109 protein-coding genes (2 of these 109 cut by a window edge) are annotated in these 111627 nt (G+C 72.3%); 59 read left to right on the top strand and 50 right to left on the bottom strand.

Annotated features, from left to right (window positions below):
- Positions 1 to 21: the 5' end (the start) of a response regulator gene (locus tag ACH4XV_RS05505; protein ID WP_395786927.1), read on the bottom strand. Its footprint begins 639 nt before the window's first position; only the first 21 of its 660 coding nucleotides appear in the window; it begins with the start codon at positions 19 to 21; its stop codon lies beyond the left edge, outside the window.
- Positions 9 to 1274 carry a sensor histidine kinase gene (locus tag ACH4XV_RS05500; RefSeq protein WP_395786926.1) on the bottom strand — a complete coding sequence of 422 codons (1266 nt, stop codon included), beginning with the start codon at positions 1272 to 1274 and terminating at the stop codon, positions 9 to 11. Before ACH4XV_RS05500 ends, ACH4XV_RS05505 begins: the two co-directional genes overlap by 13 nt.
- 206 nt (positions 1275 to 1480) lie before the next feature.
- Between ACH4XV_RS05500 and ACH4XV_RS05495 the strand changes: the two genes are divergently transcribed.
- From ACH4XV_RS05495 to ACH4XV_RS05480, 4 genes are all read left to right on the top strand, one after another.
- Entirely contained in the window at positions 1481 to 2203 is a 723-nt protein-coding gene (locus ACH4XV_RS05495) for an ABC transporter ATP-binding protein (RefSeq protein ID WP_395786925.1), read from the top strand.
- A complete protein-coding gene (locus tag ACH4XV_RS05490; protein ID WP_395786924.1) occupies positions 2203 to 3021 on the top strand; it encodes an ABC transporter permease in 819 nt (272 codons plus the stop codon). The genes ACH4XV_RS05495 and ACH4XV_RS05490 overlap by 1 nt, the downstream gene beginning before the upstream one ends.
- 102 nt (positions 3022 to 3123) lie before the next feature.
- Complete coding sequence (locus ACH4XV_RS05485) at positions 3124 to 4500, top strand: FtsW/RodA/SpoVE family cell cycle protein (protein WP_395786923.1); 1377 nt, start codon at positions 3124 to 3126, stop codon at positions 4498 to 4500.
- Positions 4497 to 5966 carry a peptidoglycan D,D-transpeptidase FtsI family protein gene (locus ACH4XV_RS05480; RefSeq protein WP_395786922.1) on the top strand — a complete coding sequence of 490 codons (1470 nt, stop codon included), beginning with the start codon at positions 4497 to 4499 and terminating at the stop codon, positions 5964 to 5966. The genes ACH4XV_RS05485 and ACH4XV_RS05480 overlap by 4 nt, the downstream gene beginning before the upstream one ends.
- Positions 5967 to 6010: 44 nt before the next feature.
- On the opposite strand, the gene ACH4XV_RS05475 is transcribed toward ACH4XV_RS05480, so the two are convergent.
- Complete coding sequence (locus ACH4XV_RS05475) at positions 6011 to 6619, bottom strand: TetR family transcriptional regulator (RefSeq protein WP_380000690.1); 609 nt, start codon at positions 6617 to 6619, stop codon at positions 6011 to 6013.
- Between the two features lie 138 nt (positions 6620 to 6757).
- Between ACH4XV_RS05475 and hpnH the strand changes: the two genes are divergently transcribed.
- On the top strand, positions 6758 to 7762 hold the full coding sequence (hpnH, locus tag ACH4XV_RS05470) for an adenosyl-hopene transferase HpnH (protein ID WP_380000692.1): 1005 nt from the start codon (positions 6758 to 6760) through the stop codon (positions 7760 to 7762).
- Between the two features lie 105 nt (positions 7763 to 7867).
- Here hpnH and ACH4XV_RS05465 read toward each other — a convergent pair whose 3' ends face one another.
- The 3 genes from ACH4XV_RS05465 to ACH4XV_RS05455 form a co-directional block, all read right to left on the bottom strand.
- A complete protein-coding gene (locus tag ACH4XV_RS05465; RefSeq protein ID WP_395786921.1) occupies positions 7868 to 8182 on the bottom strand; it encodes a hypothetical protein in 315 nt (104 codons plus the stop codon).
- A gap of 42 nt (positions 8183 to 8224) precedes the next feature.
- The gene (locus ACH4XV_RS05460) at positions 8225 to 8467 is read right to left on the bottom strand and encodes a hypothetical protein (protein WP_395786920.1); all 243 of its coding nucleotides are present in this window, start codon (positions 8465 to 8467) and stop codon (positions 8225 to 8227) included.
- A gap of 244 nt (positions 8468 to 8711) precedes the next feature.
- Entirely contained in the window at positions 8712 to 8924 is a 213-nt protein-coding gene (locus ACH4XV_RS05455; protein WP_395786919.1) for a hypothetical protein, read from the bottom strand.
- A 167-nt stretch (positions 8925 to 9091) separates the two neighbouring features.
- Between ACH4XV_RS05455 and ACH4XV_RS05450 the strand changes: the two genes are divergently transcribed.
- The 7 genes from ACH4XV_RS05450 to ACH4XV_RS05420 all read left to right on the top strand — a co-directional run bounded on the left by ACH4XV_RS05450 (position 9092) and on the right by ACH4XV_RS05420 (position 14151).
- Positions 9092 to 10429, top strand: a complete 1338-nt coding sequence (locus ACH4XV_RS05450; protein ID WP_395786918.1) for a transcriptional regulator — start codon at positions 9092 to 9094, stop codon at positions 10427 to 10429.
- A 32-nt stretch (positions 10430 to 10461) separates the two neighbouring features.
- On the top strand, positions 10462 to 10998 hold the full coding sequence (locus ACH4XV_RS05445; RefSeq protein WP_395786917.1) for an NUDIX hydrolase: 537 nt from the start codon (positions 10462 to 10464) through the stop codon (positions 10996 to 10998).
- Between the two features lie 101 nt (positions 10999 to 11099).
- On the top strand, positions 11100 to 11372 hold the full coding sequence (locus ACH4XV_RS05440; RefSeq protein ID WP_395786916.1) for a hypothetical protein: 273 nt from the start codon (positions 11100 to 11102) through the stop codon (positions 11370 to 11372).
- Positions 11369 to 11617 (top strand): hypothetical protein, encoded by a 249-nt coding sequence (locus ACH4XV_RS05435; RefSeq protein ID WP_395786915.1) that lies wholly within the window; start codon positions 11369 to 11371, stop codon positions 11615 to 11617. The genes ACH4XV_RS05440 and ACH4XV_RS05435 overlap by 4 nt, the downstream gene beginning before the upstream one ends.
- A 421-nt stretch (positions 11618 to 12038) precedes the next feature.
- The gene (locus ACH4XV_RS05430; protein WP_395786914.1) at positions 12039 to 12407 is read left to right on the top strand and encodes a hypothetical protein; all 369 of its coding nucleotides are present in this window, start codon (positions 12039 to 12041) and stop codon (positions 12405 to 12407) included.
- Positions 12408 to 12718: 311 nt separating this feature from the next.
- The gene (locus tag ACH4XV_RS05425) at positions 12719 to 13687 is read left to right on the top strand and encodes a helix-turn-helix domain-containing protein (protein ID WP_395786913.1); all 969 of its coding nucleotides are present in this window, start codon (positions 12719 to 12721) and stop codon (positions 13685 to 13687) included.
- A complete protein-coding gene (locus ACH4XV_RS05420) occupies positions 13684 to 14151 on the top strand; it encodes a GNAT family N-acetyltransferase (protein WP_395786912.1) in 468 nt (155 codons plus the stop codon). Before ACH4XV_RS05425 ends, ACH4XV_RS05420 begins: the two co-directional genes overlap by 4 nt.
- Before the next feature lie 60 nt (positions 14152 to 14211).
- On the opposite strand, the gene ACH4XV_RS05415 is transcribed toward ACH4XV_RS05420, so the two are convergent.
- On the bottom strand, positions 14212 to 14466 hold the full coding sequence (locus ACH4XV_RS05415) for a hypothetical protein (protein WP_395786911.1): 255 nt from the start codon (positions 14464 to 14466) through the stop codon (positions 14212 to 14214).
- A 49-nt stretch (positions 14467 to 14515) separates the two neighbouring features.
- Positions 14516 to 15757: an MFS transporter gene (locus ACH4XV_RS05410; RefSeq protein WP_395786910.1), complete on the bottom strand. Its 1242-nt coding sequence runs from the start codon at positions 15755 to 15757 to the stop codon at positions 14516 to 14518.
- 246 nt (positions 15758 to 16003) lie between these two features.
- Between ACH4XV_RS05410 and ACH4XV_RS05405 the strand changes: the two genes are divergently transcribed.
- From ACH4XV_RS05405 to ACH4XV_RS05370, 8 genes are all read left to right on the top strand, one after another.
- Positions 16004 to 16777: an acyl-CoA thioesterase gene (locus tag ACH4XV_RS05405; protein ID WP_395786909.1), complete on the top strand. Its 774-nt coding sequence runs from the start codon at positions 16004 to 16006 to the stop codon at positions 16775 to 16777.
- 42 nt (positions 16778 to 16819) lie between these two features.
- Positions 16820 to 17206, top strand: a complete 387-nt coding sequence (locus ACH4XV_RS05400) for a VOC family protein (RefSeq protein WP_380000703.1) — start codon at positions 16820 to 16822, stop codon at positions 17204 to 17206.
- Between the two features lie 105 nt (positions 17207 to 17311).
- Complete coding sequence (locus ACH4XV_RS05395; RefSeq protein WP_395786908.1) at positions 17312 to 18091, top strand: enoyl-CoA hydratase/isomerase family protein; 780 nt, start codon at positions 17312 to 17314, stop codon at positions 18089 to 18091.
- Between the two features lie 3 nt (positions 18092 to 18094).
- A complete protein-coding gene (locus ACH4XV_RS05390) occupies positions 18095 to 19018 on the top strand; it encodes an SDR family oxidoreductase (protein ID WP_395786907.1) in 924 nt (307 codons plus the stop codon).
- Between the two features lie 243 nt (positions 19019 to 19261).
- The gene (locus ACH4XV_RS05385) at positions 19262 to 20392 is read left to right on the top strand and encodes a magnesium and cobalt transport protein CorA (protein ID WP_395786906.1); all 1131 of its coding nucleotides are present in this window, start codon (positions 19262 to 19264) and stop codon (positions 20390 to 20392) included.
- Positions 20393 to 20512: 120 nt separating this feature from the next.
- Positions 20513 to 21253, top strand: coding sequence for an alpha/beta fold hydrolase (locus tag ACH4XV_RS05380; protein ID WP_395786905.1), 741 nt, complete (start codon positions 20513 to 20515; stop codon positions 21251 to 21253).
- Positions 21254 to 21372: 119 nt separating this feature from the next.
- On the top strand, positions 21373 to 22689 hold the full coding sequence (locus ACH4XV_RS05375) for a sensor histidine kinase (protein WP_395786904.1): 1317 nt from the start codon (positions 21373 to 21375) through the stop codon (positions 22687 to 22689).
- Complete coding sequence (locus ACH4XV_RS05370; protein WP_126640582.1) at positions 22653 to 23303, top strand: response regulator transcription factor; 651 nt, start codon at positions 22653 to 22655, stop codon at positions 23301 to 23303. The genes ACH4XV_RS05375 and ACH4XV_RS05370 overlap by 37 nt, the downstream gene beginning before the upstream one ends.
- Positions 23304 to 23491: 188 nt before the next feature.
- Here ACH4XV_RS05370 and ACH4XV_RS05365 read toward each other — a convergent pair whose 3' ends face one another.
- Positions 23492 to 23695, bottom strand: coding sequence for a hypothetical protein (locus ACH4XV_RS05365; protein ID WP_395786903.1), 204 nt, complete (start codon positions 23693 to 23695; stop codon positions 23492 to 23494).
- Between the two features lie 546 nt (positions 23696 to 24241).
- Here ACH4XV_RS05365 and ACH4XV_RS05360 point away from each other — a divergent pair.
- The 3 genes from ACH4XV_RS05360 (at position 24242) to ACH4XV_RS05350 (ending at position 27522) form a co-directional block, all read left to right on the top strand.
- A complete protein-coding gene (locus ACH4XV_RS05360; protein WP_395786902.1) occupies positions 24242 to 25678 on the top strand; it encodes a hemolysin family protein in 1437 nt (478 codons plus the stop codon).
- Entirely contained in the window at positions 25675 to 26742 is a 1068-nt protein-coding gene (locus ACH4XV_RS05355; RefSeq protein WP_380000718.1) for a CNNM domain-containing protein, read from the top strand. The genes ACH4XV_RS05360 and ACH4XV_RS05355 overlap by 4 nt, the downstream gene beginning before the upstream one ends.
- 93 nt (positions 26743 to 26835) lie before the next feature.
- Positions 26836 to 27522: a TIGR00266 family protein gene (locus tag ACH4XV_RS05350; RefSeq protein ID WP_395786901.1), complete on the top strand. Its 687-nt coding sequence runs from the start codon at positions 26836 to 26838 to the stop codon at positions 27520 to 27522.
- A 21-nt stretch (positions 27523 to 27543) separates the two neighbouring features.
- Here ACH4XV_RS05350 and ACH4XV_RS05345 read toward each other — a convergent pair whose 3' ends face one another.
- The gene (locus ACH4XV_RS05345) at positions 27544 to 28305 is read right to left on the bottom strand and encodes an AraC family transcriptional regulator (RefSeq protein WP_395786900.1); all 762 of its coding nucleotides are present in this window, start codon (positions 28303 to 28305) and stop codon (positions 27544 to 27546) included.
- 108 nt (positions 28306 to 28413) lie between these two features.
- Here ACH4XV_RS05345 and ACH4XV_RS05340 point away from each other — a divergent pair, with 108 nt between their 5' ends.
- Positions 28414 to 29160, top strand: coding sequence for an HAD family hydrolase (locus tag ACH4XV_RS05340; protein ID WP_395786899.1), 747 nt, complete (start codon positions 28414 to 28416; stop codon positions 29158 to 29160).
- On the opposite strand, the gene ACH4XV_RS05335 is transcribed toward ACH4XV_RS05340, so the two are convergent.
- Positions 29126 to 29578 (bottom strand): RpiB/LacA/LacB family sugar-phosphate isomerase, encoded by a 453-nt coding sequence (locus ACH4XV_RS05335; RefSeq protein WP_395786898.1) that lies wholly within the window; start codon positions 29576 to 29578, stop codon positions 29126 to 29128. The genes ACH4XV_RS05340 and ACH4XV_RS05335 overlap by 35 nt on opposite strands.
- A 99-nt stretch (positions 29579 to 29677) precedes the next feature.
- Here ACH4XV_RS05335 and ACH4XV_RS05330 point away from each other — a divergent pair, with 99 nt between their 5' ends.
- From ACH4XV_RS05330 to ACH4XV_RS05320, 3 genes are all read left to right on the top strand, one after another.
- Positions 29678 to 30511, top strand: a complete 834-nt coding sequence (locus tag ACH4XV_RS05330; RefSeq protein WP_395786897.1) for a helix-turn-helix domain-containing protein — start codon at positions 29678 to 29680, stop codon at positions 30509 to 30511.
- A 137-nt stretch (positions 30512 to 30648) separates the two neighbouring features.
- Positions 30649 to 31056 carry a VOC family protein gene (locus ACH4XV_RS05325; protein ID WP_395786896.1) on the top strand — a complete coding sequence of 136 codons (408 nt, stop codon included), beginning with the start codon at positions 30649 to 30651 and terminating at the stop codon, positions 31054 to 31056.
- Between the two features lie 83 nt (positions 31057 to 31139).
- The gene (locus ACH4XV_RS05320; RefSeq protein ID WP_395786895.1) at positions 31140 to 31616 is read left to right on the top strand and encodes a GNAT family N-acetyltransferase; all 477 of its coding nucleotides are present in this window, start codon (positions 31140 to 31142) and stop codon (positions 31614 to 31616) included.
- 39 nt (positions 31617 to 31655) lie between these two features.
- Here the strand turns inward: ACH4XV_RS05320 and ACH4XV_RS05315 are convergent, their stop codons facing one another.
- From ACH4XV_RS05315 to ACH4XV_RS05300, 4 genes are all read right to left on the bottom strand, one after another.
- Positions 31656 to 33221, bottom strand: coding sequence for an MFS transporter (locus ACH4XV_RS05315; protein WP_395786894.1), 1566 nt, complete (start codon positions 33219 to 33221; stop codon positions 31656 to 31658).
- 72 nt (positions 33222 to 33293) lie between these two features.
- A complete protein-coding gene (locus tag ACH4XV_RS05310; RefSeq protein WP_395786893.1) occupies positions 33294 to 33851 on the bottom strand; it encodes a TetR/AcrR family transcriptional regulator in 558 nt (185 codons plus the stop codon).
- Positions 33852 to 33930: 79 nt separating this feature from the next.
- On the bottom strand, positions 33931 to 34446 hold the full coding sequence (locus tag ACH4XV_RS05305; RefSeq protein WP_395786892.1) for a pyridoxamine 5'-phosphate oxidase family protein: 516 nt from the start codon (positions 34444 to 34446) through the stop codon (positions 33931 to 33933).
- A 68-nt stretch (positions 34447 to 34514) separates the two neighbouring features.
- Positions 34515 to 35126 carry a hypothetical protein gene (locus ACH4XV_RS05300; RefSeq protein ID WP_395786891.1) on the bottom strand — a complete coding sequence of 204 codons (612 nt, stop codon included), beginning with the start codon at positions 35124 to 35126 and terminating at the stop codon, positions 34515 to 34517.
- 256 nt (positions 35127 to 35382) lie between these two features.
- Between ACH4XV_RS05300 and ACH4XV_RS05295 the strand changes: the two genes are divergently transcribed.
- Positions 35383 to 36528, top strand: a complete 1146-nt coding sequence (locus ACH4XV_RS05295) for an epoxide hydrolase family protein (RefSeq protein ID WP_395786890.1) — start codon at positions 35383 to 35385, stop codon at positions 36526 to 36528.
- A gap of 202 nt (positions 36529 to 36730) precedes the next feature.
- Here the strand turns inward: ACH4XV_RS05295 and ACH4XV_RS05290 are convergent, their stop codons facing one another.
- Entirely contained in the window at positions 36731 to 37330 is a 600-nt protein-coding gene (locus ACH4XV_RS05290; protein ID WP_395786889.1) for a hypothetical protein, read from the bottom strand.
- Positions 37331 to 37599: 269 nt separating this feature from the next.
- Here ACH4XV_RS05290 and ACH4XV_RS05285 point away from each other — a divergent pair, with 269 nt between their 5' ends.
- The 6 genes from ACH4XV_RS05285 to ACH4XV_RS05260 are packed head-to-tail and all read left to right on the top strand — an operon-like array spanning position 37600 to position 44171.
- Positions 37600 to 39147 (top strand): efflux RND transporter periplasmic adaptor subunit, encoded by a 1548-nt coding sequence (locus tag ACH4XV_RS05285; RefSeq protein ID WP_395786888.1) that lies wholly within the window; start codon positions 37600 to 37602, stop codon positions 39145 to 39147.
- Positions 39144 to 39920 (top strand): ABC transporter ATP-binding protein, encoded by a 777-nt coding sequence (locus tag ACH4XV_RS05280; protein WP_395786887.1) that lies wholly within the window; start codon positions 39144 to 39146, stop codon positions 39918 to 39920. Before ACH4XV_RS05285 ends, ACH4XV_RS05280 begins: the two co-directional genes overlap by 4 nt.
- Entirely contained in the window at positions 39917 to 41137 is a 1221-nt protein-coding gene (locus ACH4XV_RS05275; RefSeq protein ID WP_395786886.1) for an ABC transporter permease, read from the top strand. Before ACH4XV_RS05280 ends, ACH4XV_RS05275 begins: the two co-directional genes overlap by 4 nt.
- A gap of 39 nt (positions 41138 to 41176) precedes the next feature.
- Positions 41177 to 41971, top strand: coding sequence for a hypothetical protein (locus ACH4XV_RS05270; protein ID WP_395786885.1), 795 nt, complete (start codon positions 41177 to 41179; stop codon positions 41969 to 41971).
- Positions 41972 to 42700, top strand: coding sequence for a response regulator transcription factor (locus ACH4XV_RS05265; RefSeq protein ID WP_395786884.1), 729 nt, complete (start codon positions 41972 to 41974; stop codon positions 42698 to 42700).
- A 10-nt stretch (positions 42701 to 42710) separates the two neighbouring features.
- Positions 42711 to 44171 (top strand): ATP-binding protein, encoded by a 1461-nt coding sequence (locus ACH4XV_RS05260; RefSeq protein ID WP_395786883.1) that lies wholly within the window; start codon positions 42711 to 42713, stop codon positions 44169 to 44171.
- 94 nt (positions 44172 to 44265) lie between these two features.
- Here ACH4XV_RS05260 and ACH4XV_RS05255 read toward each other — a convergent pair whose 3' ends face one another.
- Positions 44266 to 46401 carry an MMPL family transporter gene (locus ACH4XV_RS05255; RefSeq protein WP_395786882.1) on the bottom strand — a complete coding sequence of 712 codons (2136 nt, stop codon included), beginning with the start codon at positions 46399 to 46401 and terminating at the stop codon, positions 44266 to 44268.
- A gap of 247 nt (positions 46402 to 46648) precedes the next feature.
- On the opposite strand from ACH4XV_RS05255, the gene ACH4XV_RS05250 reads away from it, so the two are divergent.
- Positions 46649 to 48610 (top strand): histidine kinase, encoded by a 1962-nt coding sequence (locus ACH4XV_RS05250; RefSeq protein WP_395786881.1) that lies wholly within the window; start codon positions 46649 to 46651, stop codon positions 48608 to 48610.
- A gap of 264 nt (positions 48611 to 48874) precedes the next feature.
- Complete coding sequence (locus ACH4XV_RS05245) at positions 48875 to 49450, top strand: TerD family protein (RefSeq protein ID WP_395786880.1); 576 nt, start codon at positions 48875 to 48877, stop codon at positions 49448 to 49450.
- Positions 49451 to 49848: 398 nt separating this feature from the next.
- Here ACH4XV_RS05245 and ACH4XV_RS05240 read toward each other — a convergent pair whose 3' ends face one another.
- Positions 49849 to 50580 carry a TetR/AcrR family transcriptional regulator gene (locus tag ACH4XV_RS05240; RefSeq protein WP_395786879.1) on the bottom strand — a complete coding sequence of 244 codons (732 nt, stop codon included), beginning with the start codon at positions 50578 to 50580 and terminating at the stop codon, positions 49849 to 49851.
- Positions 50581 to 50649: 69 nt separating this feature from the next.
- Here ACH4XV_RS05240 and ACH4XV_RS05235 point away from each other — a divergent pair, with 69 nt between their 5' ends.
- Positions 50650 to 51099 carry a PaaI family thioesterase gene (locus tag ACH4XV_RS05235; RefSeq protein WP_395786878.1) on the top strand — a complete coding sequence of 150 codons (450 nt, stop codon included), beginning with the start codon at positions 50650 to 50652 and terminating at the stop codon, positions 51097 to 51099.
- A gap of 18 nt (positions 51100 to 51117) precedes the next feature.
- Here the strand turns inward: ACH4XV_RS05235 and ACH4XV_RS05230 are convergent, their stop codons facing one another.
- On the bottom strand, positions 51118 to 52044 hold the full coding sequence (locus ACH4XV_RS05230; RefSeq protein WP_395786877.1) for a LysR family transcriptional regulator: 927 nt from the start codon (positions 52042 to 52044) through the stop codon (positions 51118 to 51120).
- 88 nt (positions 52045 to 52132) lie between these two features.
- Between ACH4XV_RS05230 and ACH4XV_RS05225 the strand changes: the two genes are divergently transcribed.
- The 3 genes from ACH4XV_RS05225 to ACH4XV_RS05215 are packed head-to-tail and all read left to right on the top strand — an operon-like array spanning position 52133 to position 55571.
- On the top strand, positions 52133 to 52846 hold the full coding sequence (locus ACH4XV_RS05225; protein WP_395786876.1) for a succinate dehydrogenase cytochrome b subunit: 714 nt from the start codon (positions 52133 to 52135) through the stop codon (positions 52844 to 52846).
- 5 nt (positions 52847 to 52851) lie between these two features.
- Positions 52852 to 54828: a fumarate reductase/succinate dehydrogenase flavoprotein subunit gene (locus ACH4XV_RS05220; RefSeq protein ID WP_395787064.1), complete on the top strand. Its 1977-nt coding sequence runs from the start codon at positions 52852 to 52854 to the stop codon at positions 54826 to 54828.
- Positions 54825 to 55571 carry a succinate dehydrogenase/fumarate reductase iron-sulfur subunit gene (locus ACH4XV_RS05215; protein ID WP_395786875.1) on the top strand — a complete coding sequence of 249 codons (747 nt, stop codon included), beginning with the start codon at positions 54825 to 54827 and terminating at the stop codon, positions 55569 to 55571. Before ACH4XV_RS05220 ends, ACH4XV_RS05215 begins: the two co-directional genes overlap by 4 nt.
- Before the next feature lie 197 nt (positions 55572 to 55768).
- Here the strand turns inward: ACH4XV_RS05215 and ACH4XV_RS05210 are convergent, their stop codons facing one another.
- The 3 genes from ACH4XV_RS05210 to ACH4XV_RS05200 form a co-directional block, all read right to left on the bottom strand.
- Positions 55769 to 56509, bottom strand: coding sequence for a hypothetical protein (locus ACH4XV_RS05210; protein WP_395786874.1), 741 nt, complete (start codon positions 56507 to 56509; stop codon positions 55769 to 55771).
- Between the two features lie 399 nt (positions 56510 to 56908).
- Entirely contained in the window at positions 56909 to 57685 is a 777-nt protein-coding gene (locus ACH4XV_RS05205; RefSeq protein WP_380000772.1) for a FadR/GntR family transcriptional regulator, read from the bottom strand.
- Entirely contained in the window at positions 57682 to 58617 is a 936-nt protein-coding gene (locus ACH4XV_RS05200) for an aldo/keto reductase (RefSeq protein ID WP_395786873.1), read from the bottom strand. Before ACH4XV_RS05200 ends, ACH4XV_RS05205 begins: the two co-directional genes overlap by 4 nt.
- Positions 58618 to 58735: 118 nt before the next feature.
- Here ACH4XV_RS05200 and ACH4XV_RS05195 point away from each other — a divergent pair, with 118 nt between their 5' ends.
- Both ACH4XV_RS05195 and ACH4XV_RS05190 read left to right on the top strand, forming a co-directional pair.
- Complete coding sequence (locus ACH4XV_RS05195) at positions 58736 to 59935, top strand: DegT/DnrJ/EryC1/StrS family aminotransferase (protein WP_395786872.1); 1200 nt, start codon at positions 58736 to 58738, stop codon at positions 59933 to 59935.
- 201 nt (positions 59936 to 60136) lie between these two features.
- On the top strand, positions 60137 to 60646 hold the full coding sequence (locus tag ACH4XV_RS05190) for a MarR family winged helix-turn-helix transcriptional regulator (RefSeq protein WP_380000778.1): 510 nt from the start codon (positions 60137 to 60139) through the stop codon (positions 60644 to 60646).
- 193 nt (positions 60647 to 60839) lie between these two features.
- Here the strand turns inward: ACH4XV_RS05190 and ACH4XV_RS05185 are convergent, their stop codons facing one another.
- Positions 60840 to 61586: an NDP-sugar synthase gene (locus ACH4XV_RS05185; RefSeq protein ID WP_395786871.1), complete on the bottom strand. Its 747-nt coding sequence runs from the start codon at positions 61584 to 61586 to the stop codon at positions 60840 to 60842.
- 137 nt (positions 61587 to 61723) lie between these two features.
- Here ACH4XV_RS05185 and ACH4XV_RS05180 point away from each other — a divergent pair, with 137 nt between their 5' ends.
- From ACH4XV_RS05180 to ACH4XV_RS05170, 3 genes are all read left to right on the top strand, one after another.
- Complete coding sequence (locus ACH4XV_RS05180; RefSeq protein ID WP_395786870.1) at positions 61724 to 62446, top strand: DUF3558 family protein; 723 nt, start codon at positions 61724 to 61726, stop codon at positions 62444 to 62446.
- Positions 62443 to 63033 (top strand): hypothetical protein, encoded by a 591-nt coding sequence (locus tag ACH4XV_RS05175; protein ID WP_395786869.1) that lies wholly within the window; start codon positions 62443 to 62445, stop codon positions 63031 to 63033. Before ACH4XV_RS05180 ends, ACH4XV_RS05175 begins: the two co-directional genes overlap by 4 nt.
- A gap of 111 nt (positions 63034 to 63144) precedes the next feature.
- A complete protein-coding gene (locus ACH4XV_RS05170; protein ID WP_395786868.1) occupies positions 63145 to 63609 on the top strand; it encodes a hypothetical protein in 465 nt (154 codons plus the stop codon).
- A 29-nt stretch (positions 63610 to 63638) separates the two neighbouring features.
- On the opposite strand, the gene ACH4XV_RS05165 is transcribed toward ACH4XV_RS05170, so the two are convergent.
- Complete coding sequence (locus ACH4XV_RS05165; RefSeq protein WP_395786867.1) at positions 63639 to 65921, bottom strand: hypothetical protein; 2283 nt, start codon at positions 65919 to 65921, stop codon at positions 63639 to 63641.
- Positions 65922 to 65994: 73 nt separating this feature from the next.
- Complete coding sequence (locus ACH4XV_RS05160) at positions 65995 to 66459, bottom strand: DUF4442 domain-containing protein (protein ID WP_395786866.1); 465 nt, start codon at positions 66457 to 66459, stop codon at positions 65995 to 65997.
- 99 nt (positions 66460 to 66558) lie between these two features.
- Between ACH4XV_RS05160 and ACH4XV_RS05155 the strand changes: the two genes are divergently transcribed.
- Complete coding sequence (locus tag ACH4XV_RS05155) at positions 66559 to 67365, top strand: enoyl-CoA hydratase/isomerase family protein (RefSeq protein ID WP_395786865.1); 807 nt, start codon at positions 66559 to 66561, stop codon at positions 67363 to 67365.
- 34 nt (positions 67366 to 67399) lie between these two features.
- Here the strand turns inward: ACH4XV_RS05155 and ACH4XV_RS05150 are convergent, their stop codons facing one another.
- Complete coding sequence (locus ACH4XV_RS05150) at positions 67400 to 67750, bottom strand: hypothetical protein (RefSeq protein WP_395786864.1); 351 nt, start codon at positions 67748 to 67750, stop codon at positions 67400 to 67402.
- A gap of 197 nt (positions 67751 to 67947) precedes the next feature.
- On the opposite strand from ACH4XV_RS05150, the gene ACH4XV_RS05145 reads away from it, so the two are divergent.
- Together ACH4XV_RS05145 and ACH4XV_RS05140 are read left to right on the top strand one after the other, a co-directional pair.
- Entirely contained in the window at positions 67948 to 69321 is a 1374-nt protein-coding gene (locus ACH4XV_RS05145) for a CoA transferase (protein ID WP_395786863.1), read from the top strand.
- 154 nt (positions 69322 to 69475) lie between these two features.
- A complete protein-coding gene (locus ACH4XV_RS05140; protein ID WP_395786862.1) occupies positions 69476 to 69997 on the top strand; it encodes a hypothetical protein in 522 nt (173 codons plus the stop codon).
- A gap of 201 nt (positions 69998 to 70198) precedes the next feature.
- Here the strand turns inward: ACH4XV_RS05140 and ACH4XV_RS05135 are convergent, their stop codons facing one another.
- Complete coding sequence (locus tag ACH4XV_RS05135; RefSeq protein WP_395786861.1) at positions 70199 to 71014, bottom strand: SAM-dependent methyltransferase; 816 nt, start codon at positions 71012 to 71014, stop codon at positions 70199 to 70201.
- Positions 71015 to 71191: 177 nt separating this feature from the next.
- Here ACH4XV_RS05135 and ACH4XV_RS05130 point away from each other — a divergent pair, with 177 nt between their 5' ends.
- Positions 71192 to 71614, top strand: a complete 423-nt coding sequence (locus tag ACH4XV_RS05130) for an STAS domain-containing protein (RefSeq protein ID WP_395786860.1) — start codon at positions 71192 to 71194, stop codon at positions 71612 to 71614.
- Here ACH4XV_RS05130 and ACH4XV_RS05125 read toward each other — a convergent pair.
- Both ACH4XV_RS05125 and ACH4XV_RS05120 read right to left on the bottom strand, forming a co-directional pair.
- Positions 71525 to 72514: a sigma-70 family RNA polymerase sigma factor gene (locus tag ACH4XV_RS05125; protein WP_395786859.1), complete on the bottom strand. Its 990-nt coding sequence runs from the start codon at positions 72512 to 72514 to the stop codon at positions 71525 to 71527. The two genes, ACH4XV_RS05130 and ACH4XV_RS05125, sit on opposite strands and share 90 nt — an antisense overlap.
- 110 nt (positions 72515 to 72624) lie before the next feature.
- A complete protein-coding gene (locus ACH4XV_RS05120) occupies positions 72625 to 72948 on the bottom strand; it encodes a ubiquitin carboxyl-terminal hydrolase 14 (protein WP_395786858.1) in 324 nt (107 codons plus the stop codon).
- Between the two features lie 386 nt (positions 72949 to 73334).
- On the opposite strand from ACH4XV_RS05120, the gene ACH4XV_RS05115 reads away from it, so the two are divergent.
- Positions 73335 to 74261: an SDR family NAD(P)-dependent oxidoreductase gene (locus tag ACH4XV_RS05115; RefSeq protein WP_395786857.1), complete on the top strand. Its 927-nt coding sequence runs from the start codon at positions 73335 to 73337 to the stop codon at positions 74259 to 74261.
- Positions 74262 to 74294: 33 nt separating this feature from the next.
- A complete protein-coding gene (locus tag ACH4XV_RS05110) occupies positions 74295 to 75290 on the top strand; it encodes an alpha/beta fold hydrolase (protein ID WP_395786856.1) in 996 nt (331 codons plus the stop codon).
- A gap of 35 nt (positions 75291 to 75325) precedes the next feature.
- Here ACH4XV_RS05110 and ACH4XV_RS05105 read toward each other — a convergent pair whose 3' ends face one another.
- From ACH4XV_RS05105 to ACH4XV_RS05075, 7 genes are all read right to left on the bottom strand, one after another.
- Positions 75326 to 77554 (bottom strand): HelD family protein, encoded by a 2229-nt coding sequence (locus ACH4XV_RS05105; protein ID WP_395786855.1) that lies wholly within the window; start codon positions 77552 to 77554, stop codon positions 75326 to 75328.
- A 410-nt stretch (positions 77555 to 77964) separates the two neighbouring features.
- Positions 77965 to 79530: a putative Ig domain-containing protein gene (locus tag ACH4XV_RS05100; protein WP_395786854.1), complete on the bottom strand. Its 1566-nt coding sequence runs from the start codon at positions 79528 to 79530 to the stop codon at positions 77965 to 77967.
- 279 nt (positions 79531 to 79809) lie between these two features.
- Positions 79810 to 79938, bottom strand: coding sequence for a hypothetical protein (locus ACH4XV_RS05095; protein ID WP_395786853.1), 129 nt, complete (start codon positions 79936 to 79938; stop codon positions 79810 to 79812).
- A gap of 355 nt (positions 79939 to 80293) precedes the next feature.
- The gene (locus ACH4XV_RS05090; RefSeq protein WP_395786852.1) at positions 80294 to 81316 is read right to left on the bottom strand and encodes a TIGR03617 family F420-dependent LLM class oxidoreductase; all 1023 of its coding nucleotides are present in this window, start codon (positions 81314 to 81316) and stop codon (positions 80294 to 80296) included.
- Positions 81313 to 82218 carry an SDR family NAD(P)-dependent oxidoreductase gene (locus tag ACH4XV_RS05085; protein ID WP_395786851.1) on the bottom strand — a complete coding sequence of 302 codons (906 nt, stop codon included), beginning with the start codon at positions 82216 to 82218 and terminating at the stop codon, positions 81313 to 81315. Before ACH4XV_RS05085 ends, ACH4XV_RS05090 begins: the two co-directional genes overlap by 4 nt.
- Before the next feature lie 95 nt (positions 82219 to 82313).
- A complete protein-coding gene (locus ACH4XV_RS05080) occupies positions 82314 to 82946 on the bottom strand; it encodes a response regulator (protein WP_395786850.1) in 633 nt (210 codons plus the stop codon).
- Positions 82943 to 84154: a sensor histidine kinase gene (locus ACH4XV_RS05075; protein ID WP_395786849.1), complete on the bottom strand. Its 1212-nt coding sequence runs from the start codon at positions 84152 to 84154 to the stop codon at positions 82943 to 82945. The genes ACH4XV_RS05080 and ACH4XV_RS05075 overlap by 4 nt, the downstream gene beginning before the upstream one ends.
- A gap of 265 nt (positions 84155 to 84419) precedes the next feature.
- Here ACH4XV_RS05075 and ACH4XV_RS05070 point away from each other — a divergent pair, with 265 nt between their 5' ends.
- Positions 84420 to 84977 carry a heme-binding protein gene (locus tag ACH4XV_RS05070; RefSeq protein WP_078978721.1) on the top strand — a complete coding sequence of 186 codons (558 nt, stop codon included), beginning with the start codon at positions 84420 to 84422 and terminating at the stop codon, positions 84975 to 84977.
- A gap of 369 nt (positions 84978 to 85346) precedes the next feature.
- Here the strand turns inward: ACH4XV_RS05070 and ACH4XV_RS05065 are convergent, their stop codons facing one another.
- The gene (locus ACH4XV_RS05065; RefSeq protein ID WP_395786848.1) at positions 85347 to 85550 is read right to left on the bottom strand and encodes a hypothetical protein; all 204 of its coding nucleotides are present in this window, start codon (positions 85548 to 85550) and stop codon (positions 85347 to 85349) included.
- A 266-nt stretch (positions 85551 to 85816) separates the two neighbouring features.
- On the bottom strand, positions 85817 to 86842 hold the full coding sequence (locus ACH4XV_RS05060) for a family 1 glycosylhydrolase (protein WP_395786847.1): 1026 nt from the start codon (positions 86840 to 86842) through the stop codon (positions 85817 to 85819).
- A gap of 33 nt (positions 86843 to 86875) precedes the next feature.
- On the opposite strand from ACH4XV_RS05060, the gene ACH4XV_RS05055 reads away from it, so the two are divergent.
- Positions 86876 to 90676 carry an ABC transporter ATP-binding protein gene (locus tag ACH4XV_RS05055; protein WP_395786846.1) on the top strand — a complete coding sequence of 1267 codons (3801 nt, stop codon included), beginning with the start codon at positions 86876 to 86878 and terminating at the stop codon, positions 90674 to 90676.
- A 776-nt stretch (positions 90677 to 91452) separates the two neighbouring features.
- Here the strand turns inward: ACH4XV_RS05055 and ACH4XV_RS05050 are convergent.
- Genes ACH4XV_RS05050 through ACH4XV_RS05040 form a run of 3 tightly spaced genes read right to left on the bottom strand, consistent with a single transcriptional unit; the run spans position 91453 to position 95465 of the window.
- Positions 91453 to 93993, bottom strand: coding sequence for an FtsX-like permease family protein (locus tag ACH4XV_RS05050; RefSeq protein ID WP_395786845.1), 2541 nt, complete (start codon positions 93991 to 93993; stop codon positions 91453 to 91455).
- A gap of 6 nt (positions 93994 to 93999) precedes the next feature.
- Positions 94000 to 94779, bottom strand: a complete 780-nt coding sequence (locus tag ACH4XV_RS05045; protein WP_395786844.1) for an ABC transporter ATP-binding protein — start codon at positions 94777 to 94779, stop codon at positions 94000 to 94002.
- A gap of 59 nt (positions 94780 to 94838) precedes the next feature.
- Positions 94839 to 95465 carry a hypothetical protein gene (locus tag ACH4XV_RS05040; RefSeq protein ID WP_395786843.1) on the bottom strand — a complete coding sequence of 209 codons (627 nt, stop codon included), beginning with the start codon at positions 95463 to 95465 and terminating at the stop codon, positions 94839 to 94841.
- A gap of 316 nt (positions 95466 to 95781) precedes the next feature.
- Here ACH4XV_RS05040 and ACH4XV_RS05035 point away from each other — a divergent pair, with 316 nt between their 5' ends.
- Positions 95782 to 97167, top strand: a complete 1386-nt coding sequence (locus tag ACH4XV_RS05035) for a sensor histidine kinase (protein ID WP_395786842.1) — start codon at positions 95782 to 95784, stop codon at positions 97165 to 97167.
- On the top strand, positions 97164 to 97838 hold the full coding sequence (locus ACH4XV_RS05030) for a response regulator (RefSeq protein WP_395786841.1): 675 nt from the start codon (positions 97164 to 97166) through the stop codon (positions 97836 to 97838). Before ACH4XV_RS05035 ends, ACH4XV_RS05030 begins: the two co-directional genes overlap by 4 nt.
- 412 nt (positions 97839 to 98250) lie before the next feature.
- Here ACH4XV_RS05030 and ACH4XV_RS05025 read toward each other — a convergent pair whose 3' ends face one another.
- The 3 genes from ACH4XV_RS05025 to ACH4XV_RS05015 form a co-directional block, all read right to left on the bottom strand.
- Positions 98251 to 100797, bottom strand: a complete 2547-nt coding sequence (locus tag ACH4XV_RS05025; RefSeq protein ID WP_395786840.1) for an FtsX-like permease family protein — start codon at positions 100795 to 100797, stop codon at positions 98251 to 98253.
- A gap of 2 nt (positions 100798 to 100799) precedes the next feature.
- Positions 100800 to 101588, bottom strand: coding sequence for an ABC transporter ATP-binding protein (locus tag ACH4XV_RS05020; RefSeq protein WP_395786839.1), 789 nt, complete (start codon positions 101586 to 101588; stop codon positions 100800 to 100802).
- Between the two features lie 235 nt (positions 101589 to 101823).
- Positions 101824 to 103305, bottom strand: a complete 1482-nt coding sequence (locus ACH4XV_RS05015; protein ID WP_395786838.1) for an MFS transporter — start codon at positions 103303 to 103305, stop codon at positions 101824 to 101826.
- A gap of 257 nt (positions 103306 to 103562) precedes the next feature.
- On the opposite strand from ACH4XV_RS05015, the gene ACH4XV_RS05010 reads away from it, so the two are divergent.
- Together ACH4XV_RS05010 and ACH4XV_RS05005 are read left to right on the top strand one after the other, a co-directional pair.
- Positions 103563 to 104057, top strand: a complete 495-nt coding sequence (locus tag ACH4XV_RS05010; protein ID WP_395786837.1) for a hypothetical protein — start codon at positions 103563 to 103565, stop codon at positions 104055 to 104057.
- A gap of 168 nt (positions 104058 to 104225) precedes the next feature.
- Entirely contained in the window at positions 104226 to 105281 is a 1056-nt protein-coding gene (locus tag ACH4XV_RS05005) for an aminotransferase class V-fold PLP-dependent enzyme (protein WP_395786836.1), read from the top strand.
- A gap of 50 nt (positions 105282 to 105331) precedes the next feature.
- On the opposite strand, the gene ACH4XV_RS05000 is transcribed toward ACH4XV_RS05005, so the two are convergent.
- Entirely contained in the window at positions 105332 to 106264 is a 933-nt protein-coding gene (locus ACH4XV_RS05000) for a TIGR03620 family F420-dependent LLM class oxidoreductase (protein WP_395786835.1), read from the bottom strand.
- 327 nt (positions 106265 to 106591) lie between these two features.
- On the opposite strand from ACH4XV_RS05000, the gene ACH4XV_RS04995 reads away from it, so the two are divergent.
- A complete protein-coding gene (locus ACH4XV_RS04995) occupies positions 106592 to 107476 on the top strand; it encodes an AIM24 family protein (protein WP_395786834.1) in 885 nt (294 codons plus the stop codon).
- Positions 107477 to 107498: 22 nt separating this feature from the next.
- Here the strand turns inward: ACH4XV_RS04995 and ACH4XV_RS04990 are convergent, their stop codons facing one another.
- The 4 genes from ACH4XV_RS04990 to ACH4XV_RS04975 all read right to left on the bottom strand — a co-directional run bounded on the left by ACH4XV_RS04990 (position 107499) and on the right by ACH4XV_RS04975 (position 110189).
- Positions 107499 to 108359, bottom strand: coding sequence for a thioesterase family protein (locus ACH4XV_RS04990; protein ID WP_395786833.1), 861 nt, complete (start codon positions 108357 to 108359; stop codon positions 107499 to 107501).
- A gap of 81 nt (positions 108360 to 108440) precedes the next feature.
- Positions 108441 to 108872, bottom strand: a complete 432-nt coding sequence (locus tag ACH4XV_RS04985; protein ID WP_395786832.1) for a proteasome activator — start codon at positions 108870 to 108872, stop codon at positions 108441 to 108443.
- 43 nt (positions 108873 to 108915) lie between these two features.
- Positions 108916 to 109257: a hypothetical protein gene (locus ACH4XV_RS04980; protein ID WP_395786831.1), complete on the bottom strand. Its 342-nt coding sequence runs from the start codon at positions 109255 to 109257 to the stop codon at positions 108916 to 108918.
- Positions 109258 to 109520: 263 nt separating this feature from the next.
- Positions 109521 to 110189, bottom strand: coding sequence for a class I SAM-dependent methyltransferase (locus ACH4XV_RS04975; protein ID WP_395786830.1), 669 nt, complete (start codon positions 110187 to 110189; stop codon positions 109521 to 109523).
- A 155-nt stretch (positions 110190 to 110344) separates the two neighbouring features.
- On the opposite strand from ACH4XV_RS04975, the gene ACH4XV_RS04970 reads away from it, so the two are divergent.
- The gene (locus ACH4XV_RS04970) at positions 110345 to 110953 is read left to right on the top strand and encodes a PadR family transcriptional regulator (RefSeq protein ID WP_395786829.1); all 609 of its coding nucleotides are present in this window, start codon (positions 110345 to 110347) and stop codon (positions 110951 to 110953) included.
- Positions 110954 to 111125: 172 nt separating this feature from the next.
- Here the strand turns inward: ACH4XV_RS04970 and ACH4XV_RS04965 are convergent, their stop codons facing one another.
- Positions 111126 to 111627, bottom strand: the 3' portion of a protein-coding gene (locus ACH4XV_RS04965; RefSeq protein WP_395786828.1) for an SDR family NAD(P)-dependent oxidoreductase. It continues 848 nt past the right edge of the window; only the last 502 of its 1350 coding nucleotides appear in the window; its start codon lies beyond the right edge, outside the window — the gene reads right to left on this strand; its stop codon occupies positions 111126 to 111128.

Below are 111627 nucleotides of genomic sequence, written 5' to 3'. Positions count from 1 at the left end.
CCGGATCGTCACGACGCCCACCGTAGGGGCAGCCGGGCATGCACCCGCCAGTAGCCGTCGTGCGGCCCCGCGGTGGCCTCGCCGCCGAGCAGCGCGGCCCGCTCGCGGATGCCCCGCAGCCCGCTTCCGCTGCCCCCGCCGGTCCCCCGCCACCCCACCTCGGCCGAGGCCGTGTCGTTGCGCACGGTCAACTCGACCTCGTGGTCGTGCACCGCGACCGTGACCTCGACCGGCACCGGACCGGCGTGCCGCAGCACGTTGGTCAGCGATTCCTGCACGATCCGGTAGCCCTCGCGCGAGATCACCGCCGGCACCGCGTCGAGCGAGCCCAGCACTCGCACCTGGACCGAGGCGCCCGCGCCGCGCGTGGTGTCGGCGAGCACCTTCAGCTCGGCCAGCCCCGGTCGGGGCGCGGCCGGCTCCGGCGCGTCGCGCAACAGCAGCAGCATGCGTTCCAGGTCCTCCAGGGCCTGCCGCCCGGTCACCTCGATCGCGTCCAGTGCCCGGTCGGCGAAGGCCGGGTCGGTGTCGAGCAGTTGCCGTGCCGCGCCCGCCTGGAGCACGGTCACCGACAGCGCGTGGCCGATCGAGTCGTGCAGTTCGCGCGCGAGCCGGTTGTGTTCGAGCAGTTGCTCGGTGCGTCGTTCGAGGGCGGCCAGCTTCTCGCTCGCGGACGGCCCGAGCAGCCGCTTGGCCAGCACGGTGAGCAGCAGGCCCGCGCCGACCAGGTAGGCCAGCGCCGCGACGATGACGGCCAGGCCCAGCGGGACCAGCCACCAGTGCGCGGCGCCGCCCGGGAAGCTCGCCCCGTCGAACGCCAGACCGTCGCCGGTGGCGGGCGACCCGATCATCGCCACGGCGGTGAAGATCGCGGACGCCGCCGGCGCGAGCCCGAGCCAGCCCAGTTCGACCCGCAACACCAGCCACAGTGCCGTGCGCCGGCGGTCGGCCCAGGTCTGCGACCGGGTGACCGCGATGTCGCTCTCGTCGCCGGGGCGCAGCAGCAGCCGGGCTTGGAACCCCTCGAACCGGCGCGCCTCGGCGATCAGCCCGAACGCGGTCAGGATCGGGACGGGCATGGCCAGCAGCGCGACGCGGTCGCCGAGCCCGCCGCCGCCCTCCAGACCGGGATAGACCATGGCCACCGCGACGCCCAGGAGCAGGCCCGTGAACAGGTGGAAGCCACGCGTGTAGGTGGCGGCCGTGACCAGGGGCCGGGCGAGGCGACGGAGCCGGGCGCGCGGCGAGCTGCGGGACGAAACGATGCGGAACACCCCGCCATCCTCCAGGTCCACCCCGGCGGCGACCTCCCCCGCCCGGGGGAGACCGTCCCCACGGTTGGGGGATCCGGTCCAAGGTCCCCGAGTCGCAGTCTTGAGGCACCGCAGCAACCGGGCGGCGACCACCGGGTGTCGACGAGGTCTTCGGGCCCGACACCCTCAGCATCGACTCGGCCGAACCGGCCCGGGGAGCACCACAGATGATCCGCATCCGAAACCTGACGAAGCGCTACGGCGACGTCCTCGCCGTCGACGACCTCGATGTCGAGATCGCGGCCGGCACCGTGACCGGCTTCCTCGGTCCCAACGGCTCGGGCAAATCGACCACGATGCGGATCGCCCTGGGCCTGGATCGCCCGACCTCGGGCGGGATCACCATCGACGGCCGGGCCTACGGCGAGTCGCCCGACCCGCTGCGCCACGTGGGCGCCCTGCTGGACGCGGGAGCGGTACACCGGCGCCGGCGCGGCTACGACCACCTGCTCTACCTGGCCCGGTCCAACCGCATACCGAGGTCGCGGGTCGAGGAGGTGCTGGCGCAGGTGGGGATGACCGACGCGGCCCACCGCCGCGCCGGCACCTACTCGCTGGGGATGCGCCAGCGCCTGGGCATCGCCGCCGCGCTGCTCGGCGACCCCGGCGTGCTGATCTTCGACGAGCCGGTCAACGGCCTGGATCCGGAGGGCATCCGGTGGATCCGCGAACTGATCCGCTCGCTGGCCGCCGAGGGCCGCACGGTGTTCGTGTCCAGCCATCTGATGAGCGAGATGGCGCTGACCGCCGACCACCTGGTGGTGATCGCCGGCGGGCGACTGCTGGCCGACGCCACGCTGACCGACTTCGTCGGCGACGGCCCGTCCCTGGAAGACGTCTATCTCCGGCTGACCGCCGGACACGAGCAATACGCGGGAGGTGGCCGGTGATGAACACGGAAACGCGGGAAACCACGAAGAAGCGGGAAACCAGGGCAACGCGTGCGCCCAGGACAAGCTTCGCGGCGGCCCTGGAGGCCGAGTGGATCAAGCTCCGCTCGGTGCCGTCGACCCGCTGGCTGCCCCTGGCCACGGTGCTCTCGATCGCCGGGGTGAGCGCCCTGGTCGACGCGTTCGTCGCCGAGGGCCAACGCCGCGAGGACGGCGCCGAATACGACGCGTTCACCCTCGTGCACTACGGCGTCAACTTCGGCCAACTGGCCCTGGTGGCCTTCGCGGTGCTGGCGGTGGCGGGCGAATACGGTGCGGGCACCATCCGCGCCTCGCTGGCCGCGGTGCCCGACCGGCGGCTCTTCGCCGCCGCCAAGCTGACCGTGATCACCGCCGTGGCCCTGGTCACGGCAATCGTGTCGAGTCTGACCTGCACGCTGGCGGCCCGGTTGTTGCTGCCCGCCGGCGACATCTCGCTGACCGCCGCGGCCACCTGGCGCACGGCATTCGGTCAGGTGGTCTATCTGGTGCTGCTCGCCGTGATCTGCGCGGGCGTCACCTTCGTGCTGCGCACCCCGATGGCCTCGATGGGCCTGCTGATCCCGCTGATCTTCCTCGGCACGGCCGCGCTGACCGCGATACCCGGGGTCCGCGAGGTGGCCAGGTTCCTGCCGGACAAGGCCGGGCAACGCATCATGCGGCTGCACGAGTTCAACGCCTACGAACTCGCCCCGTGGCCGGGCGTGGCGGTGATGACGCTGTGGGCGATCGCGGCGGGGGTCGCGGCGGTGACGGTGTTCCGCCGGCGCGACGTGTAGGCACGGCAACGCCGTAGCCCTCACGGGGCTGTCGCCACCGCGATACTCCCACCACTGCGACACTCCGGTTACCCACGGTCACTTGTGGGAACTCCAGAGCGCATGTCCAGATGGCGGCGGCGCAAGACGGCGGCAGGCGAGCCCCTGCCGCCGACGCGGCGCAACACCGAATTCCTGCTGCTCGTGTTCGCGGTCCTGGTCCCGGTCTTCGCCTACGCGAACGTCGGCCTGGCCAGGCACGGCTCGATCCCCCCGGACACCGCGAAATACGGCCTGGGGCTGGGTCTGCTGGTCCTGATCGCGCACATCCTGGTCCGCTTCTTCGCGCCCTACGCCGATCCGGTGCTGCTGCCGATCGCCGCCCTGCTCAACGGCCTGGGACTGGTGTTGATCTACCGACTCGACCTGGAGGCGCCGAAGGTGCAGGCCGCGTCCTCGCAACTGGTGTGGTCGGCCATCGGGGTGATCCTGTTCGCGGCCGTGATGATCGCCGTGCGCGATCACCGTTCCCTGGGCAAATACGCCTATCTCGCCGCCGCCGTCGCGCTGTTCCTGATGATCGTCCCGGTCTTCTTCCCCGCCATCAACGGCGCGAAGGTGTGGATCCGATGGGGCTCGTTCTCGTTGCAGCCCGGCGAGTTCGCCAAGATCATCCTGGTCGTCTTCTTCGCGTCCTACCTCGCCGGCACCCGCGAGACGCTGATGATGATCGGGCACCGGTTCTGCGGCGTGAACCTGCCCCGCGGCCGCGACCTGGGACCGGTGCTCGCGGTGTGGCTGGCCTCGGTCGGCATCCTGGTCCTGGAGCGCGATCTGGGCACGTCCGTCCTCTACTTCGGCGCGTTCGTGGTGATGCTCTACGTGGCCACCGCCCGGATCGGCTGGATCCTGGTCGGCCTGATCCTGATCGCCCTGGGCGCGTTCGTGGTCGGCTCCGCCGAACCTCACGTACACAGCCGAGTACAGAACTGGCTGGACCCGTTCGCGAGCATCCACGCCGGCCTGGGCCCGGGGCAACTCGCCCAGTCGCTGTTCTGTTTCGCCGCCGGCGGCCTGCTCGGCGCCGGGCTCGGCCTGGGGCACTCGATCCTGGTCGGGTTCGCCGCCAAGAGCGACTTCATCCTGGCCACCGTCGGCGAGGAGTTGGGACTCACCGGCATCGCCGCGCTGTTGGTGCTCTACGCGCTCCTGATCGCCCGCGGCTTCCGGGCCGGGCTGACCGCGCCGGACGCGTTCGGCTCGCTGCTGGCCTACGGGCTGTCCGCCGTGCTGGCGATCCAGGTGTTCGTGGTCGCCGGCGGAGTGACCGCGCTGATCCCGCTGACCGGCATGACCATGCCCTTCCTCGCCCAGGGCGGCTCGTCCGTGGTCACCAACTGGGCCCTGATCGCCCTGCTGATGAAGATCAGCGACCGGGGCCGCCGCCCGCTCGCGCCGATCGAGGAACCCGTACCCCTGCCCGAGGAGGTGCGCGCGTGATCGTCACCGCCCGACGCGCCGCCGGATTCTGCCTGCTGCTGCTCCTCGCGCTGCTCGGCAACGCGACCTGGGTGCAGGCCCACAAGGCCGACGCCTACGACCACATGGAGGGCAACCGCCGTCCGCAGATCATCCGTTACCAACAACCGCGCGGCGACATCCTGGTGGCCGACACGCCGATCACCGGATCGCCACACACGGCCGAATCCTTCGACCTGGCGTACGGACGCAGCTACACCGACGGCCCGCTCTACGCCCCGGTCACCGGCTACGCCTCCCAGCTCTACGGCACCTCGCTCCTGGAGGGCGTCGAGGACGACATCCTCGCGGGCACCGATCCGCGCCTGGGCGCCTGGCCGGTGATCACCGCCGTCACCCGCAGGCGCGCCGCCGCCGGCAACGTGGCCACCACCATCCTGCCCGCCGCCCAACAGGCCGCGTTCAACGGCCTCGCGAGCACCGGCAACAAGGGCGCGGTGGTCGCCCTCGACCCCACCACCGGCGCGATCCTGGCCCTGGTCAGCACCCCGTCCTACGACCCGGGCACGGTGGCCGGCGCGAACAAGTCCGCGCGCGCCGCGTGGGCCGCGCTCGACGGCGACCCCGACCGGCCGATGCTCAACCGCGCGCTGCGCGAGACCTATCCCCCCGGCTCCACGTTCAAGGTGGTCACCGCCGCCGCCGCGCTCGCCTCCGGCACGGTCGCCGATCCCGACGCGCCGACCACCACCCCCGACCCCTATCCGCTGCCGGAGACGCACACCCTGCTCGGCAACGAGGCCGACGGTTGCCGCAACGCCTCGCTGCGCTACGCGCTGACCGTGTCCTGCAACACGGTCTTCGCCAAGCTCGGGGTGGACATGGGCGCCGAGGTGATGCGCCGTCAGGCCACCGCGTTCGGCTTCGACGACCCGAAGTTGCGGATCCCGGTCGCGGTCACCCGGAGCGTGTTCCCCAAGAACCCCGACCGACCGCAGACCGCGCTGTCCTCGATCGGCCAGTTCGACACCCGCGCCACCCCGCTCCAGATGGCGATGGTCGCCGCCGGCATCGCCAACGACGGCGAGGTGATGCGCCCGTACCTGGTCGAACGGCTCACCCGAGACGACGGCAGCACCGTACGCGGCACCGAGCGACGGACCCTGGCCCGTGCCGTCCCCGCGTCGGTGGCCCGCCGACTCCAGCGCATGATGCAGGACGTGGTCACCACCGGCACCGGCGGCAACGCCCGGATCGACGGCGCGGTCGTCGGCGGCAAGACCGGCACCGCCCAGCACGGCGAGCACAACCGCGCCGTGCCCTACGCGTGGTTCATCGCCTACGCCAAGCCGAGCCCCGACGCGAAGCCCTCCGTCGCCGTCGCGGTCGTCGTGGAGGACGGCGCCGCCGACCGCGCCGACATCACCGGCGGCGGCCTCGCCGCCCCGATCGCCAAGGCCGTGATGACCGCCACCCTGTCCCGATGACCGCCCCGCACCCCGCGCCCCGGCCGCGACGAACCCGCCCCCGCTCAGCTCTTCCGCAACCCCGCCAACACCCGGTCGATGACCTCCCCCACCTCGCGCCGCGCCACCGCCGGATCGGCGGCACGCGCGGTGTACAGGCTCGCCTCCGAGATCAACGAGGCCAACAACCGAGCCAGCGGCGGCACCGGCAACTCGTCGATCTCGCCGTTGTCCATCGCCTGCCGCAACCACGCCGCGAGCAACCCGTGCCCGTGCTCGTCCACCAGCGCGTCCCACGACCCGGGCCCCAGCACCGCCGGGCCGTCCACCAGCACGATCCGCTGGAAGTCCCCGGTCGTGCACACATCCAGGAACGACTGGAACCCGTGTCGCAACTGATCCCAAGGTTCACTCGGATGGTCCTGGGCATGACTCATCTCGTGGGCTACGAGCGCCTCCGCCGCCTCGGCCGCGACGGTCTCCATCACGGCGCGGAACAGGTCGGCCTTGTCCTTGAAGTGGTGATAGAGCGCGCCCCGGGTCACCCGGGCCTGCGCCACGATCTCCTCGGTACCGGTCTGTGCGTAGCCCCGGGTCGCGAACAATTCGCGGGCGGCGGCCAGCAGGGCCGCACGGGTGTCTGCGACATGTTGTGCCCGACGCGTGACCGCCATACAACCCCCACGTGACGTACAGCCTGTATGTTGAAGATGTTGTCATCATCGGGCGCCCCCGGGCAACGACGCCACGCCGAGCACGGTTTCAGCGGACGCCGACGCCCCCGGGTACGGGGATAGAGAGGTGCGACGGTCATGGGCCTGCCGCTGAACCTGGCTGTGAAAATCGGTACGCATCTGGTCAAGCAGAAGATCAAGCGCGTGGACAAGTTCGCGATGATCGTGGAGGTCGAGCCGCTCTTCGCGTGCAACCTCAAGTGCGGCGGGTGCGGCAAGATCCAGCAGCCGCACGACGTGCTGCGCAAGCGCATGTCGGTGGAGCAGGCGGTGGCGGCGGTCGAGGAATGCGGCGCCCCGATGGTCTCGCTGGCCGGCGGCGAACCGCTGATGCACAAGCAGATCGACCTGATCGTCGAGGAACTGCTCAAGCGCAAGAAGTTCGTGATCATCTGCACCAACGCGGTGCTGCTGCCCAAGCACCTGCACAAGTTCAAGCCGAACAAGAACTTCGCGTGGATGGTGCACATCGACGGCCTGCGCGAGAAGCACGACCAGGCGGTGGCCAAGGACGGCGTCTTCGACGAGGCCGTGGCCGCGATCCGGATGGCCAAGGCGGCCGGATTCCAGGTCTACACGAACAGCACGTTCTTCAACACGGACTCCCCCGAGACCATCGTCGACGTGCTGGACTTCCTCAACGACGACCTCAAGGTCGACCGGATCCAGATCTCCCCCGGATACGCCTACGAGAAGGCGCCGGTACAGAACCGCTTCCTCGGCGTCGAGCAGACCCGCGCGTTGTTCAAGGCGGCCTTCTCCGGCGGCAAGCGCAAGAAGTGGCGGCTCAACCACTCCGCGCTGTTCCTCGACTTCCTCGAGGGCAAGCGCGATTTCGAGTGCACGCCGTGGGCGATCCCGTCCTACTCGCTGCTCGGTTGGCAGCAGCCGTGCTACCTCATGGGCGACGGCTACGTGCAGAGCTACAAGGAGCTGCTCACCGACACCGAGTGGGAGAACTACGGTCGGGGCAAGGACCCGCGCTGCGACAACTGCATGGCGCACTGCGGCTACGAGCCGACGGCCGTGCTGGCCACGATGGGTTCACTCAAGGAGAGCCTGCGCGCGGTGGTCTCGGGCTGAACCCCCACCAACGCCACATCAAAGACAGGGAGGCTCGGGCACCCCTCACCGGCAAGCGGGCAAGCTCGCAATGGCCCAGGCGGAGGACTGCTCCCCGAAGGGGTGTCAGTCTCCATCGTCCATGGCGAGGATGGACGCGGTGAGCGGGTGGTTCGGGTCGAGCGTCTGCCCCATGGCCTCGGCGCGTCGGATGCGAACGCCGCGGTCCTTGCGCACCTCGTCCCGCAGGATGTCGGCGCGCAGGTTCTGGTCGACGCGGGCGAGGAGGATCGCGATCAGCTGCGGCACTTCCGCGACCGAAACCGTGAACGTCTGGATCTCGTAGGCGTCGTCGGGGCCCTGGCCGGGCCATGTGTAGCGGGCGACGAGCAGGTCGTTCCCGTACTCGAAGTCGAGCAGTGTCCGGTCGGGTTCGGGCATGGCTTCTCCATGTCGATCGGTGTGGCGGGGCATGGGTGGTGCTCAGTCCTGGTTGCGGTCGAGGATCAGGTCGACGTAGCGCGGTGAGAACCCCGTGGCTCGTGCGATGGCCTCGACCGGCACCCGGTCGCGGGCGGCGTTGGCGACGGCGATCCGCACCTCGGCCGCAGCGGCACGACAGCGATCGCGAGGCATCTGCGCGGCCGATATCGGGTCCGGACACGTCGCGTGCAGGCGCCGGTGCGCGGCCACGGCCGCGGTCAGGCGCACGAACGTCTCGGTCACGATGGCTCCGGCGATGGGTTGGGGGGTCTGCGGTGCTGCATGTGGTGTCCCGCCCGGCCGCCGTCGGGGGGTGGATACGGCCGGGCGGGAGTCGGGGCCGGCGGTGCCATGACACCGCCGGGCCGAGGGCCGCCCGTCGAACAGCGGTCGGCCCGCTGAAGCCGGCCCGGCGGCGCGGTGGGAGTCGCGGGCTAGGCCGGAGGCCGCGTGCGGTCCCGAGCCGCAGCGGCAGGAAGGCGGCTCGTCAGCCGCCCGAGTTCGAGAACCGGCCGGCAGGAGGGAGCCGGGACGTCTCCGCCAACTCGACCTGCAACTGGTGTACGAGGAAGCGCGCTTGATCGCGGTCGAGGTCGTATGCCTGGGCATCGCCCTCGTCACCGACGTCGAGCATGACCCGAATAGGGCGCCCCAGATCACCCGACGCGAGCACCTGGACCATGAGCGGCCTGTACGTCACCGAGGTCTCCTCGTCTGGTCGACTGCTGTATGGACAGCCTCCCGTGCTCACCACCGACTGCGGGAGGTGTGAGAACCGGCCGCGCAAGTGCACGATTCACACGGGGTGTGAACGCCGAGTCGTTAGGCTCGATGACCAGGGCTTGACAAGCAATACCAAGGGGACTCATGAGCCCGAACCACCTGCTCGCCGCCGCACTCGACGACGCCGGGATGTCCCGCGCCGGACTCGCGCAACGTGTCAACGACCTCGGCGCGGCATCAGGCCTCCACCTTCGCTACGACCACACCTCCGTCGGTAGATGGCTAAAAGGGCAGCGCCCGCGGGGCCGTTCGATCGAGCTGGTTTGCGCTGTCCTGGGCGAGCGGCTCGGCCGCGAGATCACGCCCCAGGACATCGACCTCGACACCGCCGTGGACGGACCCACCGGCACGACCCTGCCGGTGTTCGTCGAGCGCGCGCCCGCGCTGTGGACGTCCGACCACCGCAACGCCCCCACCGCACAGGAGACTCCCGCCGTCACCGGCATGGCCGCGATCGCCCCGGTCTGGGAGTGGGAGAACCCGCCCCACGACGCCGACGCCTCCCATCGCGGGCCGGCCCGCGTCGGAGCCGACGACCTGGAGATGCTGCGCGGCGCCCGAAGTCACTACGTGCGCATGTACCAGCAGGTCGGCGGCCTCGCCGCCCGGCCTCGGGTGATCCGGTTCCTTGCCGAGCAGGTAACCCCGGCCATGCGCGGCAACTACCCCGACCGCGTCGGCCGCGAGCTGTTCCGGGCGGCAGGCGGTTTGGTGGCCGTCGCGGGTATCTGCTCCTACGACTCCGACCAACAGGGCCTCGCGCAGAGGTATTTCCACCAGGCGTTGCGCATGGCCAAAGCCAGCGGCGATTACGCGTTCGGCGGCTACGTCATCGCCCTGCTCGTCAACCAGGCCATCTACCTGCGTGACTACCGACAGGCCACCGCGTTCGCCGAAGCCGGGCTCCGCACAGCCGGCCCCCATATCTCCCCGGGCTTGGCCGCCGACCTGCACGCCATGCAGGCCAAGGCGTTCGCACGCATGCGACACTCCAGCGCCGCTCGCGACAGCCTCAACCGCGCCGAACAGGCATACGGGAAGCTCCGACGCGCGGAGGAGCCGCCGGAGACCGGCTACGTCCAGCCTGGCCTGGTGGAAGCGCAGGGCGCCGAGACCCTGCTCAGCCTCGGCGATCATCGGCCTGCGCTGCGGTACGCCGAGGAGGCGGTCGACGCGCAGACCCACGCCCGCGGCAGGGTGCACCGCCTCGCCACCCTCACCTCCGTGGCGGTGGCCTGCCGCGACCTCGACCGGGCCTCGGTATCCGCAGCGGCCACCCTGGACGCCGCACAGGGCATGGAATCCCGGCGCCTCACGGACCGCCTCCACGGTATGCACCGCAAGCTCGCACCCCACACGGGCGTACCGGCGGTGCGCGAGGTGACCGAGAGGGTCGAGACTGTCCTGGCGATGCCCTACTGACGGGCAACACCCCGCCCGCAAGGAGACCACGCATGAAGTGGATCAAGCACAGCGAGACCGACGTCTACGGCAACAAGTGGTTCACCATCCGACTCGCTGATGTCGAGCTGCCCGACGGGCGGCACCTCGACCACTACCTCATCCGGCAGAGGCCCGTCGCCCTCGCGACCATCGTCGACGACCAGGACCGTGTACTCCTGCTGTGGCGGCATCGCTTCATCACAGACACATGGGGCTGGGAGCTTGCCGCCGGTGTCGTCGAGGAACAGGCGGGTGAGGCGGTCGAGGACGCCGCGGCGCGGGAGATGCTGGAGGAGACCGGTTGGCGGCCGGGCCCGCTACGGCACCTGCTCAGCGTCGAGCCCTCGAACGGCCTCTCGGACGCGGTCCACCACATCTACTGGTCGGACAGCGGCGAGCACGTCGGCGAGCCCGAGGACGCGTTCGAGTCGTCCCGGGTCGAGTGGGTGCCACTGAAGGAAGTGCCGGACCTGGTCGCTCGCGGGGAGGTGCGCTCCGCGAACGCGGTAGCCGCGCTCCTGATGCTGCACCGGCTCCGAGGGCTCTGACGCAGATCCCCGCCCGGCGCGTGCTCCACCCGAGTGCGCCGGCTACCGACCACGCGGGCAACGATGCCACCCTGGGAACCCCGACATCCGAGGAGGCGCCCATGCCCAGAACCACCGTCGTCCGCGGCGAGCGCATCGAGCTGCCGAACACCCTCGCCGAGATCCGGGCCGCACTCCCCGAGGAACGGCGCGAGGAGTTCGACAAGGTCATCTACGAAACACCCCTCGACCAGCTCGAACGCCGGGCGCTCATCGACTGGGCCCTCCCGCCCGAAGCCCACGAGGACGACGACGAGGCGTCCCGCCGCATCAAGGCCGGTGACTTCGGCTTCGCCCAGTGGACCGACAGCGACGGAAACGCGGTCCCCCGATGAGCCGCTACTACGTCCAGTACTCCGACGAGGCGGAAGACGGCCTCAAGCCCCTGTCCGCCGCCCGGATCCGCGCCTTCAAATCGACGGTCGACTCGACCATCGGCAACGACCCCTACGGGCACGGCTCCACCCAGGTCGGCTCCGACCGCGACCGCCGGGACGCCACCATCTCCGGCGTCGTGATCCGTTACGACGTCAGCGGATCGGTCCTGGTCGTCTCCGTCACCCGCGCCATCGCCTGGTAGCAGGCCACCCGATCGCCGACCGCCCACCACCGCACTGTCGGACCCGGCGGGTGGCATCGCACGGACGCACAACGAGCGGGGCGCAGGCACCGGGCTTCTTCGGTGGTAGCGGCCCGACCCGCGGCTTTGTCGACGCCACGAGCACAACGCCGGCAAGGCAAAAGTCGCCTCGGGCAGAGAAATTGGGAGGCTCGGGCACCCCTCACCGGCGCCCGAGCCACCACAACCTGATGAAGCGTGAGCGTAGCGGAAGCCGCGTTGACACGTGTCGCATGGGGGGCGTCCAAACCAAATCTTGACCCTTTTCTGCACGTGGACACTGGCGTGTCGGGTAGCTTCGTCCCGCCGTCGGCCCACCACGGGGCCGGGGCGACACCGCGAGGCGCGTGTTCCGCGGGGTTCGAAATGGGGGCTTGTCCAGATGGTTCAACGTTTTCTTCGGCGTCTCGCCGGTCCGATCCTGCTCGCCGTGTTCGCGGCGGTCCTGACCGCGGCGCCCGCACAGGCCGCACCCGACCGGGCGCAGGTGCGTCAGGTCTCGTCCGCCTCGACGCAGACCTCGCTCACCGCGACCGGCGTGTCGACCGGTGTGCAGACGCTCGCGGACACCTCCGCTCGAACCACCGCCCAGCGGGCCTCGGTTCCGCAGCTGCACCCGGCCAAGAAGACGAAGAAAAAGAAGAAGAGCTTCTTCAAGAAGGCCGGGAAGTTCATCTTCGCGATCATCGGCATCATCGTGCTCGCGATCGTCCTCTACTTCGTCTGGCGCGCCCTCAAGCGCCGCAGCTGATCTCACGAAACATCACGCGCGCCCGGCCGGGTCCCCCCGTCCGGGCGCGCGTTTCGCATGTCCGGCCCCGTGCCGGACCGCATCAGTGGTGCCACGACGGGGACTTGCCCCCATCGCGCGTATCGGCCGACCGCCCCAGGGCGGACAGCACACCGAGAATCACCGTGATCACCAGGAAAATCGCCAGAACCGTCATACCCCGAGCATGCCATTTGCTTGCACATGCATCGAGTGGCTGGACTGCCTGATTACCGCAACATCCTGCCACTCACACCCTGTCCTCACGATCATCGCGCCGGCATGCTGGTCGCATGCTGCGCAATGTGGTCGTGATCGTCCAGGACGGGGTGGCACCCTTCGAACTCGGGGTGCTGTGCGAGGTGTTCGGCATCGACCGAAGCGAGGAGGGCTGCCCGGTCTACGACTTCGCGGTCTGCGCGGTCACCCCCGGCCGGGTGCGCACCAAGGCGGGCTACGACCTGTACGCCGAACACGGCCTCGACCGGGTCGCCGACGCCGACCTGATCGCCATCCCGGCCGCCGTCGAGCACGACGAACGGGTGGCCTCCGACCCGGTGCTCCTGGACGCCTTGCGGGCGGCCGAGGCCCGGGGCGCGTGGATCATGAGCGTGTGCACCGGCGCGTTCACCCTCGCCCGGGCGGGCCTGCTCGACGGCCGCCGCTGCACCTCGCACTGGAAGTACACCGACCGCCTGGCCCGGCTGTTCCCCCGGGCCGTGGTCGAGCCGGACGTGCTCTACGTCGAGGACCGCCGGGTGATCACCAGCGCCGGCACCGCCGCCGGCATCGACGCCTGCCTGCACCTGGTCCGGCTGGAGGACGGCAGCCGGGTCGCCAACGCGATCGCGCGCCGCATGGTCGTACCGCCGCACCGCGAGGGCGGCCAGGCGCAATACATCGCCCGCCCGCTGCCCGGGCCGACCGGCAGCCCGCTCCAGGCCACACTCGCCTGGATGACCGAGCGCCTGGCTCGGGACCTGACCGTCGAGCGTATGGCCGAGCACGCGCTGATGTCCCCGCGCACCTTCGCCCGCCGCTTCCAGCAGGAGACCGGCACCACGCCCTACGACTGGCTCATCGCACAACGGGTGCTGCTCGCCCAGGAGTTGCTGGAGGAGACCGCGTTGTCGATCGACGCGGTCGCGGAGCGCTCCGGTTTCGGCAGCGCGGCGACGCTGCGCCACCATTTCCTGCGCCGCCGCGGCACCACGCCGCAGAACTATCGCCGGACCTTTTGCCCAGGGAGCGCCACCGCATGACCGCACCGACGATCCGCGCCGCCCGCGCCGACGACTACGACGCCATCGCCGCGGTCGTCGACGACTGGTGGGGCCGGCCGATGACCCCCGCCCTGCCCCGCCTGTTCCTGGACCACTTCCACACCACGAGCCTGGTCGCCGAGGACGTCGACGGGCTCGGCGGCTTTTTGATCGGTCTGCTCTCGCCCTCGCGTGTCGACGAGGCGTACGTCCACTTCGTCGCCGTCCGCCCGGACCTGCGCCGATCGGGCCTGGCGGCCGAGCTGTACGAGCGCTTCTTCGCGCTCGCCCGGGCGGCCGGGCGGCTCCGGGTGCGGGCGATCACCGGTCCGGGCAACACCGGTTCGGTCCGCTTCCACACGACGATGGGCTTCACCGTGCACGGACCGGTCGCGGACCTGGACGGGCCCGGTCGGGACCGGATGCGGTTCGAGCGGAGCCTGGATGTCGGACCGGGCGCGTAGCCTTCGAGGTTCGACGGTCCGGTCCGGCACCCTCTTGCCCCTGTCCGGCCCGGACCGTCGTCAGGACAGCCGGGCCGCGGCCCGCAGCGCGCGCATGACCTTGAACCGGTTCGGCCCCAGCACCATCATCGGGTGCGCGTGCAGCGCGTGTATGGCGTTGCGCTCCGCGCGCACCGCCGCCGACCACTGCCGGGTCAGTTCGGCGTCCAGTCGCCCCGGGTTCTCGCGCGCGAAGGTGATGACCACCTCGGCCGCGTGGTCGCGGTCCCGCTGAAGGGCAATCAGCTCCGCCGGGATTTCCGCCGCTTCATACATGCGGATCATCGTAGGTGGCCACATGCCCGACACCTAGGACATGCGTACGTCACATATGCCGCGAATCCTCCGGGGCGGTCGCCGGCGTCGCCTCCGCCGGCGGTCCCGTCTCCCCGCGCCCCGCCGCGCAGTACAGCGCGACCGCCACACCGAGCACCGCGGCCCCGAGCAGGATGAGCCGATAGTCCACCACGACCAACAGACCCGCCACGCCGAGCACGGCGAACGCGGTGGGCGCGAACATGATCGTCCCGGCCGTCGCCGCGACCCGGCCCACCAGATGCGTCGGCGTCTCCCGCTGCAACACGGTCATCGCCGCCACGTGCACCGCCGGCAACCCGAACCCGTTCAGCACACTGCCGGCGGCCACCGCGGGCAACCACGGCAGCGCCCGCAGCCCCACCGCGATCGCGAACAACACCAGCCCGAGCACCGCGAACCCCTTCGCGCCCAGCCGCCGGATCAGCGCGCCGGCGGCCAGCCCGGCCGCCACCGAACCCGCGCCCTGGGCCATGTACAGCACCCCGGCGAACTCCGGCGAGCGGCCCAGCCCCTCGTCGACCACGGCGTAGACCGCCCCGCCGCTGATCCCCGACACCACCATCGCCAGCCCGCCGGCGACCACCAGCCGGCGCAGCGGCCGGTGCGCCCACAGGTGGCGCACCCCTTCCGAGGTCTCCGCGACCCATCCGGTCGCCCGCCGTTCCCGCACGGGCTGTTCGAAGCGCATCAGCATGAACACCCCCGCCGCGAGCACGAACGTGCCGGCGTCGAGCAGCGCGACGGTGTGTCCGCCCGACCACGCGAACAGGCCCGCGCCCGCGAGCGGGGCGATCAGTTTCATGCCCTCGGAGGCGCTGAGCCGCAGCCCGTTCAGATCGCCCAGGATGCCCGGCGCGACCGCCGCGGAGAGCGCGGTCGACTCCCCCGCATCGATCAGTACGAAGCCGAAGCCGTAGCCGAGCATCACCGCGAACAGGATCCACACCTGCGCCTCGGACCGCACGGTGAGGGTGGCGGTGAGCAGTACGGCGAGCACGATGTTGACCACCACGAGCAGCCGTTTGGCCGGCCATCGGTCCGCGAACGCGCCGAGCACCGGGCCGATCAGGCTCGGCGCGAACACGCCGAGTGCCATCAGTGCGGCGATGCTGTCCGATCCGGTGAGCGTCTTGGCCCAGACCCCGGCGACCAGGGTCATCGCGCTGCTGCCGAAACCGGAGATCACCACCCCGCTCAGATACAGGCCCGCGTTGCGGTCCCGGAACACTTTTACCCCACTCCACGCCACGCCGTCACCACGCCCCTCGTCGTCGGTGTCGCGGCCGTCATTGCTCTACTTGCAGCCATGAGCAGCGCCGTCAGCCGATTCGTCGCAGAAGTTGAGCCCACCAGACTCAGGCCCGAGGGGGCCGAGGGTAGTGGACCGGAGGCCACCGAAGTTGAGCCTTCCGCACTCAATTCCGAGAAACTTGAGCCCAGCAGACTCAAGCTCGACCTTTTCGAAGGTAAAAGTCCCGATCCTGACGCGTTCCGAGTGTTCGGCGGTTGGCTCGTCGCCCAGGCCCTGGCCGCCGCCGGGGCCACCGTCGACGCGGACCGGGTGCCGCACTCGCTGCACGCCTCGTTCCTGCGGCCGGCCGACGCGACGCTGCCGCTGACCTACCGGGTCACCCGGACCCTCCAGGGACGCACGCTGAGCCACCGTCGGGTCGACGTGCTCCAGGGCGACAGGATCGTCGTACACCTGGTCGCGTCCTTCCGGGTGACCCGCCCCGAGAGCCCGTTCGACCACGCCCCGAGCGCGCCCGCCGCGCCCGACCCGCACACGCTGCCCACCCTGGAACGGCTCCTGGACACGCTGCGCGGTCCGCTGCGCCGGCCGGGCCTGGTCCGGTACAACCCGATCGACATGCGCTTCGTCGACCCGCCGACCTGGGCGGACGAGACGTTCACCGCCCGCCCGCCGCACAACGCGCTGTGGTGTCGCACCGACGGCGAACTCCCGGACGACCCGCTGCTGCACGCGTGCGCCGTCGCCTACGCGACCGACCTGACCTTCCTCGACGCGCTGGTGCTGCCGCACGCGGACACCCTGGCCGGACGCTGGATGCCGCGGGCCAGCCTGGACCACACGATCCGCTTCCACCGCCCGTTCCGCGCCGACGAGTGGTGGTTGTTCGACCAGGAGGGCACCACGCTGCACGGCACGCACGGCACGGTGCACGGTCGGTTGTTCGACGCGGCGGGAAAGCTGTTTGCGACGGTCGGTCAGGAGGCACTGTTCGGCGAGCCGGTCGAACACCGGTAGCCGGGCCGCCGACGGCCGGTGGCCCCAGCCGAAGGAGTTCGCATGTCGCAGCTCGGATTGCAGGTCGGAAAGGTCTCGCTCAACGTCAGCGACCAGGACGCGGCCAAACGTTTCTGGGTCGAGAAGATGGGCTTCGAGGAGGTGCTGGACACCCCCATGGGCGAGGCCGGCAGCCCGCGCTGGATCGAGGTCCGCGCCCCGGGCGACGGCATCACGCTGATCCTGTTCAGTCAGCGCTTCGACATGGAGAAGGTCGGCAGCCTGAACAACGTCCTGTTCACCTGCGACGACCTGCAACGCACCTACGCCGAGCTGAGCGCGAGGGGCATCGACTTCCCGGACAAGCCCGCGCAGCAGGAATGGGGTTGGTGGGCCACCTTCCGCGACAACGAGGGCAACTTCTACGGCCTGACCCAGCGCAACCCCTGACCGGGCGCCGCCGCCCGCGCGGCCGACTGTGATCTTGGCCGCTTGCGCGGCCCCCGGGCCCACGCCTCTCGATTCCTGTGCACCGTTGGGATATCCCAGGGTGTCATGGCGGACAAGCTGCTCCTCGACTACGACGGTCCGATCGCGACGATCACCAACAACAACCCGGACCGGCACAACGCGTTCGACGACGAGATGGACGCGCTGCTCTGGCGCATCCTCGGCGAACTGCGGCAGCGCCCCGAGATCCGGGCGGTGATCTGGCGCGGGGAGGGCAAGTCCTTCTCCTCCGGCCGCGACGTGTCCTCGATCGGCGGTCACCGGGTCGAGGACACGCACCACGAGTTGATGACGCGCGGCCATCGCGGCATCCAGCAGCTGTTCGACCTGGACGCGCCGGTGCTGGTCGCCTGCCGGGGCTGGTCGATCGGCGCGTCCTTCCAGCGTGCGCTGCTGTGCGACATCCGGGTCGCCGCCGAGGGCGCCCGGTTCATGCTCCCGGAGACCACCCACGGGGTGATCCCGGACACCGGCGGGGTGGCCCGCCTGTTCCAGATCTGCGGCCACGGGGTGGCGGCCGACCTGGTGCTGACCGGGCGGCCGATGGACGCCGCCGAGGCGTACGCGCACGGCATCGTCTCGCGCGTGGTGCCCGCCGACGCGCTGGACGCCACCGTGCGCGAGATGGCCGAGCGCATCGCCGCCGCGCCGGCCGTGACGATCAAGACCGCCCGCCGGACGCTCGCCCGGCTCGCCGAACCCGCGGTGCGTGCCTCGATGGCCGACGAGTTGATCGCCCAGACCTTCGTCAACAAGTCGGACGACTACGCCGAGTTCCGCGCCGCGCGCGCCGAACGGCGGCCCGCCCACTACACGGGGAGCTGACCCATGACCGAGACGACCGGGACGAGCGCAACGCGCGGGGCGTCCGACGGCATCATCGGCCTGCCCGAGCCGCCCGCGCTCGGTGCGAGCGCGCTGCCCGCGGGCACCTACGCGGGCCGTACGGTCCTCGTCACCGGCGGCGGCACCGGCCTGGGCCGGGCGATCGCCCTCGAATTCGCCCGCCTCGGCGCGAACCTCGTCGTCGCCAGTCGCAAGGAGGAACACCTGGCGGCGGCCCGCGAGACGCTGGCCGAAACCGGCGCGAAGGTCCGCACCGTGAGCTGCGACATCCGCGAACCCGAGCAGATCACCGCCGCCTTCGACGCGGCGGTCGAATCCTTCGGGCCGCCCGACGTGCTGATCAACAACGCCGCGGCCAACTTCCCCGTACCCGCCGAGGAGATGTCACCCAACGCCTGGCGCACGGTCGTGGACATCACCCTCAACGGCACCTACTTCTGCGCCCGCGAATTCGCCCGCCGACACCTGGCGGCGGGCACCCCCGGCTCGATCGTCAACATCGGCGCGTCCTACGCCTGGACCGGCGGCCCCGGCTTCGCGCACAGCGCGGCGGCCAAGGCGGGCGTGAAGAACATGGTCGAGACGCTCGCGGTGGAGTGGGGCCCGTACGGGATCCAGGTCAACGGCCTGGTCCCGGGCCTGTTCCCGCACGAGGACATGACCGCCGACATCAAGGGCAACCTCGCCGGCACCCACGACAAGGACCCGTGCCAGCCCGCCATGCGGGTCGGCCGGCTGCGCGAACTGGGCTGGGCCGCGACGTTCCTGGCCTCGCCCTACGCCCGCTTCGTCTCCGGGCACACCCTGGTCGTGGACGGCGCCAACTGGCAGCGCCGCGGCCTGGTCAACCCGCCCGTGGTCACCGTGCGGCAGCAGATGGGCAAGGGGCCGTTCGTGCTGCCGTAGCCCGACTCCGGCCGGGCCGGGGCGCCTCGATCCGCCCCGACCCGGCCGGTTTCCGCCGCAGCCCACCCGGCGCATCCCCGACGGATCCCCACGGGCCCAAACCGGGCTATGCCCTGAATGGCATACATACGCGATATCTGCGCGGAAATATGGACAATACGAAGGAGAGCCGACCGCGACTCCCGGCGCGAGCGGCCCGATGTGGTGTCCGTGCTCGTCGCCGCCCAGTGTCCGGAGCCCCGCATGTCCGATCGGCGTCTGCCCTTCCGCGCCCGCAGGCACGGCACGCCCGAACCGCCCGAGCGCTCGATGGACCCCCGGGCGGCGGACACCCCCGAGCCCCCGCCCGTCGAGCACAGCCTGATCGACACGGCGATCTACGTGGAGGGGGTACGCGTCGCCTCGCCGACCACCCTCGCCGACACCTACCGCGAATTGCACGCCCGCCCGGGCGCCATGGCCTGGATCGGCCTGTACCGCCCCTCCGAGAGCCAACTCCTCTCCGCCGCCGAGGAGTTCGACCTGCACGCGCTGGCCGTCGAGGACGCGATCGTGGCCCACCAGCGCCCCAAGCTCGAACGCTACGGCGAGACCCTGTTCGTCGTCCTGCGCGCCGCCCGCTACCTCGACGACGTCGAGGAGGTCGACTTCGGCGAGTTGCACGTCTTCCTCGGCCGCAACTTCGTGGTCACCGTCCGCCACTCCGAGTCCCCCGACCTGTCCGCCGTGCGCCGCTGGGCGGAGGAACGGCCCGAACTCCTGCGCCAGGGCCCCGAGGCGGTGCTCTACGCGATCCTGGACAGCGTCGTGGACGCCTACGCCCCGGTCGTCGGCGGACTGCAGAACGACATCGACGAGATCGAGGCGGAGGCCTTCCTCGGCGCCCCGAACGTCTCCCGGCGCATCTACGAACTCTCCCGCGAGGTGATCGAGTTCCAGCGCGCGACCCGCCCGCTGCTGCTCATGCTCGCCGACCTGTCCACCGGCTTCGACAAGTACCACGTGGACGAGGAGCTGCGCCGCTACCTGCGCGACGTCCAAGACCACGCGACGATCGCGGTGGAGCGCGTGGTCGGCTTTCGCCAACTGCTCGAAGGCATCATGCGGGTCAACGCGGTGGTGGTGACCCAGGCCCAGAACGAGGAGATGAAGCAGCTCACCGCGGCCAGCAACGCGCAGAACGAGGAGGTCAAGAAGATCTCCGCGTGGGCGGCCATCCTGTTCGCACCGACCCTGATCGGCACCGTGTACGGGATGAACTTCGACCACATGCCCGAACTGCACTGGGCGTACGGCTACCCGTACGCGATCGGCCTGATGCTCGTGGTCTGCGCCGTCCTCTACCTGATCTTCAAGCGCCGGAACTGGCTCTGAGGCACCGGAAACCCCCGACGCGTGCCAATCCCGGTATCAAACCTGTCGTGATCTGTCAGGTACACGCGACAGGATCCCGAGCGCAGGACGAACACCGAACCACGATCGAGGAGCATCACCATGGCGAACATCGTTCTCGTGCCCGGCTACTGGCTCGGCGCGTGGGCCTGGGACCGGGTCGCCGAACCGCTGCGCGCCGCCGGCCACGACGTCGTCGCGATCACCCTGCCCGGCCTGGAGCCCGACCGCACCGACGGGACGGGCGTCGACCTGGCCGCCCAGTCCCGGGCCCTGGTCGACGAGATCACCACGCGCGACCTCACCGACGTGGTCCTGGCCGCCCACTCGGGCGGCGCGTTCGCCGCGTACGAGGCGCTGGACCGGATCCCGGAGCGGATCGCCCGCATCGTCTACGTGGACGCCGGCCCGGTGGCCGCCGGCGTCTCGTTCGTCGACCTCCAGGAGCCCGAGGAGCGGGCCCGGATCGAGGCCGAGGTCGCCGCTCGCGGCGACGGCCGCTACATCTACCCCTGGGACCCGGCCGCCGACCCGGTGATGCTCGACGGCCTGTCCGACACCGACCTCGCCGAACTGCGCGCCCGCGCGATGCCCCAGCCGTACGCCGTGGCCGTGAGCGCGCAGCGGGTCGCCGACCCGGCCCGGCTGCGGGTGCCGGCCCACCTGATCACCTGCCTGTTCCCGGCCGCGCAGGTCGAGGCGATGATCGCGGCCGGGCACCCGTTCATGGCCGAGTTCGCCGCGGCCGAGCAGCGCACGGTGCACAGCCTGCCGACCGGTCACTGGCCGATGTTCTCGCGCCCGAAGGACCTCGCCGAATTGTTGTCCGACATCGCCGGCTGACCCCGAACCGGGGTGGGCCCAGGCCCACCCCGGTTCGGGGTGCCTCCCCCGTGACCTGCCCGGTCGGCGCCCGACACACTGATGACACCAGCAGTCAGGCAGATCCACGGGAGGACCCCATGAGCACGCTCACGCCCGACAGAGCCGCCCCGCCGGCCACCCGGTGGCGGCTCGGCTGGGCGCTGCTGTGCGCCTGGCGCGGCTTCGCTCTGGTCTTCCTCTCGGTCCCCGCCCTCGCGCTGTTCATCACCTGCGTCGTGTTCATGGCGCTGCTGCCGATAGGCGTCGGCCTGCTGTTCTTCTTCCCCCTGATGTTGCTGTTGCGCGCCACCGCCAACGTGACCCGCAAGGCGATGCGCTCGTGGGCGCACGTTCCGATCGACACCCCGTACCGGCGGCTGCCCACGGGCGGCGGCGTGACCGGGCTGTGGGCGCGCACCAAGCGCATGATCACCGAGGCGGCCACCTGGCGGGACCTGCTGTGGGCGCTGCTCTACCTGCCGTCGAGCCTGCTGATCGCGTGCTTCCCGATGTTGCTGATCGTCAACGGCCTGCACGGCGTGCTGATGCCGTTCCTGTGGGAGGTGGCCTACCGGCACGTCGACGACGCGCAGTGGTACACGTTCATCAAGGTGAACAGCGTGCAGCGGGCCGGCCTCGCGGTGCCGTGGGGCCTGGTCCAGGTGGCCGCCGGCCTCGCCCTCGCGCCCTGGTTCGCCCGGGTCAACGGTCTGTGGAACCGCTCCCTGCTCGCCCCCACCAAGCAGGCCGAGTTGGCGCTGCGGGTCCAGCACCTGACCGAGAGCCGGACCGACGCGGTGGACGCCTCGGCGGCCGAACTGCGCCGGATCGAGCGTGACCTGCACGACGGCGCGCAGGCCCGCCTGGTCGCGATGGGGATGAACCTGGGCGCCGCGGAGGCGCTGATGAAGACCGACCCCGACGCGGCCCGCGTATTGCTCGCCGAGACCCGCGAGGCGTCCGCGAAGGCGCTGCACGAACTGCGCGACCTGGTCCGGGGCATCCACCCGCCGGTGTTGTCCGACCGGGGCCTGGCCGACGCGGTGCGCGCGGTGGCCCTGGAGAGCCCGCTCGACGTCAACGTCAACGTCTCGCTGCCGGGCCGGCCCGAACTCCCGCTGGAGTCCGCCGCCTACTTCGCGGTCACCGAGGTGCTGACCAACGCGGCCAAACACTCCGGCGGCCGGCACGTGGAGATCGATCTCACGTACACGGACGGCTCGTTGCGGATCACGGTCACCGACGACGGCGAAGGCGGCGCCGATCTGATGAAGGGCACGGGACTGCGCGGCATCCAGCGCCGACTCGATACATTCGACGGGACGCTCGCCCTGCACTCCCCGGTGGGCGGCCCGACGACTGTAATCATGGAGCTGCCGTGCGACTTGTCCTCGCGGAAGACCTCGCCCTCCTGAGGGACGGGCTGGTCCGCCTGCTCCAGGCGCACGGCTTCGAGATCGTCGCGGCCGTGGACAACGGGCCCGAACTGCTCCGGGCCCTGGTGCAGCACAAGCCGGACGTCGCGGTGGTCGACGTCCGGCTCCCGCCGACCTTCACCGACGAGGGCCTCCAGGCCGCCCTGGAGGCCCGCCGGCAGGTCCCGGGGCTGCCGATCCTGGTGTTGTCGCAGTACGTCGAACAGCTCTACGCCCGCGAACTGCTCGCGGACGGCACCGGCGCGGTGGGGTATCTGCTCAAGGACCGCGTCTTCAACACCGACGAGTTCGTGGACGCGGTCCGCCGGGTCGCGTCGGGAGGCACCGCGATGGACCCCGAAGTGATCTCGAAGCTGCTCGCCCGCAACGTGCGGGACAAACCGCTGGCCCAGCTGACCCCGCGCGAACGCGAGGTCCTGGAGCTGATGGCGGAGGGATGCTCCAACGCGGCCATCGCAGGCCGCCTGTTCGTATCGGAGGGCGCGGTGAGCAAGCACACCACGAACATCTTCGCCAAGCTGTCGATCGACACATCGGACGAAACGAACCGTCGTGTCCTGGCGGTTCTGGCCTACCTCAACGGAACCAACTAGGTCCTGTCCGGCGGATCCCCACGAACCGCCGGCACGGCCGGCGACGTCACGAGCGGGCGATCACCCCACGGTGGTCGCACCCGCTCGGCCCGGGACTGCGCAGGGGCGACTCACCCGTGCCGTACGGAGGGGCCGCGACGGGCGAAAGGCCCGGTGGGCCGGCACCCTCGTCGTGGCTCGCTCAGCGATCAGGAGCCGGCGGTCAGGCGCAGCAGGCGGTCCCGCTCCTCCTCGACGATGCGTTGGGCCCGGAGGACGACGGCCTCGGGCACCCCTTCGGGCAGCTCGCCGAAGTCGCGGAATCGGCGGAGGTCGCGTGGACGAACGCCGGTGATGTCGTAGGCCTTCAACGCGGCGAGCGACACGGCGTAGTCGTCGAGTGTGCGAGGCATGGTCTCCTTCTCGCGCGCTGAGAGGTCCGATCCGGGCGCCTCGGGCGAGCCGGCGTCGGCCGGATCAGGGCTGCTGTCGTACACGCTGCCCCCGTCTGATGTTGTCAACGTCATTGCGGCGGTGCGGGTTCCCGATACCAATCTTCCGGACAGGAGGGCGTGGGTCGCTCCCCCGTACGGATGAACTTCGCGACGCCTGTGGCAGGAGGCGCGGATTTTCGCTATTTCCCCCGCCGCGGTGTGTGCGTCGCACACCCCCGACGGACCCTCATCACCTCACGGTGTTCGAGGAAGCACAGATTGTCATGGCGCGGGGTGGAAAGCCAAGCATCTTTTGATACTGGTCCGAATCCGACCCCTCTCGCCCGCATCATCGCCCGGCTCCGGGGAACAAGGGCGCGCGATGATACGTTCGTCGTGGTAAGTGTTTGACCCTGAATTGCCCGTTGAGCAAGGAGCGTGTGTGTCCGCCCAAGAGACGGACCCCCCTAGTACCGGTCCCTCCCGAGACTGTGATCGAAGCCGCGACGTCCGGGAGGCGGTCTCATGACCGCGGCTCTGGGCATAGCCGCGATCGTCGTGCTGACCCTCGGTACCGGTTTCTTCGTCGCCCAGGAATTCGCCTACGTGGCGGCCGACCGGAGCCTGCTGCGTCGTCGCGCGGAGGCCGGTGACAAGGCCGCCGCCCGGGCGATGACCGTGATGGGGCGACTGTCGTTCATGTTGTCGGGTGCCCAACTGGGCATCACCGTGACGGCCCTGCTGGTCGGTTTCATCGCCGAGCCCGCGCTGGCCGCCGTGATCTCCCCCCTCCTCGAACTGGTCTCGGTGCCCGACGGCGCCGTCCCGGTGATCGCGCTCGTCCTCGGCTTCGCGGTCGCCACCGCGATCCAGATGGTGCTGGGCGAGCTGGTCCCGAAGAACTGGGGCATCGCCGAGCCGGAGCGTGTCGCCGTCCTGCTGGGCCGGCCGACCCTCGTGTACCTGAAGGTCGCCGGCCCGCTGATCCGGCTGTTCGACACCCTGGCCAACCGCATCGTGCGCTCGATCGGCATCGAACCGGTCGAGGAGTTGCACGGCGGGGCCACCACCGAGGAGCTGGCGCACATCGTCGACGAGGCCGGCCGGGACGGCGACCTCGACCCCGGTCTGTCCGGGATCCTGCGCCGCGCGATCGCGTTCGGCGACCTGAGCGTGGACCAGGTGATGGTGCCGCGACCGGACGTGGTCCGGGTCCGCGCCGAGACCACCGCCGCCGAGCTGATCGAATTGGTCGCCGAGTGCGGCCACTCGCACTACCCGGTGGTCGGCGAGCGGGTCGACGACGTCCTGGGCGTGGTCGGCGTGGCCTGCCTGCTGGAGGTGGCCCCCGAGGACGCCGCGCACGTCACCGCCGGATCCATCGCCCGCCCCGCGCTGCTCGTCCCCGACACCGCCGGGCTGGCCTCGCTGCTCGAACAACTGCGGTCCGCCAACGAGGAGTTCGCGGTCGTCCTGGACGAGCACGGCGGACTCGCCGGGATCGTCACCTACGAGGACGTGGCCGAGGAACTGGTCGGCGAGATCGCCGACGAGAGCGACGACGAGGACCCCGTCGACACCGAGCCGGAGGACGGCTGGTGGCGCCTGGACGCCGGACTGCGGGTGGACGAGACCGAGCGGATCGTCGGCGCCGAGTTGCCCGACGGGCCGTACGACACCCTCGGCGGCCTGGTCATCGCGCACCTGGGTCGGCTGCCCGAGGTGGGCGACCGCATCCGGGTCCCCGACCCCGACGAGGTCCGCGCCGGACGCTCGGCCGAGGAGGACGACGAGCCGATCCGCTACACCGAGATCGAGGTGCTGGCGGTCGAACGGCACGTACCGGCCCTGGTCCGGCTTCGCGTGCTGACCTCCGAGCCCGCGTTCCCCCGCGACATTCCCGAATGGAGCGCCGATCGGCGCTCCGGAGACCCCACACGCACCACAGAGGTGACCGCATGACCCCGTCCCTGGCCTCCGGTGGTGGCCTGGGCTCGATGGAGCTGGGCCTGTGGCCCGCCCTGGCCGTCACGGTCGCGCTGCTCGTGGGCAACGCGTTCTTCGTCGCCGCCGAGTTCGCGATGGTCGCCGCGCGGCGGCACCGCCTGGAGGCGCTGGCCGCCGAGCGCAAGCGCGGCGCCAAGTCGGCGCTGGCGGGCGTACGGGAGTTGTCCCTGATGCTGGCCGGTGCCCAGTTGGGCATCACCATGTGTTCGCTGGGCCTGGGCATCGTGTCCGAGCCGGCCATCGCCACCATGCTCGACCCGCTCTTCGACGCCGTCGGCATGCCGGCCGCGGCGGGGCACGCGGTGGCGTTCGCGATCGCGTTGGTGGTCGTGGTGATCCTGCACATGGTGCTGGGCGAGATGGCACCCAAGTCGTGGGCGATCGCCGGCCCCGAGAAGGTCGCGCTCGTCCTGGCCCCGTCCTTCCGCGGCTACACCCGCGTGGTTCGGCCGCTGCTGCGCGCGATGAACGGGGTCAGCAACGCGATCCTGCGGCTGGCCCGGATCGACCCCAAGGACGAGTTGTCGCACCCCAAGGACGCCGAGGGGCTGCGCCGCCTGGTGGGCGAGTCCCGCCGGCTGGGTCTGATCGACAACGCCTCGCACGACGTGCTCTCGGGCACGCTGCGCACGCACACCGAGCCGCTGGCCCGGCTGATCGTGCCGACCGCCGAGATCGACTCGGTGCCGGCCGACGCGGGACCGGAGGAGATCGCCGCGGTCTCGCGCCGCAACGGCCGCAACCGGCTGCTCGTGCGCGGCGAGGACGGCACGCTGTTCGGAGTGGTGCACATCCGCAAGGTGCTCACCTCGCGCACCCAGGCGTCCGGGAACACCGCCGGCGAACTGGCCACCGCGGTGCTCACCCTCACCGTGGACACCCCGATCCAGCGTGCCGTGGCCGCCCTCCAGGAACGCCGCGCGTCCCTGGCCCTGGTCCACGCCGCCGACGGCACCCTCCTGGGTCTCGTCGGCCTGGACGACCTCCTGGGCAGCGTGCTGGGCGCCAGAGCCGCGTGACCGCGCCCCGGCCGGACCCGATCGGGTGACACCGGTCGGCCGGTCGGGTTGCTTTGGTCGGGGGCCGGGGGCGGGGCGTGTCACGTTCGCCGCATGAGAGTCGACGTCAGACACGGTCCCGCCTTCGCCGCCGCGCGCTGCCTGCTCGATCCGGGCGAGGCGATGCGGGCCGAATCCGGCGCGATGATGGCGCACAGCGCGGGCGTGGAGATCTCCGCCAAGGTCGAAGGCGGCATCATGCGCGGCCTCAAGCGCAGCGTGCTGGGCGGGGAGTCGCTCTTCCAGACCACGTTCACCGCGCCCGCGCGGGGCGGGTGGGTGGACGTGGCCACCGCGCTGCCCGGCGACATCGCCGACGTCACGCTCACCCCCGACGTGCCCGAGTTCCTGCTCACCCGGACCAGCTGGCTCGCCAACTCCGCGGGGGTGCAGATCGACACCCGGTGGGGCGGGCTGCGCAACCTGGTCGGCGGCGAGGGCGGGTTCCTCGTGCACGCGTCCGGGCAGGGCGAGGTGATCATGGGCTGCTACGGCGCGCTGGACGTGCTGGACCTGGAGGCGGGCGAGCAGGTCGTGATCGACACCGGCCATGTGGTCGCCTACGCGCCGACGATCACCTTCACCACCCGTCGGGCCGCGCGCGGGCGCACGATCGCCTCGGTCACCTCCGGCGAGGGTCTGGTCTTCGACTTCACCGGGCCCGGCCGGGTGCTCACCCAGACCCGCAACCCGTCCGCGTTCGCGTCGTTCGTCGCCGGTCTGCCGGGCGTACGCAACTGAGTGGGGGCGGCCGGCGGCGACTCACCTCCACGCGCGGTGTGCCCCCGGGGTGTGGCCGAACGCGCGCCGGAAGACGTCGATGAACGCGCTCGCCGAGGACCACCCGCAGCGGTGCGCCACGGTGGTCACCGGTACGTCCTCGGCGAGCAGTACGAGCGCGTGGTGCAGGCGGGCCTGGGTGCGCCACTGCGGGAACGTCATGCCCACCTCGGCCGCGAACAGCCGGGTCAGCGTGCGCTCGCCCGCGCCCACCGCCGCGCCCAGGGCGGCCAGTGTGCGCTGATCGGCGGGATCGGCCCGCAGCAGCGCGCAGACCGCCACCAGGCGCGGATCCCGGCCGGTGGGCAGGTGCAGCGCCTGCCGGGGGCTGTGCCGGAGCTGGTCCAGCAGGACCGCGAGGATGCGTCGTCCCTCGTCGGTGTCCACGAGGTCGGGGCGGCTGTAGGCGATGATCAGCTCGCGCAGCAGCGGGCCGACGGCGAGCACCGCGGGGCGGGCCGGGTCCAACGGGTCGTCGTCGGCGGGGATGCCCACCGCGTGCAGCACGGTCCGCCCGTGCGCGCGGTGCCGGTGCAGGGTGCCGGCCGGGATCCACAACGCGCGGGTGGCGGGCGCGACCCAGGTGCCGGCGTCGGTGCTCACCGACAACACGCCCCGACCCGCGTAGACGACCTGGTGCACGTCGTGCCGGTGCGCCGTCACCCCGCCCCCGGCCGGCAGGTGACGGGTGTTCGTGCTCAGCCCGGTGGGCGGCTCGGCGAGGGGTCGGCGGGAAATCGGCATCGCCCGGCAGGCTATCGCGGGCCCGCCGACGACGCCGCCCCGCACCGACCCGGCCGCGACGGTGCGCGCAGCGGTGTAAGCCGCTCGCGGATCGGGGACCGGCCGGGCATGAACGTACGCGCGCTGGCCGTCGACTTCGGGGACACCCTGGCGGTCCCCGGGCCCAACCCCGACGGCCGCGTCGTCCTGGAGGTGCTGCGCGAGTTGCCGGGCACACACGTCCCGGACACCTTCGTGGCCGCCTACGACCACGTGCACCGGATCACCCGCGAGGGCGACCGGGTCCGGGACACGCACACCTCCTTCGCCACCGAGATCCACTGGGCCGCCCGGTTGTGCGGAGCGCGGATCCCGGACCCCGAGGCGGCCCTCGAACCGGTCTTCGAGCGGGTCCCCGACTCCCGGGTGATCCGCCGGGCCGCCGAGGCGCTGCTGCGTATCCGGGCCCGCGGCGACCTGGTCTGCGTCCTCGCGTGCGACACCCAGCGACCCGAGTCGGTACGCCGGCGCACCCTGGCCGAGGCGGGCATCGAGGAGTGCTTCGACGCCGTCGTGCTCTCCTGCGCGATCGGCCTGCGCAAGCCGCACCCGGACTTCTACGCCGAGGTCGAACGCGCCTGCGGCGTCCCGCGCGAGGGGATCATGTTCGTCGGCAACACCCCGAGCAAGGACGCCACCGCGCCGCACGTGTACGGGATGCGCGCCGTGCTGATCGCGCCGACCGGGCGCCCGCCGGGCCTGGCCGCCGCGATCGGGGTGATCGGGCACTTCGCCGAGCTGCCCGACCACCTCGATCGCACCGCCGCCGAACGGCCCACGCTCAGCGGCGGATCTCCGCCACGTGCTCCACGTTGAGCACGTCCGCGACGTCACGGCTCGGCGCGGTCGCGAACCACGCGTCCAGGATCTCCATCAGCACCGGCCCCGAGGTCAGCCGCATGCTCAGCGCCAGCACGTTCGCGTGGTTCCAGCGCCGCGCGCCGGCCGCCGTCTCCGCGTCCGAGCACAGCGCCGCCCGGATCCCGTCCACCTTGTTCGCCGCGATCGACGCACCGGTACCGGTCCAGCAACACACGATCGCCTGATCGGCCCGCCCCGCCGCCACCTCGCGCGCGGCCGCGGCGCTCACCGGGGCCCAGTCGTCGGCGAACTCGGGCTTGTGCGCCGGGTCGAAAGCGCCGAACGGCAACACTTCGTGGCCACGCTTGCGCAGTTCGTCGGCGAGGTACAGGCCGCAGCCCTTGATCTGGTCGGCCGAGATCGCGATGCGCATCGGATACTCCCTGGTCGGTGCTTCGTCTGGTCGGTGGTCGGCGCCTTGTCGGCACCGGGTGTGAGACTGGACAGCATGGTCCCCACGGACACTTTGCACGTGACCCGACACACCTCCGCGCTCGGGTCCATGGCGACCGCGTCCGCGCCCACGCATCCCGCGCTCGCGCCCCTGCTCGACTCCTACCTCGGCTACGACGAGCACACCCACACGCCGCTGCGCCGCCGCGAGCCGGCCACCGGTTCGATCACCGTGATCATCGGATTCGCGCCGATCCGGGTCCACTCCCCGCACGCGGGGTCGGCCACGCCGGGAACCACCCGCTCGTTCGTGGCCGGGCTGCACGCCGGGCCCACATTCGTCGAGCACGACGGCCGACAGGCCGGCATCCAACTCGACCTGACCCCGCTCGGCGCCTACACGCTGCTCGGCCTGCCCTTGGCCGAGATCGCCGACCGGGTGGTGCACCTCGACGACCTGCCCGGGTGGGACGGCGACGCGCTGATCGATCGGCTGGTGTCCGCGCCCGACTGGTCGACCCGCTTCGCCCACCTCGACGAGGTCCTGCTCCGCCGTCTGGCGATCGGCCCCGAGCCGCTGCCCGAGGTGATCCGCTCCTGGGACCTGCTGACGGCGAGCGCCGGTCGGATCGCCGTCACCACACTGGCCCGGGAGACCGGATGGAGCCGGCGCCGGCTCGGCGCCCGCTTCCGGGAGACCGTCGGCCTGCCGCCCAAGACGGTGGCCCGGCTGTTGCGCTTCCGGCACGCGATCGCGCTCTTGGAGGGGGCGCCGCGCTCGTGGGCGGAGGTCGCGGCGGAGGCCGGCTACTACGACCAGGCGCACTTCAATCGTGATTTCAAGGTGCTCGCGGGCTGCACGCCCGGTGCCCACTTGGGCTCCCGGCTGCCCACCGGCGGCTTCGCGGCCTGACCCGCGCCGGCCGACGGCGCTCGTTCCCGTTTGTCCAATACCGCGAGGGGTCACCCGCCGGAGGCTGGTCTCGACCCACCCGGCAGCCGCCGGACCCACCGGAACAGGCCGCCACACCCGGCCGCAAGGAGCGCACCATGAGCGACAACACACTGATCGCCGACCTCGTCCCGACCCTGCGCTACAACGACGCGACGGCGGCGATCACCTTTCTCCGGGAAGCCTTCGGGATGACCGCGGTCATGGTGGTCCCGGGCGACGACGACACCGTCGCACACGCCGAACTGACCTTCGGCAACGCCATGGTGATGCTCGGCAGCAACCCGCCGGCGGGGTCCGACGCGTTGCTGCGGTGGCCCGTCGGCGGCTCCGCGCTCTATGGCGTGATCGACGGCGACGTGGACGCGCACTGCGCGCGGGCGGTGGCGGCGGGCGCGACCGTGGTGCTGGAGCCGAAGGACCAGGACTACGGCGGTCGCGGCTACACCGTCCGCGACCCCGAGGGCAACCTCTGGAGCTTCGGCAGCTACCGCCCGAGGGTCTGAGCCCGCGTGCGTCGGCGGGCCGGTGCGCGACCGGGCCAGGGCCCGCCGATGATCGCGTGATCCCCACGGGCTAGCGTCATTCCGTGGAGATCGAGACTTTGGGGTACGACCACCCCGATGTGCGCAAGCTGGTGGCGGATGTGCAGCAGGAGTACGTGCACCGCTACGGCGACCCCGACGAGACGGCGGTCGACCCGGCCGAATTCTTGCCGCCCCAGGGCCTGTTCTGCGTGGCGTACGACAACGGCGCCCCGATCGCCTGCGGGGGCTGGCGGACCCGCGGCGCGTCGCCGGAGGATCCGAGCCTGAACGACGGCGACGCCGAGCTCAAGCGGATGTACGTGGTGCCGCACGCCCGCGGGCGCGGTCTGTCCCGGGTGATCCTCGCGCACCTGGAGGAGACCGCCCGCGCGGCGGGCCGGCTGCGGGTGGTCCTGGAGACCGGGGCCAAGCAGCCGGAGGCGATCGCGCTGTACCGGTCCTCCGGATACGAGCGCATACCCGGGTTCGGCTACTACAAGGACTACCCGAGCAGCATGTGCTTCGCGAAGGCGCTCTGAGGTCCGCCGGCGGGGGCGCCCCCGCCGGCGGACCGGTCGTCAGTGCTCCACGTCGGACCCGGCGGTCCGCGCGCCGCGCAGCATGAACCAGGCCGCGACGGCGGCGGCCAGCAGTACTACCGCGCCCGCGCCGGCCGCGATCCGCAGCCCCTCCAGGAACGCGTCGTTGGCCGAGTGGGTGAGGTCGGCGGCGACCTGCCCGGACACCGTGTCGGCCGCCTCGGCGGCGCCGGCGAGCGACTCGCGCGCACCGTCGGCCGCCGAGCCGGACACCCCCTCGGGCACCGTCAGATGGCCCCGGTAGATCCCGGTGACCACCGAGCCGAGCAGCGCGATGCCCAGCGCCGCGCCCAGTTCGTACGCGGTTTCCGAGACCGCCGAGGCCGCGCCCGCGTTCTCCTTCGGCGCGCTGCCCAGGATCAGGTCGGCGGTGACCGTGAACGAGAAGCCCGCGCCGACACCGACCAGGAGCAGCACGCCGCCCAGGTAGAGGTACGGCGTGTCCTCGGCCAGCACGGTGAGCGCGCCCAGGGCCAGCCCGATCGAGGTCAGACCCGACGTCACCACCACGCGGGGGGTGAGCCGGCGGGCCGCCGCACCCGCGAGCAGACCCGACACGATCGCCCCGACGGTGGCCGGCAGCTCGGCCAGGCCCGCCTGCAACGGGCTGCGCCCCTGGACCAGTTGGAGGAACTGGGACAGGAAGAAGATCAACCCGGACATGCCGAGCACGGTGAGCAGGTCGGCCAGTACCGACCCGGAGAACGCCCGGTTGCGGAACAGGCGCATGTCGAGCAGCGGCACCGGCAGCGACAACTGCCGGCGGCCGAACCACACCAGCGCGCCCACCCCGATCGCGAGCGCCGCCCACACGTCGGGGCGCAGCAGGCCGTGGGTCGCGGCCTCCTTGACCGCGTAGACGGTCGCGATCATGCCGACCAGGGACAGTGCGGCGCTGAGCATGTCCCACGGGCCCGGGTTCGGGTTGCGCGACTCGGGGAGCATCTTGACGCCGACGGCGATCAGTACGGCCATCACCGGCAGGTTGATCAGGAAGACCGAACCCCACCAGAAGTGTTCGAGCAGGAAGCCGCCGACGACCGGGCCGAACGCGGCGCCGGCCATCGACATCGCGCCCCACACGCCGATCGCGAAGCTGCGTTCGCGCGCGTCGGGGAAGATGTTGCGGACCAGGGCGAGGGTGGAGGGCATCAGCGACGCACCGGCGACGCCCATCGCGACCCGGGCCGCGATCAGCGCCTCGGCGCTGGGCGCGTAGGCGGCGGCCACGGACAGCGCGCCGAACGCGGCCGAGCCGAAGAGCAGCAACTTCTTGCGGCCGATCCGGTCGCCGAGGGTGCCGGCGGTGACCAGCAGACCGGCGATGACGAAGGAGTAGACGTCGCCGATCCACAGCAGCTGGGTGCCGGTCGGCTCCAGGTCCTCGCTGAGGAACGGGATGGCCAGGCCGAGCACGGTGGCGTCGATCGCCACGAGCAGTACCGACAGGGTCAGTACGCCGAGCGCGATCCAGCGGCCCGGCGCGCCCTTGACGGGGTTGCCGGTGCCGGTATGAGCAGGAACCGAGGAAGTGGGAGCTGCCATGATCGAAAGTCCAAAAAAAGAGATGGAACCAGGGGCGGGGCGCCGGATCGGGTGTCGCGTCGCCCCGGGGGGTCAGTCGGGGTTGCCTGGGGTGCGCCGCGCGCCGCCGAGCAGGAGTTCGGCGACCGAGCGGGCCGCGTCGCGGCCGGCGAGTCGGCCCTCGTGCACGGCCCAGCCGGCGGCGGCGACGAACGAGAACAGCGCCTCGGTGACCCACTGGGCGGTCAGGTCGACGCGCATCGAGCCGTTCTCCTGGCCGCGCCGGACCACGGCGGCCACCTGCTCGTCCATCACGCTCCAGGCCCGCTCCAGGTCCGGGTCGCCGACCAGTGAGCTCTCGCCGTACAGGAACGCCACGTAGTCGGCGCAGGGCATCAGCTGCTCGACCAGGTCGCGCAGTGCCCGCGGTACGTCGTCGGCGCTCAGGTCGGCGGTGTCGATCGCGCGCCCGATTCGGGCGGATGCCTGCGCGCCGAGCGCGGTGATCAGCGCCGGGCGGCCGGGGAACATCCGGTGCAGCGTGGCCCGGCTGATCCCGGCGGCGCGGGCGATCTCGTCCATGGACGAGGCGGGGCGCCGGAGCAGCAGGGTGACGGCGGCGCGCAGCACCTGCTCGTTGTCGGTGGGCATGGATCAACTCTAGCCCGAATGAGACAACTCTGTCTCAGGAATTACGCGACGGGCTCATGCGGCACGTCGAGGCATCGGGTCAACCCGCGCCCTGCGGGGTCAGCTCCGGGCGGGGCTCCTGCCAGGTCAGTACCGCATTGCCGAGCCCGGCCCCCCGTCCGGCGCCCGGGAAGACCCGCAGCCGCCACGGCGACAGGCGCATCACCGCGAAGTCGGGCGAGGAGGGCTTCTCCCACCCGGGCACCCCGGCCGGGTCGTAGCCCAGCGGCTCCGGGGTGTCCCGGAACAGGTGCCACACCCGCTCGCGGACCTCCTCGTCGAAGAGCAGGTCCGCGCGGCATTCGGCGGCACACGTGTCGTGCGTGGGCGACCAGTAGTTGCAGGACACGAACGGGTTGCGGGCGATGTGCGCGCGTTTGGTCGCGGTCGGCGCGGTGGCCACCCAACCGGTGAGCCGACCGTGTTCCCACACCCAGTAGGGGTGCAGGATCCGGGTGCGAGGGCGACCGGCGCTGTCCACGGTGGCTATCGAGGCCCACACGATCGAGTGGGCCATGGCGACGAAGGCCGGGGCCGCGGTTTCCAGATCGGTCATGGCGGCAACCCCTGTCTCGTCGTAACGGCCCTGCACCCACCCCCATACTGTCGTGAACGAGCGCGACCCTAAAGGCCCATCGGGAAGTCGTACGAGGCCGGCGGCTTGATCCGCACCTGATCACCCTGGAACATCACCGAGATCTGGTCGTGCGGACGCAGTTCGATCCGGGCCGGATCGCCGGTCACCAACTCGCCGTTGAGGTAGGTGCGGTAGGTGTGCGTGGCGTCGGGGGTGAGTGCGCCCAGGTGGGTGTCGTCGAACCTGACGTTCCACATCGCGAACAACTGCCCCAGGACGAAACGGGCGTTCGCGTCGTGGCTCTCCACGTGCAGGACGCCGCTGTTGTCGTGGGTGTGCAGGTCGGCCAGCAGCCCGGAGTTGTGGTCGATGCCCAGATCGGGGGCGACCTCGACGCGCTCCAGGCCGACGAAGATGTCCAGATGCACGTGGAAGTGCTGCTTCGCGCCCTCCATAGTATCCAGCGCCAACCCCACGTCGGCCCCGCGCTGGGCGCTGTCGGCGGGCACCGGCCAGGGTGGCAACTCGGCGTTGGTGGACGCCTTCGGCTGTGGCAGCGGGGGCCGGGCGTCGGCGGCCACGGGGGCGCCGGCGGCGAGCGAGCAGGCGGACAGGAGCGCGGCGACGACGCCGACTCCGCCGCGGAGGTGACGGTTCATCAGGGGGCCTTCCGGCAGCAGGACGAAATCACCAACCTGGCGGCTTCGGCCGCCCCGACGAAAGCCGATCGGGCGCATCGGGACCCGACTTCACCCAGACGGAGCACGGTGCGGCGAGCCGCCGGCGCTGTTCGAGATTCGGGCCGAACGGGGGCGGCCGGCACTGGTATGCGCTCGGGTGTTCGGGTTGAGTACCGCCCTGGAGACCCGCCCCGGAGATTCGCCCTGACGTCCCCATGGATGGAGTTGCCGGCCGATGCCCACCCCGTCGCACCTCACGCCGTTCCGGATCGAGACACCCGAGGCCGAGCTGGTCGATCTGCGGGAGCGCCTGGCGCGCACCCGATGGCCCGACGCGGAGCCGGTGGCCGACTGGTCGCAGGGCATCCCGCTCGGGTATACGCGGGAGTTGGCCGAGTACTGGCGCACCACCTACGACTGGCGCAAGACCGAGGCCAGGCTGAACGCCCATCCGCAGTTCAGGGCCGAACTCGACGGCGTGGGCATCCACTTCCTGCATGTGCGTTCGCCGTACCCGGACGCGGTACCGCTGATCCTGACCCACGGTTGGCCCGGTTCGATCATCGAATTCCTGGACGTGATCGGCCCGTTGACCGATCCCGTCGCCCACGGCGGGGACGCGGCGGACGCGTTCCACGTGGTGCTGCCCTCGCTGCCCGGGTACGGCTTCAGCGATCGGCCGACCGAAACCGGGTGGGGCGTCGACCGGATCGCCCGCACCTGGGCGCGGCTGATGGCCGACCTGGGCTACGAGCGCTACGGCGCGCAGGGCGGCGACTGGGGATCGATGATCACCGCCTCGCTCGGCCGCCAGTACCCGGAGCACGTGCTCGGGATCCACCTGAACATGCCGGTGGCGATGCCGGACGCCGAGGCGATGCGGGACCCGACGCCCGAGGAACGCCGGGCGCTGGCGGACCTGGCCACGCACTCCGAATGGGATTCCGGCTACAGCAAGATCCAGTCCACCCGGCCGCAAACCCTCGGCTACGGCCTGGCCGACTCCCCGGTGGGCCAACTCGCCTGGATCGTGGAGAAGTTCCGGCAGTGGACCGACTGCGACGGGCACCCGGAGAACGCGCTGCCGCGCGACCACATGCTCGACAACGTGATGCTCTACTGGCTGACCGGCACCGCCACGTCCTCGGCCCGCCTGTATTGGGAGAGCTATCGCGATCCCGACCTGGCCGAGGTCGACGTGCCGACCGGATGCTCGGTCTTCCCGCACGAGATCATCCGCGCCTCACGTCGCTGGGCGGCCAACCGCTTCCGCGACCTGCGCTACTGGAACGAGCTTCCCCGAGGCGGCCACTTCGCCGCCTTCGAACAGCCGGAGCTGTTCGTGGAGGAGATCCGCCGCTTCTTCCGCCTGCTGCGGTAGCCGTGTGACGGCTGGTCCTGTCCGGCGGATCCTGGTGGATCGGGCCGCGTCGTCCGGTGCCGTGCCTCGGCGTGCCGGAGAAGCAGCCGCATAGTGGTTCTCTTCGGCTGTTTCTCCGGTGCGGCGAGGTGCGGTGCCGGGCGGCGCGGCCCCGCCGAGATCCGCCGGGCAGGGCCCAGGGATTCGGAGCGAGCGCCGTCGGCTACGACGAAGCCGCCGGGCTCGGGTGTGTCGTCGGCAGGAGTGCCTCGCAGATCTTCAGGGCTTCGGCGACCGCGGGGTCCGTGCGGTTGAGGGCCGACGGGCCGCCCGGGGGCAGGTCGACCTTGTGGTCGTGGAGGCAGCTTGCGAATGCCCGGATGCCGGAGTCGTTCGGGCCGCCGTTCGGGGCGGCTGTGCCTCGACTGCCCGGTGCGCGGGAGGGGCGCAGCGTCGCGCAGGTTTCCTCGGCCTTGCGGAGCGCGGGATCGGTCGCGCGCGGGCGGCCGGGGAAGCCCGAGGGGCGTTCGCCGGCCGGACGGCTCGGGCGATCGGATGGGCGGGCGGTGCCATCGGGCCGACCCGACGGGCGGGCTCCCCCACCCGGCCGTCCGGTCGGCACCGTGACCCCGTTCGCGCGCAGACAGTCGGTGTACGCCTTCGTGGCGTCGGCACCGGCGCCCGGCACGCTCGACGGACCCGCGACGCTCGTGCTCTTGCCGCTGCTCCCCCCACCACATCCGGCCAGCAGCAACACGAGTGCCGAGGCGGCGACCGGCACCACCGCCGTGGTCCACGCCGGTCGACCCGGGTACCTCGTCATGACGTCCTTCCCACGCGACTCGGGAACGGCCGCCGGACGGCGCACCACCCATCCGCCCCGGACTCAAGCACGGCGGGATGGTGATTGGCCGCGCGCCGCCTGGGAGTTCGCTGGGAGCCCGGACCCGATCAGGTCGACGATTTGTCGCGATCACAGCACTTTCAACCGATACGAGCCCGGCTCACGACCTCGATCCGCCGTCGCGTTGCCGGCCAACTCCCAGACGGCCGACAGCCTTCCGGCACGTGTCCGGTTCAGTCTTGGCCGCCATGAGGCGTGTACGACTACGACGCAAGTCGGTCCTGCTCAACCTGACCCTGGCCGCCGCGTTGGTCACCGGCGCCGGCTTCGCCTACGCGGCGGTGGACGACGGGGGCGGATCGACGCGCGCCGGCCGGGTGCGTACGGGCAAGGTCACCAAGGGCACGGTGATGGCCACGGTGTCCGCGTCCGGGTCGTTGAGTTCGCCCTCCGACACGGGGGTGGCCTTCACCGCCGCGGGCAAGGTCACCGCGGTCGCGGTCAAGGTGGGCGACCGGGTCACCGCCGGCCAGGTGCTGGCCCGGATCGATCCGGCCCAGGCCCAGGAGGCGCTGGACGCGGCGAAGTCCGCCGTGAGCGTGGCCCAGGCGAATCTGACCAAAGCCCGCGCGGGAACCCCGGTCCAGCAGAGCGGGGGCGGCAACAACGGAGGCGGTGGCGGCAACCAGGGCGGTGGCAACCAGAGTTCCGGCATCGAGAACACGGCCGTACGCGGCGGCACCGGCGGTACCGCCTCCCGCGATGTGCCCGCCGCCACGCCCACGACGGCGCCGCCCGGGTCCGCGTCCACCCCTGTCGCCCAGCCGCACCCGACCGTCACCGTCACCGTCACCAAAACCGCGACGGCCACCCCGTCGCCGAGCACGACGGTGGACGCCGCGGCGGTCACCCAGGCCGAATCGGCCCTGGTCACGGCGAACAACAAGGTCGCCGACGCGCAACGGGCCCTGGACGGCTGCACCCTGATCGCCCCCTCCGACGGCGTGGTGGCCTCGGTGTCGGGCAAGGTCGGCGACAGCGTCTCCGCCGGCGGCTCGGGCGGTTCCGGCGCTTCCACCGGCTCGGGCGGGTCCGGCGGTTCCGGCGGCCAGGGCGGCTCGTCGGCGTCCTCGAACGGCACGGCGAGCGGATTCGTGGTGCTCGCGAACCCGACCGGCATGGAGAGCCGGGTGTCCTTCTCGGAGGCCGACGCGGCCAAGGTCAAGGCGGGACAGCCGGCCACCGTCACCCTCAATGTGAACTCCGCGATCCGGCTGAACGCCAAGGTGGTGAGCGTCAATCCGCTCCCGGACAGCGGCGGGTCGGCCGGTTCGGTCAAGTACGGCGCCACCATCGCGCTCCAGGGCGACGTGTCCACGCTGCGCACCGGTCAGACCGCGAACATCTCGGTGATCGTCGCCCAGGCGGACAACGCGCTCCAGGTACCCTCGGCGGCCGTGACCGGCGGCGGTACGAGCGGCCCCGGCAGCACAGGCGGTGCCGGGGCTTCGGTACGCGTCCTCGTCGACGGCGTCGAACAGCGCCGCACGGTGACCCTCGGCGTGGTGGGCGACCAGACCACGCAGGTCCTCTCCGGCCTGGCCGAGGGCGACGAGATCGTGCTCGGCACCGTCGCCACCGGCACCGGCTCCACGTCGGGCCGCTCCGGCCAATCCACCCGCGGCGGTACCGGCGGCGGCGGAATCCCGGGCGGCGGCGCGGTCTTCCCAGGCGGCGGCAGCGGCGGCAACGGCGGCGCGACCGGCGGCGGCTTCCCGCGCGGCGGCGCACGATGAGCGGGTCGCACGCGGGCCGGCCCGCGCCGGTGATCGACGTCCGCGCGGTGACCAAGTCGTACGGCCACGGCGCCGCCGCCGTGCAGGCGCTGCGCGGCGTCGACCTGACCATCGAGGTCGGCGAATACGTGGCCATCATGGGCAGTTCGGGCTCGGGCAAATCCACCCTGATGAACGTCCTGGGCTGCCTCGACGTACCGTCCTCGGGCCGCTACCTGCTCGACGGCCTCGACGTCGGCCGGCTCGACGAGCACCAGCTCGCCCTGGTCCGCAACCGCCGCATCGGCTTCGTCTTCCAGTCGTTCAACCTGATCCCGCGCACCACCGCACTCGCCCAGGTCGAACTCCCGCTCTCCTACGCGGGAGTACGCGCCCGGGAACGCCGCCGCCGCGCCCGCGCCGCGCTCGACCTGGTCGGCCTGTCCGACCGCGCCGACCACGCGCCCAACGAACTCTCCGGCGGCCAGCAGCAACGGGTCGCGCTGGCCCGGGCCCTGGTCACCGCCCCGGCGCTGCTGCTCGCCGACGAGCCCACCGGCAACCTGGACAGCCACAGCACCCGCGAGGTGCTGGGCATCCTGGACCGGCTGCACGAGGCCGGCCGCACGATCGTGATCATCACCCACGAGGACGAGGTCGCCGCCCGCGCCGAGCGGGTCCTGCGCCTGGTCGACGGCCTGGTGGTATCCGACCGACGGCGCTCCCCCGCATCCGCGCCGACCACCCCCGAGCCCGTCGCGGCCGGCCCGCTCGTGGAAGGCCCCCGTCGGTGAACCCCGTCGAAGTGCTCCGATTCGCCGTCCTGGGCCTGGCCGCGAACAAGATCCGGACCGCGTTGACCATGCTCGGCGTACTGATCGGGGTCGGCGCGGTGATCCTGCTCGTGGCCGTCGGCAACGGCTCGTCCAAGTCGGTACAGGCCTCCATCCAGCGCCTCGGCACCAACCTGCTCACCGTCTCGCACACCGCGGGCGGCGGGCGATTCGGCGCGGCCGGCCAGGGCGGCACGCTCAAGGACCTCACTCCCGACGACGCCCAGGCCCTGGTCGACAAGACCCTGGCCCCGCACGTGAAGTCGGCCGCCCCGGTGCAGACCACGTCCCAGAGCGTCACCTACGCCGGCCAGTCGGTCACCGTGTCCCAGATTGTCGGCACCACGCCGGACTGGTTCGCCACCACCAACCACGACCTGGGCCAGGGCGCGCTGTTCGGCGCCGACGACGTGAACTCCCGGCGCAGGGTGGCGATCCTGGGCAGCACCACGGTGGAGAACGTGTTCGGCACGGAGAACCCGATCGACAAGGAAATCCTGGTCGGCGGCGTGCCGTTCCGCGTCGCGGGCGTCCTGCGCACCAAGGGCGGCAACGGCGCGGCCGACTCCGACGACACCATCGTGCTCCCGGTGACCACCATGCGCGACAGCCTGACCGGCTACGGTTCGTTGTCCGCCATCGCCGTACAGGCCACCTCCTCCGCCGACACCACACTCGCCCAGGACGAGGTCACCTCGATCCTGAACAACCGGCACCGGATCACCGATTCGACGCAGAGCGACTTCCGGATCACCAACCAGCAGTCGTTGCTGAGCGCCAACGACGAAACCAACAAGACCTTCACCGTGCTGCTCGCCGCGGTGGCCGCGATCTCGCTCCTGGTCGGCGGGATCGGCATCACCAACATCATGCTGGTGACGGTCGCCGAACGCACCCGCGAAATCGGCATCCGCAAGGCGATCGGCGCGCCGCGCGGGGCGATCCTGGGCCAATTCCTGGCCGAGTCCACGCTGTTGTCGGTGATCGGCGGCGGCCTCGGGGTGGCCGCCGGGCTGTTCGCCGCCCGCTTCGAGGTGGTCGGGATCACGCCCGTCGTGGTGCCGAGTTCGGTGGTCGGCTCGTTCGCCGTGTCGGTCGCCATCGGGCTGTTCTTCGGCGGCTACCCGGCCGCGCGCGCCGCCGCGCTGCGACCGATCGAAGCGCTGCGGCACGAATAGCCCGACCACCCACCGCCGTTCCTGAGGAGAATCCCGACCATGACGCCGAAGCCCGGCCTCGACCCGCACGACACCCGCCCCCTCGACCCCGTACCGGGCGAGCCGGCGCCCGACTCCGGCACGCCCGGATCCCCCGCCCACGAGACCACGCACGATCCCACCGATCCCGAGCCGCCCGGTTTCGTCGGCGGCTTCCGCACCGAACCGGCCACCACCGACGCGCCGGACGAATCGCCGGAGGACATCCTCGCCCGGCCGCCCGCCGCCCGCGACGTCGCCGACGAGTTGGCCGCCCCGCCCCGCCGCCGCCTGCCTGCACTGACCCTGGCCCTGGGCGCGGGCGTGCTCCTGTCCGCGGGCTTCCTCGCCGGCGTCGAGGTACAGAAGGACCACGCGGGCGGCGGCACCGGGCAGAGCACGGCGCAGCAGGGCGCGAACCCCTTCACCGCCCGCACCGCCGGCGGCGGCGGCACCCAACCGGGCGCCGGCCGCCCGGCCGGCGGCACCACGCCCGGCGCGGGCTCAGGCGCCGGCTCGGACCTGACCACCGGGACGGTGAAGGTCGTCGACGACTCTTTCATCTACGTCTCAGATTCGGCCGGCAACATCGTGAAGGTGAAGACCGACGCCGGAACGAAGATCCAGGTGACCCGCGACGGGCGCACCGTCGACCTGAAGCCGGGCGACACCGTCGTGGTGCGCGGCGCGACCGGCGCCGACGGCGCGGTAACCGCGACCTCCGTCGCCCAGGGCACCACTCCCCTCGGCCGAGGCGGCGCAGGCACGACGGGCAGCGCGGGCGGCACCGGCGGCGCGACCGGCGGGGCGGGCTAGATGGCCACGCCCGCCGAGGGCGCCCGCACCCGCCTGCTCGTCGTCGACGACGAGCCGAACATCCGCGAACTGCTCTCCGCCAGCCTGCGCTTCGCCGGATTCGAGGTCGACTCGGCGGCCGACGGCGCCGACGCGCTGGCCGCCGTCGCGCGGTGTCGGCCGAACCTGGTCGTGCTCGACGTGATGCTCCCCGACCTGGACGGCTTCGAGGTGGTCCGCCGACTCCGCGCCGACGGTACCCGGCTGCCGGTGTTGTTCCTGACCGCGAAGGACACCACGAAGGACAAGATCACCGGATTGACCCTGGGCGGGGACGACTACGTCACCAAGCCGTTCAGCCTCGAGGAGTTGATCGCCCGGATCCACGCGGTGCTGCGTCGGGTGCACGGCGACGAGGGGGTGCCGACGTCCTCCAACCGGATCGTGGTCGCCGATCTCGAACTCGACCCGGACGGCCACGAGGTACTGCGCGGCGGACGGCCGGTGTCGCTGTCGCCCACCGAGTTCAAACTGCTGCGCTACCTGATGCTCAACACCGGCCGGGTGGTGTCCAAGACGCAGATCCTGGACCACGTCTGGCAGTACGACTTCGGCGGCGACCTGAGCATCGTCGAGTCGTACATCAGCTACCTGCGCCGCAAGATCGAACTCGACGTCGGCGGTGGCAAGTTGATCCACACCGTGCGCGGGGTCGGATACGTGCTGCGGCGCCCGCAGCCGTCGGCCTGACGGCGCCGGGATGCGCCTCCCGCACCCGAGTCGATCGTCGCTGCGCATCCGCGTGCTGGTCATCGCGATGACCCTGGTCGCCGTCGCCCTGCTGGTCAGTCAGGCGGTCGTGGTGGGCTCGCTGCGCGGCTACCTCACCGACCAGGTGGACCGGCAACTGAACCAGGCCGCGCGGGGCATGGCGTACCGCCCGCCCGAACCCCCCGGCGAGCCGCGCGGCAACGGGCCGCCGCCCGGCGGTCGCGGGCGCGCGTTCGGCGTGTTGCCGAGCCGGATCGTGGCCGAATACCTGAACCCCGACGGCAGCACCCGCCAGCGGGTGCGCTCGCCCGGCGCCGAGGAGGAGTTGGGCCCGCGGCTGCCCCGTCTGGACGCGGTCACCGTGACGGCGCTTCGCCGGCATCCGTTCGAGACCGACTCGGTGTCCGGCGACACCCGCTGGCGGGTGCTCGCGGTGCCGACGGCGGGCGGCGAGGGCAGCGTGGTGCTGGCCCAGCCGCTGAACGACGTCCGGGCGGCGGTCGACCGGATGCGCACGGTGTGCCTGCTGATCGGCCTGACCTGCCTGACCGTACTGGCCGCAGCCGGCTGGTTCGCGCTGCGCGGCGGGCTGCGTCCGCTGCGCCGGATCGAGGAGACGGCGGCGGCGATCGCGGCGGGCGACCTGTCCCACCGGGTCCCGGTACCCGCGCCCGGCACCGAGATCGGCCGGTTGTCCACGTCGATCAACGGCATGCTGGCGCAGATCGAGACCGCGTTCGCGGCCCGCGCCGAGTCGGAGACCCGGATGCGCCGGTTCGTCGCCGACGCCGGGCACGAGTTGCGCACGCCGCTGGCCAGCGTGCGCGGCTTCGCCGAGTTGTACCGGATGGGCGCGCTCACCGATCCGGCCGAGGTGGCCCGCACGATGCGGCGCATCGAGGACGAGGCGATCCGGATGGGCGGTCTGGTCGAGGACCTGCTGCAACTGGCCCGCCTGGACGAGCAGCGGCCGCTGTGCAACGAACCGGTGGACCTGCGCATCCTGGCCGCCGACGCGGTGCACGACATCAAGACCCTGGCCCCGGACCGCGCGGTGACGCTGACCGGCCTGGACGGCGGCCCGGCGCATCCGGTGACGGTCTTCGGCGACGAGTCCCGGCTGCGCCAGGTCGTGGCGAACCTGGTCTCCAACGCGCTGACCCACACCCCGGCCGGGACCACGATCCGGATCGCGGTGGGCCGGACCGGGCCGCCGGACCGGTGCGCGGCCCTCGAGGTCGCCGACGCCGGCCCCGGCCTGACCCCGGCCCACGCCCAGCGTGTGTTCGAACGTTTCTACCGGGTCGACTCCTCGCGCAGCCGCGCCGCCGGCGGCGGCTCCGGCCTCGGCCTGGCCATCGTCGCCGCCCTGGTCAACGCACACGGCGGCCGGGTCGAGGTACGCACCGCCCCGGGCGAGGGCGCGGCGTTCCGAGTGCTGCTGCCCTGACCCGGAACGGGCGGCCCGGCAGCTGCCCTGACCCCGGACGGCACCCCGCACGCCACGTCCCGCCCGCTCCCACCGCCCCGCCCCACCTCGCCCCTCAGCCCACCGGCGCGCCCGCCCGCTCCTTCTCCCCCGCCGGCTTGGTGTCCCCGTGCCCCGGCCACCACGCGGTGTGGCCGATCAGCGCGGTCAGGCTCGGCGTGAAGATCAGCGCCATGATGAAGGCCGCGATCGCGATCCCGCTGGAGAGCGCGAAGCCCATCTGGGACAGCGTCGAGTTGCCCGCCAGCATCAGCGTGGCGAAGGTGCCCGCCAGGATCACGCCGGCGGCGGCGATGGTGGGCCCGGAGTGCTTGACCGCCACGGCCGCCGCGTCGTGCGGGTTGTGCCCCTCTCGGGCCTCCTCGCGCAGTCGGGACACCATCAGGATGTTGTAGTCGGTGCCCAGCGCGACCACGAACAGATACATGATCACCGGCAGCATGAACATCAGCCCCGGCTGGTCCCCGATCTTCTGGAACAGCACCGAGGTCGCCCCTAGGGTGGCGCCGAATCCGAGCGCCACCGAGGCCATCAGGTACCACGGCGCGACCAGGCTGCGCAGCAGCAGTCCCAGGATGATCATGATGCACACCGCCGCGACGGGGAAGACCACCGAGTAGTCCCGGTCCACCGCGCGGTTGATGTCCACATAGACCGCGGTGATCCCGCCCACCAGCGCCCGGGTGCCGTCCGGCGCGGCCTGGTGCATGGTCGGCCGCAGCCGGTTCTTCACCGTGGACAGCGCCGCGTCGGTGGCCGGCGAGTCGGACAGCACCACCGAGTAGAACGCGGTCGCCAGGTCGGGGGTGAGCACCGGCTCGGCCACCGAGCCGACCCCCTTCACCCCGCGCAGCTCCGCCTCGAAGGCGGCCCGCTCCTGCGGGGTGAGCGGCCGGCCGGTGGTGGACTCGAGGTAGACCTCGGTCGGGTCGGTGGTCCCCGGCGGGAAGCCCTTCTCCAGGCTCTTCATCGCCTTGACCGACTCCTTGTCCGACGGCAGCGAGGAGCCCGCGAGGTCGAAGTTGGCCTTGTAACCCAGCGCGCCGATCGCGAGCACCCCCATCACCAGCGCGGAGGCCACCGCGAACACCACCGGCCGCCGGCCGATGCCGCGCCCGAGTCGGGCGAAGCCGGTGCCGTGCGGGGCCACCCGCCAGGACTTGGACGGCCAGAACACGCGCGTGCCGAGCAGCGAGACCACGGCCGGCACCAGGGTCAGTCCGGCCAGCAGCGTCACGAACACCGCGATCGCGAGCGCCGGCCCCATCGAGCGCAACATGCCCAGGGTGGACAGGGTCAGCGCGGCGAACGCGACGATCACCGCCGCCGCGGCGGAGGCGATCGCCTCGCCCACCCGGGAGACCGCGCGCACCATGCCGTTCTTCGGGTCGACCCCCTCGCGCAGCACCTCGCGATAGCGGAACAGCAGGAACAGCACGTAGTCGGTGCCGACGCCGAACAGCACCACGGTGAGCAACTGTTCGATCGAGCTGTCGGCCTTCATGTCGAAGACCTTGTTGGCCGACGCGATCAGTCCGGTGGCCATCGGCGAGATCAATCCGATGATCACCACGGGAAGCAGCGCGATGATCGGGCTGCGGAAGATGATCAGCAGCAGCAGCACGATGATCACGATCGTGCCCACCGCGACCAGGGTGCCGGCGGTCTCGGACGAGTCCCGTTCGTCCAGCGCCTGCGCGGCGGAGCCGGTGATCCCGGCGGTCAGGTCGGTCCCGGCGACCTGCGCCTTGACCTCCTTGCGCATCGCCTCGACCGCGTCCTGCGGGGTCTCGTCGTTGGGGTCCTTGACCTCCGGCATGGCCACCATCGCGGTCTGCACCAGCCCGTTCGGCGAGACCTGGCCGGGCGTGACCCCCAGCACGTCCTTGATCTTCCGCGCCTCCACCGCCGTGGAGACCCGCGCCACCACGGCGCTGTCGGCCGGGGTCAGCGGCTTGCCGTCGGCCCGCTGGAAGACGATCACCGCGCCGACGTTCTCCTGCTGCGGGAACGCCCGCTCGCGCAGGTCGGACGCGCGGACCGACTCGTAGGACTTGGGGAGGAAGCTCTTCTCGTCGGTGGAGGAGGTCAGCTTCGGCGCCAGACCGATCACCACACCGGCGGCGATCACCCACGCGAGGATGACCCACCAGGGCCTGCGTACGACAAATCCGCCCAGGGCCGCGAACATGGGCGCCTCGCTTCCTGCTCGTCCCGGATCCCGATCGCTTCTCGTCACCATCGAACGGACCGGTCGGCCCCGCCGGCGGGGTGATCCGTGCGAGTGACGCCGCGTAACCGGCGGGGGAGCCGGGCCCCGGGGTGACGGTCGGATGTCCGGTCGGTACGGTTTGCCCTGCCGTTGCGGGAGCGGCGGGGTGTACGGGCGGCCCCACATCGCGTCCGTGGAGCGCATCGGTTGTCAGCACGGGAGAGTCATGGCGTCGAGGGGTCGTCGCAGCGTGCCGCGGATCGCCGCCGGTCCCCGGGACGACGCCGCGTGGGCACCGCTGCTCGCGCGCGTCGTGGTCGCGACCGTGACCTGCGGCTTCTTCTTCGGCGGCTTCGTCGGCCTGGTCCAGTCGACCCGGCTGTCCACGACGGCCAAGGGCGCCGCGCTGGCCATGCTGCTCACCCTGGTCGCCCTGCACATGCGCAACTGCGTACGGCCGACCGACGGCTCCCGGCCGCGCGGTTGGGTGTGGACGCTGGGCGCGCAGGCGGTGCTCACCTATCTGCCGATGACCTGGTTCCACGACACCTGGTACGGCAACCCGGGCTTCCTGGCCGGTGCCGCGCTGCTGCTGCTCCGGCCCGCGTGGGCCGGCTGGGCCGGGTTCGCGGCGGTGGTGGCCGTCCAGGTGCCGGTGGGTCTCGCGGTGCGGCCCACCGTGGTCGAGGCGCTGTACCTGGTCTTCGGCCAGGCCGCGCTGGTCGGGCTCGCGGTGTACGCGCTGGCCGGGCTCACCGATCTGGTGGCCGCGCTGGCCGCGACGCGCACCGCGCTCGCCGACGCCGAGGTGGCCCGCGAGCGGCTGCGCTTCACCCGGCACCTGACCGACGGGGTCGGGGCGAGTCTGACCCGCATCGTCGAGCGCGGCGAGGCGCTGGTCGCCGAGCTGCGCGAGTGTCCGGAGCGGGCCCGGGTGGCGCTGACCGAGGCGCTGGCCGAGGCCCGGGGCGCGATGACCGAGGTGCGCGCCTACGCGCACGCGCACAAGAGCGTCGCGGGCACGCCGCCGCCGGCCATCGCGGTCGAGCCGACGCCGCGGGCGGTGTCGGTGCTGCGCGTGGTGATCCTGGTGCTGATCGTGGTGCCGCTGCCGGTGCGGATGTTGGCGGCGAGCCACTACTCCCCCGCGCGGCAGGCGCTGTTCCTGCTGCTGCTCGCCGGGTTCGTCGCGCTGTACATCCGCAACTGCACGCCGGCCGCGGCCGGTCGGCCCCGGGGGTGGCGGTGGACGTTCGCAGCGCAGGTCGCGCTCGCGTACGTCCCGCTGGTGGTGTTCGACGCGAAGACGTGGTCGCTCGGGTTGTTCCTGGCCGGCATCGCGCTGGTGCTGCTGCGCGGGCCGTGGCGGGTGCTCGCGGTGATCGGGTTCGCCTGTCACGACCTGTACTTCGGGACGTGGAGTCCGACCGCGCTCGACCACGTCTACCACGTGGTGTGGATCCTGGAGCGGGCCGCGCTGGTGTTCGGACTGGTGCGGATGGCCGACGTGGCGCGGGCGCTGAACGCGGCGCGCGCCGAGTTGGCGGCCGTGCGGGTGGCCCGGGAGCGGCTGCGGTTCGGGCACGATCTGCACGATCTGCTCGGATTCAGCCTGTCCGCGCTGGTGTTGGAGAGTCAGCTGGCGCTGCGGCTGGCCGATCGGGACCCGGAGTCGGCGGCGGAGCGGGTCGCCCAGGGGCTGACCATGGCCCGGCAGGCGCTGGCGGACGTGGGCACGGTCGCGGGCGGGTATCGCGGGATGTCGCTGGCCGTGGAGGCGCGCTCCGCCCGGGACGTGCTGGCGGCGGCCGGGATGGCGGTGGAGGTCTCGGTCGAGGTCGGCGCGTTGCCGGTCGGCGTGGACACCGCGCTGGCCACCGTGTTGCGCGAGGGCACCACCAACGTGCTGCGGCACAGCGACGCGAGGCGGTGCGCGATCACCGCGGCGGTGGAGCCGTGCGGCGAGGTGGTGTTGGTGCTGACCAACGACGGGGTCCGCGCCCCGGTGGGTCCGGCGCCGACCGCGGTGGGCATGGGGCTGGGCTCGCTCGGTCGCAGGCTGGCGGCCGAGGGGGGCACGTTGTCCGCCGGAGTGGTCGACGGGGGCTTTCGACTGGCCGCCCGAATACCGGGCCCGACGCCCGCGCGCCTACCCGGCGACGAGCCGACGGAGCCCGTGCGCGGGTGATGCGCGAGCGCGCGAACCCCCACGACAACGGCGGATGTGGCGGAATCGACGGAACCGCGCCCACAGTTCGGCAGCCCGTTGTCGTCCACCCGTGGTGGGATGGGGTATCACTGCATGGGCGATCGCACGATGCGCGTCATGCGCGCGTCACGACGGCGCACATCGGACTTCTACATTCCTGTAGATTTACCCCGGTGGGCGGCCGTCGCGGTGATCACCCGATCCGCCCGTACCCGAATATGCACGAGGGAAGGAAGCACTGCCATGGGAGTCAGTCTCGCCAAGGGCGGCAACGTATCCCTGTCCAAGGCCGCGCCCGGCCTCACCGCCGTCGCGGTGGGTCTCGGATGGGATGCGCGCAGCACGACCGGTGCGGACTTCGACCTCGACGCGAGCGCGCTGCTGCTCGGCAACGACGGTCGGGTGCTGTCCGATCTGCACTTCGTCTTCTACAACAACCTGACCAGCCCCGACGGCTCGGTCCAGCACACCGGTGACAACCTCACCGGTGAGGGCGAAGGCGACGACGAGACCGTCAACGTCGACCTGGCCTCGGTGCCGGCCGACGTGCAGCGGATCGTCTTCCCGGTCTCCATCCACGACGCGGTGGCCCGGGACCAGTCGTTCGGCCAGGTCCGCAACGCGTACATCCGCGTGGTCAACCGCGCCGACAACAACGAACTGGCGCGCTACGACCTCACCGAGGACGCGTCCACCGAGACCGCGATGGTCTTCGGTGAGCTGTACCGCAACGGCAACGAGTGGAAGTTCCGCGCCGTCGGCCAGGGCTACGCCTCCGGTCTCGCGGGCATCGCGAAGGACTTCGGCGTCAACGTCTGAGCCGGCTCCCCGTCAGGGGATCCGCTCGGGCACGGCCCGCGGACACGCCGCGCGGCAGGGTCGCACCGTTTTTCGGTGCGGCCCTGCCGCGGGCTCCGGAAACGAATCTTCCCGAGGGAACGATTCGCCCCGGTCCGCGGTTGATCCTGAACCAGAGCAACACCGAACCACGGCGGTGGCGACCCGATCGCCCCGCGAGGAACAAGGAGTGGGCGTCATGGCCGGTCTCGACAAGCTGATCAAGAAGGCGACCGACTACGCCAAGCAGAACCCGGACAAGGTCAAGTCGATCGTCGACAAGGTGAAGAAGCAGGCGGACAAGCGCAAGGGCCGCTGACCCTCGACCGTCGCACGCGCGGCCGTCTCCCCTCCTGCCCCTCGGGAGCGGCCCGCCGCCCTCACTCCGTCGCGTCGGGCCCGGCGGCCGGATCCGGCCGCCGCAGCCGGTCGGCGAGCGCGTCGAACCCCGCCGTGAACGCGCCGGTGGTGGGCGCCGGGCCGGGGCCGCGCAGCCGTCCGGCCAGCGCCGAGCCGAGCCCCGCCATCCGGGTCACCTCGTCGGCCATGGTCTCCACGTCGTCCGGCCACGGATAGTCGGGCCGGGCCAGATACAGCGCCACCAGGCCGTGCAGCGCGGCCAGCATCTGCAGCGCCAGCCGGGTCGGGTCGCCGACCAGGACGCCCGCCTCCAGACACGGCCGGATCGCCTCGCCGACCCAGTCCAGGCACGCGTCGGCCGCGCTCCACTCGGCCTCCTCGCCCGAGCGCGGGCGCATCATCAACAGGCGGTACTGCACCGGGTGTTCGAGCCCGAAGCGGACGAACGCGGCGCCGTGTCGACGCATCGCCTGGTAGGGATCCTCGATCCCCGCGCCCGCGTCGCGCATCCGCCGCCCCAGGTCCTCCCAGACCGCCAGGCACACCGCGTCGACCAGTTCCCGCTTGTTCGCGAAGTGCAGGTACACCGAGGGCGTGGTCACCCCGGCGCGGGCGGCCACCGCGCGCAGCGTCAGCGCGGATTCGTCGCCGGCCTCGTCGAGCAGGGCGGTGGCGGCGTCCAGGATCTCGCCCCGCAGCAGCGCCCCGTCGCCGGGTCGGGCGCGGGCGCGGGAGCGACTGGTGTCGGGCACGCCCCCAGTTGACAGCCGGTGAGTTGACGTTGTCAACTTGACAACGTCAACTCAGGTGAGGGGTTCGGGATGAGCACGATGTCGTCGACCACGGGACCGACCGGTCTGGAACAGCTGCTGGCCCTGCGGGACCACGGCATGCCCACGGGGATCGGCCCGTTCATCGGGATGGAGCCCGAGGAGGTCGAGGACGGCCGGGTCGTCTTCAGCGCGAGCGCGCGGCCCGAGTTCGCCAACCCGATCGGCACCATGCACGGCGGCATCGCCGCCACGCTGCTCGACTCGGCGATGGCCTGCGCGGTGCACACCACGCTGCCGCCCGCGACCGGCTACACCTCGCTCGACATCTCCGTGCGCTACCTGCGGCCGGGTCCGCTGGACGGCAGCACGCTGCGCGCCGAGGGCCGGGTCGTCCACCGGGGGCGCACCATCCGCACCGCCGAGGCCGAACTCACCGACGACCGGGGCCGGGTGCTCGCGACGGCGACCACGACGTGCCTGGTCATGGCGCTCGGCTGAGACCGCCTCCGGCGGGCGTCACCCGCCCGGGGCCGCCCGCCCGATCCGCTCGACACCCGCCGGCAGTCGCTCGGGGGTCAAGAACGCCACCAGCTCCTCCCGGAACGCCCGCGCCGCGTGGGTGAGCGCGGCGTCGCTGCGATGCGCGAGCGCGATGGTGCGGGACAGGCCCGGCGGGGCCAGCGGCGTCGCGGTCAGGCCGGGTCGCCCGGCCAGCACCATGCTCGGCACGATGGCCGGCCCCAACCCCACCTCGACGAACCGCAGGACCGCGTCCATCTCGCCGCCCTCGATCGCGAACTCCGGCTCGAACCCCGCCTCATGACACGCCGTCAGGGTCGCCTCGCGCAGGTCGTAGCCGTCCCGGAACATCACCAGGCGCACCCCCCGCAGCGCCGCGATCGGCACGGTCGGGCCGGCCACCGGCGCGCGGCCCGCGAGCACCAGGTCCTCGCGCAGCAGCGGCTCGGTGGTCAGCGCCGCGCCGACCCCCTGTGGCGGCACCACGATCAGCGCCAGGTCCAGATCACCGCGCAGCAGCGCGCGCACCAGATCGCGCGAGCCGTTCTCGTCGACGAGCAGCCGGATCCCGGCGTAGCGGTCCTGGAAACCGCGCAGCACCTCGGCCAGCAGACTCGCCGACAACGACGGCGTGGCCCCGATCCGGACCCGCCCCGAGCGCAGCCCGACCAGCTCGGCCACCTCCAGGTGGGCCACGTCCACATCCGCCAGGATCCGCCGCGCGATCGGCAGCAGCCGCTCCCCCGCCGGGGTGAGCGCGATGTTGCCGCGCACCCGGGTGAACAACTCGGCCCCCAACTCGTGCTCCAGGGCCCGGATCTGCTTGGACAACGACGGCTGCGCGACGTGCGTGCGGGCCGCCGCACGGGTGAAGTGCCGGGTCTCGGCGACCGCGACGAAGTAGACGAGCTGCTGGAACTGCATGGATCAAGCCTTGCATAGCCTGCAGCTATCGAAACAAGGCATTCCCGATCTTGGACGGCATGACCTCGGTCCCCCTACCGTCGACGACATGGCGACCCTGACCCGCGCTCCCGGCTCCGCCGGACGGCGCAGGCAGGGAGCGTCGCACCGCTCCACCGTGACGATGAAGATCGCGATGGCGCTCAGCGGTGCCGTGCTCCTTGCCTACCTGACCGCCCACATGCTGGGCAATCTGAAGATCTTCTTCGGCGAGTCGAGCTTCGACCACTACGCGCACTGGCTGCGCACCATCGGCGAGCCGCTGGTGCCGCACGAGGGCACCCTGTGGATCATCCGCGTCGGGTTGACCGTGAGCGTGGTCGTGCACATGGCGATGGCGATCCTGCTCACCCGCCGGGCCAGGCGGGCCCGGCCGGTCAAGTACGTACACCGCCCGCCCGTGCAGGGCTCCTACGCGGCCCGCACGATGCGCTGGGGGGGCGTGATCATCGCCCTGTTCGTGGTCTACCACCTGCTCGACCTGACCGTCGGGGTGGCCAACCCGACCGGCGCCGCGGGCAAGCCGTACACCAACGTCACCGCCGACTTCGAACACTGGTACATCACCGCGATCTACACGATCGCCGTGATAGCGGTCGGATTCCACCTGCGCCACGGCGTGTGGAGCATGACCCGCACCCTCGGCCGGCAACGCCCGGGCACCGAGCGGCTGATGGGTCGCGTCGCGACCGGCTACGCCGTGTTGATGACGGCCGGATTCCTGTCCGTGCCGTTCGCCGTGACCGTCAAAATCGTGGGGTGAACGAGATGACCGAGCACATCGAAGGCAGCGAGCACACGGGACACGGCAAGTACGCGCGGTACACCGTCGGCGCCGAGATCGCCGACCACGCCGCGCCCGAGGGCCCGTTGGCCGAACGCTGGGAGCAGCGCCGGTTGGGCGCGCGGCTGATCAACCCGGCCAACCGGCGCCGACTGCCGGTGATCGTGGTCGGTACCGGCCTGGCGGGCGCCTCCGCCGCCGCGACGCTGGCCGAACTCGGCCACCCCGTCACCTCGTTCTGCTACCAGGACTCGCCGCGCCGGGCGCACAGCATCGCCGCACAGGGCGGGATCAACGCCGCGAAGAACTACCGGGGCGACGGGGACAGCGTGGCCCGGCTGTTCAAGGACACGATCAAGGGCGGCGACTTCCGCGCCCGCGAGTCCAACGTGCACCGGCTGGCCGAGTTGAGTACGCAGATCATCGACCAGTGCGTGGCCCAGGGCGTGCCGTTCGCGCGCGACTACGGCGGCCTGCTCGACACCCGCTCGTTCGGCGGAGCCCAGGTCTCCCGGACGTTCTACGCGCGTGGGCAGACCGGTCAGCAGTTGTTGCTCGGCGCGTACCAGGCGATGTCGCGCCAGGTCGCGGCCGGCAATGTCGCGGTGCATGCGCGCACCGAGATGCTGGACCTGGTCGTGGTGGACGGGCGGGCGCGCGGCGTGGTGGTGCGCGACCTGGTCACCGGCGAGGTGTCCACCCACCTGGCCGAGGCCGTGGTGCTGGCCACCGGCGGCTACGGCAACGCGTACTTCCTGTCCACGAACGCGATGGGGTGCAACGCGAGCGCGATCTGGCGGGCGCATCGGCGCGGCGCGCTGTTCGCCAACCCGTGCTTCACCCAGATCCACCCGACCTGTATTCCGGTCTCCGGCGCGCACCAGTCCAAGCTCACTCTGATGAGCGAGTCGCTGCGCAACGACGGCCGGGTGTGGGTGCCGGTGGCCGGCGGCGACACCCGCGCGCCGGGCGAAATCCCGGCGGCGGAGCGGGACTACTTCCTGGAGCGCATGTATCCGGCGTTCGGCAACCTCGTCCCGCGCGACATCGCCTCGCGCGCGGCCAAGCGGGTCTGCGACGAGGGACGCGGGGTGGGTCCGGGCGGACTCGGCGTCTACCTCGACTTCGCCGACGCCATCGAGCGCCTGGGCGCGGCGACGGTCGAGGAGAAGTACGGCAACCTCTTCGCGATGTACGAGCGGATCACCGGCGAGGACCCGTACACCGTGCCGATGCGGATCTTCCCGGCCGTGCACTACACGATGGGCGGCCTGTGGGTCGACTACGACCTCCAGTCCACGATCCCGGGGCTGTTCGTGGTCGGCGAGGCCAACTTCTCCGACCACGGCGCGAACCGCCTGGGTGCCTCGGCGCTGATGCAGGGGCTGGCCGACGGCTACTTCGTGCTGCCGACCACGCTCACCCACTACCTGGCGGCGGGGCCGTTCGGGGCGGTGGACGCGGACGATCCGGAGGTGGTGGCGACCCAACAGGGCGTCCAGGACCGGGTCAAGCGGCTGCTCGCGGTCGACGGCGACCTGTCCGCCGACCACTTCCACCGCGAGTTGGGCCTGCTGATGTGGGAGAAGTGCGGGATGGAGCGCGACGCGGCCGGGCTGCGCGAGGCGCTGGCGCGGATCCCCGAGTTGCGGGCCGAGTTCTGGGCGCGGTTGCGGGTGCCGGGCAGCGGGGCGGGGCTGAACCAGTCGCTGGAGAAGGCCGGCCGGGTGGCCGACTTCCTGGAGTTGGCCGAACTGATGTGCCTGGACGCGCTGCACCGCGAGGAGTCCTGCGGCGGCCACTTCCGCGCCGAGCACCAGAGCCCGGGCGGCGAGGCGGCCCGGGACGACGACTCCTTCGCCTACGTCGCCGCCTGGGAGTACACGGACGGCCCGCCGGTCCTGCACCGCGAACGACTCGCCTTCGACAACGTCACCCTGGCCACGAGGAACTACGCATGAAGCTCACCCTGCGCATCTGGCGCCAGAAGGGTCCCGAGGACCGGGGCGGCATGGTCGCCTACGACGTGCCCGACGCGTCGGCCGACATGTCGTTCCTGGAACTGCTCGACGTACTCAACGAACGGCTCACCGAGTCGGGCGAGGAGCCGGTGGCGTTCGACCACGACTGCCGCGAGGGCATCTGCGGGGCGTGCAGCCTGGTCATCGACGGGGTGCCGCACGGGCCGCAGAAGGCCACCACGACCTGCCAGTTGCACCTGCGCCACTTCCGGGACGGGCAGAGCATCGACGTCGAACCGTGGCGCGCCGCGGCCTTCCCGGTGGTCAAGGACCTGGTGGTGGACCGCAGCGGCCTGGACCGGATCATCGAGGCGGGCGGCTACGTCACCGCACCCACCGGCTCGGCGCCCGAGGCCCACGCCACGCCGATCCCCAAGGCGGACGCGGACGCCGCGTTCGAGGCCGCGACCTGCATCGGCTGCGGGGCGTGCGTGGCGGCGTGCCCGAACGGCTCGGCGATGTTGTTCACCGCCGCCAAGGCGACCCACCTGGGCCTGCTCCCCCAGGGAAAGGTGGAACAGGACACGAGGGTCGACGCAATGATCCAGGCCCACGACGAGGCGGACTTCGGCGGCTGCACGAACACGGGCGAATGCACGGCGGTCTGCCCGAAGGGCATCCCCCTGGGCGTCATCGGCCGTTTCAACGCCGACGTACTCGGCGCCACATGGCGGGGCCGCTGACCGGCGTCGGGCGTCGGGCGTCCAAGGTGCGTGACCGACCACGAAACCGTGATCGAGTTCCCGCGTCAAAGATGTGGGAGGACGCCGCCACCGAGGACATCGGGCTGTAGCCCTCCGCGATTCGGTCCGCCTTCGGTCGCCCGGCCGAGTCGGTGGCGCGCACGCGAGATGGGAGCCGCGCCGTCCCCGGCAAAGGGTCAGCCGAGCCAAACCTGTAGCGCGACGCGCCCCGCTTCCGTGGCGACCGCGTCGACGGTGCCGGGGTCTTCCTGCGAGTGGGGGCGGGTCGGGAACGCCACAGGCTTGGCTTGCCAGTAGCGCCGGGCGCCGGGCTCGGCAACGAGGATGGCGTCGCGCAGGTCGCCGCACACCCAGACGGCGCCGATGCCGTCGACGAATCCGTCGCGTGCATCGCGGGGCAGGTGCACGCCGTAGGTTCGGACGGCCGTCCCGTCCGGGGCGAGGAGCACGAGGCGGTGCAACCGCGCGTCCCTCCGGACTTGCGCCGTTGGGTGGTGGACAGTGGACACGCCCGCCCCGGCAACGGCTTCCCTGTCTTCGCGGGACAGATCCTCCAGGCGGGCCGGCCACACCTGCCAGGGCTGCGCCGACAAAAGTTCCCGGGCCGGTTTGACGAAGTTCTCGGGCCCCGGTGACGTCAGCGCGGCAAGCGCCACGATCAGCGCCCCGCCCGAGACGGCAAGGATCGGGAAACCCCAGACGGGAAGAGCGCCGAGCACCACCACGAACAGCACCAGATCCCCGGTCGCCAACAGCCCGGCGATCGGAAGGCTCCACAGACGCACGCCGCGTATCTGCCGGTCCGCGGCGTGGTACAGCTCATCCGTATACGCTCGGGCCGCCGGCGTGTCGATCGCCTTCAGCGGCGAGACCTGGTAGCCGAATTGCCGTGCCTGGCGCGCGAATTCCTCGTACATGGATCCCCCAACACGCTGACATGGACTGGACTGCCACTGCATCGATGGCCCCGACCCGACGCCAGGCGCCGCGAGCCGTGCACGTTGCCCGAGGTCACCCGGCAGCGCGACCGCGCCATCGCCGCAGCACGAGCACGGGTCGTCGCTCGTGAGCGGCCCGCGCTGCCGTCGCAGGCCAATCCTCGAACCCACACGGCCGTCCCGGACAGGCCGAACCGCGTTCGGGACATGTCCCGAACAAGCCCCAGCCGCCGCGCCGGCATGGGCAGTCGGTACCCGTCACCGCTTCGGACGAGACGTGCCCCCAACCGCCTCGGCTTGCCATGCGCATGCCCGAGCCGAGGCGCCGGCGTTCGAGGTCGGCTCGGCCCGCCGGTGGGTGAGGTCGCCGGTGTGCGGCTACGGGGACGTGATCGGGGTCGCGGAGTGGGACTTGAGGGGGTAGTCCTGGGCGGCTTCCAGGTGGCGGACGGATTCGCGGTAGACCTCGGTTTCGTCGCCGGCCTCGATCAGCGCGATCAGGTGCTCGTGTTCGCGAAGTCCCGCGCGTCGCACCCGCTCACCCGTGTCGGCCAACGCGTCCCGGGCCCACTCCTGTTCCTGCTGTGCCCACAACACCTCGACCGCGCCCAGCAGGATCTTCATCGTCTCGTTCCCGCACAGCAGCACCAGCGCCTCGTGGAAGTCGCGCGCCGCCCGGATGAACGCCGGCCCGTCCGCCACGGCCCGCTCCATCCGCGCGTGCACCTCGCGCAGCCAGGGCACCACCTCGGTGGCCCGGTCCGGCCGTGCCGCGCACAGCGCCGCGCACACCGGCTCCAGCCGCCGCAGCGCCTGCGCCAGGTCGTCCAGCCGGACCTGGCGCGCGTGCATGACCATGCCGAACATGTGCGCCGCGTCGGCCGGTTGCGGGACGTGTACCACCGCGCCGCCGGTGTTGCCGCGCTTGACGGTGATCAGGCCCTCGGTCTCCAGGATCCGGAACGCCTGGCGCAGCGTGGTGCGCCCGACGCCGAACTCGGCGATCAGGTCGTCCTGTTTGGGCAGCATGTCGCCGTCCCGGAGTGGACCGTCCAGGATCCGGCGGCGCAACCGGCGGGCCAGTTCGTCCGCGATGCCGGCGTTGTGCAGGGACCGTTCGGTGCCGGCGCGGACCGGCTGCGCCGCGGGGTTCACGCCGGTACCGCCACGGCCAGTTCGGCCGTCTCCGCGACCTGGTTCGGGGTCAGCTCGCGGACCGCCGCCGCGTTGGCCGCGATCTGTTCGGGGCGGGTCGCGCCGACCAGGACCGAGGCCACCTCGGGCTGCGCGGCAAGCCAGGACAGGGCGAGTTCGAGCAGGGTCAGTCCCTGCCCCTCGGCGTAGTCGGTGAGCCGTTCCACGACGGCGAAGTTCTCGTCCGTGGCCACCGCCTGCGCGAAGCGCGGGATGGCGCCGAACCGGCTGTCCTCGGGAAACGCCTCGCCGCGCCGGTACTTGCCGGTCAGCAGACCGGAGGCGAGCGGGAAGTAGGGGATCACGCCGACGCCGAAGTGCCGTGCGGCGGGCACCAGTTCCCGCTCGATGGCGCGGTCGAGCAGGCTCCATTCCAGCTGCGCGGCGACGAACCGGGTACCGCCGGCCAGGTGCGCGGCGTCGGCGAGTTGCCACGCGGTCAGGTTGGACGTACCCGCGTAGCGCACCTTGCCCGCCCGGACCAGGTCGTCGAGCGCGCCCAGCGTCTCCTCGATCGGGGTATCGGGGTCGGCGTAGTGCTGGTAGTACAGGTCGATGTGGTCGGTGCCCAGCCGCCGCAGGCTCGCCTCGCAGCTGCGCACCACGTGCCGGCGCGAGGAGCCCCGGCCGTACGGCCCCTCGGCCACCTTGGCGCCGAACTTGGTGGCCACCACCACGTCGTCGCGGCGGCTGCCCAGCGCCTTGCCGAGCAGCACCTCCGACTGCCCTCCGCCGTAGACGTCGGCGGTGTCGAACAGGGTCACGCCCGCCTCGATCGCCGCGCCGACGACCTTGTCGGCGCCGCCCTGATCGATGCGCATGCCGAAGTTGTTGCAGCCCAGGCCGATCGCGGAGACCTTCAGACCCGACCTGCCCACCGTGGTGTATCGCACGCTCTGCTCCCGTCGTCTTGTCCGCCCATCATAGCCATGATAGCTATGACGCATCGTCAACTGACACACCGTCAGCCACGCCCGCGATCGCGGCACCACCACGAGGGTAGGCACACTCATGCGCAAGATCCCGTACGCCGGCAGCGTGCACGACCAGGCCGAGATCGACGCCATGCTGGCGGTCCTGAACGGACCCCCCTCGGCGATGGGCATCGGCGCCAACGTCGCGGCCATGGAGTCGCGCGTCGCGGAGTTGTTCGGCAAGGACAACGGCCTGATGTGCAACTCGGGTTCCTCCGCGCTGTATCTGGCGATCGAGCTGCTGCGCCTGTCTCCCGGCGACGAGATCATCACCTCCACGCTGACCTTCTCCACGGACATCGCACCGATGGTCAAGGCGGGCCTGGTGCCCGTGCTCGTCGACGTCGAGCCGGACACCTACCAGATCGACCCGGCCCGGATCGAGGCACTGATCGGCCCGCGCACCCGGGCCATCCTGACCCCCAACCTCGCGGGCAACGCCCCCGACTGGGACACCATCCGGGCGATCGCCGACCGGCACGGCCTGAAGGTGGTCGAGGACTCCTGCGACGCACTCGGCGCCACCCTGCGCGGCACGCCCACCGGCACCCGCTCGGACATCTCGGTGACCAGTTTCGCGATGTCGCACATCATCACCTGCGCCGGCAACGGCGGCATGGTGCTCACCGACGACGAGGAGCTGCGCGACCGCGGCCTGCTGCTGCGCCGCTGGGGCCGGCGCAGCGAGGTGCAGCTGTTCGGCTCCAAGCGCGGCAACCGCGACTTCTTCGAGGAGATCGACGGCGTCTTGTACGACAACCTGTTCATCTTCGACGAGATCGGCTGGAACTTCGAGCCGTCCGAGCTCGGTGCCGCGTTCGGTCTGGCCCAACTCGCCAAGCTGCCCCGCTTCCTGGCCACCCGTCGGGAGCATTTCGCGGCCCATCACGCCTACTTCGACGCCCGGCCGGAGTTCACCGCACCGAGGCAGACCGAGGACCTGGAGACGGGCTGGCTCAACTTCCCGATCCTGCTGAACGACGACGTCCCGTTCAGCCGGGGCGAGATGCAGTCCTGGCTGGAGAAGCGCGGGGTGTCCACGCGCACCGTGTGGTCGGGCAACATCCTGCGCCAGCCCGGCTTCAAGGACATCGTGCACCGCGCCGACCCGGCCGGCTACCCCCACGCGGACCGGGTGATGGAGCGCGCGCTGATCGTGCCGATGAACCACCGGATGGACGCCGGCGACGTGGCCTACATCCACGAGCAGGTCGACGCGTTCCTGGCGAGCCGCTGAAACAGCGCGGCGCGCGGCAAACGGCGGGGCCGGGTGCGCGTCGCACCCGGCCCCGCCCCCGCGTGTGCCGGCATCCGGGCCTCGGTCCTCCCGCCGGATCGCCTCGCCCTCGCGGAGGGTGTAGTTGTCCTGCGGATATCGACCTGAACAACATATTTAACTGACATATTCCACTTGTCAACTACTGGCTATGATGGACGGATGCACACTCCCCCGAGAGCCGCATCCCCCACCCCTTCGACGACCACACCCTTCGACGACCCCCGCATCACCGCGATGGGCCTGCTCGTGGAGGTCTACACCGGCCTGATGGATCGCCTCAGCCCGCAGCTGGGCGAGCACGGTCTGTCCACGGTGGACTTCAACGTATTGGTCCGCCTGGCCCGATCCTCGGAACAGCGCCTGCGGATGAGCGATCTCGCCGCACAGACGTCGCTGTCCACCTCAGGGGTGACCCGAGTGGTGGACCGCCTGGAAAAGGAAGGACTGGTCGCCCGCGAGAACTGTCCCACCGACCGCCGGGCCCTGTTCGCGGTGCTCACCCGCGACGGCGCGGACCGGATCGGCGGTGTCCTGCCCGGCCACGTCGAACTGATCCAGACCTGGCTGCTGGATCCGCTGGCCGACGGTCAGCTCGACGGCCTCCTCGACGGCCTCCGGGTGGTGCGCGACACCGCCAACCCGGGTGCGCGAGCGGGCATCACGTCCTGATTCCGCGGCCTTGAAGCGGTAGCTCGAAACCGCCCAGACCCGTGGCCGCGGGGGTCACGGGAAGCGCGACGAGATCCCGAACCACACACTCGCCACCGGAGGAAACCGCCGACATTGCCGGGGAGAAGAGTCCGGCCCCGGTCGCAACCGCGACCGGGGCCGGACTCGTTTTGACGCGATGCTCCGCGCCGGCTCAGCCCTCGGCGCGCAACTCCCGGGCCGCCTCCGACAGGTCCTTGGCGGTGTCGATCGCCCGCCAGTACGCGCCCTGCGGGATCGGGAACCCGGCCAGCTTCTGCGCCCGCGCCAGGCCCGGGAACGTGGTGCGCTCGTGGTCGCCCACGTCGGGCAGCAGTGCGGTGAACTCGGGCGCGAACACATACACGCCGGCGTTGATCAGGTAGGGCGAGGGCGGCGCCTCGATGAAGTCCAGGACGTGCCCGTACTTGTCGGTCTCCACCACCCCCCACGGAATCCTGGGTCGGGCCAGCGCGAGCGTGGCCAGCGCGGTGCGCTCGTGGTGGAAGGCGGCCATCTCGGTGAGCGAGAACCTGGTCCAGATGTCGCCGTTGGTGGCGTACCACGGCTCGCCCGGACGCGGCAGCGCGGCGGCGGCGAACTTCAACCCGCCGCCCCGGCCCAGCGGTTCGGTCTCCACCACGGTCACCACGCGCACCGGCAACTCGGCGCTCTTGAGCCATTCCTGCAGCACTTCGGCGAGGTGTCCGCAGGAGACCACCACGTCGGTCACGCCCTCGGCGGCCAGCCAGCGCAGCTGATGCCCGATGATCGGGGTACCGGTGCCCGGGATCTCCACCATCGGCTTGGGCCGATCGTCGGTGTAGGGGCGCAACCGTGAACCCTGCCCGCCGGCGAGGATCACGGCCTGCGTCACCGCGCGGGCCCCCGGATGGGTGGTCGAGTGTGGAGCGGAAGTCATGGGCGCATTATCCCGTGCGGGATTCGCCTCAGGGTCCACGGGCACGGCCAAGGGTGGTACCGCTCGTTCGGGAACCCTCGGGGGCCTAGGTTCATCTCATGGACGACTGCACTTCGAATATCGGGGGGAACACCAAAGTGCGCATCAGGACCGTCCGCGCAGGCGTCGCGGTATTCCTCGCCCTGGCCGCGACCGGCGCGGTGGCCGGCTGTGGCAGCGGCGATCGATCCCCGCTGGACACCGTGCGCGCGCTGGAGAGCCCGCCCGCGTCGAGCCCCCGGGCGAGCGACCGGCCCACCGATCGCCCCAGTGAGAGCGCCACCCGCCCGCCGCGCCGCACCACCGCGCCGCCCACCGGCGGCACGTCGTCCTCGCCGAGTACGTCCGCGAGTTCGTCGTCGAGCGGCACCGCCGCACCCGCGACCGGGCCCGCGGCGCCCTATCTGAACGACCCGTGCAAGCTGCTCACCGTCGCCGAGGTGGCCTCGTTCATCGGGCTTCCGGTGGTCAAGGCCGAAGTGGACGAGAAACTCCACTCTTCGAGCAGTTCGTTCTGCGACTACCGCGATTCGCGCGGGTTGTCCATGATGACGGTGATGATGTCGACCAGCGATCCCCGGTACAGCACCGCCGAGCAGGCCGCGAAGGGCACGATCGGCGCGAGCGACAACCCCGTGGCGCTCGCCGGCGTGGGCGACGCGGCCTTCACCTACCGCGACTCCTCCGCGAACGGCGTCGTGTGGACCAAGCGCGTGGGCGACACCTACCTGGACGCCGACGTCTACATCGACCGCAGCGACAAGGACGTCCCGCCCGATGTGCTGGCCACGATCGCCCGGACGATGATCGGCCGGGTGTGACCGGGCGCGTCGGATCCACCGCCGGCCTGGTGGCCGTGGTGGGTCTGGCGTGCCTGCTCGGTGGTTGCGACGGCGACGACCCGGCGCCGCGACACACGGCCTCGGCCACCCCCACCCCGGGCGATCCCGCGGGCGCCCCGCCCCGGCCCACCCGCGCGGCGCCGGCCGGCAACGCGCCGCCGAGCAGCGGCTGCGACCTGCTCTCGCTCACCCGGGTCGAGGAGGTGCTGGCGATCGGCCCCGTGCACACCCGTCCCGCGGACGCGGGCCGCACCTGCGACTACCTGGACGGGCACGAACGGCGGGTACTGACCGTCACCGTCGGGCAGTTGCCCCAGGCGATGGTCGGCGGACCGGCCGACGCCGCGCGCTCGTCGGCCACCGGCGGCGGCCCGCGCGAGACGCTGCCCGGGATCGCCGAGGCCGCGGTGCTGTACCAGGACCCCGTCCGCGGTCTGGGCCTGGCCTTCGCCCGGGCCCGGGGCGACCTGGTCGTCGCGGTCGACCTCACCGTCCCCGCCGCCGACCGCGAGCGCCTGGTCGCGCTGGCCCGCACCGCCGCGGCCGCGCTCGAGACGGCCGGCTGAGCGGGCCGAATCGGGGTAGGCGCCGGCAACCTGGTGCTCGAGACGTCGTCCCCGGCGCGTAGGGTCCGGGGTCAGGGCGGCGCGTGCCGCGGCCAGGAGGAGGGCTCACCCATGCCGGATCGGGACCCGCACGCCGTCGTGCTGCTCACGAACCGCACCAGCTCGCGGATCAGCACCAGCGGCGGCCCGGCCCTGCCGCTGCGCGACGCGCTGCGCGTGTACACCGAGCACCTGGACATCGGTGTCGCGGCCCGCTACGCGACCGTGGTGAGCGATATCGCCGACGCCGACGTGGCCCTGCTGCGGCTGCCCGAGGACCACGCCGACGGCGAACTCGACCGGATCGTGGACATCGCCGCGTCGGTGCCCACGGTGGCCGTGATCGACCTGTACCGCCCCGCCGCGGTGGCCGATCTGGTCGGCTATTGCGCGGCGTTGCTGGGTACCCGGGGCGCCGACGACGTGGGCGTGCTCGACGTGGTGTTCGGCCGCTACGCGCCGGCCGGCCGGCTGGTCGACGCGCTGCCGGCCGACGCGGAACCACTCTTCGAAACCGGGCACGGCCTGTCCTACTGATCGCCAACTGTCGATAAATTGACGGACCATCAGTGTGATTTCCGGGTGATGTTCAACACGTCCACCGCGCCCTTCGCGTCGCCGATGCCGGCGAAGTCGACCGCGACGAAGTTCACCGCCGCGCCGCGCTCGCGCTCGCACCGCCGGGCCCGATCCAGCAGGAACGGGCGGGCGTTGACCTGTGCGGCGTCGGTGCGACTGCCGCCGGTCGCGGTGACGAAGTTGTTCAGCAGGAACAGCCGCTTGTCGGTACCCCCGCGGTTGGGCAGGCAGTTCATCTCGGTCGGGCTCGCGTACTCGTAGGGCGTCTCCATGCCGTAGCGGTAGAAGTTGCGGTACCACGGGGCGGGTCCGTCGGCGCGCTCGGCGAAGACCACCAGGCGTCGGCCGCGGTCGATCATCGTGCCGAGGGTGGGCCACGGTTCGCTCGGATCCGCGGCCGGGGTGTACAGCAGTCGGTCCAACCCGGCCTCGTGGAAGGCCCATTCGGTCGCCTGTGCGCTGATCGCGTCCTGCACGATCAGGGTGACCACCTCCTGCGGGTTGCGATCCATCCACTGCCCCACCGCGCGCAGCGTCTCCACCATCGGCAGCGCGCCGCCCCGGCACACCGAGTGGCAGAACCACAATCCGGGTCGGGCCGGGGCGACGTCGTTGACCACCCCGGCGATGATCCGGCGCGAGTCGGGGTCCAGGTCCGACTCGGCGAGCCGGCCCGCCACCTCCTCGGGTGCCTCCCAGGTGTAGGAGTCCACCAGCAGGCCCCGCACGCCCGCGTCGAGTTGGGTGACGATGTCCGCGTCCTGGAGCGGGCTGAGGAAGCGCGCCGCGGTCGAGGACATCGAGTTGTGCGTGGCCAGGTAGGCGACCTGGTCGTAGCGCCGATTGCACAGCTCGGTCATCCCGTTGCAGCGTTTGGCGTGCGACTTCGAGCCGGAGGTGGGCACCGGGACGAAGACGGTCAGCGCGAGCGCCCCGGCCGCGGCCACCGCCGCGCCGGTGGTGAGCACGTGGCGGGTGGTGTGGCGCACCGGCGCGGCCCGCCGGTGCCGGTGCCGCTCCCACAGCGCGACCGCGCCGAAGGTGGCCCCACCGAACACCAGCGGCACCGCGGCGGCGGCCAGCCACACCCCGACCAGGTCCCGCGCCGCCGCCTCCTGGAGGTCGCCGGTGAGCCGGGTGACCGAGGGCGCCCACCCGTCACGGTTCTCCGGTATCACGTGCGGCAGCAGGCCCCAGGCGATCAGGCAGCCGACCCCCGCGAGCAGCCCGCCGCCCGCCAGCGCGAGGGCCGGCAGCCGCAACCGGGCCGCGCCGCGCGTGGGGCCGGTCCACCACAGCAGCACCAGGCCGAGCAGCGCGGTGACGCCGGCCGCGATCAGCAGCCGGCCCAGCCCGAACACGGTCATCGCGCGCAGTTGTTCGAGCTGGCCCAGCCGCATCTCGCTCTGCTTGGCCCGGTCCGCCCGCAGGTCCAGGGTCAGGTCCCAGGTGCCGCCGTGCGACAGGCCGGTCAGGCCAAGCTGGGCCTGGCGCACCTTCTCGCCGAAAATCACCGGGACGACGGCGACCAGCACCCCGCCCAGATCGTCGGCGCGCAGCGAGGCCACCACCTGCCCGCGGATCGGCTCGCGCGCCTCGACCGGCAGCCGGGCCAGGATCAGGTCGGCCACCTCGGGGGCCGCCGCGGGGTCCAGGTTCAGCGCGGGCAGCGCGTCGGGCGGTCGGCCCTGGGCCAGCGCGTCCAGGGCCTTGGAGACGTTGTCCACGAGCGCGGGCGCGTTGTCCTGGGTCACCCGGGGCACATCGCCGGTGAGGTCGCCGACGTAGACGTCGGCGGCCTTGCCGAGGTTGTTGATCACCGGTTTGAGGTCGACGCTCAGCCGCAACTCGCGCTCGTCGCCGCGCAGGTAGCCGACGATGTGGCCGACCTGCACCCGGACCATGCCGCGCAGCGTGGACGGCGGCAGCGCCAGGCGCAGGTTGGCGGTGACCTGGTTGGGCGGTATCGGCAACCGGCCGAGCAGGTCGTTGCGTACACCGGCCAACCGGGGATCGACCAAGACCTCGTCGTAGAGCCGGTCGTAGGCGTGTTCGCGTTCGAACACGCCGTCGTACCAGTCCGCGGAGAGCACGGTGGTCCGGGCGACCCCGAGCCCGGTGATCACCGTGACGGACAGCACCACCAGCGCGGTCAGCAGGGCCCGCCACACCCGGCGCCACCGCAGCCAGGCGTCGCGGGCCCGGACTCGGCGGGACACCTTGCCCACCACGATCGGACCGGTCGTCTCAGTACGATAGGAAATCATCACCAACCCGAAGCAAGCACGTGATCGGGATCTTCCCGACCGGGTACGGGGCCTTGCCTGCCCGAGTGTGCGTGACTTACGCGCGATGCGGGCGCAGCGTCCAGGTGACGGTCATCTCCGCGGTGGTCACGCCCGCCTCGTCCCGAATGGTGATCGCCACCACGAACTCCGGCCGGGTACCCGCGTCCAGTTCGGCGACCACCTCGGCGGCGGGGCGGCCGAGCCGGGCCTCGGCCAGCACCGGGCCGCGCGCGACCTTGAGGTAGCGGATGGTGGAGTCCACCGCGAGCGGGGTGGCCCGGCCCAGCTGGTCGCCGAACGCGGCGATCACGATGGCGCCGGAGGCCGACTCGGCGAGGGTGAACATCGCGCCCGCGTGCGGGCCACCGATGTGGTTGTGGTGCGCGGGCTCGTCCGGCAGGCGCAGCACCGCCCGGTCGGCGGCGAGTTCCACGAACTCTAGGCCGAGGGTGCGTACGAAGGGCACCGAGGCACGCAGGCCCTCGGCGACGGCATCGAAGTCGATCGTCGATTCGCTCATGGGCGCGATGCTACCCGCAGGTAACTTCGTCTGGTACGGCGCCTCGCGCCCGATGCGCGGGCGTTTCCTTCACCGGGCCGATCTGTTTGACTGAGTCACATGAAATACGTGCGCGTCGAATACCCCGAGCCCCGCCTCGCCGTGGTCCGCCTGAACCGCCCGGACCGCCTCAACGCCCTGTCCGCGACCATGGTCGCGGACGTGAAGACGGCCTTCGGCGCACTGCACCGCGAGCGCGGGATCCGCGCGATCGTGCTGACCGGCGAGGGGCGCGGCTTCTGCTCGGGCGCCGACCTGTCCGGCGACCCCGACCACGCGCCCGACGCCGAGGATCGCGGCCCGGTCGGACACGTCTACCGCTCGCAGGAGCACCTGTCCGAGATGATCCTGGCCGTCCACGAGTGCGAGAAGCCGGTGATCGCGGCCGTGCACGGCGCGGCGGTAGGCGGCGGACTGGCCCTGGCACTGGCCTGCGACCTGCGCGTGGCCGACGAGAGCGCCCGCTTCGGCTCGGTGTTCATCAAGGTCGGCCTGTCCTCCGCCGACGTCGGCACCAGCTACCTGCTCCCGCGCCTGGTCGGCCCCACCCGGGCCGCCGAACTGATGCTCACCGGACGCCACTTCGACGCCGCCGAGGCGGACCGGTACGGCCTGCTCAACGCCCGTACCGAAGCGGGCGCACACGTGTCCGCCGCCCTCGACCTGGCCCGCGCGATCGCGGCCAACAGCGAATATGGCGTCTGGATGACCAAGAAGGGCCTGTGGTCCGGGGTCGGCGCCGCCTCGCTGCGCCAACAGATCGAACTGGAGAACCGCACCCAGGTCCTGGGCACCTTCACCGGCAATATGACCGAGGCCGCCGTCGCCTTCCGCGAACGCCGCGCACCCGTGTGGCGGGACATGTGAGCCGTGAGCGGCGTCTCCAGCGCGTGTCTTCAAACTAGGACTTGCCCGGCACCGGCCACCGGAACACCCGGCCGGCCGCCGCCGCGTGCTCGCCCGGATTCGCCGCGAGCCGCACCTGCTCCAGCACCACCCCACGCGCGTCGCGCCCCGCGGCGGAGCGGGTCAGATAGCCCGCCTCCGCCAACTCGTCCAGACGGCCGGCGATCGACGCCACGCTCTCTCCCGGGCGCGAACCCAGCACCCGGGGATCGGGCCGGGCCCCGTCGGGCAGCAGCAACAGATACACGGCCAGACCGCGGGCCGACACACTCAGCCGGGCGTCCTTGAGCAGGGCGTCGTGGGGACCGAGCCCCGAAACGCCGTCCCCGCCCCAGATCCGCCTCATGCCCCGAGTCTCGAATACGGTCCACCCCCAGGGGGCAAACCGCACAACCCCTACACAAACGAGTGACCAAAGGTTTGCCCGGCCGCCCACAGTGCGGACGCGGCCACGTTCGGAGAGGGTCGACCCGCTAGTTTGCCCTCGGGACGCCTCGAACAGGCAACCCAAGGCTTTGAAGTTCGCCGAACTGTGAGGTCTCGATGCGTAGCACCCCCGCGCAATTCCTCGACCAGGCCTGGCGCGCCCTCGGCGGCGACCCCGCCGACCGCGCGCACATCACTTTCACCGGCCCCGCCCACACGCTGTCCTCCGCCCTGCCGGTGACCGCGCTCGCCCAGGCGTCGATCGGCGCCGCCGCCCTGGCCGCCCGCGAACTCGGCCTCGCCCGAGGCGGATCCGACCCCGCGCCGGTGGTCCTGGACAGCCGGGCCGCGGCCGTCGCGGTGAGCAGCGACCGCCGGCTGCGCCTGGCCGGGCAACCGCTGGTGTCGATGCACCCGCTCTCCCGCTTCCACCGCTGCGCCGACGGCTGGGTGCGCCTGCACGGGAACTACCCGCACCACCGCGCCGCCGCGTTCGCCGCGCTCGGCGTGGACACCCCGGCCGCGGCGATCGAGGCCCTGGCCAAGCGCACCGGCGCCGAGATCGAGGAACTGCTCGCGGCACACGGCGCGTTGGGCTTCGCGGTCCGCGAACCCGCCGAGTGGGCCGCCCACCGGCAGGGCGCCGCCGTGGCCGCCCTGCCGCTGCTCGACCTCACCCCCACAGACGTCGGCGACCCGTGGCCCGCCGGGCCCGCGGCCGCGCCCGCCGCCGGGGTCCGCGTCCTCGACCTCACCCGGGTCCTCGCCGGCCCCACCGGCACCCGCACCCTCGCCCACCTCGGCGCCGACGTCCTGCGCGTGGACTCCCCGCACCTGCCGGAGAACCCGGGCGAATACTGGGACAACGCGTTCGGCAAACGCTCCACGCTGCTCGACCTGCGCGAGCGCGGCGACCGGGCCCGCTTCGACGAACTGCTCGCCGGCGCACACGTGGTGATCACCGGATACCGCACCGACGCGATGGCCGCGCTCGGCCTGGACCACGACACCCTGGCCGCCCGACACCCCGGCCTGATCACCGCCGCGTTCAACGCCTGGGGGCCGGGCCCGTGGGTGAACCGGCGCGGCTTCGACAGCCTGGTCCAGGGCGCGTGCGGGATCGCCCGAATCGAGGCGGGCGCGGACCCGAACCCGGGCGCGCTGCCCACCCAGGTGCTCGACCGGGCCACCGGCTACCTGCTCGCCGCCGCCGTGCTGCGCGCGTTGACCCGACGCCGGGCGAGCCGGCGGGGCAGCCGGATCGACCTCGCCCTCGCCCGGACCGCGCGCTGGCTGATGTCCGGGTACACGCCCGGCGAACCCGAGGTCGCCGAACCCTTCGACCCGGCGCCGTACCTCGGCGAGACCGACACCACGATCGGCCGACTCGCCCACGCGCGGCCGCCGTTCGAACTCCCGGGCCTGCCCGCCGCGTGGCCGCACCCGCCGACCCCGTGGGGCTCCTCCGAACCGGTCTGGCAACCCACCTGACTCGGCGGCAACTCCCGCCCCGCAAGCCGGACTTGGTCACACGTACGCGCAGGTCGCAGCGGGCCCGGTGTCGGTGCCGGATGGGATGCTTGACGCATGGGTTGAGCGCCACCGCGGCCGACCCGCCGCGGCTCGACGCAGAGGAGGATCCTCCATGTCCACGATCAACACCATGACCCGGCTGACCCCCGTGAAACCCGCGACCGTGCGCCGGGCCCTGACCCGGATCGACACCAAGACCGTGCGCACCCACCCCGACGGCGGGCGGCCCGGCGCACCCGGCATCTCGCTGCGCACCCTGGCCACCCTCCAGCGCGGCCGACTGGTCCGCCTCGGCACCGAAGTACCGCTGCGCGGCCGGAACATGGGCATCACCCGCGCCGGCCGCCAGGCACTGATCGCCCGCGGCCGGCACCGCAAGGGCGCGTGGGCCGCGCTCCTGGACCAGGAACTGACCTGGACCACCGCGGGCGGCGACGTACTGGAGATCGCCGACATGCACCCCTACCACTGCGCCAACGCCGCCGCCTGGCTCCAACGCAACGCGGCGGCCATTCGCGCCGACGCCGACCCCCGCCGCCGCGGCGACGCGGTCGCCTGGATCGACGAAACCCCCCTCCTCCGCGCCCTGGTAGCCGCCGTCGCGGACGCCCTCCCACCGGCCCCGTCGCGGTAACTCGCCGGCACCCGGAACCAGATCCACCCATCGCCCGCCCACCGCCGTGGTGGGCGGGCACCGTTCACGCCCCGGGAGTGCGGGCCGATTTCGCGCGTGACGGGGACACCCGGACTGCCGTGCCGGGCGAAGTCCCGCCCGTGGCCGGCCGGTTCGGGCGGGGCTTCGGCATCCTGTGAGGCGGCGCGAAGTGCGCGGTGGTCAACGCTTGCGGCCGACCGCGGTGTAGATCCAGGACTGGGACAGGCGTTCGGGCGAGAGGTCGGTGCCCTCCTCCGGGCGCCACAGCGGGGCCTGGACCAGGCCGGGTTCGACCAGGTCGACGCCCGTCAGGTAGCCGGCGATCGTGGCGTGTGGGCGCGGCAGCATGAATTCGGCGTCGTCGTTGATTTCCAGCACTCGCTCCGCCGAGATCGGCGGCAGGAAGTCCGACGTGGTGTGCGAGGCGATCAGCAGGCTGCCCGAAGGCACCGCGTCGAGCAGTCGGTTCACGATGCCCGCCGGGTCCTCGGCGTCCGCCACGTAGTGCAGGATCGCCACCAGGAGCAGCCCCACCGGGCGGTCGAAGTCGATCACCTCGCGCACCTCGGGGGCGGCCAGGATCTTCTCCGGCTCGCGCACGTCGCCCATGGTGAACGTGGTCCGGCCCCGATCGGTGGCGGGCATCAACGCGCGGGCGTGCGCGAGCACGATCGGGTCGTTGTCCACGTAGGCGACCCGGGCCGAGGGCACGACCTCCTGGGCCACCTCGTGGGTGTTGCCCGGCGCGGGGATCCCGGTGCCGATGTCGAGGAACTGGTCGATGCCCTGCTCGGCCGCGTAGCGGACCGCGCGGCCGAGGAAGGCCCGGTTGTCGAGGGCGGTGACCGAGGTCTGGGGGGCGACCGCGATGAACCGTTCCGCCAGCTCACGATCGACCGGGTAGTTGGTCTTGCCGCCGATGTGATAGTCGTACACACGGGCGGGATGGGGACGACTGATGTCGATCCCGGTGGGTGCCCAGTCCTGCTCGGACAACGTGTCATCCCCTCGAAGTCGGTACGGCGTCAGCCTACGACACCCAAACCGACCACTTCACAAGGGATTTGACCGAACCTTCGCACTCGCCGCGCGGCCCGGGGCCCACGGCCCGTGATGAGTTTCGGCCGGCGGAACGGTCATAACCGGGTACAGCGTCGTCACAGGAGGTCGTCGATGGTCGAACCGCCGGAACCACCCGAAGCAGCCGCCCCGCGGCCCACCACCGCACTGATCGTGTACGCCCCGCTCACCCGCGCGGATGTGCCCGGCCTGTGTGCGCGCCTGGTCGAGTTGCTGCACCGCGAGCCGGCCGACCCCTTCCCGTGCGACGTGAGCGCCCTGGTCCGCCCGGACCTGGCCGTGATAGAGGCGCTGGCCCGCCTCCAGTTGACCGCGCGCGGACTCGGCCGATGCATCCATCTGCGCGGCACGTCGGGCGAGTTGCGTGACCTGCTCACCCTGACCGGCCTGGACGAGATCGTCCCGGCCGGTCCGAGGGCGGCGGGGCTACGCGTCGAGTGTCGCCGGGAGGCCGAACAGCGGGAACAGGTGTGGCACGTCCAGGAACGAGTTGAGGCCGATGATCTGCCCCTCTGAGATCTCGATGACCTGCAGCGCCCACGGCTCGAAGCTGCCGCCGGGACCGCTGGGGCGGTACTGGCCGAAGCCCGGCGTGCCGTTGGCCACGATCGGGACCAGGCGCGAACCCCGGCAACCTATACCGGTGCCGAGGAACCACTCGCGGATGTCGGCGTGCCCGCGCAGCCACAGCTCGTACGGCGGCATCGACAAGGTCGCGTCCTCGCGCAGCAGGGCGGTGAGCGAGTCCAGATCGTAGCGCTCGAAGGCGTCCACATAGCGGGCGAGCAGCGACTGCTGCTCCTCGTCCATCGGCCGCACCGGGTCGGTCGCGGTGACGTCGCTCTCGGCGAGCGCGGCCCGGGCCCGCTGCAACGCGCTGTTGACCGAGGCAACCGAGCTGCCGAGCAGTTCGGCCACCTCGCTCGCCTTCCAGGCCAGCACCTCGCGCAGGATCAGCACCGCGCGCTGGCGCGGGGGCAGGTGCTGGAGCGCCGCGACGAAGGCCAGTCGTACGCTCTCGCGCGCGACCGCCACCTCGGCCGGGTCGGCCACGCTCGGCACGACCCGGCCGTCGGGGATCGGCTCGATCCAGGTGGCCTCGGGTCGGGCCGGCGTCAGCGCGGAGGAGGCGGGCACCGGCGAGGACAGGTCCATCGGGCGGGCCCGACGCTCGCGCCCGTTGAGGCTGTCGAGGCACACGTTGGTGGCGATCCGGTACAACCACGAGCGCACCGACGAGCGGCCCTCGAAGCGGTCGAAGCTCTTCCAGGCGCGGACCATGGTGTCCTGGACCGCGTCCTCCGCCTCGAAGACCGAGCCCAGCATCCGGTAGCAGTAGCCCGTGAGCTCGACCCGAAACGGCTCGAACTGCTCCTCGACCACGTCGGCGCCGTCCGTCGCGACCAGGTCACTCATCGGAATCTCCTGCGGATTGGGGCTTCATCGACCACGCGGCAGAGTCTAGGCACCCGCTCCGACAATCGCCCGGGCACGACGCGGCCCGCCCGGGCCCGGGCGCCGGCGCGTCAGTCCACGGGCACCGCGACCAGTTCGTCGGCGTAGCACCACGCCCAGTCCTCGCCGGGCTCGAACGAGCGCACCAGCGGATGGCCGGCCTCGCGCCAGTGCGCGCTCGCGTGCCGGTTCGGCGAGCTGTCGCAACAGCCGACGTGCCCGCAGGACAGGCATTCCCGCAGGTGCACCCATTGCGTGCCGTTGCGCAGGCAGTCCTCGCAGCCCTCGGTCGACCCCGGCCGCACGTCCTCGGGCAGTGTGTCGAGGTGCGCACAGGGCGTGTCCGTGGGCCGTCCGGCACCGTCCTGGACCACCTGGTACTGCGTCCCGGCCATCGTCGTACTCCTCATCCGGCGCGGCGGGCGACACTCCTTGCGTGCGCCCGATCGTTCCCTGCCTACCACGCGGACCTTCCCCGGCACGCGGACCGCCACGCGCGCCGCGATCATGCGCCTCGGCCACGTGCCTCGTCACGCGCCTCGGTCACGCGCCTCGGTCACGCGTCTCAGTGGCCCGCTTCGATCACCCACCCCGGTCGCACACCCCGGATCCGCGTCCGCTCACGGTGGGCCCCCGCCCGCCGACCGGCGCCTACCCGGTCTTCCGTGCCGCTCACCGCCCTCAGTAGCCTCCGGATGGCGGCGCCGGCCTACGAGGACGGCGTCTCGACGGGCTGCACAGGCCAGTTATCGGATTATCCGATTATCCCCAGGGAGTACGCGTGATACGGGACTTCACCGGACGGGTGTGCGTCGTCACCGGCGCGGGATCGGGCATCGGCCGGGCACTGGCGACGGAACTGGCCGCGCACGACGCACGCCTCGCGCTGGCCGACGTGGACGCGGAGGGACTGGCCGAGACCGCGGCGCGGGCCGCCCGGCTGGGCGCGCGCGAGGTGCACACCGAGGTCCTCGACGTGGCCGACCGGGCCGCCGTACTGGCCTGGGCCGACGCCACCGCCGCGCGCTTCGGCGGGGTGGACCTGGTGGTCAACAACGCGGGCGTGGCGCTGACCGCGGGCGTCGAGGAGATGTCCTGGGACGACTTCGAGTGGCTGATGGGCGTCAACTTCTGGGGCGTGGCGTACGGCACCAAGGCATTCCTCCCCCACCTGCGCCGCTCCCCCGACGGGCACCTGGTGAACATCTCCTCGGTGTTCGGCCTGTTCGGCGTGCCCTCGCAGAGCGCCTACTGTGCGGCCAAGTACGCGGTGCGCGGCTTCACCGAGTCGGTGCGCCAGGAGCAGCGGGTCTCCGGCTCCGGGGTCGGGGTGACCACGGTGCATCCGGGCGGGATCCGGACGAACATCGTGCGCAACTCGCGCGCCGCCGCCGGGCACGACAAGGGCCGGGTGGTGGCCCTGCACGACTCGGTCTCGCGCACCTCGGCGCAGCGCGCGGCGCGGATCATCCTGAGCGGGGTGCGGCGCGGCCGGTCCCGGGTGTTCGTCGGCGCGGACGCCACCGCGATCGACGTCGGCTCGCGGCTGCTCGGCTCGGTCTTCGAACCGCTGGTGCGGGTGGTGTCCCGGCGGCGGGGGTCGAGCACGCTGATCCCGGCCGGGCCCTCGCTCCCCTCCCCCGACGGGGTGGGATCGGCGCCGGCTTTGTCGGCCGATGGGTATTCGGACCCCGTTACCGGTGGGTAGAAAGTAGCGGAGGGGCGCACGCGGGAGGCGAACATGGCGACGGACACCGGGGGCACCGGGACTCTCCTTCGGCACGACACCACGATCCACACCGGCGACGGCGCGGCGCTCGTCGCGCGGGTGGCCGGGCCGCCGGACGCGGCCGTCACGGTGGTCTTCGCGCACGGCTGGACGCTGCACGGCGAGGTATGGCGGCCCCATGTCGAGGCGCTGGTGGCGGCGGGAGTCCGGGTGGTCACGTACGACCATCGCGGACACGGGCGATCCACCGCCGGACGGGCCTCGCCGTGGACCATCGACCTGCTCGGCGACGATCTCGCCGACGTGATCGACGCGGTGGCGCCCGGCGGCCCGGTGGTGCTGTGCGGGCACTCGATGGGCGGTATGACGATCATGGCGCTGGCCGCCGCGCGGCCGGAGCTGTTCGGGTCGCGGATCACCGGGGTGGTCCTGGTCGGCACGTCGGCGGGCGACCTGGTGCCGACCGGCAGGGGGTTTCCCGCGTCGGTGCGGCTCAGGTCGGTCGCGCAGACCCGGTTCTTCGCGTTCGGACAGCGGTATCCGCGCGTGTTCGCCCGGGGCCGCACGCTGCTCCCGGGCCCGGACCGGCCGGGTCACCTGCGGATCGTGCGCCGGAGCCTGTTCGGTCCCGACGCCGATCCGATCCTGGTGCGCGAGTGCGCGCGGATGTTGTTCGCGACGCCGATGACCACCGTGTGCGGCTTCTTCCCGGCGCTGGCCCGACACGACAAGGCCGGCGCGCTGGCGGCGCTGGGAAGCCTACCCGTGCACATCGTGGTCGGCGCCCACGATCGCCTCACCCCGCTCGCCCACAGCCGGGCACTGGCGGCCGAGCTGCCCGACGCCACACTGCACATCGCCGCGGACTGCGGCCACATGGTCTTCACCGAACGCCCGGACAGCGTGATCGGTCCCCTGCGCGACTTGTGTGCGGGCAAGGGCGCTGAGACGGGTCCGACCGCGCAAACGCCGGACGGACCGAGGCAATCCAGCCCGTCCGGCGTTTGAGGACAGCCGGCCGCAGGCCCGGCGGCCGGGAGGGCTCAGCTCGGCTCGACGCCGAGCAGCTCCGCGGTCCAGTCCGGGTCCCCCGTGACCACGGCCAGCAGCCGGGTGGCCCGGGTCAGCGCGACGTAGAGCGTGCGCATGCCGTTGGGGGACTGTTCGACGATCCCGCGCGGGTCGACGATGACCGCGACGTCGAACTCCAGGCCCTTCGCGTCGAGCGCGTCCATCAGCTGCACGCGCGCGTCCAGGCCGGCCAGGTCGGCCGCCAAGTCCTCGGTCGCGCCGACCGGGGTGACCACGCCGATGGTGCCCTCGACCGCGTCGAGGAGTTCGCGCACCAGCTTGCGTACCACCGGACCGGTCCGCTCCCCCGCCGTGGCGTGCACGGTCGGCGGCTCGCCGCCGCTGCGCACCGCCCGCGACGGTCGGGCCCCGGGCACCGCGCGCACCAGCACGCGGGCCGCGACGTCGGCCACCTCGACCGGATTGCGGTAGTTGGTGGTCAGCTCGAACTCGTACCGGCGGCGTTCGCGCAGCGCCTCGGCCATCGCCTCGGCCGACGCGCTCGGGTCCTCCCAGGCGCTCTGCGCGGGGTCCTCGACGATGGTCCAGGTCGCGTGCCGGCCGCGGCGGCCGAGCATCCGCCACTGCATCGGGGTCAGGTCCTGCGCCTCGTCGACGACGATGTGCGCGTACTCGACCGGCTCGTCCTCGTCCTCGTCGCGTACCCGGCGCGCGCCGCGCCCGCCGGCCATGCGGTCGGCGTAGGTGGTCACCTCGGTGATCTCGTCGGGCACGTCCCGGCCGACCGTCTCGCCGCTGAAGATGTCCCGGCCGTCCACCACGTACGGGTTGTCCTCGTCGGGGCTGCCGTGCGCCGGCGTGCGCTTGCGCGGCAGCGGCCCGAGCAGCCCGGTCAGCTCGTCCATCAGCGCCACGTCGTGGAAGGAGACCTCTCCGGTACGCGCGGTCCGGGCCCAGGAGCCGGCCAGCACGGCCACCTGCTCGGGCGTCAGGTCGCGCTCGAAGCGGCGCAGCCGCTCGGGGTCGGCCAGCCCGGCCAGTACGTCCACCGGCCGCTGCAGCGGCCACCACGCGCGCAGGAACGCGGCGAACTCGTCGCGCGCGGCCACGTCCTCGTGGAAGGCGTCCTTCTCGCCGCGGCCGGCGCCGCGCGAGAGCAGCCGGCCCCACAGCTCGGTGAGCAGTTGCCGGGCCACCTGGAGGCGGGCGGTGTTCGGGCCGCCTCGGTTCTTGGCCAGCACCTCGCGGCGGATCCGGCGCAGCGCCTTGTGGTCGAGCACGACCCGGGTGCCGCGGTGCGAGATGGCGAATTCGGTCGGCGCGCCCGCGGGCACGTCGGCCACGGCGCGGCGGAGCAGCCCGCTCATCACCGCGGCGCCCTTGAGCCGGGCCGCCGCGGCGTCGTCGTGGTAGGCCGCCTCGACCCCGTCGACGAGGTCGCCGAGGGAGCGCAGCACCGCGCCGCCCTCGCCGAGGGAGGGCAGGACCCGTTCGATATAGGCGGTGAAGCGGGGGTTGGGGCCGACCACGAGCACGCCGCGCGAACCGAACCGGCGGCGGTACTGGAAGAGCAGGTACGCGACGCGGTGCAGCGCGACGGCGGTCTTGCCGGTGCCCGGGCCGCCGCGAACCAGCACCGAGCCGTCGATGGGCGCCCGGATCGCCTCGTCCTGCTCGCGCTGGATGGTGGCCACGATGTCGTGCATCGAGCCGTCGCGGGTGCGGGAGAGCGCGGCCAGGAAGGCGCCGTCGCCGATGATGACCATGTCGCCGGCGGCGTCCGGGTCGAGCAGGTCGTCCTCGATGTCGACGACCGAGCGGCCCCGGCAGTGCAGGACGCGGCGGCGGATCACCCCGCGCGGGTCGTCGGGGGTGGCGCGGTAGAAGGCCTCGGCGGCGGGGGCGCGCCAGTCGACGACCAGAACCTCGCTGTCCTCGTCGCGGATGCCGATCCGGCCGATGTGCCGGGTCTCGCCGTCGAGCTGGTCGAGCCGGCCGAAGACGAGGCCGTCGTCGGCGGCGTCGAGCGAGCGGGCCCACAGTTCGGCGCGGTAGACCATGACGTCGCGCTCGACCAGGGCCGCGCGGGTACCGACCTGCGCCTGCCGGTAGCCCTGCCGCAGCAGTGCCTGGGCTTCGTCGCGCATGTGTTCCAGGCGCGCGTAGGAGCGGTCGACGTGGCCCTGTTCCGCGGCGAGCTCGTGTTCCTTGGCCTGGGGGTCGCCTGCCGGCGCGGGCATAGAGATGCTCCTTGTGACGTGACACAGGTCTGCGCCCACGGTGGACGACGCGTCGACGATCGTATGGGTCGCCGGCGCCGTCTCCCGCGGGCCGATCCGCCCACGGGGGTTGCGGCTGGGGTCGGGGGTGCTCCCCCGGAGGACAGAGGACACAGTATTCGGGACCCGCGCCCCCGTCCGCGACGCCCGGGCGGGTCGCCTCGGGCCGGAACACCGCTCGGGCGCCGGCCCCGGGAGCGGAATACCCCGATCCCGGCCCCCGGAACGGGCGGACATCGGGCGGATCGGCCCGGCCGAGAGACCGCTCGGCCCGGCCGGGACGGCATACGCGCGGCCCGCCCCGGCGGGGGCATGCGCGTGATCGGCCCGGCCGGGGCCGGTCGGTGCGGCCGGCCCGGATGCGTGGTCGTTCAGGTGCGGCGGGATCGGAGGAGGCGTACCGCGATCACCACGCCGATCAGGCCCACGCCGCCAAGTATCGCCCACAGCCAGGTCGAGGGCCCCGCGCTGCCGCCACCGCCTCCGTCGCCCGGCGCGAGGGCGGCGCGCGCGGGCCCGGCGGCCTCGACCGCCGCGGTCACGGTGATCCCGAAGCGGGCCTTGGCCTCGTGCTTGGCCGGCGCGTTGTCGGAGACGGTGACGCCGAATCCGGTCTCGCCGGGCGCGGTCGGTGTGCCGGTGATCACTCCGCTGTCCGGATCCAGGGCCAGGCCCGGCGGCAGCGGATCATCGGCGATCCAGTGGTACGGGGCGGTGCCGCCCTGGGCGGCCAGCTTGGCGGTGTAGGCGCGGCCGACGGTCGCCGGCGGCAGCGCGGCGGCCGGCAGCACCAGTGCGGCCGAGGGCACCCCGTCGACGGCGGCGGAGGGATCGGATTCGCCGACCGCGTTGACCGCGCTCACCGTGTACGAATAAGTCGTGCCGTTGTCCAGACCCTGGTCGGTGTAGGTCAGGGTGTCCGCGCCGAGGGTGGCGAGCGGCGCGCCGGCGGCGGCCTCGCCGTTGGTCGAGCGGTGGATCAGGTAGTTCGTGAGCGGGCTGTCGCCGGTGTCGGCGGGCGGCATCCAGGAGAGCACGGCCTGGCCCTGTCCGGCCGTCACCGACAACCCGCCCGGGGCGCCCGGCTTGCCGCTGCCCACCCCGGCCAGGGTCACCGTGCGGCTGCCGCCCGGGATGTTGCCGGTCAGGGTGAGCTTGCCGGCGGCGGCGCCGCGCTTGGTCGGGGTGAATACGACGGCGAACGAACACGAGGACCCGCCGGGCACGTTGGTGTCCGGGCCGAAGGCGCAGGTGGTCCCGCCGGGGTCGATCGCGAACGGGCCGTCCGCGGTCGCGGCGGAGATCATGAACGGCACGTCGCCGCTCACGGTGATCGGCAGATTGCGGGTGGCCTTCTGTCCGACGGGCGAGGCGCCGAAGTCGATGGCCGGCAGCACGTCGCCCACCTGCGCGGCGGGCACGGTGAAGGACAGCAGCGCGTGCCCGTCGCCGGCGCCCCCGGTCGCGGACGTCTGCGCGCCGGGGAAGACGAGCGGATCGGCGTACGGCACACCGGCGCCCGCCGCGGGGGCGTGCAGCCAGGGCATTGGGGCCGAGGCCGAGAACAGCGTCGTGGCACCGTCGGCGATCCGGACCACCAGCGTCGCGCCGGCCCGGAGCGGACCACCCACGGACACCGCGGCGGAGCCGGCCACCGAGGTGCCCTGGATGCCGCCGACCGCCCGGCCGTAGACGGTGGCGGTCATCGCGGTCGCGCCGGCCGGGACGGTGACCCGATGGTCGCCGGCCCCGGTGATCGGGGTCTGCACCTGCGTGTTGCCGCCCGGCTCGGTCGGGGCGGCGGGTCGGGAGCGGATGCCGGCCGGCGCCCCGGCGGCGGCCGGCGAGGCGAGTGCGGCGAGCACGATCGCCGCCGCGAGCAGTCCCGTGCCGAGGGACCGAGGGCGCGGGCGACGACGGCGAATGACGCTGTGCATGGAGATGGACCCCCGGGTGGGCTGCGGCTCTCGATACCGGACGGCACCGGACGGCCCACCCCGACCCCGCTTTCCCGGGTTCGGCGGATTCCGCGCGCTCGGCTTTCCGGCAGCTCCTCAGCGCGGATGCTAGCGGTCGCCGGGAAGGACCGGGAGTGCCCCCCGCCGGAAGATCACCCGATGGAATTCGCCGTCGTAGGCCGCCTGTACGGGTGCGACCCGGCAAACCTGACTATCCGTCAGATATCTCGTCCGCGAAACCCCGCCCACGGTCGGCGCTCACGGTTGGCGGTGCCCTCCGGGCGCGGACCAGTCGGCACCGTCGCGCGAGTCGACGCCGTAGCGGGGTCCGAGCAGGGCGATCGCCGCCGAGAACAGGACGAGGAACCAGGCGACGTACGCGTTCACGCAACACTCCCGACGACTCGATGGAATCGGCTCGCGGAGCGACGGGCCACTCCCCATTCTGCGCATGATCGGACCGCCTAAAAAGGTCCAATCCTCGTCAGGTGGACTGGGTTTGCGGATTGCTGCGGACCGGAATTGGCGATCCTCCGGCGCGAAGGGCCGTCGACCGGGCATCGTGGCCTCAAGCTCCCGCCGGGCCCGGGACGGTACCGGCGGGGTGGCCGGCGGCGTGCACCTCCCCCCAGTGCGCCGCCGAGGAAGGCGGGCCCGCGGGCATTCCCCCCGCTCGCGGGTCCGTCGCCCCCGTTGCGCGCGCCCGGGCGGCCCGGCGGACCACCGCACCCGGACCGCCGTTTCACACCCGGCGCAGCGCGCGCACCACGTCCCGGATCCGCCCGTCGTGCGCCGGATCACCCGGCAGCGGCACGGTGACCGCGTCCGCCAGACCGGCCCAGCGCGCGGTGATCAGGCCCGGCAACTCCTCGTACGTCGCCATCGGGACGAGCGTGTCCAGCACCTCGTCGGTGACCAGCCGACCCGTCTCCTCCCACGCGTCGCGGCGGATCATCGCCCCCAGTCGGTCCTGGAGTTCGCCCCAGCCGTACAGGTCGAGCGTGCCGCGATACGCGGGCGTGGAGTACAGGAACGCGAACAGCCGCCGCTGCCGCTCGCGCTCCGCGTCGAGCGCGGCCCGATCCGGACCGGCGATCAGCTGCGTGCCCGCGACGAGTTCGAACCGGCGCGTGGCCGACGCGCGGGCGCGCCCCTCGGCCACGGCCGGGCGGGCGAGCGTCCGCAGGTAGCGCGGATTCGAGTTGGTGGGGTGGGTGACCAGCCCGTCGGCGAGTTCGCCGGCCAGCGCGCACATCCCCCGGCCCACCCCGCCCAGCAGGATCCTCGGCGGCACGGTGTCCGGGTCCGGGCCGGGGTTGAAGTAGGGCTGCATCCGGGTGAGTCGGTGGTGCGGGCCGTGGTGGGCGGGCGGCTCGCCGGTTCGGAACGCCTCGAACGCGGCCCGGACCGCGCCCAGGTAGTCCCGCATCCGCTCCACCGGCGCCGACCACGGCATCCCGTACCGGTCCTCGATGTTCTGCCGGACCTGACTGCCCAGGCCCAGTTCGAACCGTCCACCGGAGAACCGGGCCAGATCCCACGCGCCGTACGCGCTCAGCAGCGGCGAGCGCACGAACGCCAGGGCCACCGAGGTCCGTACCACGATCCGCTCGGTGTGCTCCAGGGCGAGCAGCGCCACGGCGAACGCGTCGTGCACGGTCTCGGCGACGCCCAGCCCGTCGAACCCGGCCGCCTCGACGCGCCGCGCGTAGGCCGGCACCTCGCGCAGCGGCAGCCGGGGGTCCATCCCGGTGTAGACCCTCACCCGGGGAAGTCCTGGCCGACCAGCGCCTCGGAGAGCGTCCACAACCGCGCCGCGGCGGCAACGTCGAGCGCCCACGGCGCGTGTTCGGCGCTGATCGCGCAGTCGGCGAGGTACACCCCGCCGGCGTCGGCGAGTTCGGGCGCGGTCGCCGCCCACACCTGGGTCGCGGCGCCGCTCTCCACCCGCTTGAGCGGCGGCATCTTGGCGGCGGTGACCTTCTTGTGCAACTCACGCCCGGCGGTGGGGGTCAGGTATCGCCCGAGGTTGGTCGCGACCATGCCCGGGTGCACCGCGTAGCAGCGCACGCCGCGCTCGCGCAGCCGGCGGTCCAGTTCGACGGTGAACAGGATGTTCGCCGTCTTGGACGCGCCGTACGCCGTCCAGGGGTGGTACTCCTCGGGCGCGCTCTCGTAGTTCGGGTCGGCCCAGCGCACGTCGGAGGCGAGGTGTCCGGCGGAGCTGAGGTTGACCACGCGCGCGCCCGCGCCCAGGGTCGGCGCGAGCAGGTTGGTCCACAGGAAGTGGCCCAGGTGATTCGTGCCGAACTGCAGCTCGAAGCCGTCGGCGGTGCGCTCGAACGGGGTGGCCATCACGCCCGCGTTGTTGATCAGCACATCCACCCGGGGAAACCGCTCGCGCACCTGTGCGGCGCCCGCGCGGATCGAGGCGAGCGAGGTCAGGTCGAGCACCGCGTACTCGACGCCGTCGGGCAGTTCGGCGAGCGCCGCCCCGCCCTTGTCCGCGTCGCGTGCGGTCACCACCACGCGCGCCCCGGCCGCCGCGAGCGCCCGCGCGCTCTCCCGGCCCAGACCGGAGGTGCCGCCGGTGATCAGCACGGTGCGACCGCTCGGGTCGAGGCCCGCCAGGACCTCGTCGGTGGTGGTGTCGGGTCCGAAAGGCATGGCACACTCCGCACACTGGATGCTTGACTGTGTTTAGCACTATGGAGTGCGGAGGTTGCCTTGGCAAGGCCGTCGAGACCCCGGGTGACGGGCCGTCAGGTCAGCCGGATCAGCCGCCGCTCGGTGGCGACGCTGACCGCGGCGGTACGGGTGTCCACGCCGAGCTTCGCGTAGATGTGGCCCAGGTGGGTCTTCACCGTGGCCTGCGAGATGAACAACCGGCGGGCGATCTCCGCGTTGCCGACGCCGCGCGCGAGCAGTTGCAGGATCTCCACCTCGCGGGCGGTGAGCGTGTTGTCCGGCTTGCGCATCCGGCTGAACAGGCGGGCGGCCACCTCCGGGGCCAGTACGGTGCGGCCCGCGGCGGCATCGCGCACCGCCCGGAACAGGTCCTCCGGGCTGCCCGCCTTGAGCAGGTAGCCGGCCGCGCCCGCCTCGATCGCGCGCGAGACGTCCGCGTCGGTGTCGTACATGGTCAACACCAGGACGTGCGGCGGCTCGGGCAGCGCGAGCAGTCGCCCGGTGGCCTCGACGCCGTCGATCCCGCCGACCAGTTGCAGGTCCATCAGCACCACGTCGGGGCGCAGCGCGGCGGCGAGCCGGACCGCCTCCTCGCCGTCGGCTGCCTCCCCGATCACCTCGATCCCGTCCTCACCGGCGAACAGGGCGAGCAGCCCGGCCCGCACCACGGCGTGGTCGTCACAGACGACGAGACGGATCGGCGTCACGGGGCGGCTCCGGGGTCGGGATCGGCGAGCGGGGGCGAGGTGTGGGTCGTGGGCGCCGCGGCGTCGGGGACGGTGGCGGCCAGGGCGGTGCCCTCGTCGGGGGCGCTTTCGACGGTGAGTTCGCCGCCGACCTCGGCCAGCCGGCGGCGCAGCGACGGGAGGCCGTAGCCGCGCAGGTCGCCGGTGCGGGGCAGGGTCGGGTCGAAGCCGACGCCGTCGTCGCGGATGTCCAGGGCGACCCGGTCCGGCAGGTAGGTGAGGGTCACGTGCACGGCCCGGGCCCGGGCGTGTTCGCGTACGTTGGCCAGCGCGCCCTGGGCGGTCCGGGTGAGCGCGGCCTCGACCGGCTCGGGCAGCGGACGGGGGCGTCCGTCCACGGCGAGCGCGACGTCGGGCCCGTCGTCGGCGCGGAAGCGGTCGACGACCCGGGCCAGGGCGCCCGCGAGGCCGGGTGCGTCGGCCAGTTCGACGGGCGCCAGGTCCCGAACGAAGCGGCGGGTCTCCTCGACGCCGAGCGCCGCCACCTGCTCGGCCCGGCGTACGTGCGCGCGGGCCGCCGCCGGGTCGGTGTCCCAGGCGCGGTCGGCGGCCTGGAGCAACATGCGCAGGCTGGAGGTGCCCTGGGCGATGGTGTCGTGGATCTCCCGGGACAACCGCTCGCGCTCGGCCAGCGTGCCCGCCCGGCGCTCGCTGACGGCCAGTTCGGCGGCGGTGTCGCGCAGCCGTTCCTGGTCGCTGCGCATGCGGGTGAACACGGCCGTGGCGATCGCGGCGACCGCGGGCGGCCCGAGGAACAGGCTGGGGTCGATCGTGTCGGCGAGCCGATACTGGGCGATCACCACGGCCGTCGTCAGCAGGACCACCGTGCCGATCGCCGCGCGGGTCGGCAGCACCCGCAGGCCCGTGTACAGCAGCGGCACCGCGCACCACGCGAAGCTGGGCGCGGCGGTGACCAGTGCCAGCCACGCGGCGAGCACCGCGGCCAGCCAGGCCAGCCGGGCGGGCGAACGCTCCGGCGGCAGCGCCAGGCCGGCCAGGTAGAGCGCGGCGAGCAGCGCGGCCAGCGCGAACACCCACGGGGCCCGGCCGTCGGTGCCGTGCCGGACCGTGTAGCGGCCCAGGGACGCGGCGAGCAGCAGCAGGAATCCCGCGTGGATCACCAGCCCCGCGTGCCGGACCGGCCACGGTTGTGTTCGCTGTCGGGGCACGACGTACCTGTTCCCTGTCCCGGTCGGCTCGATCACGCGCGACGCGCGCGGATCGACGGTCGTCTCCACCGTGGGCCGGCTCGCCCGGGCGCGGATCGGCCGATCGGTTGATCTTCGCACCGCCCGACCGGCGTGCCGGGACCGGCGGCTTTGCCGATGGCGGGCGGGCGCGCGGCCGGGAGGGTGGAGGCATCGGGAAAACCACCCGGCGACCACCGCTCGGAGACGACGCGGGGCGGTCGCGGGAGACGAAAGAGGTAGGGCGATGAGCAACTTTTCCACGCGTGGTCGGGTGCTGACCGGGGTCTTCTCGCTGGCGGCGGTCGGCGCGGTCACCGCCGGCGTCGCGGCGGCGCAGGTGCCGAGCGCGACCGAGGCCCGGCACGACGCGCGTCCGGCGCCGGCCGTGGTGCAGGTCAAGACGCTGGGCGTGGACGCCGCGAGCAAGGCCGCGCAGGCCGCGCTCGACGCCGCCGAGAAGGACGGCCAGAAGGTCACCGTGGTCGTGGTGGCCCGCGACGGCTCGACGCGTGTGGTGCTCAAGGGCGACGGCGCGGGCCCGCAGTCGGAGGAGTCGGCCCGGCGCAAGGCGTACACCGCCGTGTCCTGGAACGCGCCGACCTCGGCCCTGGCCCAGCGGGTGACCGCGCCGGGTGCCTCGCTCCGGGACATCCCCGGCACGCTGTTCCTGGCCGGCGCGGTGCCGGTGGCGGTGGACGGCGCCCCGATCGTGGGCATCGGGGTGGCCGGTGCCCCCGCCGGCGACCTGGACGAGAAGTACGCCGCCGAGGGCCTGGCCGCGATCGCCGGTCAGCTCAAGTAGCCGACCGCCGAGGGGCGATCCCGGGGTGGAGGGGGAGGCCGCGGCCCGCACCGCCGCAACCTCCCCGCCTCCGGGATCGCCCACCGGGCGTGGCCGGTCCCGCCGGCATGGGCCCGCACAGCACCGCCGGCATGGGTTCGTACAGCGCCGCCGGTGTCATCCGTACACCGCCCGTGTCGGCCCGTACACCGCTGCTGTCACCCGGCCCGTACACCGCCACGCCGGCCCGTGCACCGCCGGCATCGGCCCGTACACCGCCACGCCGGTCCACACGCCGCCGGCATCGGCCCGTACACCGCCGGCTCCGGTCCTTGGGCCGCCCGCATCGGCCCGTACACCGGATCGCGCTCACCCGCCACCCGGCGCGAATCAGCCGAAGCGCACCGCGCCCTGGGTGTTGAAGACCGCGCTCTGGAAGGGCAACAGCAGTTGCGCGGGCAGGAAGCTGTCCGGCGTCAGCGGCTCTCGGGGCGTCTGCGCGGCGCGTGCCGCCGGAATGTAGAGCGAGGCCATCGAGCCGAAGATGACCGCGGTCACGATCACTGCCGCCTTGCGAAATCCCTGCTTGACCATGGAATTGCCCTTCACCGGGGACGTCGGGGTAATCGAATCGGCGTCCCGCCGCACCGGGGAATTCCGGGCACGGCTCCGCCGCACCGCCCGGGGATTTCATGGCGGCGCGGCAACTCTAAGGTTTTGTCGGCAAAGAAAAAGACGCCGTTCGCCCTCCCGGGTGACGTCATCGGTTGGCCCAGGGGTCAGGACACGCAATTTCACTCGGAAGGGTGAGGATTGCGCGCCTGCGCGCTCCCACACGTGTCCATGTCCCGTGCCGGGCGTTATCCGGGCCGCCCGACGCCGATGCGCTCGCGCAGCCAGTGATACGACGCCCTCGGCGTGCGGGTCCCGGTCGCGAAGTCGACATGGATCAGACCGAAGCGCTGGTGATAGCCCTCGGCCCATTCGAAGTTGTCGAGCAGGGACCACACGTAATAGCCCCGCACGTCGATTCCCGCTTTGGCCGCCGCGGCGACCGCGGCGATATGGCCGTCGAGGAACGCGATGCGTTCCGGATCGTCCCGGCCCTCCGCGGTCGAGCACCCGTTCTCGGTGATCCAGATCGGCGGCAGCGCGTCGCCGTAGCGCGCGCCGAGTCCGGTCAGCAGGGTGGTCGGCCCCTCCGGCACCATGGGCCGGTCGAACGCGGTGCGCGGCACACCGGTGATCTCCACCGTGGTGAACGGCAGCGCCGCATCCGGCTCGGCCGCGGCGATCACCGTCGGGTTGTAGTGGTTGACGCCCAGACCGGTCAGCGAGGCGCCGATCAGGTCGAGGTCGCCGGGTTCGACGAACGGCAGCGCGTCGCGGTCGTGACCGTAGGCGGCCAGGTCCGGGGAGCGGCCGAGCAGCAGCGGATCGGTGAACAGCCGGTTGTGCAGGGTGTTGTAGGCGGCCGCGGCGGCGCGATCGGCCCCGCTCTCGCTCGCGGCGCTCACCGGGGTCAGGTTGTTGGACACCAGGATCCGCCCGGCGCCGGCCCCGCCCGGCACACGTGCGGCCGGCCCGTGACCGAGCAGCTGGTGGTGCGCGGCGGGCAGCGCGTCCAGGAGCAGCGCGTGACCGGGGGCGTGCACGCCGAGCGCATAGCCCCAGGCCATGTGGATGAAGGGTTCGTTGAGGGTGATCCCGGTGCGGACCCGGTCGCCGAGACGGTCCGCCACGTGCCCGGCGTAGCCGGCGAATCGGGCGGCGGTGTCCCGGGCGAGCCAGCCGCCGCCGTGGGTCCGCCCCGGCGTGCCGGGGCGCGGCCCATGATGGCCCGGCGGGTGTACGGGGTCCAGGGCTCGGTGTGCTTGTCCGAACATCGTTTTCTGGGTTAACAATTAGAATGGTTGGCTATGACAACCGGACCCGCGCCAGGCCGCCCCGAACACGGCTGGCTTCGCCGACTCATGGCGGCCTCGTGGCGGTATCGGAGCAGCGTGCTGATCGCGTTCGGCGCCTCCCTGGTGGGAATGGCCGTGACCGCGCTCGTACCGCTCGTCCAGCGCCGGGTGGTCGACGACGCGGTCGCCGGCGAGTTGGGCAACCTGGTGCCGCTGTCGATCCTGCTCGTGGGCGCGGCCCTGGTGACCTTCGGGTGCGCCTACGCCCGGCGCTATGTCGGCGGCAAGTTGTCCCTCGACGTGCAGTACGACCTGCGCACCCGGATCTTCGGCGCGCTCTCGCGCCTGGACGGCGCCCGGCAGGACGAGTTGCAGACCGGGCAGATCGTCAGTCGGGGCATCTCCGACGTGACCATGGTCCAGGGCTTCATGGCGATGGTCCCGATGATGACCGGCAACGTACTGCTGTTCGTCATCTCGCTCGGCGTGATGTTCTGGCTGTCCCCGCTGCTCACGGTGGTCTCGCTCGCGGTGGGTCCGGGGTTGTTCGCGGTGGCCTACCTGTCCAGGAGGCGGCTGTTCCCGGCGACGTGGCAGGCCCAGCAGGACGCCGCCGCGCTGGCCGGGGTGGTGGAGAGCGCGGTCACCGGAGTGCGGGTGGTCAAGGGGTTCGGACAGGAGGAGCAGGAGTTGGCCCGGCTGGAGACGGCCGGGCGCACGCTGTTCGCGTCCCGGTTGCGCTCGGTGCGGTTGAACAGCCGGTACACCCCGACGTTGTCCGCGATCCCCGCGCTCGGTCAGGTCGGCGTGCTCGCGCTCGGCGGGTGGTTGGCGGTGCGTGGCGAGATCACCCTCGGTACGTTCCTCGCCTTCTCCGCCTACCTTGGCCAGTTGGTCGGCCCGGTGCGGATGTTGTCCGGTCTGCTGACCTTCGGCCAGCAGGCGCGGGCCAGCGTGGAGCGCATCTTCGAGGTGATCGACTCGCAGCCGATCGTGACCGAGAAGCCGGACGCCGAGGTGCTGCCGGCGGTCGCCGCCTCGGTCGAGTTGGCGGATGTGCGGTTCGGCTACGTCGCCTCGCGGCCGGTGCTGGACGGGCTGTCGTTGCGGGTGGAGCCGGGTGAGACGTTGGCGCTTGTGGGCACGTCCGGATCGGGCAAGTCCACCGTGTCGATGCTGCTCCCCCGGTTCTACGACGTGCAGTCGGGCGCGATCCGGGTGGACGGACGCGACGTGCGGGACCTGACCTTCGACTCGCTGCGCGCGGCGATCGGGCTGGTGATGGAGGACAGCTTCCTGTTCTCCGACTCGGTGCGCGCCAACATCGCCTACGGCCGGCCGGACGCGACCGACGAGCAGGTGCTCGCGGCGGCGCGGGCGGCCGAGGCGGACGAGTTCATCCGCGAACTGCCCGACGGCTACGACACGGTGGTCGGCGAGCAGGGCCTGACCCTGTCCGGGGGGCAGCGGCAACGGGTGGCGCTGGCCCGGGCGTTGCTCACCGATCCGCGCATCCTGCTGCTCGACGACGCCACCTCGGCGGTGGACCCCAAGGTCGAGGCGGAGATCCACGCCACGCTGCACCGGGTGATGGCGGGACGGACCACGATCCTGGTCGCGCACCGCCGCTCGACGCTGGAACTGGCCGACCGGATCGCGGTGTTGGACCGGGGCCGGCTGGTGGACGTGGGCACGCACGACGAATTGACCGCGCGGTGTCCGCTGTATGGCCTGCTGCTGTCCGGTCCGGGCGACGACGCCGAGGGGGTGGACGCGCGTCTTCCGTCGGCGCTCGCCGAGGCGGGGGCTGCCTCGGGCGGCACGAACGGGGTGACGCCCGGGTTGTGGGATCGCGCGACGGCGTCGTCCGATCGGCCGGCGCGGAGTGCGAGCGCGATGGCCGGTACCCGGGCCGGTGGTGGTCCGGGGAGTTGGGCGGCGATGCTCCAGGCCACGCCCGAACTGCTGGCGCAGGTGGAGAAGTTGCCCCCGGCGACGGATACGCCCGACGTGGACGACGTGGCGGCGCGGCGCTCGGACACGGCGTTCGATCTGCGGTCGCTGCTGCGGCCGTTCCGCTGGGCGCTGCTGCTCGGGTTCGTCCTGGTGATCCTGGACACCGGAGCCCAGCTCGCATTGCCCGCGCTGATCCGGGACGGGATCGACCGGGGCATCGACGACGGGGCCACCGGTGCGATCATGACGGTGTCGCTGATCGCCGTCGTGATCGTGATGGCGGACTGGTTCGTCAACGTCGGCCAGGCGATGGTCGCGGGGCGCACCGGTGAGCGGCTGTTGTACACGCTGCGGGTGAAGACGTTCGCGCATCTGCAACGGCTCGGCCTGGACTACTACGAACGCGAGTTGTCCGGAAGGATCATGACCCGGATGACCACCGACGTGGACGCGCTGTCCACGTTCTTGCAGACCGGGCTGATCAGCGCGGTGGTCAGTGTGCTGACCTTCTTCGGGATCATGGTCGCGCTGCTCGTGCTCGACTGGGAGCTCGGACTGATCGTGATGAGTGTGTTGCCGGTGTTGATCGCGGCGACGGTGGTGTTCCGGTCGCGGTCGTCGAAGGCGTACACGGAGGCGCGCGAGAAGGTCAGCGTGGTCAACGCCGATCTCCAGGAGAACGTCGCGGGGTTGCGCGTGTCGCAGGCGTTTCGGCGCGAGGGGCGCAACTCGGAGCGGTTCGCCGAGCGCAGCGACGACTACCGCGCGTCCCGGCTTCGGGCGCAGCGCTACATCGCGCTGTACTTCCCGTTCGGGCAGTTCCTGTCCAGCCTCGCGGCGGCGCTCGCGCTGATCGTCGGGGCGCATCGGGTGGGCGGGGGGACGTTGTCGGCCGGTGCGTTGATCGCGTACCTGCTCTACATCGACATGTTCTTCTCGCCGATCCAGCAGCTCTCGCAGGTGTTCGACGGGTATCAGCAGGCGGCGGTGGGGCTGCGCCGAATCCGCGATCTGCTGCGTACGCCCACCACGACGCCGCCGCCGGCCACCGCGGTGCCGGTGCCGGTCGGCGGGCTCAAGGGCGCGATCGCCTTCGAGAACGTGCACTTCGCGTACAACGCGCCCGCGTTCGCGGAGGCGGGGGTGGTGGCGGCGGGGTCGCCCGAGGTGTTGTCGGGGGTGACGCTGCGGATCGAGCCGGGTGAGACGCTCGCGCTGGTCGGCCAGACGGGTGCGGGCAAGTCGACGCTGGTCAAGCTGGTGGCCCGGTTCTACGACGTGACGTCGGGCGCGGTGACGGTGGATGGGGTGGACGTTCGCGACTACGACCTCGCGGCCTACCGGCACCGGCTCGGCATCGTTCCGCAGGAGGCGTATCTGGCTCCGGGCAGCGTCCGGGACGCCATCGCGTACGGCCGCCCGGACGCCGGCGACGCCGAGGTCGAGGCGGCGGCCCGCGCGGTCGGCGCACACGCGGCGATCGCCGACCTGCCCGGGGGCTACCTCCACGACGTCGGCGAACGCGGCCGCAACCTGTCGGCCGGGCAACGCCAGTTGATCGCGCTCGCCCGGGCCTACCTGGTCGACCCGGACATCCTCCTGCTCGACGAGGCCACCGCCGCCCTCGACCTGGCCACGGAGGCCGCGGTCACCCGAGCCACGGAAGCCCTCACCGGCCGCCGCACCACGCTGGTCGTGGCCCACCGCCTCACCACCGCCGCCCGAGCCGACCGCATCGCGGTGATCGACCGCGGCCGCCTGGTCGAACTCGGCACCCACACCGAACTCCTCACCAGGTCCGGCCCCTACGCCTCCCTATGGAGAGCCTTCACCGCCACCCCCGAACGCGCAGCCTGACGGCCCCCACCCAAGCACCAACCAAGAACCCCACCCCAACGGTTGCGGGCGACCGGCCGGCTCACAGGTGGCACGCAGATCGGGTGTGCCGCCGCAGTCGGTGTCGCTGCGGCATCGCGTGCGGGTGGACGGCGGGGCCGCCGGGTGCCCACCGACGTGTGCCAAATGAGGAATTCGCCAAGGTGGCGGCGATATTGGCGGCCGGTCCGGCGCCCGCGGCTTTCACTGAACAAACCTGGACACCTGCGCACCTCGGGCGCGTGACCACGCAGGTCACCGGGGTCGTGTATGCCTCGCCGTCGAGCGTATGGCAGCTACCGAAGGCGCACGAGTGGTCCCCGCAACGAACCACACGTCATGCAGCCGAACAAACCCACCCGCCGGCGGAGGCATCCCAGCCCCGCGCGCCCGTGAAACCGAGCCTGATCAAGGACCACCCGCCGGCCAAGGAATCCCAGCCCGACCGCCGCCTGAGGCCAAACCCGAGCCAAAACCCAACCGCCACCCGACACACCCCAGCCCCCGCGCGCTTGAGACCGAGGGCCACTCGCCGCCCGAGGCATATCAGCCCAGCCGGCGCTTGAAGCCAAAGGCGAGCAAAAAGCCAACCGCCGGCCAACACACCCCAGCCCGGCCGGCGCTTGAGGCCAATGCCAAACAACAACCCAACCGCCGGCCAACACATCCCAGCCCGGCCGGCGCTTGAGGCCAATGCCAAACAACAACCCAACCGCCGGCCGACACATCCCAGCCCGGCCGGCGGTTGAGGCCAAGGTCTACTCGGCGGAGATCGAGCGAAGCACCGGCAGCCTCGCAGCGCGCGCCGCGGGGCGCGCTCCTGCCGCCAACCCGCCGACCGCGCCCACCACGACCAGCACGGCCAACTGCGCCGACGGCACCGCGAACGGCAGCGCCGCCCCCGTGTTCGCACCGCCGATCGCGCGAATCGCCACCCACCCCAGGAACAGCCCGACCACGAGCCCGGCCGCGGCTCCGATCACCGCCACGAGCGTCGACTCCCAGCGCAACGCCGACCGCACCTGGGCCCGGGCCGCCCCGATCGCCCGCAACAGGCCCAGTTCACGGGTGCGTTCGTGGGCCGCCAGGGACAGTGTGTTGGCGATCCCGCCCAGCGCGATCAGCAGCGCCAGCGCCAGGAGCACGTAGACCACCGCGACCAGCGTCTGCAACATCTCCGCCCGCGCCGCCACGAACCCCTCCCGATCCCGCACCGGGGGTGCGCCGTAGTCCTTGGCGATCCGCTCGACCTCGGCCTTGACCGTCCCCGTGGCCACACCCGGCGCCAGCCGCAGCACCGTCGCCGCGTCCAGGGCCGCGTCCGCGTGCGACTCCCACGCGGTGCGATCGATCAGATAGTCGCCGACGATCGCCGTGCGGTCGTACAGGCCCGTCACCGTGAAGCGCTGCCGGGCGCCGTCGGGGAAGGTGACCTCGGTCGTCGAACCGAGCACCCAGCCGCGATCCTTCGCGGCGCTCTTCGACACGGCCATCCCGGCCGACCCCAGTGCCGTCACCCGCCCGCCGGTCACGTCGAGGTTGAACAGCCGGTCCAGCCGGGCCGAGTCGACGGCGAGCATCTGTCGGCTGTGCCCGTCCACGAGCGAGGTCGCGTTGCGCAGCCCGCTCACCACCTCGACACCCGGTATCTGCGCCGTCCGGCGGGTGAGTTCGGGGCTGTGTCCGCCACCGGCCCAGCCGGCGGGCGAGGAGCCGCCGATCACCAGTTGCCCGGCGACCACCTTGCGGGTCTCCGCCCCGGAGCCCTCCTTGAGCGAGGCCGCGAACACCGCGAACACCGTCACGATCGCGATCCCGAGCAACATCGCCGTCGCCGCACCGGCGGTCCGACGCGGACTGCGCAGCAGGTTGCCCCGCGCCAACGCACCGGGCGCACCGCGCAGTCGCGGCAGCAGAGCGGTCAACGGTCCACCCGCGGCCCGGATGCCCGCCGGGGCGACCAGCAGGACCCCCGCGAGCACCGCCGGCGCCGCGACGGCCAGGCCCACCATGCCACCGCCGACAATGCCCGTCCCGAGCCCGGCCGCGAGCAGCGCCAGTCCCGCGACGAGCCGGCGCCGCGGCAACCTCGCCTGCTCGGCTCCCGCACCGCGCAGCGCCGTCACCGGCGCCACGCGCGACCCGCGCACGGCCGGCACCAGCGCCGCGAACGCCGTCACCAGGATGCCCACCGGCAATACGGTCAGCGCCGTGGCCGCCTTGAACACCAGCCCCCGAGCGGGCAGCGTGAAGCCGATCGAGGCGAACAACTCCTTCAGCCCGGCGGCCAGTCCGAGCCCGGCGGCCAGCCCGGCGGCGGACGCCACCACGCCGATGAGCAACGCCTCGATCAGCGCCTGCCGCAATACCTGCCCACGGCTCGCGCCCAACGCCCGCATCAACGCGACCTCGCGGGTGCGCTGCGCGGCCACCACGGAGAAGGTGTGGTTGATCGAGAAGGCCGCGACCACCAGCGCGATCGCCGCGAACACGGTCAGGAAGGTGCGGAAGACCTTCAGGAAGCCGTCCTCGACGGCGTCGACCGCCTCCCCCGTGGCCGCCTTGCCGGGCAGTGCCTGGGTGTCGGCGGGCAGCGCCCGCTGGATCCGCGCGGCCAACTCCTTCTGGTCGGTGCCGGCCACGGCCCGCACGGCGATCGTGCCGACCTTGCCCGGATCGCGCTGCACGTGCTGCCGCGCGCCCTCGAGGTCGAAGGCGGTGTACGAGCCGCCGCCGAAGGCGTCCTCGTCGCCGAACGTGGCGACGCCGACGATCGTGACCGGGACCGGCCCCGGGGTCAGCACGGTGGCCCGGTCGCCGGGAGCGAGGTGTCCCTGCTTGGCCGTGGCCCGGTCGATCACCACCTCGTCGGGCTTGGCGGGGGCGCGACCGGTGGCCAGCCGATAGGGCGTCAGGGCCGGGTCGGGCACCCAATTGCCCGCCGTCCGAGGGCCGTTGCCGGTGAGCGCCTTGCCGTCCTTGCCGACCACCTGGCCGTAGCCCTGGATGACCGGCTCGGCGGCGGCGACGCCCGGCACCGCCCGGACCCGGTCCACCAGCGCCGCGTCGATGCCGGCGCGCTGGCTGCCGGGCCGGTCGGTGACCGCGGTCGCGTTGCGCACCACTACGTCGGTACCGGCGCCGCTGTCGCGGATCAGCCCGCCGATGGACGAGCTCATGGTGTCGGCGAGCACGAGCGCGCCGGAGAGGAACGCGGTGCCGAGCAGCACCGCGAGGGACAGTCCCACGAGCCGGCGTTTGCGGGCCCACAGGTTGGCGAGCGAGAGACGGATCAGCATCGGACGTCACTCCCCTCGGGTGCCGACACCGGCGGCGACTCGATCGAACGCCTTCATCCGGTCCAGCACCCGGTCCGGCGTCGGCGCCTCCATGTGGTCCGCTATGCGACCGTCGGCCAGGAACACCACGGCGTCCGCATAGCCCGCCGCGACCGGATCGTGGGTGACCATCAGCACGGTCTGACCGAGTTCGTCCACGGCGTTACGCAGCAGCGCCAGCACCTCGGCGCCGGCCCGCGAGTCGAGGTTGCCGGTCGGCTCGTCCGCCATCACGATCTCCGGCCGGCCGACCAGCGCCCGGGCCACCGCGACGCGCTGCTGCTGGCCACCCGACAGCTCGCCGGGCCGGTGCTGCAACCGCTGCTCCAATCCGACCGCGGCCACCACCCGATCCAGCCAGGCCGGGTCGGACCTGCGCCCGGCGAGCGACGCGGGTAGCACGATGTTCTCCAGCGCGGTCATGGTCGGCAGCAGGTTGAACGCCTGGAAGACGAAGCCGATCCGGTCCCGGCGCAGCCGGGTGAGCTGTCGGTCGCTCAACGAGCCGAGTTCGGTCTCGCCCAGGTAGACCGCGCCGTCGGTGACGGCGTCGAGGCCGGCCAGGCAGTGCAGCAGCGTGGACTTCCCGGATCCCGAGGGACCCATCACGGCGGTGAATCTGCCGCGGGGGAAGCCGATGGTGACGTCGTCCAGGGCGCGCACGATGGTGTCCCCCTCGCCGTGTACGCGGGACACGCGTACGGCGCGAGCCGCGTCGGGGACGGTGGGGTCGATGTTCGTGGTCATGACGATCCTCGCGAGGAGTTGCGGGTGGGCGGGAAGGAATGGGTGGCGCACGGCGCGGATCAGCCGGCGCCCACGCGCCGGCGGGTGGGGATGGAGGCGGAGGGCGAGCCGGATCGGTCCGCGGCGGCGGTCGCGTCCTCGGCATCGCCGGGGCGTCGACGCGGGGCGGACCGGCCGCGGGATCGATCGCCGGACGGCTTGAAGACGGACAGCGCCGTGGCGACGATCAGCGCGACCACCTGGAAGACCACCAGGACGATGTGCCAGGTCTGCAGCGGCGGCAGCGCGTCCGCGTTTCCGTCCGGGGCGCTGTGCGCGATCATCCGGTGCGCGAACTGGCTGATCACGCCCGCTCCGGCCACGATCACCGCGATGAGCAGCACGATCTTGACCTTGATCCACAGGTATCGCCACAGGCCCCACGGCGTGTTCAGGCACAACAGCACGCCGGTGACCAGCGCGAGCACGGCGAACGGTATGCCGCCGGTGAAGACGAAGACGCGCATGAGCCGATAGGCGCTGTGTTGCAGGGCGCGGTCGTCGGTCGTACGGCCCACGACCGCGATCGCCAGCATCACCCACTCGATGCCCAGGAGCCCGACGGCGAAGACGACGTGCGCGGAGTTGACGCCTCGACGGACGGACTTCGAGTAACGCCTGGTCCCGGTGGTCGGGGACGCGTTCACGGTGTGCCTCCTGGCATGCTGACGGTTGGGGACGCGCAGTCGGGCGGGTAGGCCCGGGCAGCGTCGGCGAGGGTGGGATCCGGTGGGATTCGCGGCCTCGTCGACGGGTTCGACTCTTCCGTTTCGCGGGTCGGCCGGCGTCCGGCCGGGGGATGCACCCGGCCTGCTGCGCCGGCAGGTCGAAGGGCGGGTCGACCGGTGCTTTCCTGCTCCCTGGGAAGCAGTCGACGGGGCGCGATCTGCTCCCTCGGGAGCATCCGACAAGCCCACGCCCAGCCGACGCGCGACTGCCCCGGCTCCCCCTACCGTTGATCACATGACGAGCCCCTCGAACCTCTCGCCCCGGCACCCGGGCTCCCGCCCCGGGCCGCCGTGGCTGCGCGCCTCCGGTCCCGGAGCGCGCTGGCTCGCACACGCCCTGCGCCCGATCCCCCACGCGGTGCGTGACGTCGCGCTCGCGCTGCTGGTTTGTGCGATCCAGGTGGTCGCGATGGTGTTCGCGGCCCGACACCAGTCGGACGCTCCCCGGGGCCTGGACGTGTGGGGCGTGCTGTTGGTCGCGCTCGGTCCGCTGGCGCTGATCGCGCGCCGGCGGTATCCGGCCGCGGTACTCCTGGTGGCGGTCGGCGCGGGGCTGCTCTACACGATGCTCGACTATCCGCGCGGCCCGCTCTTCCTCGCGATGATCATCGCGCTGTGGAGCGCCTTCGCCGCCGGACTGCGCCTGTTGGCGTATGTGGTGCTCGCGGTGGGCTACACGAGCTTCGTGTGGATCTCCCCGCTGGTGACCGCCGAGTCGGTACCCGCCACGGGCGTCGCGCTGGGTATCGCCGCGTGGATGCTGGTGCTCGCGGGCGTCGGCGAGGTGGTACGGCTTCGCCGCGCCTACCTCGCCGCCGAGGAACAGCGGGCCCGGGTGCAGTCGCTCGGGTTGGCCGAGGCCGAGCGCCGCCGGGCGGGTGACGAACGGCTGCGGATCGCCCGTGAGTTGCACGACGTGCTGGCCCACCACATCTCGCTGATGAACGTGCAGGCGTCGGTGGGCCTGGAGTTGATGGACTCGTCCCCGGAGCAGGCGCGCGAGGCGCTGACCGCGGTCAAGTACGCCAGCCGCGAGGCGCTGGGCGAACTGCGCTCGGTGTTGGAGATCCTCAAGGGCGACGCGGTGGACCGGTCCGGCCCCGACGGCGCCCCGCGCGCGCCCACCGCGGGGCTGGACCTGCTCGACGAGCTGGTCGCGCGCACCTCGGCGGGCGGCCTGACCGTGCGGGTCGAGCGCACCGGCAGCACCCGGCCGTTGATCGCGGCGGTGGATCTCGCCGCGTACCGGATCGTCCAGGAGGCGCTGACCAACACGTTGCGGCACGCCGCGGCGAGCGAGGCGGTGGTGCGGGTCGGCTATGGGAAGTCCGGTCTGGATCTGACCATCCGGGACAACGGCCGAGGCGCCGCCGGGGCACCGCGGCCGGCCGACGACGACGCGCTGACGTCCGGCGGCAACGGTCTGCACGGCATGCGCCAGCGGGCCGCCGCGCTCGGCGGGCGCTGCGTGGCCGGGCCGGTGCCGGGGCGCGGCTTCCACGTGCAGGCACACCTCCCCTACGGTGAGCGCGCCGACGGGCATGATGGCGACGCAGACCCGCCGGTCGAGTCGGCGGCGACCGCCGGCGGTCCGGCGCAGCCCAACAAGGGGGACGCATGATCAGGTTGGTGCTGGCCGACGACCAGGCGCTGGTGCGCGCGGGTTTTCGGGCCTTGCTGTCGGCACAGCCCGACATGGAGGTCGTCGGCGAGGCGGGTGAGGGCGGCGAGGCGCTGCGACTCACCCGCGAACTGCGCCCCGACGTGGTGCTGATGGACATCCGCATGCCGGGCATGGACGGCTTGGAAGCGGCCCGGCTGATCGCGGCGGATCCGGCGCTCACCGCCGTGCGGGTGGTCATCCTGACCACGTTCGACCTCGACGAGTACGTCTTCGAGGCGCTGCGCAACGGCGCGAGCGGCTTCCTGGTCAAGGACACCGAACCGGCCGAACTCCTGCGCGGGGTCCGGGTGGTCGCGGCGGGCGACGCGCTGCTGTCGCCGAACGTGACCCGCCGACTGATCGAGGAATACGCGGCCGGCGCGCTGCGTCCGACCGCCGCGCCGGTGGCCGAACTCGCCCTGCTGACCGATCGCGAGCGGGAGATCGTCGCCCTGGTCGGCCGCGGCCTGTCCAACGACGAGATCGCCGAACACCTGGTCCTCAGCCCCCTCACCGCCAAAACCCACGTAAGCCGCGCAATGACCAAACTATCCGTCCGCGACAGAGCCCAACTCGTGGTCTTCGCCTACGAAACCGCCCTGGTAACCCCAGGCCACACCACCCCCTGACCCCGGCCGGCTCCCACACACCCGGCGACCGGACCAACAGCCAAGCCAAGCGGACGCCCGCAGGCCCGCAAACAGGTGCAGGCGGGTACGGGCGAGCCGGTCGGCGGGCGAGCCGATGGGCAGGTGGGCGGCCGAGCGAGCGGGCTGTCACGCAGGCAGGCGAATCGGCGGGGGGACGGGCCGGCCAATGGGCGAGCGGGCGAGTAAGCGGGCCGGCGGTGGGTGGTCGCGCGAGCCGATGGGTCGATGGGTGGGTGGCTTGCGGACGGGTGGGGCGTGGGTCGCACGTCAGCGGGTGGGTGGGGTGTTCGGTGGTGGGCGAAGTGGCTCTGTTGGCTTGTGTTCGGTGGGGTAGCCCGGAAGGACGAGGTGGGGCTTTCGGCCGCCGCCTCGCCCTTCGGGCCTTGGTGGGTTATTCCTTTGCGCCCACCGCGTCGATGGGGGTGGCTCGTAGGAGTCTGCGGGTCACCGGGGCTACGGTCAGGGGGGCCAGGAGTAGGGCTGCTGCGCTGATCGCCAGGCACAGGGGGAGCGGGATGTACGGGGTCGTGGTGTCGAACGCGCCCTTGTTGAACGGCACCAGGCTGGCCATCGCCACCGACAGGCCCAGGCCCAGGCCGATCACCCCGACCAGGATCGCCTCACGCCGGATCACCGCACGGACCTGGCCGTGGGTGCTGCCGATCATCCGCATCAGGCCCAGTTCCCGGCTGCGGGCCGCCGTGGTGACCACCATCGTGTTGATCGCCGCGATCGTCGCGAACCCCGCGAGGATGACCAGCATGATGTAGTTCAGCCACTTGTTCACCTCGCGGTCCTTGTCCATCCGGGCCGCGTAGCCCGCCCGGTCGTCGACCGACGTCCCCGGGTGTTCCCGGATCAGCCCGGTCAGCGCGGCGTCCGCGGCCCGTACGTCGGCGCCGGGGGCGAACCGCACCAGGAGCCGCGCGTCCCACGGCGTCTCCACGTGCCTCTCCACCGCCGCACGCGGCAGGGTCGCCGCCGCGGTGCCCAGGCCCCGGTCGTAGATCGCCACCACGATCGGCGTGATCGGCGTACCGTCGCCCAGCCACAACGACACCGGCTTGCCCACCTTGCCGTGCAGCGCCGACGCCAACTGCCGGTCCAACGCGATGGCCCCGCCCTCGGGTTGCGGCGCACCGGCCCGCAGCGCGTCGGTGCTGCCCTCGCGCACCCCGAGGTCCAGGGTGGTCGCCAGATCCCGCGTGGTGCCGCCGACGGCCTGGGCGCTCTCCTTCTGGAGGCCGCCGTCGCGCACGACCACCACGGAGGTGTTCAGCACCGACGTCACCGACGCGACGCCGGGCGCGGCTGCCACCCGCTGGGTGGTCTGCGGCACGAAGCCCGGCCCGGCCACGACCCGATCGGCGGTGACCGCGTCCCGGGACTGCGCGCTCGCGTGGTGGTCCTCGGCCGCGAACATGAAGGTCAGCGTGGCCGCGAAGGCGACGGCCAGGGCGATCGGGGTGATCGCCGACGCCAGGCGCCGCGAGTTGGCCCGGGCATTGTCGAACGCGAGTTGCCCCATGGCGTCGAACCGGCTCCCGAACCAGCCGATCACCGAGACCAGTACGTGCGCCAGGATCGGCCCGAGCAACCCGATCGCGACCATGAACAGCATGATCACGCCACTGGACGCGGCGACCGCGTCCTCACCGGTCGCGCGCAGCGCGATCCGGGTCACCGCGATCGCGCCGGCGAGCGTGCCGAGTCCGAGCAGCAGCCGGAACCAGCCGACGAACACCCGCTCGGAGGCCGCGTCGCCCAACGCCTCGGTCGGCTTGATCTTCGCGCTGCGTCGGGCCGCGAGCAGTCCCGCGCCGAGCGCGGTCAGGGCGCCCGCCCCGATCGCCACCACCATCGGGATCCAGCTCACCGACACGGTGACGCCGTGCGCGATCAGGCCCCGGCTGTCCATCGCGCCGAACCACCAGCGGGCAAGGAGCGTGCCGGGCAGCACCCCGACCACGCCCGCCACGAGCGCCACCAGGCCCGTCTCGGTGGCGATCATCCGCCGGATCTGCCACGGCGTGGCCCCGACCGCGCGCAGCAGCGCGATGTCGCGCCGGCGCTGACCCACGGACAACGCGGTGGCCCCGGCGACCACGAAGACCGCCACCAGGAGCACGATGCCGCCGAGGGTGCCGCCGATCGAGGTCAGCATCTCCTGGGTGTCGCCGAACTCGATGTACTCGGCCGCGCCGCGGCCGTCCCCCGTGGACACCTTGGCGTCGGTGCCGGCCACCGCGGCGCGGACGTCGCGGGCCACCGCGCCCGGGTCCGCGCCGGCGGCCGTCAGTACGCCGATCGCGGTGACCGAGCCGGGATGCCCGGCCAGCCGCTGCGCGTCCGCGTCGGACACGTACAGGTGCGCGCCCCGACCCGGCACCACCGCGCTCACCCGCAGCGCGACCTCACCGCCGGGCGTGGTCAGCGACACGGTGTCGCCGACCTTGGCGGCACCACCGGACGCACCGGCCGCCGCGCTCGTCAGCACGACCTCCCCGGCGCCCGGCGCGGTGCCCTCGCGGGTACCCGCCAGCGTCGCCGAGGACCAGCCGTGCCCGTCCACCACGGCGCGCCCCGTCTGTGCCGGGAAGGTCACGTCGGGAATCACCCCGCGCACCCCCGGCACGGCGGCGATCCGACCGGCGAGCCCGGCGTCGATCCGGGTGCGCTCGGGCAGCGGCGCGGACTCGGTGTACTTGCCCTCGCCCTTGCCCAGTTGTTTGCTCACCTTCGCGGGCCCGGTGACCAGGACCGGCGTGTCGGCGTAGCGCTCGGGCGTGGAGTGCGCGCGGACCCCGCTCTCCAGGAGCACGCCGCACATGCTGACCAGCATCGCGGCGAACACCAGCGCCACGAAGGAGCCCGCGAAGGACGCGGGCCGAAAGCGCACGGAGGTGCGCGCGAGACCGTTGGGTCGTAGCAGCGACATGATCAGGCCGCCTGTCGCTGCCGCGTGTTGCCCTGGGACAGGTCGACCATCCGGGCCGCGATCGCCTCGGGGGTGGGCCGGTACAGCTCCCCGGCGAGGTTGCCCTCGGCCAGGAAGACGACCCGGTCCGCGTAGGAGGCGGCGACCGGGTCGTGGGTGACCATCACGACGGTGGCGCCGGTGTCGTCCACGGCCCGGCGCAGCAGCGCCAGCACCTCGGCGGCCGTGGTGGTGTCGAGCGCGCCGGTCGGCTCGTCGGCGAACAGCACGTCGGGCCGGGTGACCAGCGCCCGGGCGATCGCCACCCGCTGCTGCTGGCCGCCGGACAGCTGCGCGGGCCGCCGCCGGGTGTGCCGGTCCAGGCCGACCATCGCCAACACCTCGGCGGCCCGGCCGCGTTCCGGCCGCTGCCCCGCGAGCCGCAGCGGGAGCAGTACGTTCTTCTCCACGGTCAGCGACGGCAGCAGGTTGAACGCCTGGAACACGAAGCCGAGCCGGGTCCGGCGCAGCCGGGTGAGCTGGTTCTCCTTCATCGCGGTCAGGTCGTCGGTGCCGAGCAGGACCCGTCCGGTGTCCGGCCGGTCCAGGCCGGCGGCGCAGTGCAGGAACGTGCTCTTCCCGGAGCCGGAGGGGCCCATGACCGCAGTGAAGGTGCCTCGGGGAATGACCAGATCGATGCCGCGCAGCGCGTGCACGGCCGAACTGCCGCGCCCGTAGGCCTTGGCCACCGCCTCCAGCCGCACCGCGCTGTCCCCCGCCCCGGGCGACCCCGCCGGCAAGGGCGACCCCATCGACACGGGCGACCCGTGCTGCGGGGGGTACTCGGCATCCCGCTTCGCCTGCCGAGTCCCACGACCGCCTCGCCCGAACATGCTGCCTCCCGTGTCCTGTACCGCTGCCCGGTACCGCTGTCGAAACCAACGGTTCGAAGCTACGGATCGCGAGGGGTCGGGCACGATGGGGCGACCACGCGAATCGGGGGTGGTGTCAGCACCACCCCCGAGGTTCGGCACGAGGACGCGTCGGTCAGGCGACGGGACGGGCGCCCGGCTTGGCCCGGCTGGGCACCACGAAGGTGACGCCGAGTGCGACGATCGCGGCGCCGGCCGCGCAGACGAAGGTCAGCACGAAGCCGCGTTCGGCGGGCAGCCCGCCCGGACCGGGGTTGGCGGTGAGCAGCGTGGTGGAGATCGCGCTGGCGCAGGACATGCCGACGGTGCGGGCGATGGTGTTGATGCCGGTGGCGATGCCGGTCTGCTCCACCGGCACGGCGCCGACGATCAGGTTGGCCATCGCCGACATGGCGAGCCCGATGCCGATGCCGAACACGAACATCGCCACCAGGATGTGCCATCCGCTGGTGTGCAGCGTCGCCAGGAAGACGAACCCGGCGGCCATCAGCACACATCCGGCCACCATCGCGAGCTTGGACCCGAAGCGCTTGTCGATCACGCCCGCCATCGGCCCGATCAGCAACATCGCGAACGCCTGCGGCAGCACGTACAGCCCGGACACGGTCACGGTCGTGCCGAAGCCGTATCCGGTGCTCTCCGGCATCTGCAGGAAGCGCGGTACGAGGAGCATCCCCGCCATCATCGAGAAGCCGACGAGCAGTCCGCCGAGGTTGGTCGCCCACACCCCGCGCAGCCGCATCACCCGCATGTCCACGAGCGGTTCCGCGGCGCGCGACTCGGCGAACACCCACAGCCCGAGGAAGACGAATCCGGCCACGAACAGCCCGATCGTGTTCACCGAGCCCCAGCCCCACGACTCGCCCTTGCTCAGCGCGAGCATCACACCGACCAGACCGAGCGACATCAGCGCGCCGCCGAGCCAGTGGATTCTCGCCTTGACCCGGATCGGCGATTCGGGAATCAGGAACCACGACGCGACCGCGGTGACCAGGCAGGTGACCATCGGGATCCAGAACAGCCAGTGGTAGGACAGGTGGTCCATGATCGGCCCGGTCACCACGATGCCTATGCCGCCGCCGATGCCCATGATCGCCGACATCAGCCCGATCGCACCGGCCCGGCGCTCCGGCGGGAACTCGTCGCGCACGATGCCGAAGGACAGCGGGAAGACCGCGCCGCCGAAGCCCTGGATCACCCGACCGATGATCATCAGCCCGACGGAGTCGGCGAGCGCGCAGACCAGCGAGCCGACCGCGAGCATCCCGATGGTGAACACGAACAGGCGCTTCTTGCCGTACATGTCGCCGAGCCGCCCGAGGATGGGCGTGGTCACCGAGGCGCACAGCAGGTAGCCGGTCATCAGCCACGAGGTCGCGTCCGCGCTCGCGCCGATCTCGGTCTGGATCTGCGGAAGGGCCGGCGCCAGCATCGACTGGAGCAGCGAGTAGGTGAGCGCGCCCATGATCAGGACGAGCAGGACGAATCCGGTCCGGTTCATCCCCCCTCGGTCGGTGCCGGGGGCATCGGTGGCGGTCGGGGTTTTGGGGACGGTGGGCGGGACAGTGGCGGCCGGCGCCTGCTGCGCGCTCTTCAAGGCTGGTTCCTTACATGTACGGGGCACCGGCTGGATCACACGGCGGCCCGCGGCGGGGGTATTTGGTTGGGTGTATCAACCGACTTTATGCGCCCGATCCGACACGAGGGCGCCGGGAAAAGAGACCCGGGGGTAAATTCCCCGTAAGTATTTGCCGCATGAAGCGCCGAAATCGGCCAAATAGTGGGCAAAACTCGGCGTCGCGTCGTATGCCAAGATCGATCTGACGCATCGTCACCTTCTGGGAGGGCAACCCCGTGACGGATCGAGAACCGGAACTGCGCATCACCCACATCTCCGAAACCCCGTGGCACGAGGTCAAGGCCCAGTCGCACGGCGGACGGCGCACGTCGGTCTGGGAGAAATTCCTGGAGTGGTCCCCCGAGCGCCTGGTCATCTACGCCCGCTACGACGCCGGTGTCGTGGTCGAACGCCACGGCCACATGTCCGAGCACTACGTCTTCGTCCTGGCGGGCGAGGTCCTGATCGGCGACCGCCCCTGCCCCACGGGCACCCACATCACCCTCGAACAGGGCGCCGCGTTCGGCCCGTTGATCGCCGGCCCGGAGGGCGCGACGTTGTACGAGATCATGTGCGGCGACCCGAGGGCGGTCCCCGCCGACCGCGAGGGCTTCGAACGCCTGTGCGCCGAACGCGACATCACTCCCCTGCCCAATCCCCCGGTCCCGTGGCCCGACTGGCTCGCCGCCCGGACGGACGGCAACCCGGCGGCGGAGCGCGCGGCGACGTAGGCGGCCCACCCGACGCACCCGGCCCGCCCCCGAGAGGCCACACGGCGGGCCACCTCGCCGGGTGGCCCGCCCACACACCGTCGGCTCACGCGAGTCGGGCAAAAGTCAGGCCACTCGGCTCTCATTGGCCCTGTCCCGGCGATCCGCTCGCCGCCTAGCCTCGAACACATGGACTCGAACCCGGACCAGAATCCGATCCGCGGGCACGCACGGTGGAGTGCGGAGCCCGGTTGGCTCAACACCGCGAGTCACGGTCTACCGCCGGACGTCGCGTACGAGGCGATGACCCTGGCCCAGGAGTCGTGGCGCCTGGGCCGCACCGACATGGACGAGTTCCACGCGGCCGGCGAGCGCGCCCGGGCGACCTTCGGGCGCCTCGTGGGCGCGCCGGCCGAGACGATCATGGCGAGCGGCACCACCTCGGCCCTGCTCGCCCCGTTCGCCGCCGGGCTGCCCGTCGGCGGGCGACTGGTGGTGCCCGAGGTGGAGTTCACCTCCAACCTCTTCCCCTGGCTGGTCCAGGAGGCGCGGGGCGTCGAGGTGGTCACCGTGCCGGTGTCCAAGCTGGTCGAGTCGATCGACGAGCGCACCACGGCGGTCGCGTTCAGCCTGGTCCAGTCCGCCGACGGAGCCATCGCCCCCGAGGCGGACATCGTCGCGGCGGCCCGCGCGTACGGCGCGCGCGTCTACGTGGACGGCACCCAGGCGTGCGGCTGGCTCCCGGTCGACGTGACCCGCTACGACCTGTTCGTGGTCAGCGCGTACAAGTGGCTGATGACCCCGCGCGGCGCGGCGTACGGCTACGTGGACCCGGACCTGACCGAGCGCACCCTCGCGCACGCCGCCAACTGGTATGCGGGCGCGCCCGACGGGGATGCCTACTACGGCCCGCCGCTGCGCCTGGCCGCCGGCGCCCGCCGCTTCGACACCTCACCGGCCTGGTTCTGCCAGGTGGGCGCCGCGCCCGCGCTCGAGGTGGTCGAGCGGATCGGCGTCGAGCACATCCGGGCCCACGACGTCGCCCTGGCCAACCGGTTCCTGACCGGCCTGGGCCTGCCCGCCGGGGACAGTGCGATCGTCGCCATCGAGCAGTCCGACGCCCAGGCTCGGCTGACCGCCGCCGGCATCCGGTTCTCCGCCCGCGCGGGCCGCACCCGGCTGGCGTTCCACGTGTACAACACCGAGGCCGAGGTGGACGACGCGATTCGCGCGCTCACCGCGTGAGCGGCGGGTGGGCCGGGACCGCAGGCGGTGCCCGGCCCACCCGCCCGCCCTCAGATCAGCGCCGCCGCCAACCGCCGCCAGTCCGCGGTCGGGGCGTCCCCCAGGGTGTCGCCGAGCACCTGGAGGCACACGTGGTCGGCGCCGGCCGCGACGTGGGCCCGGACACCTTTCTCGACGGCGGATTCCGACCCGGACAGGATCAGGCGGTCGATCAGCCGCGTGCTCCCGCCGGCCTCGAAGTCGGCCTCGGTCAGGCCCAGGCGCAGGAGGTTGCGGCGGTAGTTCGGCAGGGCCAGGTACATGCCCAGGTGGGTGCGGGCGCGGCGCAGCACGGTTTCCCGATCGTCGGAGAGCACCACCGCCTGTTCCACCGCGAGCAGGCGGTCCGGGCCCAGTGCCGCGCGCGCCTCGGCGGTGTGCTCGGGGGTGACCAGGTACGTATGCGCGCCCTCGGCCCGCTCGCGTGCGAGGTCGAGCATGCGCGGTCCGAGCGCGGCCAGCACCCGCGCCGGACGCGGCGTGTCGGCGTCGGCGGCCAGATACAGGGCGGAGTCCATCGCGTCCAGGTACTCGCGCAGGTGTGCCAGCGGCTTCTCGTACCGGCGCCCGCCCGGCCGCAGACCCTCGACCAGGCCGTCGTGGCTGATCCCGAGCCCGGTCAGGAACCGCCCCGGGTACGCGTCGTCGACGGTCCGCGCCGCCGCGTTCGCCGCCATCGCGTCCCGCGCCCAGACGTTCGCGATCCCCGTCGCGGCGGCGATCCGGGGCGCGGCGCCGAGCACGAGCAGCGCCTGCGTGAACGCCTCGCGGCCCACCGCCTCGCCCCACCACAACGTGCCGTAACCGAGTTCGTCGAGTTCGGCCACCGTCTCGCGCAGTCGCGACACCGGCATGTGGTCGAGCGCGGCGGTCCACAGGCCGATTTGCCCCAGCTCCGGAACGGGTCGATGCGCGGCCGCCGCGCCGGGCGATGGCGTGGTCATGGGAACCCCCGAGAGGTCGTGGAACGAAGAGGCGGCACCAGCACGACGCGGCCCGCGCCGCGAGGCCCCGACGCGGCGCCACGACACGACACGACGTCGCGCCACCGCACTGTACCGGCGCGCTGTAACGCTGTAACAGAGACCCTGCCCCATCCCCGTCACCCGACATGGACAGCCCTTGGTTTCCGCCGGAACCGTCGACGGGGAATCATGAGTCCTGTGCCGTGACCGGGCGTTCACCGGTTCGGCCGCCCGCCCGCGCCGTCGACCCACCACGCCCGCCACATCCACCACGCCAACGCCGTTGCCGGATCCGTCGGAGACCTCGTGCAGAGTCCGCTGTTCAACCACACGGTGAGCCAGTCCGCAGAGCGCTACAGCCTGCAGAGTGCGCACATGCTCCGGGTCCTGCTGGCCCCGGAGGTCGGCACGGAGGTGCTGGCCCGCAAGGGCGCGATGGTGGCCTACCAGGGCAACGTGCAGTTCGAGGGCGCCTTCCAGACCGCCGCCGAACTGCGCACCGGCGCGCTCACCGGCGACATGCTCGACCTGATGCGCTGCCACGGACACGGCACGGTCTACCTCGCCAACCAGGCGCAGAGCATCCACATCCTGAACCTGAACAACGAGGCGTTGATCGTCGAGGACGAGAACGTGCTGGCCCTGGACGGCACGCTCAACTGGAGCGTGATCCAGATCGACGCCGCCTACAACGTCGGGGGCATGGGCGCGTATTCGATGCAGATCGGCGGCACCGGCAAGATCGTGATCACCACCTCCGGCGCACCGCTCGTGCTGCGCGCCTCGCACGATCGCGAGGTGTTCGCGGACGCCGACGCGGTGATCGCGTGGACCGCCGGCCTCCAGACCAGCCTTCAGGCGCAGACCACGTCCCAGCGCATCTGGCGGCGCCGTCGGCAGACCGGCGAGGGCTGGACGATGGCCTTCATGGGCGAGGGCTACGTGGTGGTGCAGCCCAGCGAGATCCTGCCCGCGAACCTGACCGCGACGGACGGCAACCGCTACTTCGGCATGGGGCGGGACGGCTTCCAGAACAACAACTGGGCCGGCCCCGGCGGCCCGCACGGCACCGCGCCCCCACCCCCGCCGCCGGGGCAGCCGGGCCCGTACGGCCCCCCGCCCGGCCAGTACGGTCCGCCCGGCCCGCAGGGTCCCTACGGTCCACCGGGACCGTACGGACCGCCGCGCTGACCGAGGGGGCATCCGAACGGGGCTACGCCTCCCGCTGCCGCGGCGCCCGGGCCAACTGCCGGGACTGGGCGACCAGTCGCCCCGCGGCGTCCCACACCTCGCCGTCCTCCTCCAGGAAGCCGCCCGCCAGGTTGCGCGTGCGCAACGACACCCGCAACCACCCCGGCACCGGCCTGGCCCGCACATGCACGGTCAACTCCACTGTGGGCACCCAGCCCCGCAGACCCAGGTCGAACGCGGTCGGCGCGAGCGAGTCGACCGCGAGCAGCAGCGCGAGCGGATCCGGGTCCCGCCCGTCGGCCAGGCGCCACCAGGCCCGGATCTCGCCGCGCCCGGAGGGCTCGCCGGCCGCCCAGCGCACCGTCGCGGGATCGAGCAACTGCTCGCTGCGGTGCATGAAGGCGTTGCGCCCGAACGCGGCCGGGAGGGCGCCGCCCGCCGCGCACTCGGCCAACGAGGGGAACTCCGGCGGCCGGGCGCTGGTGCGCACCTCGGGATCCAGCGCGCCCAGGTCGCCGTAGGTGCCGGTCACGTGCACCCGGGTCTCGCCGTCCTGGACGATCCACGCGGTGCCGGTGGCCAGCGTGCGTCCCGCGCGCAGCACTTCGGTGTGCACCTGTGCCGGTCCGGGGCGGGAGGCGGTCAGGTAGTGGGCGGTGATCGTGAACGGATCCGGTTGCGGCAGGCTCGTGCCGAGCGCGCGGGCGGCGAGCGCGAGCAGGTAGCCGCCGTTGACGCCCATGCCGAACGCCCAGTCCGCGGAGAGCGTGGTGTCGAGGACGCCCGGGGCGTCCGAGCGGGCCACACACGTGGTGTCCCGGTCGAGTTCGTAGCGCGTCCCGTCCGGGGTCGGCGCGGTCTCGGCGGCTGCCTGCTCGGTCATGGTGGCCACTCCACGGTGCTCGGCTGACGGATCGTCAGCACTCGGCTGACCCGCCATCAGCTTGACACAGTCAGACAACCGTCACAGGTACGAGCCGTCGTCACCGTCCTCCGAAACCGGCCGCAGCGGGCCGATCTCGCCGCCTCCGGGCCCCATCGTCAGGGTCAGCCGGATGCCGCCCCACAACCCTTCCAGCCAGCCGACCAACTGGGCGTGCACGATCCGCAGTTCGGCCATGCTCGGGGCGTCCGGGCCGGCGAACGGCGCGGCGAGGCGTTCCAGTTCGGCGTACAGGTCGGGCGCGAGCGAACGGCGCAGTTCGGGCAACGAGCGCTCGTAGACCGCCCGGACCCGGCCGCGCCCCGGTTCGTCCAGCGGCGCGTCGCGCAGCTCCTGCATGAGTCGGCGAACCATCTCGGCGATGCGCATCACCCGGTCGGGTGCGGGCACCAGTTCGCCCAGCGGACGTCGGTCCTCGTCATCGGGCGCGGCGGCGGGCGTCGGGTCGGCCATGCGCCGCCCCTACCCCGAGCGGGTCGGGGGAAACGGCTCGGCCTCAGCCCCGCAGTCGCGACGTGGGCGGATGCGGGGGTGCCACCGGCCCGGGCACACATCCCCGCACCGGCTCGCCGGACTCGCTCGGCTCCGGGTGCGCCCGCGCCGCCTCGTCCTCGACGGAAGCCTCCGCCGGCCGACCATCCGCCGCCGGCCCCGCGGCCGAACCCGGATCCGGCCCCGCCCGTTCCACCGCGGGCGGCGACGGCGAGGGTGATCCGAACTCCCGGGCGTCCACCGCCCGTTCCGCCCGCGCGCGGGTCTTGGCGGCGCGCAGTACCACGATCACGCACGCGAGGAACGCGAGGTATGCGGCCGACCCCACTGCCAACCAGGTCCACACAGCCCTCTCCCCACGTCAGCCGCTCACCAAGAGCGATCAACCGAAATCTACCCGTAAGCGAGGGTCGCCCAACGCGTCTCGTGCGCCCGCCTCGTGCGGATTCCGTGGAGAACCTGCGAAGACCCGCCGCGCGGATCGACCACGACGAACCCATGCCCCCGAAGGACGCCCGGCGCCCGAGCGAAGTTCCCCTCGCGCACAGCGGACCCGATTCCCCACCCGCCGCAGCGCCCTGCCCCGAATCCCCCGTCCCAATCCGATCCCTATGGCGACGAGGACGGTTCGGGTTTGTGGGCCAGAAGGGTGGCGATCGTCGTGGTCGCTCCTTCGTCCGGCTCTTGCAGCAGTCGAGAGGTGACGACGAGTCCGGCCTGCTCCAGGAGCGCGACGATGCGATCCGGCGGTTGCAGGTGGGACTCGTAGGACACCGGATGGCCGCCATATGCCCGCGTCGGTCGCAGACGCACACCGTCTCCCACGTGGCCGGCCACCATCACGGAGCCGCCGGGCGCGAGTGTGCGATGGAATTCGGCGAACACGACGGGCAACAGCTCCGGCGGCGTGTGGTGCGTGGAGTAGTAGGCCAGGATGCCGCCGAGTTCGTCGTCCCGGATCGCGAGCGCGGTCATCGAGCCCACGCTGAAGTGCAGGCCCGGGTGGGCCCGCCGGGCCATGTCGATCATCTTCGGGGACAGGTCGATGCCGAATACGGGCACCCCCAGGTCCGCCAGATGCGCCGTGACCTTGCCGGGCCCGCAGCCCAGGTCCGCGACCGGCCCGCGGTCGTCCGCGCGCACGATCTCGGCGAACGCGGTGAGCATCGCGCGGGACAACGGATCCAGCTCCGCCGGGGTCTTGACGCGTTCCGCGTAGTCGGCGGCGACGGTGTCGTACGACTCCCGGACGGCGGCGAGGTAGGGGGGCTCGGTCACGCCGGCGACTTTACGAGACCGGGCGACCGCCCACGGTCCATGCTTGCGCAACGAGCAGTACCGATATATCGTTGAGCCATCGCGAAAGATCGCGATACGTTCACAAGATCGCGGAGGATCATCGGATCATCCGCGTCGAATCAAGGAGAAGACTCATGCACCGCAACAAAGGACGCTCCCGTTGGGGCGACGAAGAGCACAACCGCCCGGCCTTCGGATCGTGGGGCCCGCCGTCCCAGGGCCCGTGGGGGCGCGGGCACGGTCACGGTGGGCGTGGCGGACCGGAGGGGCGCGGGCGAGGCCGCGGGCGAGGCGGTCGTGCCCGCCGCGGCGACGTGCGCGCCTCGATCCTGGCCCTGCTCACCGAACGGCCGATGCACGGCTACGAAATGATCCAGGAGATCGGCGAACGCACCGGCGGCGTGTGGAAGCCCAGCCCCGGCTCGGTCTACCCGACCCTGCAGCTCCTCGAGGACGAGGGCGTGATCGAGGGCGTCGAGGGCAGCGGCCGCAAGCTGTTCACGCTGACCGACGCCGGCCGCGAGGAGGCCGCCGCCCTGCCCGAGGATTCCAAGCCGTGGGACGAGGCCAGCCAGGGTGTCGACTTCGAGGCCGTCCACGACATGCGCTCGGCCATGCACGGCATCGGCGACGCACTGCGCCAGGTGATGTCCAACGGCACCGAGGCCCAGCGGGCCAAGGCGCTCGAAGTGGTCACCGACACCCGCAAGCGGCTCTACCTGATCCTGGCCGAAGCCGACTGATGTCGGCCGCCCGAACCACCGGGCGCCGCCCCCCCCGGCGCCCGGTCCCCGATCGCCGATCCCGGTGATCCCCCGCAGCGCGCCGCGGCGGTCACGACCGACCGCCGCGGCGCGTTGCGGGCTCGCTCGGTGAACGATCACCGGAGCGACCCGAATCACCCGGCGACCCGACTCACCAGGGCGCGACCCGATAATCCTTGAGGAAGCAGCCGAACGGCGCCTCCCCCCGCTCCCCGCGCACGATCGGGTCGTACACCCGGGCCGCGCCGTCCACGATGTCCAGGGGCGTGCGGAACCCGGCCGCGGCGACCCGCTCCTTGTCCGGGGCCGGCTTCTCGTCGGTGATCCACCCCGTGTCGACGCTCGTCATGTACACGCCCTGGGCGGCCAGTTCCTCGGCGCTGGTGCGGGTGAGCATGTTCAGCGCGGCCTTGGCCATGTTGGTGTGCGGGTGCCCGGGCGACTTGTACGCGCGCCCGAACTGGCCCTCCACCGCCGACACGTTGACGATGTGGCGCCGCTCGGCCGGAGCCGCGCGCAACAGCGGCAGCAGGCGGCCCACCAGCACGAACGGGGCGGTCACATTGACGAGTTGCACCTCAAGGAGTTCCACCGGATCCACCTCGTCCACCTGCTTGGACCAGGAGTTGGCCGGGGCGCGGTCCGGGATCAGC

This window comes from Embleya sp. NPDC020630 (assembly GCF_044334985.1).
In the GTDB taxonomy this organism is placed as follows: Bacteria; Actinomycetota; Actinomycetes; order Streptomycetales; family Streptomycetaceae; genus Embleya.
This window is presented reverse-complemented; position numbering and strand designations above follow the sequence as displayed.

Coding starts and splice junctions, on each gene's coding strand:
- ACH4XV_RS05495 (WP_395786925.1), top strand. CDS start 1,481: ATGATCCGCATCCGAAACCTGACGAAGCGCTACGGCGACGTCCTCGCC.
- ACH4XV_RS05490 (WP_395786924.1), top strand. CDS start 2,203: ATGAACACGGAAACGCGGGAAACCACGAAGAAGCGGGAAACCAGGGCA.
- ACH4XV_RS05485 (WP_395786923.1), top strand. CDS start 3,124: ATGTCCAGATGGCGGCGGCGCAAGACGGCGGCAGGCGAGCCCCTGCCG.
- ACH4XV_RS05475 (WP_380000690.1), bottom strand. CDS start 6,619: ATGGCGGTCACGCGTCGGGCACAACATGTCGCAGACACCCGTGCGGCC.
- hpnH (WP_380000692.1), top strand. CDS start 6,758: ATGGGCCTGCCGCTGAACCTGGCTGTGAAAATCGGTACGCATCTGGTC.
- ACH4XV_RS05465 (WP_395786921.1), bottom strand. CDS start 8,182: ATGCCCGAACCCGACCGGACACTGCTCGACTTCGAGTACGGGAACGAC.
- ACH4XV_RS05450 (WP_395786918.1), top strand. CDS start 9,092: ATGAGCCCGAACCACCTGCTCGCCGCCGCACTCGACGACGCCGGGATG.
- ACH4XV_RS05445 (WP_395786917.1), top strand. CDS start 10,462: ATGAAGTGGATCAAGCACAGCGAGACCGACGTCTACGGCAACAAGTGG.
- ACH4XV_RS05440 (WP_395786916.1), top strand. CDS start 11,100: ATGCCCAGAACCACCGTCGTCCGCGGCGAGCGCATCGAGCTGCCGAAC.
- ACH4XV_RS05435 (WP_395786915.1), top strand. CDS start 11,369: ATGAGCCGCTACTACGTCCAGTACTCCGACGAGGCGGAAGACGGCCTC.
- ACH4XV_RS05430 (WP_395786914.1), top strand. CDS start 12,039: ATGGTTCAACGTTTTCTTCGGCGTCTCGCCGGTCCGATCCTGCTCGCC.
- ACH4XV_RS05425 (WP_395786913.1), top strand. CDS start 12,719: ATGCTGCGCAATGTGGTCGTGATCGTCCAGGACGGGGTGGCACCCTTC.
- ACH4XV_RS05420 (WP_395786912.1), top strand. CDS start 13,684: ATGACCGCACCGACGATCCGCGCCGCCCGCGCCGACGACTACGACGCC.
- ACH4XV_RS05415 (WP_395786911.1), bottom strand. CDS start 14,466: ATGTATGAAGCGGCGGAAATCCCGGCGGAGCTGATTGCCCTTCAGCGG.
- ACH4XV_RS05400 (WP_380000703.1), top strand. CDS start 16,820: ATGTCGCAGCTCGGATTGCAGGTCGGAAAGGTCTCGCTCAACGTCAGC.
- ACH4XV_RS05395 (WP_395786908.1), top strand. CDS start 17,312: ATGGCGGACAAGCTGCTCCTCGACTACGACGGTCCGATCGCGACGATC.
- ACH4XV_RS05390 (WP_395786907.1), top strand. CDS start 18,095: ATGACCGAGACGACCGGGACGAGCGCAACGCGCGGGGCGTCCGACGGC.
- ACH4XV_RS05385 (WP_395786906.1), top strand. CDS start 19,262: ATGTCCGATCGGCGTCTGCCCTTCCGCGCCCGCAGGCACGGCACGCCC.
- ACH4XV_RS05380 (WP_395786905.1), top strand. CDS start 20,513: ATGGCGAACATCGTTCTCGTGCCCGGCTACTGGCTCGGCGCGTGGGCC.
- ACH4XV_RS05375 (WP_395786904.1), top strand. CDS start 21,373: ATGAGCACGCTCACGCCCGACAGAGCCGCCCCGCCGGCCACCCGGTGG.
- ACH4XV_RS05365 (WP_395786903.1), bottom strand. CDS start 23,695: ATGCCTCGCACACTCGACGACTACGCCGTGTCGCTCGCCGCGTTGAAG.
- ACH4XV_RS05360 (WP_395786902.1), top strand. CDS start 24,242: ATGACCGCGGCTCTGGGCATAGCCGCGATCGTCGTGCTGACCCTCGGT.
- ACH4XV_RS05355 (WP_380000718.1), top strand. CDS start 25,675: ATGACCCCGTCCCTGGCCTCCGGTGGTGGCCTGGGCTCGATGGAGCTG.
- ACH4XV_RS05350 (WP_395786901.1), top strand. CDS start 26,836: ATGAGAGTCGACGTCAGACACGGTCCCGCCTTCGCCGCCGCGCGCTGC.
- ACH4XV_RS05345 (WP_395786900.1), bottom strand. CDS start 28,305: ATGCCGATTTCCCGCCGACCCCTCGCCGAGCCGCCCACCGGGCTGAGC.
- ACH4XV_RS05340 (WP_395786899.1), top strand. CDS start 28,414: ATGAACGTACGCGCGCTGGCCGTCGACTTCGGGGACACCCTGGCGGTC.
- ACH4XV_RS05335 (WP_395786898.1), bottom strand. CDS start 29,578: ATGCGCATCGCGATCTCGGCCGACCAGATCAAGGGCTGCGGCCTGTAC.
- ACH4XV_RS05325 (WP_395786896.1), top strand. CDS start 30,649: ATGAGCGACAACACACTGATCGCCGACCTCGTCCCGACCCTGCGCTAC.
- ACH4XV_RS05315 (WP_395786894.1), bottom strand. CDS start 33,221: ATGGCAGCTCCCACTTCCTCGGTTCCTGCTCATACCGGCACCGGCAAC.
- ACH4XV_RS05310 (WP_395786893.1), bottom strand. CDS start 33,851: ATGCCCACCGACAACGAGCAGGTGCTGCGCGCCGCCGTCACCCTGCTG.
- ACH4XV_RS05305 (WP_395786892.1), bottom strand. CDS start 34,446: ATGACCGATCTGGAAACCGCGGCCCCGGCCTTCGTCGCCATGGCCCAC.
- ACH4XV_RS05300 (WP_395786891.1), bottom strand. CDS start 35,126: ATGAACCGTCACCTCCGCGGCGGAGTCGGCGTCGTCGCCGCGCTCCTG.
- ACH4XV_RS05295 (WP_395786890.1), top strand. CDS start 35,383: ATGCCCACCCCGTCGCACCTCACGCCGTTCCGGATCGAGACACCCGAG.
- ACH4XV_RS05290 (WP_395786889.1), bottom strand. CDS start 37,330: ATGACGAGGTACCCGGGTCGACCGGCGTGGACCACGGCGGTGGTGCCG.
- ACH4XV_RS05285 (WP_395786888.1), top strand. CDS start 37,600: ATGAGGCGTGTACGACTACGACGCAAGTCGGTCCTGCTCAACCTGACC.
- ACH4XV_RS05280 (WP_395786887.1), top strand. CDS start 39,144: ATGAGCGGGTCGCACGCGGGCCGGCCCGCGCCGGTGATCGACGTCCGC.
- ACH4XV_RS05270 (WP_395786885.1), top strand. CDS start 41,177: ATGACGCCGAAGCCCGGCCTCGACCCGCACGACACCCGCCCCCTCGAC.
- ACH4XV_RS05265 (WP_395786884.1), top strand. CDS start 41,972: ATGGCCACGCCCGCCGAGGGCGCCCGCACCCGCCTGCTCGTCGTCGAC.
- ACH4XV_RS05260 (WP_395786883.1), top strand. CDS start 42,711: ATGCGCCTCCCGCACCCGAGTCGATCGTCGCTGCGCATCCGCGTGCTG.
- ACH4XV_RS05255 (WP_395786882.1), bottom strand. CDS start 46,401: ATGTTCGCGGCCCTGGGCGGATTTGTCGTACGCAGGCCCTGGTGGGTC.
- ACH4XV_RS05250 (WP_395786881.1), top strand. CDS start 46,649: ATGGCGTCGAGGGGTCGTCGCAGCGTGCCGCGGATCGCCGCCGGTCCC.
- ACH4XV_RS05245 (WP_395786880.1), top strand. CDS start 48,875: ATGGGAGTCAGTCTCGCCAAGGGCGGCAACGTATCCCTGTCCAAGGCC.
- ACH4XV_RS05235 (WP_395786878.1), top strand. CDS start 50,650: ATGAGCACGATGTCGTCGACCACGGGACCGACCGGTCTGGAACAGCTG.
- ACH4XV_RS05230 (WP_395786877.1), bottom strand. CDS start 52,044: ATGCAGTTCCAGCAGCTCGTCTACTTCGTCGCGGTCGCCGAGACCCGG.
- ACH4XV_RS05225 (WP_395786876.1), top strand. CDS start 52,133: ATGGCGACCCTGACCCGCGCTCCCGGCTCCGCCGGACGGCGCAGGCAG.
- ACH4XV_RS05220 (WP_395787064.1), top strand. CDS start 52,852: ATGACCGAGCACATCGAAGGCAGCGAGCACACGGGACACGGCAAGTAC.
- ACH4XV_RS05215 (WP_395786875.1), top strand. CDS start 54,825: ATGAAGCTCACCCTGCGCATCTGGCGCCAGAAGGGTCCCGAGGACCGG.
- ACH4XV_RS05210 (WP_395786874.1), bottom strand. CDS start 56,509: ATGTACGAGGAATTCGCGCGCCAGGCACGGCAATTCGGCTACCAGGTC.
- ACH4XV_RS05195 (WP_395786872.1), top strand. CDS start 58,736: ATGCGCAAGATCCCGTACGCCGGCAGCGTGCACGACCAGGCCGAGATC.
- ACH4XV_RS05190 (WP_380000778.1), top strand. CDS start 60,137: ATGCACACTCCCCCGAGAGCCGCATCCCCCACCCCTTCGACGACCACA.
- ACH4XV_RS05185 (WP_395786871.1), bottom strand. CDS start 61,586: ATGACTTCCGCTCCACACTCGACCACCCATCCGGGGGCCCGCGCGGTG.
- ACH4XV_RS05170 (WP_395786868.1), top strand. CDS start 63,145: ATGCCGGATCGGGACCCGCACGCCGTCGTGCTGCTCACGAACCGCACC.
- ACH4XV_RS05160 (WP_395786866.1), bottom strand. CDS start 66,459: ATGAGCGAATCGACGATCGACTTCGATGCCGTCGCCGAGGGCCTGCGT.
- ACH4XV_RS05155 (WP_395786865.1), top strand. CDS start 66,559: ATGAAATACGTGCGCGTCGAATACCCCGAGCCCCGCCTCGCCGTGGTC.
- ACH4XV_RS05150 (WP_395786864.1), bottom strand. CDS start 67,750: ATGAGGCGGATCTGGGGCGGGGACGGCGTTTCGGGGCTCGGTCCCCAC.
- ACH4XV_RS05145 (WP_395786863.1), top strand. CDS start 67,948: ATGCGTAGCACCCCCGCGCAATTCCTCGACCAGGCCTGGCGCGCCCTC.
- ACH4XV_RS05140 (WP_395786862.1), top strand. CDS start 69,476: ATGTCCACGATCAACACCATGACCCGGCTGACCCCCGTGAAACCCGCG.
- ACH4XV_RS05130 (WP_395786860.1), top strand. CDS start 71,192: ATGGTCGAACCGCCGGAACCACCCGAAGCAGCCGCCCCGCGGCCCACC.
- ACH4XV_RS05125 (WP_395786859.1), bottom strand. CDS start 72,514: ATGAGTGACCTGGTCGCGACGGACGGCGCCGACGTGGTCGAGGAGCAG.
- ACH4XV_RS05120 (WP_395786858.1), bottom strand. CDS start 72,948: ATGGCCGGGACGCAGTACCAGGTGGTCCAGGACGGTGCCGGACGGCCC.
- ACH4XV_RS05110 (WP_395786856.1), top strand. CDS start 74,295: ATGGCGACGGACACCGGGGGCACCGGGACTCTCCTTCGGCACGACACC.
- ACH4XV_RS05105 (WP_395786855.1), bottom strand. CDS start 77,554: ATGCCCGCGCCGGCAGGCGACCCCCAGGCCAAGGAACACGAGCTCGCC.
- ACH4XV_RS05100 (WP_395786854.1), bottom strand. CDS start 79,530: ATGCACAGCGTCATTCGCCGTCGTCGCCCGCGCCCTCGGTCCCTCGGC.
- ACH4XV_RS05085 (WP_395786851.1), bottom strand. CDS start 82,218: ATGCCTTTCGGACCCGACACCACCACCGACGAGGTCCTGGCGGGCCTC.
- ACH4XV_RS05070 (WP_078978721.1), top strand. CDS start 84,420: ATGAGCAACTTTTCCACGCGTGGTCGGGTGCTGACCGGGGTCTTCTCG.
- ACH4XV_RS05065 (WP_395786848.1), bottom strand. CDS start 85,550: ATGGTCAAGCAGGGATTTCGCAAGGCGGCAGTGATCGTGACCGCGGTC.
- ACH4XV_RS05060 (WP_395786847.1), bottom strand. CDS start 86,842: ATGTTCGGACAAGCACACCGAGCCCTGGACCCCGTACACCCGCCGGGC.
- ACH4XV_RS05055 (WP_395786846.1), top strand. CDS start 86,876: ATGACAACCGGACCCGCGCCAGGCCGCCCCGAACACGGCTGGCTTCGC.
- ACH4XV_RS05050 (WP_395786845.1), bottom strand. CDS start 93,993: ATGCTGATCCGTCTCTCGCTCGCCAACCTGTGGGCCCGCAAACGCCGG.
- ACH4XV_RS05045 (WP_395786844.1), bottom strand. CDS start 94,779: ATGACCACGAACATCGACCCCACCGTCCCCGACGCGGCTCGCGCCGTA.
- ACH4XV_RS05035 (WP_395786842.1), top strand. CDS start 95,782: ATGACGAGCCCCTCGAACCTCTCGCCCCGGCACCCGGGCTCCCGCCCC.
- ACH4XV_RS05030 (WP_395786841.1), top strand. CDS start 97,164: ATGATCAGGTTGGTGCTGGCCGACGACCAGGCGCTGGTGCGCGCGGGT.
- ACH4XV_RS05025 (WP_395786840.1), bottom strand. CDS start 100,797: ATGTCGCTGCTACGACCCAACGGTCTCGCGCGCACCTCCGTGCGCTTT.
- ACH4XV_RS05020 (WP_395786839.1), bottom strand. CDS start 101,588: ATGGGGTCGCCCTTGCCGGCGGGGTCGCCCGGGGCGGGGGACAGCGCG.
- ACH4XV_RS05005 (WP_395786836.1), top strand. CDS start 104,226: ATGGACTCGAACCCGGACCAGAATCCGATCCGCGGGCACGCACGGTGG.
- ACH4XV_RS05000 (WP_395786835.1), bottom strand. CDS start 106,264: ATGACCACGCCATCGCCCGGCGCGGCGGCCGCGCATCGACCCGTTCCG.
- ACH4XV_RS04990 (WP_395786833.1), bottom strand. CDS start 108,359: ATGACCGAGCAGGCAGCCGCCGAGACCGCGCCGACCCCGGACGGGACG.
- ACH4XV_RS04985 (WP_395786832.1), bottom strand. CDS start 108,872: ATGGCCGACCCGACGCCCGCCGCCGCGCCCGATGACGAGGACCGACGT.
- ACH4XV_RS04970 (WP_395786829.1), top strand. CDS start 110,345: ATGCACCGCAACAAAGGACGCTCCCGTTGGGGCGACGAAGAGCACAAC.